This window comes from Nocardioides sp. NPDC051685, assembly GCF_044453405.1.
Lineage (GTDB): Bacteria > Actinomycetota > Actinomycetes > Propionibacteriales > Nocardioidaceae > Nocardioides.
This window is the reverse complement of record NZ_JBITCR010000011.1, coordinates 1-110,932: the sequence shown is the minus strand read 5'-3', so window position 1 is coordinate 110,932 and position 110,932 is coordinate 1. Positions and strand designations below refer to the sequence as shown.

Sequence of the window (110,932 nt, the reverse complement as noted above, 5' to 3'; positions counted from 1 at the left end):
GGTGAAGCCCGCGGCGACGGCGCTGCGCTGCAGGACCTCGACGACCGGGTGGCCGCCCGCGCGGATGATCCAGGGCTCCTCGGCGAGGTCGGTCATCCGGACCGTGCGCCGCCGGGCCAGGCGATGGCTGGCGCCGACGAGGAGCACGGTGGGGTCGGTGAAGAGCTCGGTGAGCACCAGCTCGTCGTTGTCGACCCGCTCCCAGGCGTAGTCCCACAGCAGGGACATGGCGACCTTGCCCTCCTCCAGCATGCGTACGAGATCGTCCTCGCGGCCGCTGTGGATGGTCAGCGCGATGTTGGGGTAGAGCTCGCGGTAGCGGCGGACCGCCAGAGGCAGGAACGAGCTGCCGATGGTGGGGAAGGTGCCCAGGGTGACGCTGCCGCGACGTACGCCGGCGATGTCGGCGAGGTCCGACTCGGCGGCCGCCAGCTGGCGCAGGACCTTGCGCGCGTGGGTGGCGAGCACGAGACCCGCGTCGGTCGGGGTCATGCCCCGGGCATGGCGGTCGAGAAGGGGCTGGCCGGCCTCGCGCTCGAGCCGCAGCAGCTGTTGTGAGATCGCCGAGGGTGTGTAGCCCAGCGCCGTGGCCGCGCTGGTCACGGACCCTTCCTCCACGATCGCCAACAGGATCTGCAGTCGTTTGATGTCGAGCACGAGGCCAGTCTGCATGAAGTTCTGCTACATGGCCATGTAGAGGCGTGCAGCGCTGCTTCAGGCGACTGCGGCGCCAGGATCAGTGTTCTCGCGTCGCCCGAGCATGCAGTTTTGCTTCATGCTCATGTTCGGATTCGTGATTGTGCTACACGTCACGCGGCTCCAGTCTGATTGCCGTCCGGAACGCCCGGACGATTCGGCTCAGGAGGCAATATGCGCGAGATCGCCGCGACTTGGATGCGGGGTGGCACCAGCAAGTGCTGGGTCTTCCGTCGCGACGACCTGCAGGTCCCGGATCTGTCCGTCGACGAGGTGCTGCTGCGGATCTACGGCAGCCCCGACCACCGTCAGGTCGACGGCGTCGGTGGTGGCACGTCCACCACCAGCAAGGCGGTCATCCTCGCCCCCTCGGAGGCGCCCGGGGTGGACGTGGAGTACACGTTCGCCCAGGTCGGCATCGAGGAGGCCAAGGTCGACTGGGGGAGCAACTGCGGCAACTGCTCCGCGGTGGTCGCCTCGTTCGCGATCCGCGAGGGGTGGGTGCGGACCGGGGCGCCGGAGACGGCGGTCCGAGTCCTCAACACCAACACCGACCAGCTCATCGTGCAGCGCGTACCGACACCCGGAGGCGTGCTCGACGAGGAGGCCTCCGAGTCCATCCCCGGCGTTCCGTTCCTCGGTGCGCCGGTCCGGATGGGCTTCGTCGACCCGGCAGGCCGGAGCACCGGGAGCCTCTTTCCCACCGGTCACCAGCGTGATGCCCTCTCCGGGGCCGTCGGCGGCGTGATCGTCACGCTCGTCGACGCGGGTGCTCCGGTCGTCGCCGTGCGGGCCGCCGACTTCGGCGTACGCGGCGACGAGGACATCGCCGAGCTCGACCTGGTGCCGGGCCTGCTGCCCCGCCTCGATGCCGTACGCCGGGAGGCAGGTGTCCTGATGGGGCTCGCCCCGACTCCGGAGGCCGTCGCCCGGGCCGTGCCGAAGCTCGCGCTCGTCTCCGCACCCGATCCGGCCGGCGAGGAGGGGAGCGATCTGACCGTTCGCATGCTGTCGATGGGCCGCTTCCATCCGGCGGTGCCGGTGACCGGATCGGTGGCGCTGACACTGGCCGCCGGTTCCCCCGGAACGGTGGTGCACGACCTCGTTCCCGAGGACCGGGCCGCCACCGGGCTGCGGCTCGGGACGCCGGCGGGCCAGGTCAGCACCTTCGCCGAGGAGCACCACGGCGTCCCCGTCGTCGGCGTCGTACGCACCTACCGCCGTCTCGCCCACGGCTCGGTCGTGCTGCCGGATCCCCCGCTGCTGCCATCCGCATCGGCTTGACCATCTGACCCCTTGACACGGGATGCCCGTGTGAGGCTCGCTTCACCTGGAGGAAATATGACCCAGCACGTCGATGAAGAGGACGTGGCCACGACCGCTGACGAGGATGCCGGCCCCACGCAGGATCCGCCGGAACGACCCGCGCCGACCCCGCGACTCGCGGGCGCCGTTCTCGCAGGCTTCACCGCGTTGGCGGTAGGGGTCTCCGTCCTGGGCGGAGACTTCTTGAACCCGGCCGCCTCCACGGCTGACGGTGACTACTCGGGCGAGACCGTGGAGATGATGATCCCGCTCGCCGAGGGTGGCGGCACGGACACCTGGGCTCGGTTCGTCGGAGCCGAGCTGACCGAGGCGGTGCCGGGTTCGCCCGGTCTGGCTCCGGTCAACGACGACGGCGGCGAGGGCATCCTCGGCACCAACCACTTCATGAGCTCGGCGAAGGCAGACGGGACCGAGGTGCTGGTCAGCACCGCCTCGACGGTGGTGCCCTACCTCCTGGACATGCCGTCGGTGCGCTACGACTTCAACGATCTGCGTCCCATCCTCGCCAACGGCACCGGCGCGGTGGTCTACGCCCGGACCGGTGCCGGTGTGCACGGCATCGAGGATCTCGTCGACCGCGACAAGCCCCTCATCTTCGGCGGTATCGCGGCGACCAGCCTCGATCTGACCACGATGCTGGCCTTCGACCTGCTCTCCGCCGACATCGACTCGACCTTCGGCTTCGAGGGCCGGGGGCCCGTGAACCTCGCGCTGCAGCGCGGCGAGGTCGACATCGACTATCAGACGACCTCCGCCTACGAGCCGGCGGTCGCGCCGCTGATCGAGGACGGCACCGCGGTGCCGCTCTTCTCGCTTGGGCAGGTGAACGAGGACGGCGAGATCGTGCGCGATCCCAACTTCCCCGACCTGCCGACCGTCGTCGAGGCGTACGAGAAGATCTACGGCAAGCAGCCGGATCCGGAGGCGCTGGAGACCTATCGCGCCATCCTGGCGTTGACCTACACCTACCAGAAGGCGCTCTGGGTGCCTGAGGACACACCGGACGAGGCGGTCGAGCTGCTGCGCTCGACGGCCGAGGAGATGGGTGCCAAGCCCGAGTTCCAGAAGTCCGCCGCCGAGGTGCTCGGTGGCTATCCGCTCGACGCCTCACCCGACCTCGCCGACCGGATCGGCAAGGCGTACCGGGTGGACGAGAGCGTCCGTCAGGACGTCCTCGAGCTGCTCGAGAACGACTACGACATCACGATCGACCAGGGGTAGGACCATGACCGACGCAGCTTTCTCGGCCCTCGCCTCCCTGGCCGACCCTTCTCTTCTCATGATGCTCGCCGTCGGCGTGGTGGCGGGTCTGGTGATCGGCCTGATCCCCGGCCTCGGCGGCACCGGCGCGGTGGCGATCCTGCTGCCGATCACGTTCGGGATGGACCCCGAACCCGCACTCGCGATGCTCATCGGAGCACTGGCCGTCGTGCACACCTCGGACACCGTCGCCGCCGTCCTGCTCGGCGCACCCGGCTCGGCCTCGGCCAGCGTGACGATGCTCGACGGCTACTCGATGGCGAGACAAGGACAGGCCAAACGCGCGCTGTCCCTCGCCTTCCTCTCCTCGATGGCCGGCGGCCTGATCGGAGCGGTCGGGCTCACGCTCGCCATCCCGCTGGCCCGGCCCCTGGTGCTGTCCTTCGGCAGCCCGGAGCTCTTCATGCTGACCATCCTCGGGGTCTCGCTCGCCGCGGTCCTCTCCCGCGGCAACGTCGTCAAGGGCCTGACCGCCGGTCTGCTCGGCCTGCTGCTCGGTCTCGTCGGCACCTCGCCCACGACCGCCGAGGAGCGGTTCTCCTTCGGGTCGCTGTTCCTCAGTGACGGCATCTCGCTGGTCGCCGTCGCGCTGGGCGTGTTCGGTCTCGCCGAGATCGCCAGCCGGGTGGGCCAACGACGGGTGACCGAGAAGCCGGTCGAGCTCTCCGGCGGCTGGGGATCCGGCATCCGCGAGTGGCTGACCCACTGGACCCACGTCATCCGGGGCGCCCTGATCGGCATCTGGGCCGGCGTGCTGCCCGGCGTCGGCGCGACCGCCGGCACCTGGCTCGCCTACGGGCAGGCCGTCGCCACCGCCAAGGACAAGCGCAAGTTCGGCAAGGGCGACCCGCGCGGCATCGTCGGTCCGGAGAGCGCCAACAACTCCGTCGAGGCCGGCGACCTGATCCCGACCTTCCTCTTCGGCATCCCCGGGGGCGTGCCGTCGGCGATGCTGCTCGGGATGCTGCTGACGTACGGCATCCAGCCGGGGCCGGCGATCGTCACCGACCATCTCGACCTGATGTACCTGATCGTGTGGGCGTTCGCGATCGCCTCGGTCGCCGGAGCGTTCCTCTGCTTCCTGGCCACCGGTTCGCTCGCCAAGCTCACCAAGGTGCCGTTCGCCGTGCTCGGGCCGGGCCTGCTCGTGGTGATGCTGCTGGGCGCGTTCCAGGAGGGTGGCCAGCTCGGCGACCTGTGGGTGATGGTCGTGCTCGGTGTGGTCGGCTTCTTCCTCAAGGCCACCGGGGTGCCGCGGGCTCCGTTCCTGATCGGCTTCGTCCTGGCCATCCCGATGGAGCGCTACTACTACCTGACCGCCAGCCTGTACGACGGCGTCTCCTGGGTCGCCCGGCCCGGCGTGCTCGTCTTCGCCGCGCTGCTGGTCGTGCCGCTGCTGTGGTCCCTGGTCAAGCGTCTGCGCCGCGCCTCGGGGGCGGCCGACGACGGCCACCGCGACGAGCACGAGAGCGACGAGGACAGCGTGGACGACCTGGAGGGCTCGCTGGCGCGTACGCCCTGGTCCCTCGCCGTCGCGGTGATCGCGGTGCTGGTCTTCGCCGGGGCGCTGTGGGTGAGCGGTTCGTTCTCCGAGGAGGCGAGCCTGATGCCTCGGCTCGTCGCCCTGGGCGGCCTGGTAGCAGCGGCTGTCCTGACCTGGCAGGAGCTCCGCGCGAGGCGGCGAGGAGCTCGCCACGACGACGGCGGGGACGTCGAGGTGACGTCCGGCGGCTCCGGCACGACGATGCTCGCCACGCGCGTCGCTCCGAAGGTCGGTGCCCAGGCCCTGGCCCGTCGTCACGACCTGGTGATCGCGATGCGCACCTTCGCGGCGATGGCAGCGTTCCTGGTCCTCGTCATGCTCGGCGGCTACCTCGCGGCGACCCTGGTGTTCACACCGCTGTTTCTGCTGTACGCAGCCCGCACCCGCCCACGTACGGCGATCATCTACACCCTCGTCCTGGGCGCCGTGCTGATGGCCCTGCCGTCCCTGTTGCCGGTCGACCTGCCGCTGGGGCTGCTGCAGTGACCGGGCCGATCTCTCCCCCGTCCACGCTTCACCGAAAGGAACGCCGATGACCATCGTCGTCGCCTACGCCGACACCCCACCCGGACACGCTGCCGTCACCGGCGCGGTCGCCGAGTCCCGAGAGGGCGAGACCGTGGTCATCGTGCCCGCCGTCCGTGGCGAGCGGATCCCGGAGGTCGGGGAGGTCGAGAGCCGCTGGCCGGATCTCGCCGGCCGGGTCGTCGTCGAGCGCGGAGACCTCGGCGACGCCGCTGACACCGTCATCCAGGTCGCCCAGCGTCTCGACGCCCGCCTGATCGTGCTCGGTCTGCGCGCGCGTACGCCGGTCGGCAAGCTGGTCTTCGGCAGCACCGCCCAGCGGATCCTGCTCGACGCCACCTGTCCGGTGCTCTCGGTCAAGCCGGCTGTGACCGCCACCTGAGCGCGGACGAGGCGCTGCCGCATCGGCCATTTGGCTGATCCCCGGCTCAGCCTTGTTCGCGATGATCTGCCATGCCACCGCTGATGAAGTTGGTGGCATGGCAGATTCTCTGGTTCGTACGCGGTCGGGCACCCGTCCGCACTTCGCAGACAGGTTGACCTCACGGCGGGGAGCGTGGGCGGCGCTCGGGCTCGCGGTGGTCGTGATGGGCGTGCTCTTCGGGCTCCTCGGCGGGGTGGAGGCCCCGGAACGGTCCGGGCAGGCGCCGGTGGGGTCGGAGTCGACACAGGTGAGCGAGCTGCTCGAGGAGTTCCCGGGGGCGGATCGTCAGTCGGCGCTGGTCGTCGCCACGCGCGAGGACGGTGGCGAGCTCTCCGCGGATGACCTCGAGGGTCTCGCCCCGGTCGGGGAGGCGGCCGGTGCCGGCGAACCCGTGGTCAGCGCAGACAGGAGGGCGGCGGTGCTGTCGGCCCCGGTCACGGTCGGCGCCGACAACGCCGAGACCGCGGCGGCGATCAAGGCTCTGCGTACCGCCATCGCCGCGCAGGCTCCCGACGGGATCAACCTCGAGGTGACCGGTGGGCCGGCGTTCGGTGCCGACATGGCCTCGGCGTTCGAGGGCGCGGACGTCACGCTGCTGCTGGTGACGATCGGGATCGTCGCGCTCCTGCTGATCATCACCTACCGCTCGCCGGTGCTGTGGCTGGTCCCGCTGACCGCGGTCGCGCTCGCCGACGGGCTCGCCGCCCGGGTCACGGCCGCCGCGGGAGCGCTGTGGGGCCTGCAGTTCGACGCCGGCATCATCAGCGTGCTGGTGTTCGGGGCGGGCACGAACTACGCGCTCCTGCTGATCTCCCGCTACCGCGAGGAGCTGCAGGCGACCGACGACGACCGGGCGGCACTGAGCCGCGCCTGGCGGAAGACCGTCCCCGCGGTGGCCGCCTCGAACGTGACGGTCGTGCTCGCCCTGCTCGCGCTGGTCTTCGCCACCATCCCGATGACGCGCGGGCTCGGGATCCCGGCGGCGATCGGGCTCCTGATCGCGGTCGTCGCGGTGCTGTTCGTGCTGCCGCCGTTCCTCGCGGTGTGCGGCCGTCGGCTGTTCTGGCCGTTCATCCCCCGTCCCGGTGAGGCCCGCGGCCAGGGGCGTGTCTGGCGTGCGGTCGCCGCACGTGTCTCGAAGCGTCCGCTGGCGAGCCTGCTCGGCGGCCTCGCGCTGCTCGCGGTGATGGCCACGGGGCTGTTCGGCACCTCGGTCGGCCTCGACCAGATCGAGAAGTTCCGGGTGCAGTCCGAGTCGGCCGCCGGCCTGGAGACGCTCTCGGCGCACTTCCCCGCGGGCGAGGCCCAGCCGATCTACGTCGTGGCCGACACGGCGGCGGCCGACGAGGTGGTCGCGGTCGTGGCCGAGGTCGAGGGAGTCGTACGCGCCCACCCGGCCGGGACGACCGAGGACGGTTCCCTCACCAAGATCGCGGTGACCAGCGCCTACTCGCCGGGCACCGGGCGCAGCCTCGACCAGATCACCGACCTGCGCGAGGCCGTCCACCCGGTCGCGGGTGCGGACGCGGTCGTCGGTGGCGCGGTCGCCACCGAGCTGGATGCGGTCGAGGGCAGCGAGCGTGACCTGCTGCTGGTCGCGCCGCTGGTGATCGCGGTGAGCTTCCTGGTGCTCCTCGTGCTGCTGCGCTCGCTGGTCGCGCCCGTGCTGCTGCTCCTGGTCAACCTCACCAGCGCCGTCGCCGCGATCGGGGCCGGCGCGTGGCTGAGCCGGGTCCTCTTCGACCAGCAGGCGCTCGACCTTCAGGTGCCGATCCTCGCCTTCCTGTTCCTGGTCGCGCTGGGGATCGACTACACGATCTTCCTCGTCCACCGGGCGCGCGCGGAGGCCGCGCGCCTCGGCACCAGGGCCGGCATGGTGGAGGCGGTCGCCCACACCGGCAACGTCATCACCAGCGCGGGCATCGTGCTCGCTGCCGTGTTCGCCGCGCTCGGGGTGCTCCCGCTCGTCACGCTCGGTCAGCTGGGCCTGATCGTGGGAGTGGGCGTCGTCGTGGACACGCTGGTGGTGCGTACGGTGATCGTGCCGGCGATCTTCAGCCTGGTCGGCGACCGGATCTGGTGGCCGGGCCGACTGCAGAACCTCGGGGGATAATCGCAACCGTGAGTGTCGTACACGTGCCGCTGAGGCGGCCAGGCTCCTCGGAGCCGGCGCCGGCCGGGCTGACGGTGCGGGCGATGGAGATCGGGCAGCACGCCATCGCGGTCATCCTGACGGCGATCGGCGTCAGCCGAGCGGCCGGTGACGGGGTGGCCCTGCCCGTGGCGATCGTCTCGGGGCTCGCGATCCTGCTGTGGCACACCGCCGGCACGCTCCTGCCGTCCAGGGCGCGCTCGCGGCTGCTCCCGGTGTGGTGGCTGGTCGGCCTCGCCGCGATCTGGGTCGCGGCCGTCGCCGTCTCGGCCGAGTTCGTCTGGCTCGCGTTCCTGCTGTGGTTGCTCGCCGGGCACCTGCTGCCGCTGCGATGGGGGCTGGCCTTCTCGGCCCTGATCCTCGTGGTCGTGGTGGTCGCCCCGATCCTGCACCACGGCTCGACCAGCTACGCCGACGTCTTCGGGCCGCTCATCGGCGGCGTCTTCGCGTTCGGTATCTCGCGTGGCTATCTGCAGCTGCTGCGCGACGGCGCCGAGCGCGAACGGCTGGTGACCTCCCTGCGGACCGCGCAGCGGGAGATGGCCGAGCTCCAGGACGAGCTCGCCCTCGCGCAGTGGCACTCCGGTGCGATCGCCGAACGCACCCGGATCTCCCGCGACATCCACGACACCGTCGCCCAGGCGCTCTCCTCGATCCGGCTCCTGACCCACGCCGGCGCCGGCCGCACCACGGATGCGGAGTCCTCCCGCACGTTCGCGCAGGTCGAGGCCCTCGCCGGGGACAGCCTCGCCGACGTGCGCCGGATCGTCGCGGCGCTGGCACCCGCCGAGCTCGAGGACGCCGCGCTGGCCTCGGCGCTGCGGCGGATGCTCGACCGCGCCCGCGACGAGACCGGGCTGGTCGTCGAGCTCCATGTCGACGACACGCTCCCGCTGCTGCGTACCGAGGTCGAGGTCGCGCTGCTCCGCACCGCCCAGTCGGCGCTCTCCAACGTACGTCTCCACGCCGGCGCGACCCGGGTCGTCGTCACGCTGACCGACGACCAGGACGCCGTACGCATGGACATCAGCGACGACGGGGCCGGCTTCGACGTCGCCGCCTGGGAACGGGACGCCGGTGCGGGATCCTCCAGCTACGGACTCCGGTTCATGCGGGCCCGGCTCCGTGAGCTCGGCGGTGGCCTCGACGTGGAGAGCACGCCGGGCGAGGGCACCGCGATCTCCGCGCACCTCCCGATCCACGTCGAGGAGGGGTCACGATGACGACGGTGCTCCTCGTCGACGACCACCCGGTCGTACGCAGCGGGCTGCGTGCCGTCATCGACGCCGGCGACACGCTGCGGGTGATCGGGGAGGCGGCCACCGGCGAGGAGGCGATCACACTCGCCGGTGCCCTCCGTCCCGACGTCGTGCTGTGCGACCTGCGCCTGGGGAGCGGGATCGACGGCATCCGGACCACGGCCGCGCTGCGCGCCCTCGATCCGGCTCCGGCCGTGCTGATCCTGACCACCTTCGACCGCGACGCCGAGGTGCTCGGCGCGATCGAGGCCGGCGCCGCCGGCTACCTCCTCAAGGACGTCGACCCCGAGGTCATCGTCGAGGGGATCCGGCGTGCCGCCGCAGGTGACATGGTGCTCGCCCCGGACCTGGCCGCCCGGGTGCTCAAGGGCATGCGCAGCCCGCTGCCGCGGCTGACCGATCGCGAGATCGAGGTCCTGCGGCATCTGGCGCGCGGGTCCACCAACCGGGAGATCGCGCGCACGCTCTTCGTCACCGAGGCCACCGTGAAGAGCCACCTCGCGCACATCTTCACCAAGCTCGACGTCGACAGCAGGTCCCGGGCCATCCATGTCGCGCAGGAGACCGGACTGATCTGACCGCTCAGGCATCATCCGGGCTCGACCGTCGCGACGCGCGGGCGGCTGGGATACGTCAGGGAAGCGGCCCGGTCTGTATAGGTTCAGCAGGTGCCTCTCCGTATCCGGCGCAGTGCCGCGTCGCTCGTCCTCGCCACCTCGATCCTTGCCCTTGCCGCCACGGGATGCTCCTCCGAGACCACTGCCGGCGCCGACGCGCCGAGCAGCCCCAGCCGGTCCGCGCAGATCGAGTCCGCAACCCCGGAGGCCGGGGGCGTCTGCGCCACCGGCGACCTGTCCTTCACGGTCTCCGAGGAGTCCCATGCGGGCGGCTACTACCTGGTCACGGCGACCGCGAAGCCCGGCGTGACCTGCACCCTCGAGGGCAGGACGATCGAGGCCGGCTTCGGCTCGGCCGTCTCCGGCGACGTGATGCCGAGCGAGCAGGCGGAGGGCGACCCGATCACGATGACCGGATCCACCAAGGCGTACGCCGGGGTGAACCCGCACAGCGGCCCGCAGGAGGGCGGCGTGCAGTTCGAGGAGATCATCGTCTCCGCGCACGAGGGCGACATGGACCCGGTGTCCCTGAAGCTGCCGAGCACCGCGGAGGTCGACCAGCCGATCGGCACCAACTGGCACACCGACGCCGCGAAGGCGGTCCCGTTCACCAGCTGATCCGTCAGGTCCGGCTGATCAGATCCGTTCGGCGAGCGGCGCCTCGGAGGCTTCGGCCTCCGGGGCGCCGTCCTCCTCCGCGGTGAGCAGGAAGCGGAGCCGGGTCAGCACCAGGCCGGCGGTGAGGGTGCCGCCGATGACGACGAAGGCCCACAGGTGGCCGAGGCCGCTGCCGATGAGGGAGCCGGCCAGTGCGGGTCCGAGGATCTGGCCGAGGGTCAGGGTGAGCCCGAGCGAGGCGTTGTAGCGCCCGCGCAGGTGGTCGGGGGCGATGGTGTTCGCCAGCCCGGTCACGATCGGCGCCCACAGCGTCTCGCCGAGGCCGAAGATCGCCAGGCCGATCACGACGGCGGCCACCGCGCCGGCGACGGGCATCAGATCGGCTGCCGCCAGCACGCTCCAGGCGAGCGACCAGGTCAGCACGGCACACGCCAGCGCCGTCGTACGCCGCCACCCGGACGTGAGCCGCAGCAGGACGACCTGGCCGCAGACGATCACGGCGGCGTTGGCGGCGAAGGCCCAGCCGAGGGCGGTCGCGGGCACCCCGGCCACGTCCACCGCATAGGCCGTCGCGCCGGCCTCGAGCTGCCCGTAGCCGAAGGTCACCGCGAGCACGCCGCAGCCGACCAGGGCCACGGCCCGCCGGTCGCGCAGCACCTCGCCCCAGGATCCGGCGGTCGCGTCGTCCGCGTCGTCCTCAGCGGGACGGTCCGGCGAGCGGACCAGGAAGGCCAGCACCGCGGCGTAGGCCAGATAGGCGACGGCATCGCACAGGTAGAGCACCTGGAAGGTCTCCGGCCGGTCGACATCGACGAGGAACGCGCTGACCAGGCCACCCAGGCCGATGCCCACGTTCAGCCCCAGGAACGCGAAGCCGTAGGCGCGCTCGCGATCCTCCGGAGCGACCTGACCGGCCAGCAGCGTCGTCGTGCCGGGCCACAGCGGCGAGGCACCCACGACCACGCCGGCGAGCACCGCCATCGTCGGCACCGTGCCGTCCACGAAGCCCAGCGACCCGATCGAGATCGACTCCACGAGCAGCGCGCCGAGCAGCACCGCCCGAGGTCCGAAGCGGTCGAGGAGCGAGCCCACCCCGGGAGCGGCGAGCAGGCCGACCACGCCCATCCAGGCGAACATCCAGCCTGCTGTCGATGACCCGAGGTCCTGGACCTGGGCCATGTAGACGTAGAGGAACGGCAGGGTGAGGCCGTTGCCGAGGGAGGCGAATGCGAAGCCGGTGAGCACGCGGGCGGCCTGGGTGGGGGAGTGCGGCACGGGTGTGATCGTCCTCTCTCTGGCCCACCTGTCTGGCGGGGACGAGTTTAGGGTAGCCTCACTTAGGTTCGCCTAACCTAATCCCCCCGTGTCGAAGGAGACAAGTGAGCGCACCGCACTTGGAGCATCTGTTCCACCCCGACAATGCTCGTGAGTACACCAGCGGCATCACCGAAGCAATCAGACTGCTCGTCGACCAGCTCGCCACGCTCGAAGGCCCCACCACCGGGATCTCGCCCGAGACGGCCGCTGCGCCGGTCGCCGAGGTCGACCTGGACAGCCCGCTCGTCGACAGCTCCGCGGCGCTCGCCGAGGTCAGCAGGCTGTGGCTCGAGGACGCGGTCTGGTTCCACGAACCTTCCTATGCCGCCCACCTGAACTGCCCCGTCGTGATCCCTTCCCTCGTCGGAGAGCTGCTGATCGCGGCGGTCAACACCTCGATGGACACCTTCGACCAGTCCGTGGGCGGCACGTTCATGGAGCGTCGCCTCATCGACTGGACCGCCGCACGCGCCGGTTACCCGGAGGCGACCCGGGACGGCGTCTTCACCTCCGGCGGCAGCCAGTCCAACCTGCAGGCGCTGCTCCTGGCCCGCGGTGAGGCGCAGCGCCGCGGCGTACCTCTGGACCGGCTGCGCTTCCTGACCTCCGCCGACAGCCACTTCTCGATCGCCAAGTCGGCCCGCCTGCTCGGCATGGGCGACGCGGCCGCGATCGCGATCCCGACGGATTCCGAGCACCGGATGGACGTCGTCGCGCTGCGCGAGGCGCTCGACGAGTGTGTCGTCGACGGCCTGGTCCCGGCGGCGGTCGTGGCGACCGCCGGCACCACCGACTTCGGGGTCATCGACCCGCTCCACGCCATCGCCGACGCCTGCCAGGACTTCAACGTCTGGTTCCACGTCGACGCGGCGTACGGCGGTGGGCTGCTCGCCTCGCCGAAGTACCGTCACCTGCTCGACGGCATCGAGCGGTCGAACTCGATCACGATCGACTACCACAAGACCTGGTTCCAGCCGGTCTCCTCCAGCGCCCTGCTGGTCCGCGACCAGGCGAGTCTGCAGCACGCCTCCTGGTATGCCGACTACCTCAACCCGCGCGAGTCGGAGAACCCCAACCAGGTCGACAAGTCCCTGCAGACCACCCGCCGCTTCGACGCGCTCAAGCTGTGGCTGACGCTGCGCACGATGGGCGCCGACCAGATCGGCGCCTACCTCGAGACCGTGATCGACCTGGCGCGCGAGGTCTACGACATCCTCAGCGTGCAGCCCGACATCGAGGTGATCACGCCCTCTCAGCTCTCCACCGTCGTCTTCCGCTACGTCGATCCGCACCTTGACGAGGACGCTCTGGGCGACCTCAACCGCCGGATCCGCGCCAAGATGTGGAGCGGTGGCCGTGGTGTCGTGGCCGCGACCAAGGTCGACGGCCGGCAGTTCCTCAAGCTCACCCTGCTCAACCCCAAGGCCACCGTCTCGGACATCCTCGACATCATCGAGCAGGTCCGTACGTTCGGCCGTGCCGTTCCGGAGGTCGCCCGATGACCACACCGACCACTGTGTTCACTGATGCCCGCGTCCATGACCTGATCGGCATCGGGCTCGGCCCGTTCAACCTCGGCCTGGCCGCCCTCGCCGACCCGATCGACGAGCTCGACTGCCTCTTCCTCGAGGGCCGCGACCGGTTCGACTGGCACCCCGGCATGATGCTCGACGAGGCCACCCTGCAGGTGCCGTTCCTGGCCGACCTGGTCACGATGGCCGACCCGACCTCGCGCTTCAGCTTCCTCAACTTCCTCAAGCAGACCGGCCGGATCTACCCGTTCTACATCCGCGAGAACTTCCTGCCCCACCGGCGCGAGTACAACCAGTACTGCCAGTGGGTCGCCGAGCGGCTCGACTCTGTTCGCTTCGGCCAGCACGTCACCTCGGTGGAGCACGACGGGGAGACGTACGTCGTCACCACCGCCTCCGGCCAAGGCAGTCGAACACAGACCCATCGGACCAGGCGGCTGGTGCTCGGGACCGGGACGACCCCACGCGTCCCGGAGTGTGCGGCCGAGGCCGTGGCCGCGGACGGGCCGGCGCTGCACAGCTCCGAGTACCTGGCTCGTCGCGACGAGCTCGTGTCCCGGAGCAGCATCACCGTGGTCGGCAGCGGCCAGTCGGCCGCCGAGATCTACCTCGACCTGCTCACCGCCCAGCCCGACCACGACTACCAGTTGGCCTGGCTGACCCGCAGCCCGCGGTTCTTCTCGATGGAGTACACCAAGCTCACCCTCGAGCTGACCTCCCCGGAGTACTCCGCCTACTTCCAGTCGCTGCCCAGCGAGAAGCGGGACCGGCTGCTGAGGTCGCAGCAGAGCCTCTACAAGGGCATCTCGGGCGACACCATCGACGCGATCCACGAGGCGCTCTACACCCGGTCGGTCACCGAGCCGGCCGAGACCACGCTGCTGACCAACACCGAGGTGCGTGGCGTGACCCGGACCGAGAGCGGCTACCACCTCGCGCTGCACCACGTGGAGCAGGAGGAGGACTACGAGATGGCGACCGAGGCGCTCGTCCTCGCCACCGGCTACCGCGCCGGCATCCCGGACTTCCTCGAGCCCGTCCGGGACCGGATCCGCCTCGACCCGCAGGGTCGTTATGCGGCGAGCTCGACCTTCTCGGTCGACACCGCCGACCGCGAGATCTGGGTGCAGAACGGCGAGGAGCACACCCACGGCTTCGTCGCCCCCGACCTCGGCATGGGCGCCTACCGCAGCTCGGTGATCCTCGCCGCCATCCTCGGCCGCGAGCCGTACCCGGTCGAGAAGCGGGTCGCCTTCCAGGAGTTCGGGGTGCCGGACCGATTCAAGCTGCAGCCTACGGAGGAGAACCGATGAGGATCACGATCGAACCGCTCGAGATCGAGGCCCACCTCGGCACCGTCCACTCCTGGGTGACCCACCCGCGCTCGGCGTACTGGATGATGCTGGACGCCACGTTGGAGGACGTCGCCGCGGAGTACGAGCGGATCGCCGGCCACCCGCACCACGACGCCTGGCTCGGCCGGGTCGACGGTGTGCCGGCGTTCCTGGTCGAGACCTACGACCCCGCCCGCAGCGAGCTCGCCGGGATCACCCACGTGCCCGACCTCGCCGCCGGCGACCTGGGCATGCACGTCCTGGTCGCACCGACGTCGGGCGAGCCGGTCTCCGGCTATACGACCCGGGTCTTCCGGGCGGTCATGCGGCACTGCTTCGCGGACCCGGGTGTCCGTCGTGTGGTGGTCGAGCCGGACGTACGCAACGAGGCGATCCGGCGCAAGAACACCGAGGCCGGCTTCGTCGAGCTGCGCGAGATCAGCATCGGGGAGAAGACCGCGATGCTCTCGGTCTGCACCCGGGAGATGTACGCCGCCGCCCATCTGCGCCCGGAGAACCAGCGGGTCGCGCACCGGCACCTGGTCGCCAAGGCGATCGCGGAGTTCAGCCACGAGCGGATGCTCGCTCCCGTGGCCACCGACACGGGCTGGGAGCTGCAGGGGCCGTCCTCGACGTACACCTTCACCGCCCGGCGCTTCCGCCTCGAACATTGGGTGGTGGACCCGGCCTCGATCGTCCGGACGATCGGAGGTGAGGAGGCCGAGGTCGACGCGCAGGCGTTCGTCGCCGAGTTCGCGCCCGATCTCGGGATCCCGGACAAGCTGCTGCCGACCTATCTGGAGGAGCTGGCGGCCACGATCGCCTCGGCCTGCTGGAAGCTCGAGCACCAGACGTTGACCGCGGCCGACCTGGTCGACGCCGACCACCAGAGCGTCGAGGGCGCGATGAGCGAGGGCCACCCGGCCTTCGTCGCCAACAACGGCCGGATCGGCTTCGACATCGATGACCACGCCCGCTGGGCGCCGGAGACGAGCAACGACCTCAGCCTGCTGTGGGTGGCCGTCTCCCGGGACCAGTCCCACCTGGCCCTGGGGCGCGGCGAGGACGAGGAGCGGCTCTATGCGGCCGAGCTCGGCGAGGCCACGCTGGCGCGGTTCGCGGCGAAGCTGCGCGGGCTCGGGCTCGACCCGGACGCGTTCCGCTACCTGCCCGTCCACCCGTGGCAGTGGCGCCACAAGCTGGCGGTCACCTTCGCCGCCGACGTCGCCGCGCGCCGGATCGTGCTGGTCGGCGAGGGCGAGGACGTCCACCGCCCGCAGCAGTCGATCCGGACGTACTTCAACACCAGTCGTCCGGAGCGGCACTACGTCAAGACCGCGCTGTCGATCCAGAACATGGGCTTCATGCGGGGGCTCTCGCCGGCCTACATGGCCGCGACCCCGGTCATCAACGACTGGGTCGCCGACCTGGTCGAGGGCGACGCGGAGCTGAAGGAGCGCGGCTTCGGCGTGCTGCGCGAGCTGGCCTCGATCGGCTGGACCGGCGACATCTTCCACGCCCTGCCGAACCCGTCGCCCTACCGGAAGATGATCGCCGCGCTGTGGCGTGAGTCGCCGGTGCCGCGGCTCGCCGAGGGGGAGCGGTGCGCGACGATGGCGGCGCTGCTCCACCGCGACGCCGCCGGTGCCTCGTACGCGGCCGAGCTGGTCCGCGCCTCCGGGCTGCCCGCCCGGGAGTGGGTGCGCAGCTACCTCGACGCCTACCTGCGGCCGCTGGTGCACTGCCTGCTGGCGTACGACCTAGCGTTCATGCCGCACGGCGAGAACCTGGTGATGGTGCTGCGCGACCACGTGCCGGTGCGGATGTTCATGAAGGACATCGGCGAGGAGGTGGCGGTGATGGGCGATCTGCCGCTGCCCGAGGAGGTCTCCCGGATCCGCGGTTCCTTCCCTGATGATGTGAAGGCACTGGCCGTGCACACCGACATCTTCGACGGGGTGCTGCGCTACGTCGCCGCGATCCTCGATGATGAGGGGGTGCTTCCGGAGACCGAGTTCTGGGCCGAGGCCCGGGCGTGCATCGTCGACCATGCCGCCGACCACCCCGAGCTGGCCGACGCGGTCGCGCGCTACGACTTCCTGCGCCCGCGCTTCCGGCACTCCTGCCTCAACCGGCTGCAGCTGCGCAACACGCTGCAGATGGTCGACATCACCGACCAGGCCGAGTCGCTCATGTTCGCGGGCACGCTGGCCAACCCCGTCGCATGAGCCTCCTTCGCGACGAGTGGGGCATCCCGCACGTACGGGGTGCCTCGCTGACCGAGGTGGCCCGGCTGCAGGGCCGGGCCACCGCGCGGGACCGCGCCTGGCAGCTCGAGATCGAGCGGCTGCGCGGGGAGGGCCGCACCGCCGAGCTGCTCGGCCCGGCCGGGCTGGAGTGGGACACCTTCGCCCGCCGTGCCCGGATCGCGGGGGTGGCGCGTTCTGCCTATGCGGGGCTCGACGAGGAGACGCAGGGGTTCCTGACGGCGTACGTCGACGGCGTCCGCGCCGGCCTCGCGGAGACCTCCTGCGCCGAGCTCGACGGGCCCGAGGGGCTCGGTCCGGCGCCGGTGACCTGGCAGCCGTGGACGCCGCTGGCGGTCTTCTGGGTGCAGCAGATCCTCTTCGGGTCGTTCCCCTCGAAGCTCTTCGGTGCCCGGGCCGCGCGGGTGCTCGGTCCGGAGGCCGAGCTGTTCCGCACCGAGGGCCTCTCCGGCGGTTCCAACGCGTACGCCGTCGGCGGCGGCCGCACCCGCTCGGGTCTGCCGCTGGTGGCCGGTGACCCGCACCGGGTCTTCGAGGCGCCCAACGTCTACCTCCAGGTGCGGCTGGCGTGCACCGATCCCGACGACCCCTTCGACGTGGTCGGGATGACCTTCCCCGGAGTCCCCGGCGTGCAGCACTTTGCACACGCCGGTCGGGTCGCGTGGGGGATCACCAACGCGATGGGCGACTACCAGGATCTCTACCGTGTCGATCTGCGCCCGGGCGGTGACGTCGTGCGGCGCAGCGTGGAGACGGTGCTCGTCCGGGGACAGGACCCGGTCCCGGTCGAGGTCCTCGAGACCGAGCGTGGACCGGTGGTTCTCGACGATCCGGAGGAGGGCTGGGGCCAGGCGCTGCGTACGCCCGGCCACGAGCTCGACGACCTCGGCTTCGGAGCGCTCCTCCCGCTGCTGCGGTCGCGCTCGGTCGCCGACGTCGAGGCCGCGGTGGCGCACTGGGTCGAGCCGGTCAACAACTGGGTCATCGCCGACGTGGCGGGCGACGTCGTCCACACGGTCGGTGGCCGGGTGCCGCGGCGTGACGGGGCGGGGGAGTGGACCGGCTGGGTCGACCCGCTGCCGCGGCGTACGGCTCCTTCTGACGGCGCCGTGGTGACCGCCAACGACCGGTGCATGCCGGAGTTCGACGTGCTCGCGACCGGCTTCGCGCCGCCGTTCCGGGCGCACCGGATCGGCGAGCTTCTCGAGAATGCCGGCCCGCTCGACGCGGAGGACGCGGTGGCGGTGCTCGCCGACACCGCCCAGACCGCGGGCGGGCCGTTGCTGGCGCTGGTCCCGGCCGATCTGCGCCCGCCGGTCCTCGCCGAGTGGGACGGTGCGATGGACGGATCGCCGGGCGCGGCCTGGTACGCCGCGCTGCGCGCCGAGGTCGTCGACCGGATCTGCGCGGCACCGGCGCTCGCACCGCTGCGGGAGCCGTCCGAGCACGGGCCGCTGTATGAGCCGTGGTTCAGCCTGCCCGCCCGGGTGGCCGGTGCGCTGCACATCATCCTGGCCGCCGAGAAGCCGTTCGGCCTCGACCTGCGCGAGCTGGTCACCGAGGCCGCGAAGGCTGTGGCCGGTCGTGAGCCGACACCGTGGCCGGAGACCCATCGGTTCTGGCCGCTGCACGCGCTGGAGCAGTTCGAGCTCCCGCACACCCGGACCGCCCCTGCCACCCCGCTGCCGGGTGACACCGACACGGTCCGCTGCAACGCCTGGATCCCCGGCACCACCGTGACCGTCCGGGGATCGGTGGCGCGCTACGCCTGGGATCTGGCCGACCGCGACAACAGCCGGTGGGTCGTACCCCTCGGTGTCAGCGGATCCCCCGACAGCCCACACCACACCGACCAACACGACGCTTGGGCCCAGGGAGGCGCCGTACGCGTCGTCACCGACTGGTCCCTGCTCACCGAGGAGAAGACATGCCCCTGACGATCCGCGACCTGGAGCCGTCCGCCGACATCGACCTGCTGTGCGGCTGGCTGCACGACGACCGGGCCCGGTTCTGGGGCATGGTCGAGAAGCCGCGCGAGGAGATCGAGGAGATCTACACCTGGCTGCAGGAGCAACCGCACCTGGCGGCGTACATCGTCTCCGTCGACGGCGAGCCGGTCGCTCTGTTCCAGACCTGGGATCCCGAGGTCGACGAGCTCGGCGAGTTCTACGACCGCCGCCCCGGCGACTTGGGTGTGCACCTCTTCCTGGCCGACTCGCCCGTCAGGAAGGGCCGGACGGAGACCGTCCTCGACTTCTTCATCGAAGAGATCATCGTCAAGGCCGGCGCCCGCCGCGTCGTCGTCGAGCCCGACGCCTCCAACGAGGCCTCCCTCGCCAGGCTCGACGACTACGGTTTCAAGCGCGGCCCCGTCGTTCAGCTCCCGCACAAGATCGCCCAGTACGCCTTCCTCGACCTGCCCTGACTCACGACAGCTTCTGCGCGACCTCGTTGAGGTTGGTGCGCAGCTTGGCGCGGTAGGCGTCGTGCTGCTCGGGCAGCCGGGCGTCGCAGAACGCGGCCAGGTCGGGTCCGGTGACCTCGAGGACGCTGCGCCCGGCGGCAGCCTCGGTCTCGAAGAGATCCAGGATGTCGCGCAGGATGGCGACGATGTCCATGCCGTCGCCGGTGGTGAAGCGCCACAGGTAGTTCTTCATCTCGCCGTAGACGGTGCGGTAGTCGGCGGGCAGTTCGGCGGCGCGGGCTTCCATGCGCTTCCAGTCCTTCTTGTCGCCGATGAGGCGGGTGAGGATGTTGTTCATGTCGTGCTCCTTCGTCGGTGTTGTTCGGGTCCCTGTTGGGCCGATGGAAGAAGCGTGCAGGCCTGACGTAGCGTCAAGGTCAAGCACCGATCCGAAGAAAGTTCACGCGAGGCTGGGTGTCAGGCCGCGAGGGTGTGGTCGAGCAGTACGTTGCGCAGCCGGAGCTCTGCTCGGGACAGCGGCGGCGGAGCCGGTGCCCAGGTGTCGGGTGGTGGGCTGGTGTAGGTGTGCCCGGTGGGTGTGATGGTGGTGATGCTGCCGTCGGGTCCGGGTCGGGCCTGCCAGCCGATGGCTTCTTTCGCCTGATTGCATCTCTCACAGAGGCCCTGCAGATTGTCCGCGCTCGTGGTGCCGCCGTCGGTGTGGCGCTCGACGTGGTCGATGTTGCGGATCGGCGCATCACACCCGTTGGTGCGACAGATCCCGCCGTCGCGGGTGGTGATGAACTCGGCCAGGCTGTCGGGGGCTTTGCGGGAGCGGGATTCCATTGCGACCAGGCGGCCGGTGGGGTCGGTGAACAACCGGCGCACGAACACCTCGGCATCGGCCAGGGCCTCCCGTGCCCACGCAGCCGGAACAGGCCCGTAGCCCTCGACCACCGAAGGCTGGTCGCCGGTGTTGGCGAGGGCGTCGGCGGTCATCACGACCTTGACCTCGACCCGCGGCTTCACCCCGGTCTCACGGCCGGTGACCCGGTCGATGAGGGTGTCGGCCATGACCTGGCCTCGGGTGCGCTGATCACCGGCGGCGCGGGCCGCGTTGGCCGCCTGGTCCAGGGCGGCGTAGACGGCGACGCCGTCCTTGACCGGGAGCAGTGCACCGAGCCAGGTCATCGTGTCCGGTGCCGGCCGGAGGCTGACCCGGCGGTCCTTCTCAGCGGAAGCGGCCCGGGCGACGACGGATTCCTGGTCGAGGGTGATGGCAAGCTTCTTGGCAGCGTTCTCGAGCTGGCGTAGTCCCATCGTCACCGCCCTCGCGGGCTGGCCGTTGGGTCCGGTGGCGCAGAGCTGGTCGTCGATGACCCTGCGGTCCTCCCGCGAGAGGCAGGCGGTTTCGCGGGCGAGGATGGTGGCCTGCCACTGCGAGAACACCCCGGCCTTCATCAACCTGAACGTGTGCGGCATCTCGGTGAGGAGGATCTTCGCCAGCCCGAGCAGCTTGGCACCCCGGTCGGGTGAGACCCGCCGCGCGAGCGCGACCTGCGAGGCCACCCCTTCACCGAGCTTCCGGGCCGGGACCCCAGCGGCGGCCTGGCGTGCCCGGGCGACTTCCTCGAGACGTACCGCCGCTTGTGCCTGGACGGCCTCGGCGGTGCACTTGACCTCCTCGAGACGGGCGATCCAGTAGACCAACGCAGCCTCGGACGCGCCTGGTGGCGGCCCAGCGAGGAGGTGGTCGATGGTCTCGTTCATGCGCCTTATTATATGCGATCAGAGATCATCGCGCGACCTATTTGTGCTGCTCAGCTGCCAGTTACGCGGTCCGCGAACAAGACACGTGGCTGCTGCGCCACACCCTCGCCGCCGCCCCGATATAGGAGAAACACTCAAAGAACGGGTCGGCGGCGAACCCGAAACGAAAACACAGTCGCCAAGCCGAGATTTCCCCAGCCACGCTAATCAGCAACCATCTCCACAAGCCGCCCCATAGCCCCCAGCTCAGCATCATGAACACCTTCATCAGGAACGATGACGAGCGACCACAGCCGACTCCCGACAGCAACATTCCCGACCACGAGATCCCCGTCGTCGTGCGACTCGATACACACGAACGCCCGAGATCCGATCTCGACAGGCGCAGGAGAAGGGATGCAGTCGTCCCGACTGGCCGAGAGCCCAGCAGAGACAGAGGTGTCGACCAAGGTTGTCACGAAAATCGCACCCCGGTCGCTGGTATAGGTGCAGACGTCCTCGTCGGCGGTGTGAGACCAGGAACCAGGGATGGCACGAGCGACCTGGGCAGGCTCGAAGAGGCAGGGCCCGGAGGCCTCGACGGGGGAGGAGGTGGAGGGGCTGGGACCGGGGCTGCCGCTTGTGGGCTCCCCGGATCCGCAGCCCGCGAGCGCGGTCGCCGAGAGGACAGCCGCGACGCTCAGCAGCTTCCTCGACACGTACGTCTCCTCGGGTTTCGGGGGTTCCACGCAGTTTCTCAGGTCGAGCCCGGAAAAGGAGTCACGGGGGTTGCCCGAACCGGGCACAATCGCATCCGTGACCTCTGACCTGGCGCAGGGCAACGACCACGACGACACTCGGGCCACCATTCGGGAGCGGCTCGCGGGACAGCATGTGCTGCTCACGGGGGTGACCGGGTTCGTCGGCGAGGCGCTGCTGCATCTGATGCTGACCGAGGTGCCGGACGTACGTCTCAGCCTCCTGGTCCGCCCCAGGGGCTCGACGTCGGGTGCGGACAGGATCGCGAAGCTGCTGACGAAGCCGATCTTCGCGACGGTGGCCGACGCGGACGTGAACGTCGTCGAGGGTGATCTCTCCGACCCACCCGCTCTGCCGGACGACCTCGATGCCGTGGTGCACTCCGCGGGCGACGTCTCCTTCGACCCGCCGGTCGACGAAGGCTTCGTCACCAACGTCGTCGGCGTACGCAAGCTGCTCGAGCGGGTCGAGGAGACCGGGCGGGACATCCACTATCTGCACGTCTCGACCGCGTACGTCTCCGGGCGGCGCAGGGGGCACATCCCCGAGGGACCGGTGGATCACGATGTCGACGTGGACGCCGAGCTGGCCTGGGGGCTGGCGCAGCGCACCGCCGTCGAGGAGCGCTCGCGCAGCGTCGAGGTGATCTCCAAGCTGCGCAAGCAGGCCGAGCGCGAGCACGGTCGCGCAGGCCCCATGACCGCCGCCGCTGCCGCCGAGGAGGCGCGCAAGAAGTGGGTGAAGCAGGAGCTCGTACGCCTCGGCACCGAGCGGGCACGGTCGCTGGGCTGGACCGACTGCTACACCTTCACGAAGGCACTGGGGGAGCGGGTCGTCGAAGCCCACGCCGCGGCGGGGAACCGGGCCACGATCTACCGCCCGTCGATCATCGAGTCGGCCGTCTCACGTCCTCATCCGGGCTGGATCGAGGGCTTCAAGATGGCCGAGCCGCTGATCCTCGCCTATGGGCGTGGCGAGCTGCCGCTCTTCCCGGCCGCTGCGGACACGACGGCGGACATCGTGCCGGTCGACCACGTGGTCGCCTCGATCGTGGCGTGCCTGGCGCACCCGCCCGAGCACGGAGAGCCGGCCTACTTCCACCTCGCCTCGGGCGACCGCAACCCGATGACGTTCGAGATGCTCTACGAGACGGTGCGGGCCTACTTCGCGAAGGAGCCGTTCGCAGCAGGCGACCGGGGCGCGGCCAGGCTGCCGGAGTGGACCTTCCAGGGCGGGGCATCGGTCGAGCGCATGATGTCGACCGGCGAGAAGGTGCACAAGATCGCCGACACGCTGCTCGGACTGGCCCCGCGCAGCGACCGCACCCGGGCGTGGGCGCGCGACCTGGACCGGCAGGGGCGGCGGCTGCAGTTCCTGCGGCGCTACCTGGACCTCTACAAGGAGTACGCCCAGGCCGACCTGCGCTTCGTCGACGCCAACACCCTCGCGCTCTATCGGTCGCTGTCGCCGGCCGACCAGGAGACCTTCGCCTTCGACACCGGCGTGATCGACTGGCACGAGTATCTCCACGACATCCACGTGCCGTCGGTGACCAAGCCGGTCCGCGAGCTCGACGAGCTGCGCAAGCTGCGGAAGAAGCCCGTTCCCGGCCGGATGCCGCAGCTCGAGGAGGGCCGGGTCGCGGCCTTCTTCGACCTCGACGGCACCCTGATGTCCTCCAACGTGATCGAGACCTACCTGTGGCTGCGCCTCGGCGAGCTGTCGGGCACCAGGAAGGCGGCCGAGATCGCCCGGATGGCGAGCAAGGTCCCCGGCTACGTGCTGGCGGACCGCGCCGAGCGCAGCTCGCTGCTGCGTACGGTCTACAAGGAGTACGCCGGCGCGCGGCTCTCCGATCTCGACGGGATCGTCGACGAGCACCTGACCACGCACATCCTCGGGCGGCTGGCCCCGGACGCGGTCCGGCGGATCCGGGAGCACCGCGCCGCGGGGCACCTGACCGTGCTGGTCACCGGCGCGATCCGGCCGCTGACCCGGCCGTTGCTGCCGCTGTTCGACCACATCGAGGCGGCCGACCTGGCCGTCGACGACCGCGGGTTCTGCACCGGCCACCTGGCCGCCTCTCCGCTGGTCGGCGAGTCGCGCGGGTCGTTCGTCCGCGAGTGGTCCCGCCGCGAGGGCATCGCGACCGCCGACTGCTTCGCCTACGCCGACTCCCACTCCGACCTCCCGCTGCTCGCCGCGGTCGGGCATCCGGTGGCGGTCCGGCCCGACGTACCTCTCTTCCGGCACGCCAAGAAGTCGCACTGGACGATCGTCGACTGGGAGTCCCCCGGGCACGCGAGCCGCACGCTCGACCCGGCTGGGCTGAACCGATGAGGAGGGGCTGAATGCTCGCGCTCGAGATGTATCGCAGCGTCGCGAAGACGGCGCTGGGGAAGGTCGCGGGCGGACGGCTCCCGCTGCTGCTGACCGGGGCGGCGGCGCCGCTGCGGATGGTGACGCTGGACCCGCCGAAGGTCGAGCACGAGGGGTGGGCGCGGCTGCGCGTGAACCTCTCCGGGATCTGCGGGTCCGACCTGGGGATGCTGTCGGGAAGGACCTCCCTCTACTTCCAGCCGCTGGTCAGCCTGCCGTTCGTGCCCGGCCACGAGATCGTCGGCGAGCTGCTCGACCCCTGCGGCGATCTGGCGGCCGGCACCCGCGTGGTCGTCGATCCGGTGCTGACCTGCGCCGCGCGCGGGCTGGAGGCGTGCGAGGCGTGTGCGCGCGGCGAGACCAACCGGTGCTCACGGATCACCGTCGGCGACATCTCGTCCGGGCTGCAGACCGGGTTCTGCCACGACACCGGCGGCGGCTGGTCCCAGCAGCTCTCCGTGCACCGCTCCCAGCTCCACGTGGTGCCCGACGGCTACTCCGACGAGCAGGCGCTGCTCGCCGAGCCGGTCGCCTGCGCCGTGCACACGGCGCGAAGGGCCGCGGTCAAGCCGGGTGACCGGGTGCTCGTCTCGGGCGCCGGGGCGGTCGGGCTGCTGGCCACGCTGGCCCTGCGCGAGCTCACCGACGCCGGCGAGATCCTGGTCGTCGCCAAGCACGCCCACCAACGCGAGCTGGCGCTGGAGTTCGGCGCGACGGAGGTCGTAGCACCGAGCGAGACGCTGCGCCGGATCCGCCGGGCGACCAGCGCGTTCATGCTCGAGCCGGAGATGCTCTCCTCGCCCTATCTCCTCGGCGGCGTGGACGTGACCATCGACGCGGTCGGGTCCAAGGAGTCGCTGCAGACCTGCCTGCACGCGACCCGTGCCGGCGGCCGCGTGGTGCTCTCCGGGATGCCCGCCTCCGCAGATCTGTCCGCGGCCTGGTTCCGGGAGCTCGAGGTGGTGGGGACGTACGCCTCCTCGCGGGGGTCCGGCGACTTCGCCACCGCCCTCGACCTGGTCGGTCACGACGCCATGTGCCGGCTGGCCAAGACCGTCGCGCCCTACCCGCTCCACCGCTGGCGCGAGGCCCTCGACCATGCCCACTCAGCCGGTCGGCTCGGCACCGTCAAGGTGGCGTTCGACCCCCGACGTACGTCTTGAAGAAGGAGAGTCATCGATGACACGCCCAGGCTTCGTGCTGGAGGTCGACGACCGTACGCCGCCCCTGCTCGTCCACGAGGGGCTCGGGTTCCGGCTGGAGGAGTTCCCGCAGGGCACCCGGGTGGTCTACCCGCCCGAGTCGCTGCCGACGGTGCCGGACGTCGACGAGGCGATCCGGGAGGCGCTGGAGAACCCCGTCGACTCCGAGCCGCTGCGGGAGCTGATGTTCCCGGGGATGCGGCTGACGATCGCCTTCGACGACCTCTCCCTGCCGCTGCCCACCATGAAGGCGCCCGACATCCGGGGCCGGATCATCGAGCAGGTGCTCACGATCGCGGCCGAGAAGGGCGTCGACGACGTCGAGATCATCGCCGCGCTCGCCCTGCACCGCCGGATGACCGACGCCGAGATGAAGCACATCGTCGGTGAGCGCGTCTTCCGCAGCTTCGCGCCGCAGGGGCTGCTCTACAACCACGACGCCGAGGACCGCTCCAACCTCGAGCACATGGGGGTCACCGAGAAGGGCGAGGACGTCGAGATCAACAAGCGGGCGGCCACCTCCGACCTGCTGATCTACGTCAACGTCAACCTCGTCGCGATGGACGGCGGCCACAAGTCGGTCGGCATCGGGCTGGCGTCCTACAAGTCGATCAAGCACCACCACAACGCCAAGACGATGGTCCACTCGCGCTCCTTCATGGACCACAAGCACTCCGAGATGCACTCCTCGGCCTGGCGGATGGGCCGGCTGATCGGTGAGCACGTCAAGGTGTTCCAGATCGAGACGACGCTCGACAACGAGGTGTTCGGGAAGCCGTACGACACGCTGCTCAAGCGCGAGTGGGAGTGGTCGCTGCGCGACCAGGCCACCGTGCTCGGCCTGCGCCGCGGGCTGGCGGTCGCGCCGCAGAAGATGCGCCACAAGATGTTCCACGACCTGCGGTCCAACTACGGGCTGACCGGCATCACCGCCGGTGCCGTCGAGCCGGTCCACGAGCTCACCGTGCAGCGCGTCCACCAGCAGCAGCGGGTGAAGGTCGAGGGGCAGTCCGACGTGATGGTGATGGGGGTGCCCTATCTCGGCCCCTACAACGTCAACTCGACCATGAACCCGATCCTGGCCGCCTGCATGGGCCTGGGCTACTACTTCAACTCCTACCTGCGCCGGCCGGTGGTGCGCGAGGGCGGCGTCGCGATCCTCTACCACCCGCTCGACGAGGGCTTCAATACCCTCACCCACCCCTCCTACGTCGACTTCTACGAGGAGGTGCTGGCCGACACGACCGACCCGGCGCTGATCGGACCGAAGTTCGAGGAGCAGTTCGCCACCGATCCCTGGTACGTCCACCTCTACCGCACCTCGAACGCCTACCACGGCGTCCACCCGTTCTACATGTGGTACTGGATCGCGCACGCCCTCGACCACCTCGGCGACGTGATCTGGGTCGGTGGGAACCCGAAGGCCGCGGCCCGGATGGGCTTCCGGTCGGCTTCGACCCTGCGGGACGCGCTCGAGATGGCGTCCTCGACCGTCGGGCCGTCGCCGTCGATCACCTACCTGCGCAACCCTCCGCACCTGCTGGCGGACGTCCGATGAGCTTCTGGAAGGACACCGTCCGCGACGTACGCCTCTTCCAGCGGGGCTGGCGGTGGGGCCACCGAGCGCAGGTGCCGAGGTCGGCGGAGCCGTTCGTGCCACAGGCAGAGACGACGGTCTTCGACAACGAGTGGTCGCGCAAGCCGGCCGCGCGGGCGGTCAGGGAGGTCGCCCAGGCCGGGCTCGAGGCGGTCTTCCGGTCGCAGGTGAAGACCCAGGTCGAGGGGCTCGACGTGCTCGAGAGGCTCGACGGGCCGGTGATCTTCGTGGCCAACCATGCCTCCCACCTCGACACGCCACTGATCCTGCTGTCGCTTCCGGACGCGTGGCGACGCAAGACGGCGGTGGCGGCTGCGGCCGACTACTTCTTCGACACCTGGTGGCGGGCGGTGGGCTCCTCACTGGTCTTCAACACGCTGCCGATCGACCGTCGCGGGGGCGCGCTCGCGAACGCGCCCGGCGAGGTGCTCGCCGACGGCTGGTCGCTGGTCGTCTTCCCCGAGGGCACCCGGTCCAAGGACGGCACCGTCGGCCGGTTCCGGTCCGGCGCCGCCTACCTGGCGATCGAGTACGGCGTCCCGGTCGTCCCGATCGCCCACCGTGGCACCTACGCCGCGATGCCGCGCGGGGTGAACTGGCCCGGCAAGGACTCCTCCTCCGGGGGCCGCCGCCAGCTGACCGTACGTTTCGGGGAGCCGCTCCGCCCCGCCGAGGGTGAGTCGATGCGTGAGTTCGCCCCCCGGATCAGGGCGGCGGTGGCGAGGCTGCTCGACGAGGACGCCACCGACTGGTACGCCTCGATGCGCCGCGCCGCGGAGTCGCGCACGCCCGATCCGGCCGGTGAGGAGATCGCCGAGTGGCGCAAGGTCTGGGCGGCCACGGAGTCTCCCGACCCCGAGCCGGACAAGATCAGGGCGTGGCGCAGCTGACCTCGGTGACGTGCCACTCCTCGTCCCTGCCCTCCCCGGAGCGGGTGACGACGAGAGTGAACACCGACCGACCGCCGTCCGGGGTCAGCTCGACCGTGGCGCCGGTCTTGGTGAGATCGGTGGAGGTGATGCGTACCTTCTCCAGGTGGCCGCGGGCGTCGGCGGTCTTCTCGGTGGGCGGGGTCTGGACCGAGGGGCAGGCCCGGGCCCACTGCGCCACCAGCTCCGGCTTCGCCTCGACCGTGGTCCAGCTCGTCGTCCGCGCGAACCGGCTGGCCGTCGTCTCGGCCTGATCGGTGGCGTGCTCGCGGAAGCGGGAGCGGGAGTAGCCGTATCCGGCGACCGAGATCAGCACCCCGATCAGCACCAGGACGCCGACCTTGAGCGCGATCTCGCGCCGTTCGCTGCTGTGCACGGGACGTTCCTACCACCAGCCGCTCCACGACCCGAACCGGCTCGCGGATGAGAGACCTCTCATGGTCGTCTCACGATCACCTCACCGCGGGTCGAGATGGTTCTTGCATGGCGCCGGGAACACCCGGGGCAGAACCTGAAGGGACGAATGATGAAGAAGCTTCCGATGATCCTCGGCACCGGCCTGGTCGGCGTGGTCGCGGCCGGTGTGTTCAGCTACCAGAGCGCAGCCGCTGTCGATGACGACAGCTATGCCAAGCGTGAGGACAAGTCCAACACCCAGGTGACCACCGTCGACGATGACGACGACAACGACGCCGATGACGTCACCCGCGACGCCGCCGGCAACGACACCGCCACCAACGGCACCGGCGTCACCCGGGCGACCAAGGACAACACTCGCGACAACACCCGCGACAACGTCACCCGCGACGACCAGACCAAGGACAACAACACCAGGGACAACACGCGGGACAACACCAACGACCGGACTCAGGGCTGAGTCGACGATGACCGACACCTGGGGCCTGGTCCAGGGTGACGCGATCACCCCCGAGCTGACCGCGATGCGGCTGCTCGGGGGCGGCTCGTCGTACGAGGCCTTCCTGGCCTTCGACGAGATCACCTACGGGCCGGTGGTCGCCAAGGTCCTGCGACCGAACCTGATCGAGAGCGGGACCAGCCGCAACGCGCTGCGGCGCGAGACCGACGCACTGACGCAGCTGCGTCATCCGGTCCTCGTCCGCGGCCTGCGCGAGGACCTCGATGGCGAGCGCCCGTACGTCGTGATGGAGCACGTCGAGGGCCCCCGGCTCTCGACCCTGATCCGCCGCCACGGGCGGCTGTCGGAGCAGCAGTACCTTCCGCTGGCCCTCGACCTGGCCTCAGCGCTGCACTACCTGCGGCGCTCCGGTTGGGTGCACCTCGACATCAAGCCGAGCAACCTGATCATGGGGTCGCCGGCCCGGCTGATCGACCTCTCGGTCGCCCGGCCTGTAGCCGCGGCCGCCGCGCTGCGCCACGAGATCGGCACCGACGCCTACATGGCCCCCGAGCAGTGCCTGCCCGGCGAGCGCGGCGAGGTCGGCCCGGCCAGCGACGTCTGGGCGCTCGGCGCGACCCTCTTCCACGCCGTCACCGGCGACCGGCCCTTCCCTGCCGGTGACCCGGAGGCCGCCGACCGCACCGAGCGCTACCCGCAGCTCGTCTCCCGCCCCGGTCATCTCCCCAGACGTACGCCGCCCGAGATCGTCAAGGTCATCGACGCGTGCCTCGCCCCGGATGCCGGTGACCGGCCCACCCCGGCGGAGGTCGCCGAGACGGTCTCGCCCGCGCTCGAGCGGCTCCCGCGAGCCTCGCTGGGCGGCCTGCGGATCCATTGACTCCCCCGGGTCCGGGTCAGGGCTGGAAGCGGTAGCCCATGCCGCGGACGGTCTCGACCCGGGCCGAGCCCAGCTTCTTGCGCAGGTAGCCGACGTAGACGTCGACGACGTTGGAACCCGGGTCGAAGTCCATGCCCCACGCGAGGTCGAGCAGCTGCGCGCGGGAGAGGACCTGTCCCGGATGCCGCAGCAGCACCTCCGCCAGGGCGAACTCGCGCGCCGAGAGGTCGCTCTCGCGACCGTCGACCCGCAGCCGCCGCGTACGCAGGTCCAGGCCCACCGAGCCGGAGCGGAGCTCGCCCACCTCGGCATCGGTGTTGTCCTGCTGCCGCAGGCGTACGTTGATCCGGGCTCGCAGCTCGGCGAAGCGGAACGGCTTGGCCAGGTAGTCGTCGGCGCCGCCCTCGAGCGCGGAGACGGTGTCGTGCACCGAGTCCCGGGCGGTCAGCACCACCACCGGCATCCGGGACCCCTGGGCGCGCAGCTGGTCGAGCACCTCGAAGCCGTCGATGGTCGGGAGACCGATGTCGAGCACCATCAGGTCGAACGCGCCGCTGAGCGCCTCCTCGAGCCCTTCGAGGCCGTCGGCGACGGTGCTGACCTGGTGGCCGTCGGCGCCGAGGCCCTTGGCGAGGAACGCCGCGATGCGGTCCTCGTCCTCGACGATCAGGATGCGGGCCATGCCTCTCCTTCGGTGCGTGCCGGCAGGGTGATGGTGAAGCGGGCGCCGGGCGGGGTCGCGTCCTCGATGCTCACGGTGCCGCCGTGGGCGGTGGCGATGGCCGAGACGATGGCCAGCCCGAGGCCGAGCCCGGGCCGCTCGCCCGAGCCGGTCTCGCCGCCGCGCGCGAACCGCTCGAAGATCCGGTCCCGATCCTCCGCAGGAACGCCGGGCCCGGTGTCGCGCACCCACAGCCGCAGGCTGCCGTCGACGGTCGCCGAGCCGACCGCGATCCGGTCGCCGGATGCGGTGTGACCGACGGCGTTGTCGCACAGCTGCAGCATCGCCTGGGTGACCCGCTGCGGGTCCAGGCGCCAGGTGCCGGGGGTGGCGGCGTCGAGGTGCCAGTCGCGGTCGGCGAGCGCGCTGGCCTTGGCGAGGATGTCCTCGGTGAGGGTGTCGACGTCGACCTCCTCCAGGGTGAGGAAGTCGGGGCGGTCGTGCTTGGCCAGCAGGATCAGGTCGCCGACGAGCCGGCTCATCCGGTCGATCTCGTCCAGCGCCAGCCGCCGGGTCTGCTCGACCTCGGCCGGGTCGGACTCGTTTAGGAGCTCGAGGTGGCCGCCGATGATGGTCAGCGGCGTACGCAGCTCGTGCCCGGCGTCGTCGAGGAACTGGCGCTGGTCGGTGAACGCCTGCTCCAGGCGGGCCAGCATGTCGTTGAAGTTCCTGGTCAGCGCAGAGATGTCGTCGTTGCCCGACTCGGGCAGACGGGCGGAGAGGTCGGTGGCGCTGATCGCGCCGGTTGCCTGCCGCAGCCGGGTCAGCGGCGCCAGCAGCCGCCCCGACTGCCAGGCCGCGACCAGGGTGACGAGGAGCGCGAGGAGACCGGCAACGATCGTGTAGGTCCGCATGGTGCTGCGCAGCTCGGAGCGGTCCTCGTCGAGATAGGAGACGACCAGGAGCGCGCCCTCGGTGGTGCCGGTGGCGGTGTCCTGCCGCACCGGCTGGCTGGTGATGCGTACCTCGCCGTCGGCGGTGTCGAGATACGTCGTCCCACCGTCGACGACCAGGTCGGCGACGGCCGCGCTGAACCGCGCCGTGGAGACCAGCGGGTCCTCGGGGAAGTGCGCGCGCGGCCGGCCGTCGACCCAGGCGACCAGGAGCTCGTCGTCGTCGGGCACGTTGCGGCTCAGGAACGTCCGCAGCAGTCCCTCCACGTCGTACGGCGCCCTGGTCTCGGGGTCGATGCCCTCGGTGCGCAGCCGGGAGAACTCGTCGAGCTCCTGCTCCATCTCGCGCGTGGTCGCGGCATCGACCCGGCTGAGCTCGACCGCGTAGACGATGAGGCCCGCGCCGGCCAGGGCGAGCGTCACCAGGAGAGCGACCGAGGCGGTGATCCGGGCGCGTACGGACAGCCCCCGGCGTGGGTCAGTCGTCGTCATGTCGGTCGTCGCGGTCATCGTCGTCATCATCATCGTCGACGGGACCAGGAGTGACGACCGGGACACCCGAGGGATCTGTGCTCGGCGACGATCCAGTGCTCGGCGTGGTCGACTGCGAGGGCAGCACCACTGGCTCGCGGGGTGGCGGGTCGTTCTCGGAGGCTCCGGCGAAGGAGCCGGCCAGGTAGACGCCGACCGCCACCAGGACGACCAGCGGCAGGACGAGTTTCAGGGTGCGCGACATGACCCTCTGATAGTGCCTGACCACCTGTCCGATGTGGGGGTCCATGAGAGACCTCTCATGGATACAGTGATCCGGGTCACCACTTGCACCTGGAGGTAACGCCCGTGTTCGTCCCGTTCAGCGTCAACGACTTCATCGACCGTGCCGCATCCGTCTACGGCGAGCGGGTGGGCATCCTCGACGAGCCCGACCAGCCGGCCGCCTCGCTGGGGGAGGTGACGTACGCCGAGATGAAGTCGCTCGCCAAGCGGATGGCGGCGAAGCTCGACGAGCTCGGCGTCGGGGTGGGGGAGCGGGTCGCGATCGTGTCCCACAACTCCGCACGGCTGCTGACCGCGTTCTACGGCGTCTCCGGCTACGGCCGCATCTTGGTGCCCGTCAACTTCCGGCTCCGCCCCGACGAGGTCTCCTACATCGTGGAGCAGTCCGGCGCCTCGGTGCTGTGGGTCGATCCGGAGGTCGACGAGGCGCTCGAGGACGTGACCGCGAAGCATCGCTTCGTCCTCGGCGACGACGCCAACCTCTACGCCGCCGAGGGCGTCGAGCCGAAGCCGTGGGAGCCGGACGAGAACGCCACCGCGGCGATCAACTACACCTCCGGCACCACCGCCCGGCCCAAGGGCGTGCAGATCACCCACCGCAACATCTGGACCAACGCGCTGACCTTCGCGCTCCACGCCGGCTGCAGCGATCGCGACGTCTACCTGCACACGCTGCCGATGTTCCACGCCAACGGCTGGGGGATGCCGTTCGCCGCGACCGGCCTCGGCATCAAGCACGTCGTGCTGCGCAAGGTCGACGGGATGGAGATCCTGCGCCGCGTACGCGACCACGGGGTCACCTACATGTGCGCCGCTCCCGCGGTGGCGGCCGCCGTGCTCGACGCGCTGCCGCAGTGGCAGGCCACCGAGGGCGAGATCCCGGGACGCGACAAGGTGCGGATCATCATGGCCGGTGCGCCGCCGCCCACGAAGACGGTCGTGCGCGTCCAGGAGGAGCTCGGCTGGGAGTTCATCCAGATCTACGGCCTCACCGAGACCTCGCCGCTGCTGACCATCAACCGCACCCGTGCCGAGTGGGACGACCTCGACCCGATGGAGCGCGCCGCGAAGCTGACCCGCGCCGGCGCGCCCGCGATCGGGGTGAGCCTCGACATCTCACCCGACAAGGAGGTCCTGGCACGCTCCAACGTGGTGCTCGAGGGCTACTGGGAGAAGCCGGAGGAGACCGAGAAGGCGCTCACCGACGGCTGGTTCCACACCGGCGACGGCGGCAGCCTCGGCGAGGACGGCTACCTCACCATCTCCGACCGGATCAAGGACGTGATCATCACCGGCGGCGAGAACGTCAGCTCCGCTGAGGTCGAGGACGTCCTCTTCCTGCACCCCTCGGTCGCCGAGGTCGCGGTCATCGGCATCCCCAGCGAGAAGTGGGGCGAGACCATCCTCGCCCTCGTCGTCCTCGCCGAGGGCGCCGAGGCGACCCAGGAGGAGCTGATCGCCTGGTGCAAGGAGCGCGCGGCCGGCTACAAGGCGCCGACGGTCGTCGAGTTCCGCGACTCCCTGGCGCGTACGGCCACCGGCAAGCTGCAGAAGTTCAAGCTCCGCGAGCCCTACTGGGGCGACCGCGAGCGCAAAGTGAACTAACCCGTCGACTCGGCGCGAATGTCCCGCGAAATCGGCCCGAGTCGGCGCGTCTGTCCCGCGAGAGTGGGACAAACGCGCCGACTCGGCGGCTTGGGGCGGGACACTTGCGCCGACTCGGCTAGGGGGTGGAGGTTTCGAGGAGGCGGTTGACCTCGGCCAGGAGGAGCTCGGTCTCGTCGTCGGCGGCCGCGGGCGGGACGTGGGCGGCGAGGCGGCGGGGGTCGTCCTCGGGCAGCGAGGAGATCAGGACGCGGCGGGGGTGGGCGGAGCCGCCGGTGACGACGTACTTCTGCCCGGGACGTACGCGGCCGGCTCCTGCCTCCAGATCGGCAGCTGCATCGGCCGGTGATTCCACCGCGGTCGCGGGCGTCTCCGTGAGCGCGGTGCGGACGATGCGGCGCGGGTCGTACCGGCGTACGTCCAGGGCTTCCAGCTCCTTGCGCGAGATCCCGATCTCGGTCTCCGCCCGGGCGCGGGAGGCGTCGATGAAGCTCCGGAAGGAGCGGATCAGCTCGGCGAACCGGTGGGTGTAGAGCGGGAGTCGCTGGGGGCCGATCACCAGCCCGGCGACGATCGCGACGAGGAACAGCTTCTCAAAGCTCAGTCCGAACACGGCGTGCCTTCCTGCGGTCGTGGACATGGGTGATGAGGACGGCGGCGGCGAACAGAGCCGCCATCGGGGCGGCGACGAGGAACATCGACAGGACGTCGGCGGCCGGTGTCACCAGCGCGCTGAACAGGACGATGACGACCACGATCGCGCGCCAGCTGCGGCGCAGAGTCTGCGAGGAGAGCAGGCCGAGCAGGTTGAGCACGACCACGAAGACGGGCAGCACGAAGGCCACGCCGATGGCGAGGACCATCTTCATCACGAAGTCGACGTAGTAGCCGGCGTTGAGGATCGTGCTGTCCTCGGTCGAGGAGAATCCGGCGAGCATCTCGACCATGTGCGGGAAGAGCAGGAAGCCGAACGCGCAGCCACCGGCGAACAGCGGGATCGCGGCCGCCAGGAACCCGACGGTGTATCTGCGCTCCCGGTGGGTGAGCCCCGGGGTGACGAACGCGAAGAGCTCGGCCAGCCAGACCGGGCTGGAACCGATCACCCCGGCGAAGAGGGCGATCTTGAGCTTGAGGTCGAAAGCACCGGTGACGGTGTCGTAGTTGAGGCTGGCATCCTGCGACTGGGCGATCTGCTCTACGGGTCCCCGCAGGACCTCCAGGATCTGGTCGGAGAGCCAGAAGCCGACGACGACGCCGACGAGGAGGGCCACCGCCGCCCGGATCCCACGCCTGCTCGCCTCGCGCAGGTGGCCCGCGACAGGCATGGTTCCCCGTGCGACGGTGGCCGTGGTCATGACGCCCTGCGGTCAGCCACGGCCTCGACCGTGGCGGGCTGCGGCTCGGCGGCGTCGTGGGTCTCGTCCTTGAGGATGCGTACGGACTGACCGATGCTGCGGGCGAGGGCCGGCAGCTTCGCCGAGCCGAAGACGAGCAGGATGATGGCGAGGATGACGAGGGCGTGCCAGCCCGTGAGGTTCTGCAGCATGATGGGTTCTCCTTGATGGTCTGAGGGTCACTCGGTCGGCGGCTCGGGCGGGGTGCCGCCCTCGCCTCCACCCGGGGCGCCGCCGCCCATGGAGGCCTCGGTGGTGGTGTCGACGGCGACGGCGAGCGAGCCCTTGTAGCCGGCGCTCGGGCTGCCGGTGAACGTGCCCATCTCCAGGTCGTACCCGTCGCTGAAGACGTTGTCGGTGTCGAGGCTGACCTTCGCGAGGTTGTCGGCCGAGCCCTCGTAGGCGTCGTCCTGGTAGACCTTGTTCAGCATCTTCTTCGGGAAGGCGACCTGCGAGGTCGCGATCGCGTTCTCGCCGGTCGTGGCCGAGTCGGCGTCGGGGTAGACCTCGAAGTGCATGTGCGTCCAGCGGCCGTCGTAGCAGCCCGGGACGATCGTCTTGAAGGTCACCTGGCCCTTGGCGTCGGCGACCTGGACCCCGCGGAGGTACGTCTCGTCCTCGACGCCTTCGGAGTACATCGAGTAGAGGCCCTTGGCGTCGCACTGCCACAGGTAGACCGCGACCCCCTCGAAGGGCACGTCGTCGTTGGCCATGTCGGTCACGGTGAAGGTGAAGGTGAGCGGCACACCGTCGACGGTGGTGCCGCCGTCGAGGCTGGAGGTGATGTCGCTGCGTACGATCCCGGACTCGGTCAGCACGTTGGTGCCGTTGGTGCCGTCGGCCGGGTAGGGGCCGTTGGTCTCCTGCGGGATCTCGCCGTCGGCGGTCGTGGAGGTGGTGGTGGCGGAGCCGCCCGTCGAGGTGCTCGAGGAGCCGGACGAGCTCGATCCGGACGAGCTCGCCCCACAGGCGGCCAGGGCGGCCGCTCCGACCCCGACCCCGACGAGCCCGAGGACCCGGCGGCGGGTCAGCAGCGTCGAGATGTCGAAGCCGGCGCCCTGGTCGACCACCTCCTCCTCCGGGCGGGCCAGCAGGCGGCCCTCATAGGCCGGGCCTTCAGGGGTGTTCTCGGGTTCGGGTACGCGGCTCATGGTCATCTCCTTGACGTAGCTGTCTGCTGCGATGACCCTGACTCTGGCGTTCCGGTCCGTGAGGACCATCTGCCTCAGCTGTGAGGTTTCTATGAAGCCCGATGGACCTCGCGACCGTTCGCGTACGTGTGGGTGACCCGGGTCCGGGCGAGGACGGTCGTGTCCTCGCCGAGGATGTCGTGGTCGACGACCACCAGGTCGGCCGCGTACCCGGTCTCGATCCGGCCGGTGGACCCTTCGAGACGGTTCAGGTAGGCGGTGCCGGTGGTGTAGCCGGCGAGGGCCTCGGTGACCGCCAGCGCCTCCTCCGGCAGCAGCGGAGCGGCGTCGGCAGGCTGGTCGGGCGCGCGCCGGTTGACCGCGACGTGCATGCCGAGCAGCGGCGCCGGGTCGGAGACCGGCCAGTCGCTCCCGCACGCGATCCGGGCACCCGTACGCAGCAGCGACCCGAAAACGTACTGCTGACCCCGCGCCGCCGGTGACAGGAACGGGAGGGTCAGCACCTCCACCGCCTCGTCGAGGCATGCCCACAGCGGCTGGATGTTGGCGGTGACGTCGAGGGCGGCGAACCGAGCGACATCGGTCGCGGAGACCACCTGGACGTGGGCCAGATGATGACGCAGGCCGCTGGCGCCGTTGGCCTCCCGCGCGTGCGCGATCGCGTCCAGGCTGTCGCGCACCGCCCGGTCCCCGAGCGCGTGGATGTGCGCCTGGAACCCGGCCCCGTCCAGCGCCGCGACGTACGTCGCCAGGGCATCGGCCGGGATGAAGGAGAGCCCGCGGTTGTCGGTGAGATGGCCGTGGGCGTCGAGGTAGGGGTCGAGCATCGCGGCCGTGTGGGTCTCGCAGACGCCGTCCTGCATCAGCTTCACGCTGGCCGCGTCGAGCCCGGCCTCGGCGGCCAGGGCACGACGCTCGACGAGCGACGGCAGCTGCTCCAGACCCCGGTCGCGGTCCCACCACTGGGCGAGGACGACCTTCGCGGTCAGCGCGCCGGAGTGCTTCGCGGCGAGATAGGTCGGTAGCGAGTCGGGCATGCCGAGACCGGCGCCGACGAGCGCGTCCTGCCAGCCGACGATGCCGACGGAGTGGAGGTGGCGCTGCGCGGTCAGCAGCGCCGCGGTCAGATCGGTCGAGGTGGGCGGCGGGACCAGCGAGCCGACCAGCGCCATCGCACCTTCGTGCAGCGCGCCTGTCGGCCGGCCGGAGGTGTCGCGCTCGATGCGCCCGTCGGCCGGGTCCGGCGTATGAGCATCGATGCCGGCGAGCTCGAGCGCGCGGCTGTTGACCCAGGCGGAGTGGTGGTCACGATTGGGCAGGAAGACCGGCCGGTCGGGAAGCAGGCGATCGAGAGGCGAAGCGCTCGGCACCCCTCCGGGGAAGGAGTCCATCGACCAGCCGCCACCGGTGACCCAGGCACGGTCCGGGTGGGCGGTGGCGTAGGCGCCGATGGCCTCGAGATACTCCGAGAGCGTGGACAGACCGGTCAGGTCGCACTGGTTCATCTCCAGCCCGGCCTGGACCGGGTGCACGTGCGAGTCGTGGAACCCGGGCAGGACCCAGCGACCGTCGAGCTCCTCGACGACGGTCTCGGGGCCGACCAGCGCGTCGAGGGACGTGCCGATGGCCGCGATCCGCCCGCCCCGGACCGCAAGATCCGCGTCCTCCCACCGGCCCTCGCGCAGCACCCGGCCCCCGCGCAGGACCAGCTCCACCGGATCGGAGCGACCGCCCATCAGGCGACGGCCATGGTGTCGGTGACCGAGGAGCCCGAGCGCTTGAGCACCCGTGCCACCAGGCCGAGGACCAGGAGCGTGAAGACCAGCAGGATGGTGGAGACCGCGGCGATCTCGGGCTTGAGACCGGAGCGGACCGAGGAGAGCACGTAGACGGGCCACGAGGTCGTGCCGGAGACGTTGATGAACGAGGAGATCACCGTGTTGTCGAGGCTCAGGGTGAAGGCCAGCAGCCCACCGGCCAGCACCGCCGGGCCGACCAGTGGCAGCGTGACCTTGAAGAACGTCGGGACCGGGCGCGCATAGAGGTCCGCCGAGGCCTCCTCCAGCGACGCGTCCAGCCCGACCAGGCGAGCCCGGACGATGTAGGTGACGACCGCGGTCGCGAACAGCGAGTGACCGATGACCAAGCGTACGTAGCCGTTGTTGAACGGCACCAGCGACCAGTCCTGGCCGAGCGTCACGAACCAGGGGAGCAGCGCGATGCCGTCGACGATCTCGGGGGTCACCGAGACCAGCAGCAACAGCAGCGTGAACGGCCCCGTCCAGCGGCCCGGGAACCGGGCCATCGCCATCCCGGCCAGGGTGCCGAGCGCGCTCGCCAGGATCGCGGCGACCACCGCGGTCTGCAGGGACACCGCAACCGTGTGGCGTACGGTCGGCCGCTCGACGATCGCCGTGAACGGGTGCAGGCTGAAGCCGTCCCAGGCGGTGAGCAGCCGGCCTCCGTTGAAGGAGTAGATGGCGATCACGATGATCGGGGCGAACAGGAAGACGAAGACCAGCGTGGTCCACACCCCGAGCGCGACATTGGTTCCGGACGGCCGACTCATGCCGTCACCTCCTGGAGCTTCCCGACGACGAGCCGGCTGCGCCGGTGGACGAGCCATCCCACGCCCCACAGCAGCGTGATGGCGAGGACGACGACGAGCATGGTGAGCAGGATGAGGACCACCGCCATCGCCGAGCCCAGTGCCCAGTTCTGTGCGGTCAGAAACTGGCTGGCGATCAGCGAGCCGACCATCGTGCCCTTGGCACCGCCGAGGACCGCCGGGGTGACGTAGTCGCCCATCATCGGGATGAAGACCAGGATGACCCCGGCGATGATCCCCGGCCGCGCCAGCGGCAGCGTGACCTGGAAGAACGTCCGCACCCGGTCGGCGCCGAGGTCCTTGGACGCCTCACCGAGCGCGCTGTCGACGCGGTCGAAGGCGACGTACAACGGCAGGATCATCAGCGGCAGATAGTTGTAGATCAGGCCGAGCAGCACGGCACCGCGGGTGTTGAGCAGATCGTGCGGGTCGCCGACCAGGCCGACATCGGTCAGGAAGCCGGCCAGGGCGCCTTCCGAGGACAGGATCACCTTCCAGCCGATGGTGCGGATCAGGAACGAGGTCCAGTAGGGCACCATCACCAGCGCGACCAGCAGCCCGCGACGGTGTGCGGGGACCTTCATGGCCATGAAGTACGCAGCCGGCAGCGCGACCAGCAGGCAGGCGAGCGTCCCCAGCACGCTCATCCACAGCGTCGCCCGGAAGATCGTGAAGAAGGTCGGGCTGAACGCGTCGGCATAGCGGTCCAGCGACATCACCGCGTTGCTGTGGGTGCCGAACATCCCGGGCTTCTCGCCGAAGCTGAACCAGGCGACCTGCAGGAACGGCACCACGAAGAAGACCGTCAGCCACAGCCACGCCGGGACGGCGAGGACGAAACCCGGGAGGCGCCTGGCCACCCGATCGCGCCGGTCACGCACTGGCGGCGGCCTTCAGCTTGTCGTAGACCTCCGTACGCCGGTCCTGAGCCTTGTTGACGGCGCCGTTCTTCATGGTGGCGAGCTGCTCGTCGGTGAAGAAGATCAGTTCGGGCAGCTCGACCTTGCGCTCGGTGGCCATCTCCTCGATGCCCAGCGCGCCGGTGTTGTAGCCGATGTAGTCCATCTCCAGGAACGAGTTCTCCGGCTCCAGCACGTAGTCGAGGAACGCGTGGGCGGCTTCGGGGTGGGGTGCGCCGGCCGGGATGCACCAGTTGTCCATCCACAGCTCGGTCGTCGGGCCTGCCAGGACCCACTTCCAGCGGCCGGGCTGCTTGTGCTCGAGGATGCCGAGGCGGGCGTCTCCGTTCCAGCACTGAATCAGCGCGAAGGTGTTCTGCTGCATCGCGCCGGTGGCCGCGTAGGAGTCGAACCCGGAGATGTGCGGTGCCCACTTCTCGACCGCCTCGGCCTCGTAAGCGTCGTAGTCGGCCATGTCCTCGGTGTTCCAGTCGATGTCGTTGGCCCAGAAGTAGAGGCCGGAGATGCCCTGCGGGTCGTCGAGCAGCGAGGTCTTGCCCGAGGCCTCGTTCTGCATCGCGTCGATGAAGTCGTCCCAGGTCGTCAGGTCGCGCTTGATGACCGTGGTGTCGTAGACGTAGCCGGTGGTGCCCCAGTCCTTGCACACGGAGTACTCGTTCTCCGGGTCCCAGTCCTGGCCGAGGAACTTCGGGTCGACCTTGGCGATGTTGGGGATCAGGTCCTTGTTGAGCGGGACGATGATCTCGTTCTCGATCAGCTGCGGGATGTAGACGCCGGTCGGCACCACGATGTCGTAGCCGCTGGTGCCCTTGGCCGCGACCAGCTTGGAGATCAGCTCCTCGTTGGAGCCGTAGGAGTCGAGGGTCACCTTCGGGCCGGTCTTGCCGAAGCCGTCGATCACGTCGGGGGAGTCGTAGTCGCCCCAGGTGTAGATCGACAGGGACTTCTCCACCGGGCCGCCGGTCGCGCCGGCGCCCGGCTCGACCGCGCTGGAGGGCCCGCCGTCGCCGGTTCCGCAGGCGCTGAGCGCGGCGCCGGCACCGGCGAGAGCCGCCAGGCTCAGGAAGTGTCGCCGCGAGAGCTCCTGGCGGATCGCTCGCGCGCCGGCATGGCTGGCCAGGATGCGTACGTTCTTGTCCTTGTTCACTGGGGGCTCCTAGCGGTGGTCGGGTCTGGTGGGGTGTCGAGGGGGAAGAGACGTACGTCCTCGGCGGCCCAGCCGCAGAGGACCTGGTCGCCGGGGGAGAGCCGCACGGCGCCGTGGGCGGGGCGGCGGATGAGGAGGCTCGTCTCCTCCGTCACCTTGACGAGGTACTGGATCACCTCGCCCAGCGGGGAGACCTGGAGGACCTCGCCGGCGACGGTGTTGAGGCCTTCGGCCACCGTCCCGGGCTCGATCGAGATCAGTTCGGGACGAATGGCGGCCTGATGTGGCTCGCCGGGCCTCCCGTCGGGCTTCGCGGGGCCTTCGATGACCACGATCGGGGTCTCGACGGTGGTGCCGTCGGCGCTGACCTCGCCCTGCAGGAAGTTCTGCTGGCCGACGAAGCCGGCGACGTACGCGCTGGCGGGCTGGTTGTAGACGGTGTCGGCGTCGGCGAGCTGCTCGATCCGGCCGGCCCGCATGATCGCGATCCGGTCGCTCATCGCGAGCGCCTCGCCCTGGTCGTGGGTGACGAAGACGAAGGTGATCCCGAGGCGGGACTGGAGCAGCTTCAGCTCGAGCTGCATCTCCTCGCGCAGCTGGCGGTCCAGGGCACCCAGCGGCTCGTCGAGGAGGAGGACGCCGGGGCGGTTGACCAGCGCGCGGGCGAGCGCGACGCGCTGCTGCTGGCCACCGGAGAGCTGGGTCGGTGAGCGGTCGGCGAAGTCGAGCATCCGCACCATCCGCAGTGCCTCGACGACGCGCTCGCGGACCTCCGCCCGTGGCGTCTTGCGCTGCTGCAGGCCGTAGGCGACGTTCTCCGCGACCGACTTGTGCGGAAACAGCGCGTACGCCTGGAAGACCGTGTTCACGTCGCGCTGATAGGGCGCGAGCCTGACCACGTTCTTGCCGCCGATCATGATGCTGCCGGAATCGGGCTTCTCGAACCCGGCGATCATCCGCAGCGTGGTCGTCTTGCCGCAGCCCGACGGACCGAGCAGCGAGATGAACTCGCCGGCCCGGATCTCCAGGTCCAGGCCGTCGACCGCCGTGGCCTGGCCGTAGGTCTTGGTCAGGCCGTTGATGGTCACCGAGCCGGAGGCTGGGTCCGGGGTAGCTTTCGTGGTCATCGCTGCTCCAGTCGATTGTTCACTTAGCGCTGCATTCCACCACAAGATCCGGGGAAAAGTACGGAATCAGTTGTAAAAGAACGGTTACGAACTTGATTTCGTGTACGTCGCCGCCGCTGAGTGCGGCCCCGGTCTCGGGATCTAGGGTTTACCCCATGCCGACCCCGCCCACTCTGTCCACCGTCACCTCGTTGCTGGACGACTGGTACCCGCCCGCGACCGCCGACGACTGGGATGCTGTCGGGCTGGTCTGGGGCGAGCCCTCGCAGCCCGTCTCCAAGGTGCTTCTCGCCGTCGACCCGACCCTCCCGGTCGCCGAGGAGGCGGCCGCGTGGGGTGCGGACCTGGTCGTGGTCCATCATCCGCTCTTCCTGAAGGGTGTGCACGGGTTCGCCCCGACGACCCCGAAGGGACGTACGCTCTCGACGCTGGTCTCCGCGGGCTGCGCGCTGCTCACCGCCCACACCAACGCCGACCAGGCCATCGGCGGGGTCTCGGAGTCGCTGGCGCTCGCGCTCGGGCTGAGCTCGCTGCGGCCGCTGGTTCCGGGGGAGTCTGCTGAGGTCGGGACGGGGCGTGCCGGGACGGTCTCGCCGACCACCTTGGGCGCCTTCGCCGAGTCGGTGGCGGCGGCGCTGCCCGCGACCGCAGCCGGGATCCGGGTCGCCGGCGACCTCGACCGGCCGGTGTCCTCGGTGGCGCTGTGCGGCGGGGCGGGTGACTTCCTGCTCGACCAGGTGGCTGCGTACGACGTCTATGTGACCAGCGATCTGCGCCACCATCCGGCCTCCGAGTTCCTCGAGAAGGGCGGTGCGCTGATCGACATCCCGCACTGGGCGGCGGAGTGGACCTGGCTGCCTGTGCTGGCGAGGCGACTTCGGGAGGCATTCGGAGATACGGTGGAGACCCGGGTCTCGGAGATCGTCACCGACCCGTGGACCTTGATCGTGAATAGCTGAGGAGAATCCGCTGAAAGCCGACCCGTTCGCCCAGGTGAAGCTGCTCGACGTCTGTGAGCTGGACTCGCGTGCGCTCCAGCTGCGCCACCGCCGTGCGCACCTGCCGCAGGCCGCCGTCGTGGCGGAGCTGCAGGCATCGAAGAAGACCACCGACGATGCCGTACGCGACGCCCGGGTCATCCGCGACGACCTCGAGCGAGTGCAGAAGAAGGCCGACGCCGACGTCGAGGCGGTCAAGACCCGCCGCAAGCGTGACCAGGAGCGGATGGACTCCGGGGCGATCAGCAGCGCCAAGGACCTCGAGCGCATGCAGCACGAGCTGGCCACCCTCGACCGCCGGATCTCGGTGCTCGAGGACGAGGAGCTCGAGGTCATGGAGCAGCTCGAGGGGGCTCAGGCGACCGTGACCCGGCTCGAGGCCGAGCTCGCCGAGATCACCGAGAAGCTCGCGGTCGCCGTCGACTCCGTCGACGTGGAGACCTCGAAGATCGACACCGAGCTCGCCGGGGTCGCCGAGGAGCGGACGCCGGCCCTCGAGGGCATCCCGGCGGACCTGCTCGCCCTCTACGAGCGGCTCAGCTCGAAGATGGGCGTCGGTGCCGCCGAGCTGCGCGCTCGTCGCTGCGGCGGCTGCAACCTCCAGCTCGACCCCGCCGAGATCTCCCGCATCCGCGGCCTGGCCGCGGACGAGGTCGTGCGCTGCGAGGAGTGCTCCCGCATCCTGGTCCGCACCGCCGAGTCCGGCCTGTGAGCGACAAACCCGCTCGCGGCTGGAGCGCCGGGGCGACCGCGACCACCCTCGTCCTGGTACGCCACGGGGTCACCAAGCACACGGCCGCGAAGGCCTTCTCCGGCGGTCTCGGCGGCGACAACCCGCCGCTGACCCAGGAGGGTCGCGAGCAGGCGCTGCTGACCGCGGAGTGGCTGCGGCCGCTGGCCTCGTCGGTCTCGACCGTCGTCACCTCACCGGTCCTGCGCACCGTCGAGACCGCCGAGCTCGTCGCCGGTGTCCTGGGAGCCCGGATCGACGAGGAGCCCGGCTTCGCGGAGATCGACTTCGGGGCCTGGGAGGGACTCACCTTCGGTGAGGTCGCCGAGCAGTTCCCCGAGGAGATGCAGGCCTGGATGGGGGCGACCGAGGTCGCGCCACCCGGTGGCGAGTCGTTCGACTCCGCTCAGGCCCGGGTGCTGGAGGGACTCTCCCGGGTGCTCGAGTCCCACGCGGGGGAGACCGTCGTGGTCACCTCCCACGTCTCGCCGATCAAGCTGATCGTCGCCCACGCGCTGGGCACCCCGATCCAGGGAGTCTTCAACATGGAGCTCTCGCCGGCATCGGTCACGGTCGTCTCCTTCTTCGCCGACAACCGCGCCTCCCTCCGCCTCTTCAACGGCCTTCCGGTCTCCCGCGACCCCTTCGCCGCCGGCACCTTCTGACGCCGACCCGGCGCATCTGTCCCGGAATACCACGCCGAGTCGGCGCATCTGTCCCAGGAGCGTGGGACAGATGCGCCGACTCGGGCGTTCTGGGTGGGACAGTTGCGCCGAGTCGGCGGCGGGCTCAGATCTCGGCGACGACGATGTCGAGCTGGGTGCCGGTCTTGGTGGCGGGGCCGGTCTCGACGGTCCAGCCGAGGTCGCGGAAGGCGTCGGCGAGCTTGGCGGGGGTGCGGGGGTTGGCGCCGGACTCGAGGAGGGCTCGGACGAGGCGGCCCTTGGTGGCCTTGTTGAAGTGGCTGACCACCTTGCGCTGACCGTTGTGCTCGTGGAGGACGCGGACGGTGGCGGTGCGGGCAGAGACCTCGTCGGGGCGCCAGAAGGCGGCGTACGTCCCGGACCGGAGGTCCACGAGGAGACCGTCACCGAGGGCTTCGGTCAGGCCGGCGCCCAGGTGGGAGCGCCAGTGCGCCTGGATGCCGCCGACGCCGGGGAGGGTGGTGTCCCCCGAGAGCCGGTACGCAGGGATGCGGTCGGCGAGGCCGACGAGGCCGAACACGGAGCTGGTCACCATGACCCGGCTGGTGGCGCGGCGCTTGGCCGCCGGTGACAGGGTCGCGGGGGAGAGGGCGTCGTAGAGGACGCCGGTGTAGATCCGGTCGGCGCGCGCGGTCGGGGCGTCGTTCAGTCCCGCGTTCAGGGTGACGAGCTCGGGCTGGGTCTTCGGTACCCCGAGGATGTCGACGGCCTCCTCCGGGCGAGTGGTGCAGAGCTCGACCAGCGCGTCGATGATCTTGGCGCGGGCCGGGTTGAGCACCGGGAGGCGGAGGTCGTCGAGGGTGAGCGGGTTGCCGCGTACGGCCGCGGTCTTGCCCTCCGAGGGCGGCAGCAGGATCAGCACGGGGACTATGGTGCCGTCCGGGGCGAGGATGGCCGAATCGAGGATTGGGTATCTTTCAAACCGTCTGTGACCTGGGATAACGCGCGAGCCTACGTTCCAAGCATGATCGTCCTGGCCGCCGAGACCACCTCCGGGTCCAACCTGGGGGCGATCCTCGTCGTGGCTGTCATCGTCGGGGTGTTCTGGATGATCCAGGACCTCGCGAAGAAGTCCCGGGCGCGTTCGGAGCACCTCCGCGCGAAGCGGTCACTGACCTCCTCCCAGCGCAAGGCGCTGGCCAGGATCAACAGGTCGGCGAAGGCGTACAACGGGTCCAAGAAGGACCTGTGGGAACAGTTCGGCGCCTTCAAGGGCAACCCGAAGGCCTTCGGCAAGGAGGCCGCCTCGCTGCACAAGACGTTCAAGGCGAAGAAGAAGTAGCCACTAGAGTTCCGGCCATGGGCTCCGCACGCATCATCCGGGTGGCCAGTGCCGACAGCGGTGTCGCCGCCACCACGCTCCGCGACGGGATCGCCGCGCTCCAGACCGAGCTGGGGGTGAGTGCCGAGTTCCCGCCCGAGGTGGAGGAGGCGGCGGCCGCCGCCGCGGCCGCCCCGAGGCTTCCTGAGCTGGACCGCACCGATCTGCCGTTCGTGACGATCGACCCCGAGACGTCGATGGACCTCGACCAGGCGCTCCATCTGGAGCGCGACGGCGAGGGCTATGTGGTGCACTACGCGATCGCCGACGTGGCCGCCTTCGTGGCGCCCGGGGACCCTGTCGACGTCGAGGCCAACAAGCGCGGCGAGTCGCTCTACGCCGCGGATGCGAAGATCCCGCTCCACCCGAAGGTGCTCTCCGAGGACGCCGCCTCGCTGCTCCCGGACCAGGTGCGTCCCGCGCTGCTGTGGACCCACAGGCTCGACGCGACCGGCGAGGGGACCGACACCTTCGTCGAGCGCGCGCTGGTGAGGTCTCGGGCGAAGCTCTCCTACGAGGGCGTGCAGAAGATGTTCGACGGCGAGGGCTTCGGCGATGCCGGCTACGCCGGGTCGCTCGAGCTGCTGAAGGAGATCGGCGAGAAGCGGATCGCGCTCGAGGCGGCCCGGGGTGGGGTGAACCTGCCGCTGCGCGACCAGGAGATCTCGGTGCAGGGCGACCAGTGGTCGCTCGAATACCGCGACCTGCTGCCCGTCGAGAACTGGAACGCCCAGATCTCGCTCCTCACCGGCTTCGCCGCGGCGGACCTGATGGTCTACGCCCGCGTCGGGCTCCTCAGGACGCTGCCCGAGCCCGACCCCCGAGACGTCCAGCGGCTGCACCGCACGGCTCGCGCGCTCGGCCTGGAGTGGCCTGCGGAGATGCTCTACCCCGACTTCATCCGCTCGCTGGACGGCAAGAACGGCAAGCACGCCGCGATGGCGATCGCCTGCACCCGGCTGCTGCGCGGGAGCGGCTACGCCTCGTTCAACGGTGAGCTTCCCGAGCTGACCGAGCACTCGGCGCTGGCCAACGAATACATGCACGTCACCGCTCCGCTGCGCCGGCTGATCGACCGCTACGCCGGCGAGGTCTGCCTGGCGCTCTGTGCCGACCAGCCCGTCCCGGACTGGGTGACCAGCGCGTTCACCACGCTCCCGGAGACGATGCGGGCCTCGTCGCGCACCAGCGGTGCCTACGAGCGCGGCGTCGTCGACCTCGTCGAGGCGGGGCTGCTGCACAACCGGGTCGGAGAGACCTTCGCGGCGGTGGTCGTCGAGATCGACGACGAGGACAAGCAGAAGGGCTCGATCACCGTCGAGGAGCCCGCCATCGAGGCCAGGGTCACCGGCACGACGGCGCTCCCGCTGGGCGAGGAGGTCGAGGTGCGCCTGGAGTCGGCCGACGTCGTCGCCCGGAAGGTCTCCTTCACCATGGCCTGACCTCCCGGGCGTACGTCGGTCAGGAGATCAGCTCGTCGAGGCGGTTGTAGACCTCGGCGGAGCCCTCGATCACCCGGCTGTGCTCACCCTCGATGGAGACGGGTACGTCGCCCTGCACGGTGATGCGCCGCACCTCGCGCGGCAGCTCGTCGAAGTCGGCGACCGCGTAGTGCTGGGTGGCGCGGTTGTCCCAGATCGCGACGTCGCCCTGCTGCCAGTGCCACCGGACGGTGTTCTCCAGGGCGGTGACCCGGTCCTGGAGCAGGTTGAAGAGGATCGCGCTCTCCTTCTGGTTCAGGCCGGTGAAGTGCTTGACGAAGTGGCCCAGGACGAGCGCGCGCTCGCCGGTCTCGGGGTGGATCCGGACCGCCGGGTGCTCGGTCCGGTAGATGGTCGAGACGAACTCCTCGCGCTTGCGCGCGGCCACGTCGTCGGTGGATTCGGCCTCGTCGGGGCGTACGTAGTCGTAGTCGTTGGAATGGACCGCCCACAGGTTGTCGACCAGCGCCTTGAGCTGCGGGTGGAGCCGCTCGTAGGCGCTGACGGTGTTGGCCCAGACGGTGTTGCCGCCGTAGTCGGGGATCTCCGCACCGCGCAGGATCGAGAACGCCGGCGGCCGGTCCACGAAGGTGACGTCGGTGTGCCAGGAGTTGGCGGCCATGCCGCGGTTGGCCTTGAGGGTCAGCACCCGGGCGCTGCCGGTGTTGACGGTCGGATGGGCGGCGGTCAGCGGGCCGAGACGCTCACCGAACGCGATCTGCGCACGGTCGTCGAGATGGCCCTGGTCGCGGAAGAAGGCGACCTTGTGCTCCAGGATCGCGGCCCGGATGTCGGCGATCGTCTCGGCGGGCAGGTCGCCGGAGAGGGTCACCCCGTCGATGCGGGCGCCGATCCGGCCGCCGACCTTGTGGACGGTCAGCTCGGTGGTGGGGCTGGCTTCGGTGATGGTCATTCGCGGTCTCCTCTGACGGGGCGGCTTGATCTGAATAAAGTCTAGTGAAATACATGACTTAAGACCACGGGTGTCTCACAGGACGGTTGGGCACTCCGACCGGTGATGTGGGTGGACGCCGGTCGATATCGTGCGCCTCATGACGCACGCCACACCCGAGACCGTGTTCACCTATGGCTCCCCGCAGCTCAAGTTCGGCACCGGCGCCTCTGGCGAGATCGGCTACGACCTCGCGTCGCTGGGCGCCCGCCGCGCTCTCGTGGTGACCGATCCCGGCCTCTCCGCGACCGGGCTCCCGCAGCGCGTGGCCGAGCAGATGAAGGCGTACGACGTCACTGCTGTCGTCTTCGACAGCGTCCATGTCGAGCCGACCGACGAGAGCATGCGGGCCGCGGTCGGGTTCGCCCGCGAGAACGGGCCGTTCGACGCGATCGTCGCGGTCGGGGGAGGGTCGAGCATCGACACCGCCAAGGCGGTCAACCTGCTGACCACCAACGACGGCGACCTGATGGACTACCTCAACGCTCCGGTGGGGGCGGGGAGGGCGCCTGCGAATCCCTTGCTGCCGCTGGTCGCGGTGCCGACCACGACCGGGACCGGGGCGGAGTCGACGACCGTGTGCGTGCTCGACGTGCTGTCGCTGAAGGTGAAGACCGGGATCTCGCACGCGCGCCTGCGCCCTACGCTGGCCGTCGTCGACCCGGACCTGATGATGACCCAGCCGGCCGGGGTCACCGCGGCGTCGGGGATGGACATCCTGTGCCACGCGCTGGAGAGCTACACGGCCCGCCCCTACACCTCCTACGACCGCAAGGAGCCCGCCCAGCGCGTGCCCTACTGCGGCGCCAACCCGATCTCCGACATGTGGTCGGAGAAGGGGCTGTCGCTCCTGGCGGGCTCGTTCCGGCAGGCCGTCGCGCACGGCGACGACGTTGTTGCGCGCGGTGACATGGCGTTCGCGGCGACCTTCGCCGGTCTGGGCTTCGGCAACGCGGGTGTGCACATCCCGCATGCCTGCGCCTACCCGATCGCCGGGCGCGTACGGGACTTCCACCCGGCGGACTACCCCGGGGACGAGGCGCTGGTGCCGCACGGGATGGCGGTCTCGCTGACCGCTCCGGAGGCGTTCCGCTACACCTTCGACGCGGCGCCGGAGAGGCACCTCCGCGCGGCTCGGCTGCTGGCTCCCGGGTTCGACGAGTCGACCGAGGAGCCGCGCGACCTGCTGCCGCGCGTGCTGACCGACCTGATGCGCGACATCGGCATCCCGGCGGGCATCGGCTCGGTCGGATATGCGGCCGGCGACATCCCCGACCTGGTCGAGGGGGCGCTCAAACAGCAGCGGCTGCTCGCCACGGCCCCGAAGCAGCCGTCGGCGGAGGATCTGAGCGGCATCTTCGAGAGGTCCATCACGCTCTGGTGAGGAATGCCCGGCGGGGCTACGACGTTCAGTTGGTTGTCTTCTTCAACCAAACTCTCCGGAGGTTCACTCGGTGACGTCAGTCCCGCCGCGGCTCTTGCTCGCACTCGCCCTGCTCTCAGCGTCCGCGCCGCTGGCGATCGACTTCTACCTGCCCTCCTTCCCGCAGATCGGCTCGGATCTCGGGGCCGCGGCCGGCAACGTACAGCTGACCCTCACGGCCTTCCTGATCGGGCTCGCGCTCGGCCAGATCGCCTGGGGGCCGATCTCGGACCGGTTCGGGCGGCTCAGGCCGCTGCTGATCGGGTCGGTCGTGGCCGCGTTGGCCGGTGTGCTGGCCGCGTTGGCGCCCACCGTCGAGCTGCTGATCGCCGCCCGCTTCGTCCAGGCGCTCGCCGCCGCGGCGGGGATCGTGATGGCGCGGGCGATCGTGGCCGACGTACTCCACGGTTTCGCGGCCGCCCGGGCGATGTCGATCATGATGTCGATCAGCGGCATCGCGCCGATCCTGGCGCCGGTGATCGGTGGCGCCATCGCCGGGTTCGTGCCGTGGCGCGGCGTACTCGGCATCGTCGCCGCGATCTCCGTCCTCCAGGTCGTCGTCGTGCTCCTGGTGATCCGCGAGTCGCTCCCGGTCGAGCGCCGGAGCAGCCGGGTCGAGTACGCCGATCTCGGCCGCCTGCTCGCCAAGCCCGCCTTCCTCGGCTACACGCTGACGCAGTCGCTCACGTTCGCCACCCTGATGACGTACGTCTCCTCCTCCTCGTTCCTCTACCAGTCGGTGATCGGCACGTCGGCGGCGGTATACGGCATCGGGTTCGCGGTCAACGCCGCGTTCCTCACCGTCGCCGGGCTGGTCTCGGCGCGGCTGGCCAAGCGGCAGGTGCATCCGGCCCGGATCATCCGCTCGGCACAGCCGGTGATGGCCCTGGCCGCGTTGTCCGTGCTGGTCGTCGCGCTGCTGCCGGTGCCGAAGGTGCTCATCCTGCTGCCGATCGTGGTCGTGACCACCTGTGTCGGCCTGATCATGGGCAACACCGGCGCCCTGGCCATCGAGCAGGCCCGGCCCTCGGTCGGTGCCGGCTCGGCGCTGATGGGCGGGATCATGTTCCTCGGCGGCGGGCTGGCCTCCCCGCTCGGCGCCGTCGCGGGTGAGCACACCGCGGCGCCCCTGGCGGTCACCATGGTGGTCACCTCGGTCCTCGGCGCCGTCGCCTTCTCCCTCGCCCGGCGCTCGGTCGCGCGCAACCCGGAGTCCGAGGCGGCCTTCGCCACCGCTGCCTAGGCGAGCCTGCCGAGACGTCACGCAGGTCGGCCGAGACGTCACGCAGGTCGGCCGAGACGTCACGCAGGTCGGCCGAGTGGGCACGGTGATGCGCACTCGGCCGACCTACCTGACGCCTAGGCCGACGCGGGTGACGCCTAGGCCGACGCGGGTGACGCCTCGGCCGACGCGGGTGACGCTTCGGCCGACGCGGGTGACGCTTCGGCCGACGCGGGTGACGCCTCGGCGCTGGCTAGGCTTCGCGGCGTGAAGCTCCGAGTCCACCAGCAACGTGCCCTCTCCGCTCTGGGCACGGCCTGGGAGGCGGGGCGGTCGCGGGCGTGGGTGGTGCTGCCGCCGGGGGCGGGTAAGACGCTCGTGGGGCTCAAGACCGCGCGGGACGCGATCGAGGACGGGGCGAAGGTCGTCGTGCTCAGCCCGAACACGGCGATCCAGGGGCAGTGGCTGCGGCAGGCGGCCGCGCTGGGTCTCTCGGCGTCTCCGTCGCGGGAGCTCCGAGCGCCGTTGACATCGCTGACCTACCAGTCGGTCGCGGTCTTCGGTGACCCGGACGACGAGGCCGAGACCGGCGAGAGCCACCTGGCACGGCTCCACGACAACGGACGTGCCCTGGTCGCCGCACTGAGAAGCGCCGGGCCGCTGCTGCTCGTGCTGGACGAGTGTCACCACCTGCTCGAGGTGTGGGGCGAGCTGCTGGGCGAGATCCTCCAGCTGCTGCCGGACGCTCGGGTTCTGGGGCTGACCGCGACCCCTCCCGAGGCGCTGACCAAGGAGGAGTCGGCACTGGTCGGAGCCCTGTTCGGCGAGATCGTCTTCTCGACCTCGATCCCGGCCGTGGTGCGTGAGGGCGATCTGGCGCCGTTCGCGGACCGGGTCTGGCTGACCGCGCCGTCGCCGAGCGAGCGGGAGTGGTTGCGGGGGAGTGCGGAGAGGTTCGAGGAGCTGCTCACCGCGCTGACCTCGGCCGAGCTGGGCACCGTGCCGTTTCTGGTCTGGCTGGACCGGAGGTTCGTCGCACGCTCGGACGGTGCGCCCTCCTGGGTCGAGCTGGCGAAGGCCTCGCCCGACCTGGCCACCGCCGCCCTGCGAGCTCACCATCGCGGGCTGCTCGCCCTGCCCGAGGGGGCGACCCTGACCGAGGCCCATCGCCGTGACCCCTCCGCCGAGGACTGGGTGGCGCTGATCGGCGACTGGGTGCGCGGACACCTGGCCACCTCCGAGGCAGACGCCGACCAGGAGGCGCTGGCCGCGATCAAGCAGGCCCTGCCTGCGGTCGGCTACTCGCTGACCCGGCGTGGCGTCCGCGTCGGGCGCTCACCGGTCGACCGGGTGCTGGCGCGCTCGGAGGCCAAGACGACGGCGACCGCGGCCATCGTCGACCACGAGCGCCTCGCCCACGGCGACTCCCTGCGGTTGCTCGTCGTCACCGACCATGAGCGGGCCTCGGCGACGCTGCCGGTCGACCTGCGCGGCGTGATCGCCGAGCAGTCCGGGTCCGCGCGAGCAGTGCTCGCCACGCTCTGCGCCGCGAACGACGACGTCCTGCTGGTCACCGGTGCCACCGTCGCCGGTCCGCCGACGACCCTCGCCGCGCTGGTGGCGCACATCGCCGAGACCGACCCCGCTCTGGCCGAAGGGCTGGCGGTCGAGCAGGGGGATGCGTACGCCACGCTCGTCGGACGCTGGAGCAGCCGGCAGTGGGTGGGGCACGTGACCCGGTTCTTCGAGGCCGGCGGCTGTCGAGTGCTGGTCGGCACCCGGGGCCTGCTCGGGGAGGGCTGGGACGCCCGGTCGGTCACCGGGATCGTCGACCTCACCGCGGCCACGACCACCACGGCGGTCGTGCAGCTGCGCGGGCGGTCGCTGCGTACGGATCCGGTTCGGCCCGACAAGGTCGCGGTCAACTGGACCGTCGTCTGCGTCGAGGAGGAGCACCCGCGCGGCGACAACGACTGGAAGCGGCTGGTCCGCAAGCACACCGGCTTCTTCGGCGCCGACGAGGACGGCTCCGTCGTCGACGGCGTCGGCCACATCGACGAGTCCTTCTCCCCGTACGCCGCCCCGCCGGAGTCCGACTTCGACGCGGTCAACGCCCGCATGGTCGCCCGTTCGGAGGACCGCACGGCGATCCGGGAGAGGTGGCGGATCGGGGAGCCGTACGCCGACGTCGCCGGCCGCACCGTCCGGATCCGGTTGCGCAGGGCCGGTGCGCTGCGGGCCCCGACCGGGGCGGTGCTCGCGCCGAGACCGCCGGGGTTCCGGCTGCTGGAGGGCCGGGTGCCCGAGTGGCGGCTGCCGGCCAAGACCGTCCTGGCGCCCGCGGTGCTGCTGAGCGTCGTGCTCGTCGCGGTCATCGCCTCCGGCGCCGGCGGTGGAGCGGCGGCGCTCGGCGGCGTCACCGGTGCGCTGTGGCTGCTGTGGGCGGCGTACGTCTATCGCGACGGCACCCGGATCGCCTCCCAGCTGCGCCGGCGACCCAGCGTCGGAGCCGTCGGGGCGGCCGTGGCGGACGCGCTGCACGCGACCGGGCAGACCTCGGCGGGTGCCGAGAGGCTGGAGATCGCGGTGGACAGCGACGGAAGCTACCGCCTCCACCTGGCGGGTGTACCCGAAGACGAGTCGGCACTCTTCGCCACCTCGCTCGAGGAGGCGCTGGCGCCGATCGCCGCGCCCCGCTACCTGGTCTCGCGTCCGATCGTGGACGATCTGGAGTCGCTCGCGAGGCTGCGCCTGGGCATGTCCGGCCGGCACGCCGCGGAGGCCGAGGCATGGCATGCGGTCCCCACCACCCTCGGCCGTCGAGCCGCAGACGCGAAGGCGTTCCGCGCCGCCTGGGAGCACTGGGTCGGCGGGTCCGGCCTGCTCTACACCGGCTCGCCCGAGGGCGCCGGCGTCCTGGCAGCCCAGCGCGGCGCCGACCCGTTCGACGTCACCGCCGTCATCCGCCGCCACTGGTCCTGACACAACACCGCCGTTCTGGCTCCCAGGACGACAGGTTTCTGGCAGATCGTGGACACCGGTGTCAGATTCCGGACCGATCTCGGACGGGGCCGATCGGTTGGCTTGTCACGTCAACTACACCCATCTCATCGAAGGGACACCATCATGACCTCCACCATCACCCGACGCATGGTCGGCGCCGTCGTCGCCACCGGCCTCGCCGCCACCGGCGCTTTCGCCATGGCCGGCACCGCCAACGCCGAGGTCGGCACCGGCAACATCGCCGCCGCTTCCTCGGTCTCCGCCCAGGCGACCCAGAACTTCGGTCTCACCGCGACCGAGGCCAAGGTCGTCCAGGGGAAGGTGCTGAAGAAGTTCGGCTACACGACCAAGTACCCGGGCAAGATCGACGGCAAGCTCGGGACCAACAGCTGGAAGGCGTTCCAGGTCTACCTGAAGAAGAGCTACGGCTACACCGGCAAGATCGACGGCGACCCCGGCAAGAACACCGTCAAGGCGCTGCAGCGCTTGCTGAGGGACAAGGTCGGCGCCAAGCTCACCATCGACGGCGATGCCGGGCCGAAGACGCAGGCGGCGTTCAAGAAGTACGCGAAGTCGCTCGCTACCCCCTGATCCGGTAGATCCCCTGAGACCCGGCCGCCGGCGAGATGCCGCGGCCGGGTCTCACATCTCCGCGGCAGGCGTCCAGGTGGGGAACTTGGCGGTGCGGCCGTCGCCGGAGGAGCGGCCGGTGAGGCGGCGGTGGATCCAGGGGCCGACGAACTCGCGGTAGTAGGCCAGGCCCTTCTTGCCCGCCGCGGCCTCGAGGTCGAGGTCCCACCAGCCCTCGGGGACCTCGACGCCGAGCGAGTCGAGGACGCGGGCTGCGACGCGGTGGTGGCCGCGGGCGTTCATGTGCAGCCGGTCCTCGGACCAGAATCGGCCGTCCATGAGGGTGGTGTCGGGCCAGTTGTAGGCCCGCACGATGTCGTCGCGCTGTGCGACCCGCTGCTCGACCAGGCCGACGAGCTCGTCGCCGCGGCGCTGGAAGACCTTGCCCAGCGGCAGCCGGGCCGACGGGTTGGCGCCGGAGAGCAGGATCAGCCTGATCCCGTGGGCGTCGCAGGCCTCGAGCACCGGCTGGAGCTGGTCGGCGATCGCGTTCGCGTCGGCCTTCGGGCGGAGCATGTCGTTGCCGCCGCCGTTGAAGGAGAGATGGGTCGGCTTCAGCGCCAGTGCGGCGGGGAGCTGCTCCTCGACGATCGGGCGGATCAGGCGTCCGCGGATGGCGAGGTTGGCGTACTCCACCGGGGTCCCGGACGCCGCCCAGCCCTGGGCGACCAGGTCGGCCCAGCCGCGGACGTGACCGTCGGGCATCTCGTCGCCGACCCCTTCCGTGAACGAGTCACCGATCGCGACGTAGCGCACTGCCTCCACGAGTCCTCCCAAGCACCATCCGACGGCGAATATCCATCGCCAGCCTCTGGATTCTAGTCCGCCCAGGGGCTGACCATGACATCCGTCCCCGGGCTGACGCCCACGCCGCCTCGGCTCCTCTACGGTGGGGTGCGTGGAGGAGTTGGTACGCCCCTGGCGGCTCGGCCCGCGTGGGCGATGGTGGTTCGACGTCCTGCTCGCCGGCACCCTGTTCCTGATCATCCCGTTCTACGCCGTCCAGGTCCTGCTGGACGGCAACGCGGCTCGCGATGTCGACAGCACCAGCCACGTCGCCGACCTGGTGCTCGTGGTGCTCCAGCTCGTGCCGCTGCTGTGGCGCCGCCGGCACCCGGTGATCGTCTACGCGATCGTGGCCGGCGCCTGCGGCCTGCAGGTCCTCCTCATCGACTATCCGCTGGTCTCGCAGGTCTCCTTCCCGATCGCGGTCTACTCGGTCGCCCGCTACGCCCGGCCGCGCTGGGGCCTGGCCGCGCTCGCCGTCGGCCTGCTCGGCTCCGTCCTCGGCACCCACGACTGGCTGAGCGCCGTCGACGCCGCCACCAACGGCGCGGTCCAGGACGACATCAACTGGAGCACGTACGTCCCGGTCGTCCTCTCGCTCGCCACCTTCCCGGTCGCCGCCTGGGCGCTGGGTGCGCTGGCCCGCACCCGAGCCGCGTACGTCGAGTCCCTGATCCAGCGCAACGAGCAGCTGCGCCGCGAGGCCGAGCAGCGTGCCGAGCTCGGCGCGACCCAGGAGCGCGCGCGGATCGCGCGCGAGATGCACGACGTGGTGGCCCACGGGCTGAGCGTGATCGTGGTGCAGGCCGATGGCGCCCGCTATGCCGCCGAGCAGGACCCGGCCCTCGCCCCGAAGGCGCTGGAGACCGTCGCGCAGACCGCCCGCGCGGCACTGGCCGAGATGCGGCAGCTGCTCGGCCTGCTGCGCGACGGCGACGCGCTGACCCGCCCGCAGCCGCGGCTGGGCGACATCGCGACGCTCGTCGAGGAGACCCGGGCCGGCGGGATGCAGCTGGCCGCGACCCTTCCCGAGCCCGGCCTCGCGGTGCCGGAGGGTGTCGCGCTGACCGCGTTCCGGGTGGTGCAGGAGTCGCTCAGCAACGTACGCAAGCATGCCGGTCCGGGCGCCGCGGCCACGGTCACCGTGACGGCCGTCGGTGACAGCCTCGAGATCGAGGTCACCGACGACGGCCGAGGTGCGGCCGCGGACGCGACCGGTGAGTCCGGCGGGCTCGGGCTGGTCGGCATGCAGGAGCGCATCTCCGCCCACAACGGCACCCTCGAGACCGGCCCGGCGACCGGCGGTGGCTTCCGCGTCTACGCGAGGATGCCCCTATGACGATCCGTGTCTTTCTCGTGGACGACCAGGAGCTGGTCCGGGCCGGCTTCCGGATGCTCATCGACTCCCAGCCCGACCTGAGCGTCGTCGGCGAGGCCGGCGACGGCCAGGAGGCCGTCGCCGCGCTGGGCCGGACCGAGGCCGATGTCGTCCTGATGGACGTACGCATGCCGCGCATGGACGGCGTCGAGGCGACCGGCCTGATCGCGGGCCGCGAGGGCGCGCCGAGGGTGATCGTGCTGACCACCTTCGACCTCGACGAGTACGCCTTCGCCGCGATCCGGGCGGGCGCCGCGGCTTTCCTGCTCAAGGACGCCCGCCCCGAGGACCTGCTCACCGCGATCCGCACCGTGCACGCCGGCGACTCGGTGGTCGCGCCGAGCACCACCCGGCGCCTGCTGGAGCACTTCGCCGCCACCGCCCCCGCGACCGCCGGGCCGGCGATCGAAGGGCGGCTGGAGGCGCTGACCGAGCGTGAGCGCGAGGTGCTCACGCTGGTCGGCCGCGGCCTGTCCAACACCGAGATCGCCGAGACCTTCGTGGTCGCGGAGGCGACCGTGAAGACCCACGTCGGCCGGCTGCTGGCCAAGACCGGTTCTCGTGACCGCGTCCAGCTCGTGGTGCTGGCCTACGAGACCGGCCTGGTCGGCCGCTGACGGGCCACGATCGGATAGCCGATCGGATGATGCCTCGATCACCGCGCGGCGGCTGGTCAGGCGTCGTCGAGCACCTCGCGCAGTAGTGCGGCGAACGCGTCAGGGTCGTTGTCGGGCGACATCGGGCTGACCGTGAACCCACCGTGGTCGCCTGGGAACACCGTAGGCTCCACACCCAGCTCCGCCGCCAGCGCCTCGCCACCTCTGCGGGCCAGCGTGCCGTCCCCCTTGGCACCGGTCGCGGGCACGATCCGGACCTCGGAGGCTCGCAGCGCCTCGAGGTCGGGCTCGAACGGCGGCATGGCGAGGTTGCGGCTCAGCAGGGCGTCGTCGCGGGTGCCGTCGTCCTCGGTGGGGAGGCCGAACGCGGCGGGATCCGGCGCCGGGCGGTCCAGATAGTCGTCCGGAAGCGGGCCGGGATGCATGATCAGCTGGATGAACTTGGCCAGCGCCGGGCCGTAGCCGTCCCGCTGGTAGGTCGCGACGATGTCGTCGTTGACCCGTAGGGCCATCTCGCGATCCTCGAGGATCGTGGTCAGGGGCGGCTCGTGCGACACCAGCGTACGGACGTCACCGGGATATCGGACGATCCAGTGCAGCGCGAAGGCTCCGCCACCGCTGGAGCCGAACGCGTCGACCGGCCCCAGCCCGGAGGCCTCGATGACGCGGTGCATGTCCTCGCCGTGAAGCTCGGCGGTGACCGCGCCGTCGGACGTCAGCGTGCTGCGTTCGGCGCCACGCGGGTCGTACGTGATGACCGTACGGTCCGTGAGGTGGCTGATCAGCTGCTCGAAGCCCGAGGCGGCCATGGGCGAACCGAAGACGAACAACGGTCGGTGTTCACTCGGCGCCTCCGGTTCGTGGACGTCATAGGTCAGGACGGCACCGGGCGATTCGACGGTAGCGGTGGACACCTTGGTCACGCGGCCTCCTTCGGGTCCTCTTCCTGATGATCGTGGTGCGGCGACGCGGGCTCGTCAAGCGCTCATATCGCCGGTCTTCATCGCCTCACGGGCGGCGGGTGAACCGGATCGTGCCGTCCGGTAGCCGCTCATGAATGTAGGCGGGGTTGTGCGCCAGGCGGTGGTGATGGAGGCAGAGCAGGGCGCCGTCTTTGAGGTTGGTCTTGCCGCCGGTGGCCCAGGGGTCGAGGTGGTGGGCGTCGCACCACTCCGGTGGCACGTCACAGCCTTCGGCCTGGCAGCACTTGTGCTGCAACCGCAGTGCTTTGCGTTGGATCGGTTGGAAGAGTCTGCTGTCTCGACCTTTGTCGAGGACCTCGCTGACACTGCCCAACACCCAGGGGATGATGGTGGCGTTGCACGCCATCCGGCGGGCCTCGGCCGCGCTGATCACCGTGCCGTTGGCCTCGTCGTAGCCCAGGGTCGCGATGCCGAGGTCCTTGCGGAGCTCCTCGAGCGAGATCACGACGTTGATGGTGGTCGCGTCGCCACCGTGACGGGGCAGGCTGGCAGGATCGAGGGTCTCCAACAGCCGGGTGAAGCCTTGTCCCATCAGCCGTTCCCAGGGCGGCAGCGGAGCGCCTTTGTCGAGGAGGTGTTGTTTGCGGGGTTGGGCGTAGGCCTCGACGAGCCGTTTGAACCGCATCCCGACCGAGACCGGGAGCATCCCGTCGAACCCGACGGTGCCGTCGTGGTTGTCCCAGATCCGCAGTGCGGTCTTCTGCTGGGCGCGGTCTTCCTCGGCGAGCAGGGCTTGGGCTTCGGCGTCCTCGAACCGGGCGGGGTCGATCTCGGCCAGGATCCGTTTGCCGACGATGCGGAGTTCGTTGGCGGTGAGCCGGGTGGCGTAGTCGACCAGCAGCTTCTCGGCCAGGACCAGATCCTCGGCACTGGCGACCGGGTCGGTCTCGATCTTGTCGAGCGCCTGGGTGATCACCCGCGCCTTGTCCAGGGACACCACCCCGTCGGCCAGACCAGCACTGACGAGGTCGTACTTGGCGACCTCGGTGGCGAGCTTGATCTGCGAACGGGCCGCACCTTTGTCGACCAACAGTTCGGCACGCATCCACGCCGACGCGTCCTTGTCACCAGTCTCCTCGGCGATGTCCCCGGCCGAGGCGAGCACCCGCAGTTTCAACGCGGCCTGTTGGGCCTGGAGCTTCTCCAGCCGTTCCAGGAGGTCCTTCTTCTGCCCGGTGTGCCAATACGCGGGATCGCTCGCGAGCAGGTCGTGGAGGGCGGTTTCGATGGCGGTCAACGCAGCGTCGATCGCATCGCCGGGGATACCTAACCACCTATTGGTGCAGGTCAAACGATGTTTTCGCGGTGAGCGAACGTCGTCGTTCTTGTGGATGGTAAGTGGCCCGAAGGGCCACCCCTTCCACCCCAGAAAACATCACCTGTCCCGTGCAAGACTCTGCCGCGGCCACACCCGGGCCGCCGCCCCGATAGCCAGCCAAGTCTTTTCTCGCTCTGGTCCGGAGTCCAGGACCGCCGAAGGCGGCCGGCGAAGCCGGCGGGCCGAAGGCCCGTCCTTGACGCCGGTCCAGATCGAGAGACCCTCGAGAACGGGTCGGCGGCCCACATCAACCAGGGAGGCGCAGCCCGCGACAAGCCAGTCCCACCTAGGCCAGATGATGCACCGGCGCCAGGTTGTAGACCGGCGTCTCGATCCCCTCGAACCGGGCCTTGAGCTGCAGCGCCAGATAGAGCGAGTAGTGGCGCGACTGGTGCAGGTTGCCGCCGTGGAACCACAGCGCCTCCTGCTGGGTGGGCTTCCACATGTTGCGCTGCTCGCCCTCCCACGGCCCGGGGTCCTTGGTGGTGTCGGAGCCGAGACCCCAGCACTTGCCGACGCGGTCGGCGACCTCCTGGCTGATCAGGTCGGCGGCCCAGCCGTTCATGGAGCCGTAGCCGGTGGCGTACACGACCAGGTCCGCCGGCAGCGACGTCCCGTCCTCGAGCACGACGGCCGACGAGGTCAGATGGGAGACCTGGCCGTGAGCGAGCTTGACCGACCCGTCGGCGACCAGTTCGGCCGAGCCCACGTCGATGTAGTAGCCCGAGCCGCGGCGCAGGTACTTCATGAACAGCCCGGAGCCGTCGTCGCCCCAGTCGTGCCGGAACCCTGCCTTCTCCAGACGCTGATAGAAGTCGGCGTCGCGCTCGGCCATCTGCTCATACAGAGGGATCTGGAACTCGTGCATGATCCGGTAGGGGAGCGAGGCGAAGACCAGGTCGGCCTTCTCCGTGGTCATCCCGGAGGCGAGCGCGCGCTCGGAGTAGAGGTCGCCGAGCCCGATGTCCATCAGCGTGTCGCTCTTCACGATGTGGGTCGAGGACCGCTGCACCATGGTCACGTCGGCACCGTGCTCGAACAGCGCCCCGCAGATGTCGAAGGCGGAGTTGTTCGACCCGATCACGACACACCGTTTGCCCTCGTACGCATCCGGACCCGGGTGCTGGGAGGAGTGGTGCTGCTCGCCCTCGAAGATGTCCATGCCCGGCAGGTCGGGGATGTTCGGCTTCCCGGACATCCCGGTGGCCAGGATGAGCTGCTTGGGGTGCAGCGTGATCTCCTCGCCGCCGCGCGAGACGGTGACGGTCCACTCGCCGGCCTCCTCCGAGTAGGAGGCGCTGGTGGCCGTGGTCGAGGACCAGTAGGGCACCTCCATCACCTTGACGTAGGACTCCAGCCAGTCGCCGATCTTGTCCTTGGGTGCGAAGACGGGCCAGTTGTCGGGGAACTTCAGATAGGGCAGGTGGTCGTACCAGACCGGGTCGTGCAGGCACAGCGACTTGTAGCGGCCGCGCCACTGGTCACCGGGCCGCTCGTAGCGGTCGATGACGAGCGACGGCACCCCGAGCTGGCGCAGCCGCGCCCCGAGCGCGATCCCGCCCTGCCCGCCACCGATGACCACCGCGTACGGCTGCTCGGTCAGGCCCAGCGTCTCCGCCTCCGCCTGCCGCTTCTCGGCCCAGGTCACCCGGTCACGGTTGACGCCGTGCTCGGCACCCTTCGGGCGACGCTCGCCGCGGGGCTCCTCGTGGCCCTTGAGCTCGTAGAGCGTGGTGAGGAACGTCCACGCCCTCGGCTGGTCGTCCTCCACCTTGAGACGGAGCAGTCCGCGGCCCCGGCCGATCGCGGTCTCGAAGGTGAACCAGGCGGTGGTCACCCCGTCGGCGGTGGCCTCCGGCTCCTCGAGCGCGAACCCGGACGGATCGACACGCTCCAGCGTGGCCGAGAGCAGGTCGGCGACCCCGGTCGGGTCCTCGACGGTGGTGATGTTCCAGGAGAAGGCGACCAGGTCGCGCCAGAAGCTCGTGGTGGCGAACATGCCGGCGGCCCGGGGGATGTCGCGTTCCTTCAGGGCGGCCTCGAAGTCGGTGAGCCAGGTCTGCGCCGGACCGAGCTGGGCGGTCGCGGGAGGGGGTTCGAGTGTCTGCGTCATGGCACCAGCACACCGCCGCGCGGGTGCCGGAGAAAGGGTTGCAACGGATTGCATGTGGCGCGGGTCACAGCGAGCACCTACCCTCGGAGGCGGAGGTGGACGCCAGATGACAGCGACCGGAGCAGTCCCGGCGGGAGCAGACCTGCCGCGCCTGGCCCGTGACCTCGTACGCGTCCACGACGCAGTCCTGTCCGGCAGCCGCCCGCCGAGCACGCCCCGGATCCTGGTCGAGCGCTCCTGGCGCCGCGTCATGAGCATGGGCCTGGAGCCCGGCAGCAGCAACGGCAGACGTACGCCCTCAGCAGCCGAGTGCGCGGGACGAAGAGCCCGCTCGCCGCTGGCCACGGTGATCGGCGACCTGCGAGCGGTGCTGACCTCGGCGGCGGACGCGGCGACGTACCTGATGGTGGTCACCGACGCCGAGGGTGTGGTGCTGTGGCGCGAGGGTTCGGCGCGGGTGCTCAAGATCGCCGACCAGCTCGGCTTCGTCGAAGGGGCGCTGTGGACCGAGCGGGCAGTCGGCACCAACGCCATCGGCACCGCGCTGGCCGAGGCGGCGCCGGTCGAGCTCTTCTCCGCGGAGCACTTCGAGCAGGCGCAGCATCCCTGGTACTGCACGGCCGCCCCGATCCACGACCCCCGCACCGGTGCCCTGCTCGGGGTCGTCGACGTCAGCGGTCCCGCGCTGACCCTGCACCCGGCGATCGGCGCCCTGGTCGAGAGCGCCGTGCGCCTGGCCGAGATGAGCCTGTGGCGCCACCACCAGGAGTGGTTGGCGCGGCTGCGTCGCGAGACCGACCACGTCGTCTCCGGTGTCGAGGGTCCGCTGCTCGTGGTCGACGACGACGGCTGGGTCGCTCACCATGCCGGGATGGCCGCCCGCGACCGGATCGCGGCGCCCCGGCAGGACAAGATGCTGACCGTCCCGGGCCTGGGGCTGTGCCTGCCCGAGCGGGTCGGCGAGCGCGGCTGGCTGGTCCGGCCGGCCTCCTCGGGATCCTCGGGGTCGGGCAACCTGACCGCCCGCCTCGACGCCGGCGGCACCCTCGAGGTCGTCTCGGAGTCGGGCAGCTGGCGCACCACCCTGAGCCGGCGCCACGTCGAGATCCTCACCCTCGTCGATGCCGCCGGTCCCACCGGCCTCACCGCCCGCGGGCTCAGCGAGGCCGTCTTCGGCGACGCCGAGCACATCGTCACCGTGCGTGCCGAGGTCTCGCGGTTGCGCCGCTCTATCGGCGCCCTGGTCTCGACCAACCCCTACCGGCTGGCCGACGGGGTGACGCTCGTTCGGGGATGACCCTGAGTCGACCCTTGCCGATCAGCCCCAGGTCGTACGCCCGGATCAGCCCCCAGCCCGATGTGCGCTGACGCCTCCTGACGAGAGGCTCGGTGCCATGACACAGACCTCTGTTCCCACAATGACGGCCGCCGCCCGAGCGGTGGGCCTGACCAAGACCTACGGCAAGGGCGCGACCGAGGTGCACGCGCTGCGCGGTGTCGACCTGGAGATCCGCCGCGGCGCGTTCACCGCGATCATGGGCCCGAGCGGCTCGGGCAAGTCGACGCTGATGCACTGCCTGGCCGGGCTCGACCGCCCGACCTCCGGTGAAGTGGTGGTCGCGGGCCAGCCGTTGGAGAACCTGAACGACGACCAGCTGACCGTCTTCCGCCGGGAGAACGTCGGGTTCGTCTTCCAGGCGTTCAACCTGCTGCCGATGCTGACCGCGGGCCAGAACATCCAGCTGCCGCTGGAGCTGGCCGGCAAGCGGGTCACCGAGGAGACCCGTGCGCGGGCGCAGATGATCGCGGACACCCTCGGCATCGGCAAGCGCCTGGGTCACAAGCCCTCCGAGCTCTCCGGCGGCCAGCAGCAGCGCGTCGCCATCGCCCGGGCACTCGTCACCCAGCCCGCGATCCTCTTCGCCGACGAGCCCACCGGCAACCTCGACTCCGAGACCTCGGCCGAGGTGCTCGACCACCTCCGCCGCAGCGTCCGCGAGCTCGGCCAGACCGTGGTCATGGTGACCCACGAGGCCTCCGCTGCTGCGTACGCCGACGAGATCGTCACCGTGAAGGACGGGCACATCGAAGGGGTGACGCGCTGATGCGGACGGTGCTGTTCGCATCCCTGCGGACCTACGCCCGCCGGTACGCCGCGGCTGTCGTGGCGGTCGTCGCCGCGGTCGCGCTGATCGTGGTCACCAACGCACTGACATCGGCGACGAAGTCGGGCCTGTTCGCCGGCATCGACGCGCCGTTCCAGAACGCGGTCGGCGCGGTCGACCTCCCGACCGACGAGGTCGCCGAGAAGTACGTCGAGAAGGGCGGCTGGCCGCTCGCCATGTCGATGCAGCCCGTCCGCACCGAGACGAAGATGCTCGGCCAGGACATCATGGTCGGCGCGGTCTCCACCGAGAAGCGCTGGCAGTGGCAGGACCTCGAGTCGGGTCGGTTCCCGACCCGTGCCGGCGAGGCCGTCGTCGACGCCAACGCCGCCAAGACCAACAAGGTCGCGGTCGGCGACACGCTGAAGGTGGGCAGCGGCAAGACAGCGGTCGAGACGACCGTGGTCGGCCTCGTCGACGCACCCTCGATGTGGTCCTCGCCGATCTACGTCACCTGGCCCGAGATGCAGGGCTGGAAGGACCAGTACGTCCAGGCCGTGATGACCGCGGGCACCGGCGACGAGGCCGACAAGTGGCTGAACACCGACGACTACCTCACCGAGCTGCAGACCCAGCTCAACAAGGAGGTCAACGTCATCGCGTACATGGTCCTGATCTTCGCCTTCATCGCCCTGTTCGTCTCGGTGCTGGTCATCACCAACACCTTCTCGATCCTGTTCGCCCAGCGGATGCGCGACTTCGCGCTGCTGCGCGCCATGGGTGCCACGAAGCGTCAGGTCCTGCGATCCGTACGCCGCGAGGCGCTCGCCCTCGGACTTATCGCCTCGCTGCTCGGCCTGGTCGTGGGCACCGTCCTCGGCTGGGGGATAGTCGCGCTGGTGCGCCAGCTCGCCGAGACCGCGCCGCTGGGCGATGTCGCGCTCGAGTGGCCGTGGCTGGTGGGCGCCTTCGTCCTCGGCACCCTCACCACGCTGGTCGCCTCCTGGCTGCCGACGCGCCGGCTGATGCGGCTGAGCCCGCTGGCCGCGCTGCGTCCGCAGGAGGGCTTCGACGTACGCGGCGCCGGGCTGTTCCGGCTCGGCCTCGGTCTGGTCGTGGCGCTCGCCGGCATCGCGACGATCTTCGTGGCGGTGGGCTGGGACGACTCGCAGACCGGGATGCTGATCGTGCTGGTCGGCTGTGGGGTCACCTTCATCGGCGTGATGCTCCTCGGGCCCGCGCTCGTGCCGGGCCTGGTGCGGCTGGCCGGGTCGGCGCTGGCGCTGGTCGCCGGCTCCCCGGCGAAGCTCGCCGCGGCCAATGCCGGACGCAACCCGAAGCGCACCGCCGCCACCGCGGCGTCGCTGCTGGTCGGCGTCACCCTCACCACAGGTGTGCTGACCGGGATGGCGACCATCCGCGGCGCCACCCTGGACGAGATGGCGGAGCAGCACCCGATCGACATCGCGCTCCAGTCCGAGTCGAAGCCTCTGGAGGACTCGGTTCTCGGAGACGCGAAGTCGGTCCCGGGGGTCGCGGACGCGGTCGCCGTGCCGGGGGCCATGGCGTCGGTGCAGACCGACGGCAAGCCCGTTCCGCTGCCTGTCATCGCTCCGCCGGGCGGAGACATCGCTCTGCACGACATGACCGTGAAGCCCGGCACGATGGTGCTCTCGCCGCTGGCCGCCTCGGCGTTGACCGAGAACGAGTTCGAGGCGTCCGGTGAGAAGGTCACGCTGGTCGTCGGCGACCGTTCGGCCACGGTGACCCTGGACGTACGCGAGATCGACGGCGCCCCGCAGATCTCCGCGGCCACGCTCGAGGAGCTGACCGGTGACCCGCAGACGTACGCCGTCTGGGTCCGTGCCGATGCCGGTGCCGACCCGGAGGACCTGGCCGGTGCGCTGGGGGCGATCGCTCCGGACGCCGAGCTCACCAACGGCAAGAGCCAGCGCGCCTGGGTCGAGCTTCAGCTGGACGTGTTCACCTGGGCGGTGATCGGGCTTCTGGCGGTCTCGGTGCTGATCGCGCTGGCCGGTATCGCCAACACCCTGGGCCTCTCGGTGCTCGAGCGCGGACGTGAGCACGCGCTGCTGCGGGCGCTGGGCCTGACCCGGCGTCAGCTGCGGCGGACGCTGGCCGCCGAGGCGGTGCTGCTCTCGGCCGTGGCGGCTCTCGTCGGCACCGCGCTCGGCGTCTTCTTCGCCTGGGGCGGCAGCGAGATCCTGGTCGGCGACATGCTCCCCGACGCCACCTTCGAGCTGCCGGTGCTGCAGCTGGTGGCGGTCGTCGTGGCCGCAGGCCTGGCCGGCCTGGTCTCGTGCGTGGCGCCGTCCAAGCGGGCCACCAAGGTCAGCCCGGCGGAGGGACTCGCACTGGACTGACCGAGCAGCGACCGGCTCGACCGACGGTGTCACCGTCGGTCGAGCCCGATGCACACTCTTTGGGGGGTGTCGTCAGACACGCTGGCTGGACGATCATCAGGGCGATCAGGGCCGGCGGCTCCATGAGCACCACCAGCCCATCTCCGCGCTGCTGGGGCGCACTACCGAGGAGTCTCGTAGTGAAGAAGCTGGTGGTTGCCGCTGTCGCGGCCGTCATGATGTTTGTCGGAGTTCCGGCAGGTGCGGGCCACGCGGCCGCGGCGGAGGGGTTGCAGGTCCAGGTGCTGTCCAATCGGGCTGACCTGATCTCTGGTGGGCAAGCCCTGGTCGAGGTGGTGCTGCCGGCGACGACCAACCCGTCGAAGGTGCAGGTGGACGTCGATGGCCGGGACGTCACCTCTGGGTTCAAAGTCCGGCCGGACGGCCGCTTCATCGGCCTGGTCACCGGGCTGAAGGTTGGCGAGAGCGTACTGACCGCCCGCGGGCAGGGCGGTGGCGCGCGGATCACTATCACCAACCACCCGATCGGCGGTCCGGTATTCGCTGGTCCGCAGGTGCAGCCGTGGACCTGCGCGACCGAGAAGCACGGCCTCGGCCCCGCCCTGGACGCCCAGTGCAACGCCCCGGCGAAGTTCGAGCTGCTCTACAAGTCCTCGGTGACCGGCCAGTTCGCCGCATACGACCCGGCGCGCCCGCCGGTGGACCTCGGGTACACGACCACCGACCAGGGCCACCGCGCCCCGTACATCGTGCGTCGCGAACGCGGGGTGATGAACCGCGGCATCTACGACATCGCCGTGCTCTACGACCCCACCCAACCGTGGCAGCCGTGGGCGCCACAGCCCGGCTGGAACCACAAGCTGCTCGTTCCGTTCGGCGGGGACTGCACCCCGCGGCACTCGCAAGGCGCACCTGAGCAGGTGCAGGGTGTCTCGGTGCTCGACGATCAGGCCCTGTCCCGCGGGTTCGCCGTGGCGCTGTCGAGCCTGAACATCTTGGGGCAGAACTGCAACGACGTCGTGTCTGCCGAGGCGCTGATGATGCTCAAGGAGCACATCGTCGAAAGCTACGGCCCGATCCGCTACACGATCGGCTCTGGCGGCTCCGGTGGTTCGATGCAGCAGCACTGGATCGCCTCCAACTACCCCGGTCTGCTCGACGGCATCCAGCCGTCCGCCAGCTACCCGGATGTGTGGGAGACAGTGCAGGAGGCGGAGGACTGTCACCTGCTCGACCGATACTTCGACAGCTCACCGCTGTGGGCGGTGACCGCCCAACGCGCTTTCGTGGAGGGCTACGCCGCCGAAACCGTGTGCCGCTCCCTCTGGGACAACCCCACCGGCAACGCTCAGTACTCCAAGACGTGGCTGGACCCCGACAACGGCCCCGGCTGCCTCGGTGGCGCCCTCGGGGCCGACAGCACGAGCCTGGAGCCGAACCCACCGTGGGTGTACGACGCACAGAGCAACCCCACCGGGACGCGCTGCACGCTGCAGGACTATTCAGTATCGATCTGGGCCCGGCGTCCGCAGGAGTCGTGGGGCCCGGTGGAGCAGCAGATCGGCCGCGGCTTCGCCAACCGACCGTTCGACAACGTCGGCGTGCAGTACGGCCTGCAGGCTCTGGAGTCGGGGGAGATCCTGCCCGAGCAGTTCGTCGATCTCAACGAGCACGTCGGCGGTTTGGACATCGACTGGAACTGGCAGCCGCAACGCAGCGAGGCCGACCCTGCCGCATTGGATATCGCCTATCGCTCCGGACGGGTGACCTATCCGCGGGAAGCGGCCAAGGTGCCGATCATCGACCTGCGCGGTACAAGCAACCTGGAGATTCACACCGACTTCCACAGCTACGCCATGCGGCAACGGCTCATCCAGGCCAACGGTCATGCCGACAACCAGATCATCTGGACCAGCGCCGTCCCCCTCCTCGGCGACCCGATCGGCAACCAGGCGGCGTTCCTGCTCATCGACAAGTGGCTGGCCAATATCGAGGCCGACACCTCCACCGACCCGCTCGAGGTCAAGGTGCTGCGCAACAAGCCGGCCGAGGCGGTCGACGCCTGCTGGATCGCGGGCAAGAAGGTCACCGACATGAACCTGTGCCGCGCCGCCTTCCCGTACTTCGGCGACCCCCGCATCGCCGCCGGCGGACCGCTCGCGGACAACGTCCTCAAGTGCCAGCTCAAGCCCGTCGACCGCGGTGACTACACGGTCGACTTCACCGACTCCCAGTGGGAACGCCTGCAAAGGACCTTCTCGACGGGCGTCTGCACCTACCGCAGACCCGGAGTCGGCCAGCAGCCCTCAGCTCCGTGGATGACGTTCGCCGACGGACCCGGCGGGCAGCCGTTCGGACCCGCTCCAGAAACGAGGTCGGTGCCCTGAGCGCTCGTGCCGGTTACACGTTCGAACTCTCCAGCTCCTTGCTCTCGTTCCGCGCGGAGGCGATCAGGCTGGTGGTGACGGTGACGGCGAGGATGCCGACGATGATCACCAGCGAGAGCCAGGTCGGCACGACCGGGACACCGTCCCAGTGCCCGTGGGCCCAGTGCAGGCCGAGCTTGACGCCGATGAAGGCGAGGATCGCGGCCAGACCGTAGGAGAGGTGGACCAGCTTGGACAGGGCACCCTCGAGCACGAAGTAGAGGGCTCGCAGGCCGAGCAGGGCGAACGCGTTGGTGGCGAAGACGAGGTAGGGGTCACCGGTGATGCCGTAGACCGCCGGCACCGAGTCGACCGCGAAGATGATGTCGGTGGCGAAGATGGCGAGCACCACGATGGCCATCGGCTTCAGGCCGATCTTGCGGCCGAGGCGTACGGCGAGCATCTCCTCGGGGTCGACCTTCTGGTCGTGGCCCTGGACCGCCTCGATGAAGAGCTTCGCCGCGGTGACCAGCAGGATCGCGCCGAAGATCAGGAAGACGATGTCCCACTGGGACAGCGCCGCGGCGCCGAGCGCGATGAAGATGCCGCGCAGCACCAGCGCGCCGACGATGCCGAAGAGCAGCACCTTCTGCTGCAGCTGTCGTGGCACCGCGAAGGCGGCGAGGAGCAGCATGAAGACGAACAGGTTGTCGACGCTGAGCGACTTCTCGACGATGTAGCCGGTGTAGTACTCGAAGCCGGTCTGGCTGCCGTGGGCGTTCCAGACCCAGACGCCGAAGGCGAGCGGAAGCGCGATGTAGAAGGCCGACCAGCCCAGGGCCTCCTTCATGGAGACCTCGTGCGGGCGGCGGGTCAGGACGAAGTCGAGGGCGATCAGCACCACGACGGCGCCGATGGTCACTGCCCACAGGGTGGGTGTGCCGATGGTATCGAGCATGAAGGTTCCTCAGGCGTGTCATCGAGACGTCTGAGGTCTCCCTCACCCCGGATCGGGGTGTCATTCCGGGACGGTGGTGGCACCGACGTACTGACCGGAATGAGCTTGGTGAGGTACTCCCCTCGAGGTAAAGCGTATCGGTATCTCCGAAGGGGTGCGCAAATCGTCGCCAACAGAGCCGGCCGGACGACACAGTGGCGCGATGACCGTGGAGTCACAGCTGTCCCTGGTCGGTGACCTCGCCGCCGACGTCTCCGAGGTGGTGACCGACGAGCTCTCGCGCCTGGCGGCATCCACCGACCGGTCCGGCTCGGTCGCCGACGGCCTGCCGCTCGCGGTGGTGCGGGCGCACAGCGTCGCGGACGTCCGGGCGACGATGCGGATCGCCTCGGCACACCGGGTGCCGGTGGTCCCACGGGGTGCGGGCACCGGACTGGCCGGGGGAGCGCACGGGGTCGGCCGGCTCAAGCGCACGTGGCTCGAGCCCGAGCTCGGTGCCGACTCCATCAACGTGCAGCAGCGGATCAAGGCGGCCCTGGACCTGCTGGGGATTCTCAATCCGGGTGTCGGGTTCTGACCAGCTCCATGACACCCTTTACTCGTGCGTGTCGGAATTGCTGCTGTCGTCCTGACCCTCGGCCTCGCGGTCACGCTGATCGCCTGTGGTGGCGAACCGAAGGCGGCCGACCCCGCCTCGCAGCCGAGCGTCGCGACGGTCGTGACCGCCATCGAGGGCGCCGATGGCACCTCCGCGACCGCCGGCGGCTACACGCTCGGCGACGTCAGCCTGCCCGCCGAGGCGGGCACCCCGGGCAAGGTGAGCTTCACGATCACCAAGGAAGGCGACCCGGTCACCGACTACATCGAGGAGCAGACCAAGGACCTCCACCTCTACGTCGTCCGCGACGACCTGGAGGTCTTCCGCCACCTGCACCCGACCCAGAGCGAGCCCGGCGCCTGGTCCGGCGACCTGACGCTGCCCGCGGGCGGCACCTACCGGGTGGTCGTCGAGTTCGCGGCGAAGACCCCGGACGGCAAGGGGGAGCAGGCGATGCTCGGCGCGACCGCCAAGGTCGCGGGGGCGGCGGAGGTGGACGTACCCGGCTCCGACGACGGCACCGTGATCGCCGCGCTGGAGGAGACCCCGAAGCCCGGGATCGACCAGGAGATCGGCGTCCTGATCTCCGACCCGGCCGGCAAGCCGGTCAACCTCGGCACCTACCTCGGGGTCTACGCGCACGTGACCGCGTTCAGCCGTGAGACCGGCGAGGTGATCCACCTGCACCCGCTCGGCGGCCCCGAGAACGGCGAGGACGGCACCCGCCTCGGCATCCACGTGAAGCCGCCGAAGGCGGGTGACTACGTCTTCTTCGTGCAGGCGCGGGTGGACGGGATGATCCACACGCTGCGGCTGCCCGTCACTGTCTGACGGTCACTGTCTGACGGGGAACTTCAGCACGCCCAGCGGGCTCTCGAACTCGCCCAGTCTCAGCCCGACGGTGGCCTCCCAGGTCCCGCCCTTGGGCAGTACGACGTCGGTCTCCCAGGTGCCGGCGCCGACCGACTTCAGGGCGAGGCTGCCGAGGTCGACGTCGCCCGAGCGCAGCTTGGCGGTCGGGACCGCCGAGGCCTCGACCGGCTCGCCGGCCGCGTCCTGGATCTGCAGCCGGAGCACGTTCGGACCCGGACCCGCGGGGGTCAGCGTGGCGTAGACCCGGTGGTCGTCGCCCAGCTCCGCGGCCTGGGTGTTGGTCTGCGCGACCGCAGCCGTGCTCCCGGTGGACCCGGCCCCCGCCTGCGGCGGCTGGTCGACCAGGAAGCCGGTGACGCCGAGGACGACGACGAGCACGCCGGCCTCCATCAGCACTGCCCGGCGCAGCATCGAACCGGCCTCGACGGTGTCGTCGTGACCGGCCGCCTGACGGACGCGGGGGAGGACCAGCAGCCGGTTGCCGGCCGCCATCACCGCGACCGCGACGACCAGGGCGACCTTGGTCATCAGCAGCGTGCCGTACGTGCTGTTGAGCAGGTTGGTCCACGAGCCGAGGATCCGCCAGCCCATGAGCACGCCGGAGACGGCGAGGGCGGCCAGCGACGCGGCGGCGAGCGTCGAGAAGCGGGTGACGATCTCGGCGGCGACCGTGCCGCGCCGGGTGATCAGCGGCAGGGTCAGCGCCAGGCCGACCAGGCCACCGAGCCAGAGCGCGCCGGCGACGAGATGGACGATGTCGGTGGCGGTGACCAGCCAGGCGGGTACGACCGCTCGCGAGTGACCGACCAGCGCGGGGGCGCAGATCGCGACAAGCCCGGCGGCCGAGGCCAGGCGGGGCCGCTCGCGCAGCGCGAGCGCGGCCGCGACGCCCACGATCCCGACCAGCGCGCTGAGCCACTCCTTGCCGACCGAGGCCGGCGACCAGGCGTCGAAGGTGAGGATCGCGCCCGGTCCGCTCTCGCTCTGCAGCGCGCCGCTGGCCGGCGCCAGGGTGACCAGCGCGACCACGGCGACCATGCCGGCGAGGATCTGGACGCGCTGGACCCGGGTGACGGCACGGTCGGGGACGCGGTGCTCACCGATGATCACCCCGCGGAACCAGACCAGGCCCACGACCAGCAGCAGCGCTGCGTACTGGACGAACTGGAGGACCCCGTGGATCACCGCCGTCGCCCGGGACGGCTCCGTGGACGGCGGCGGGGCGACACTGAGGCTCGGGGCGCCGACCGCGAAGGTCAGCGAGCCGGAGATCGGGTGGCCGTCGGCCGACACCGCGCGCCAGGCGACCACGTAGGTGCCGTCGCCGAGGCTGCTCGCCGTCGCGAGGGCGACCTTCATCTCGGTGCCGCTCGCGGTCGCCTCGGAGGTGACCTCCTCGCCCTTGGCGTCGTAGACCGTCACGCCCGCCGGAGGCAGCGTCACCGCCTCGTCGAAGGTGAAGGTGATCGTCTCCGGCGCCTGCTCCAGGACCGCACCCTCCTCGGGGTCGGTGCCGATCAGCGACGCGTGTGCCTGGGCGGGGGAGATACCGAGCAGGACGGCGTACGCAGCGGCAGCGAGCACCACCAGCAGCCGCCCCAGGCCGCGCCGGCCCAGGCCCCGGTGGTCGGGGCCGGGCCGGCGCGTCAGGGGAGCACTCACGCCTTACGACGCCCCAGCGCGAGGGCCGTCGAGCCCGCGATCAGGCCGAGGACGCCGGCGCCGGCGCCGACACCGCCCCACAGGTTGCTGTCGTCGTCCTCGGTCTCCGCGGCGGCCGGCTCGACCTTCTCGGCGGACTCCTCGGCGCTGTGGCTGTGGCCGTGGCCGTCGTCGGCGACCGCCTCGGTGACCTCGAAGGACGGGGCCGGGCTCTCGGGCTCGTCCGTGGCGCCCTCGGGCGTCTCCTCGATCCAGGCGGTCTCGCCCTTCTCGCAGGTCTGGACCGTCGGGAAGGCGAGGGTGCCCTCCTTCTCCGGCAGCTGCAGCGAGACCTCGAAGGCGTCGCGCTGGCCGTCGGGCAGCGGGGTCTTCGCGGTGTAGACGATGGTCGCGTCGCGTTCGGTCAGCTCGTTGCCGTGGGCGTCCTTGACCGGCTCGGCGAGCTTCTCGGTGGTGACCTTCACGTCGTAGAACGGCTGGCGGGTCGGGGTGACCGTGTTGATCCCCTCCGGCACCTGGATGGTGATCTTGGTGGTCGGGGAGTCTTCGCAGCCGTGGCCGACGCTGAAGGTCAGCACCGAGTAGGCGCCGGCCGCGGTCTCGGTCGGGGTGACCGTGACGTGCGCGGAGGCCGGGGCGGCGACGAGGAAGGTGATGCCCGCGGCAGCGATGGCGGGCGCGCCGAGGCGCGCGAGGGTACGTCGAGACATGAGTTGTTGCTTTCTGTGGAGTGTCTGCTGATGGGCGTGTGCCCAGGTGTCGGGTCGGGTCCTCAGGCGAGGACCGGCGGCCCTCTTCCCGCAGCGACGTGGGTCCACAGGTGGTTGCGCAGAACGATCGTCTGCGTCAGGGGGAGAAGGCGGAGCGGGATCAGGGTCCGGGGCGTCTCGAGCGCCCGGGAGATGACCCGCCAGGCCCGGCGGTGCAGCAGCCATACGACGACGGTGAGCACCGCGGCCGCGGTGTGCGCGACCAGCATCGAGGTGTCGCCGGTGCCGCTGTCGTGCATGTGGGCGGGTGCTGCATATGCCTCGAACGCCTCGTGCATCCCCAGCTGCGCCGCCCCGGCCAGCACCGCGCCCACGACGATGCCGATCCTCCGTTGCAGCACCACGACACCGGCGCCGAAGGCAGCGAACCCGGTCGCCACCAGCCACAACGCGTCCGGCAGCTCCCCGCCACCGGCCAGGTGGGCCAGGCTGGACCCGGTGGTGATCTCCACCGCCGCGAGCAGCGCCAGCCACACGCTCCCGCGCGTCGGCCGCACCACCCTCAAATCCACGCGGCACATTGTCGCAGATGCCGAGAAGGCGCGCGCGTCGGCCGAGCCGTCACGTACGTCGGCCGAGCCGTCACGTACGTCGGCCGAGCCGTCACGTACGTCGGCCGAGCCGTCACGTACGTCGACCGAGCCGTCACGTACGTCGACCGAGATGTCGCTCCCGTCGGCCGAGACGTCGCTCCCGTCGGCCGAGACGGCACCCCCGTGCCAACTCGACCAACCTAAGTGACGTCTCGGCCGTCGCCGCTGACGTCTCGGCCGTCGCGGCTGACGTCTCGGCCGTCGCGGCTGACGTCTCGGCCGTCGCGGCTGACGTCTCGGCCGTCGCGGCTGACGTCTCGCCCGACGCGGCTGACGTCTCGCCCGACGCGGCTGACGTCTCGCCCGACGCGGCTGACGTCTCGCCCGACGCGGCTGACCTCTCCGCGGTCAGCGCAGGATCGGAGGCTCGGTCTTCTCCTCGACCTCACCGAACGTGACGTCAGGGGCGAGCTCGACGAGGCGCAGGCCCTCGGGAGTGATGTCGAGGACGCAGAGGTCGGTGATGATGCGCTGCACGACACCGAGGCCGGTGTAGGGCAGCGAGCACTCGTTCACGATCTTGTAGGAGCCGTCGCGGGCGACGTGCTCCATCAGCACGACGACCTTCTTGGCGCCGTGGACGAGGTCCATCGCGCCACCCATGCCCTTGACCATCTTGCCGGGGATCATCCAGTTGGCCAGATCGCCGGAGGAGGAGACCTGCATGGCGCCGAGGATGGCGGCGTCGATCTTGCCGGAGCGGATCATCCCGAAGCTCATGGCGGAGTCGAAGAAGCTCGCGCCCTTGCGTACGGTGACCGTCTCCTTGCCGGCGTTGATCAGGTCGGGGTCGACGGCGTCCTCGGTGGGGTAGGCACCGGTGCCGAGGATGCCGTTCTCGCTCTGCAGGACCAGCTCGACGTCGTCGGGTACGTAGTTGGGCACCAGCGTCGGCAGCCCGATGCCGAGGTTGACGTAGTCGCCGTCGGAGAGCTCCGCGGCGGCGCGGGCGGCCATCTCTTCACGTGTCCATGCCATGTCAGCGGACCGTCCTCTTCTCGATGCGCTTGTCGGCGGCCTGTTCGGGGGTCAGGGGCACGACGCGGTGGACGTAGACCCCGGGGAGGTGGACCTCGTTGGGGTCGAGATCGCCGGGCTCGACGAGCTCCTCGACCTCCGCGATCGTGATCTGGCCGGCCATCGCGGCCAGCGGGTTGAAGTTGCGGGCGGAGTCCTTGAAGACGAGGTTGCCGTGGCGGTCGCCCTTCCAGGCCCGCACGATGCCGAAGTCGGCGACGATGGCCTCCTCGAGCACGAACTCCTGCTCGCCGTCGCGCGTCTCGAAGGTCATCACCGGCTTCTCGGGCGAGGTCTTGATGACGTTGCCGGCGTCGTCGTACTTCCACGGCAGCCCGCCCTGCGCCACCTGGGTGCCGACGCCGGTGCGGGTGTAGAACGCGGCGATGCCGGAGCCGCCCGCGCGCATCCGCTCGGCGAGCGTGCCCTGCGGGGTCAGCTCGACCTCGAGGTCACCGGAGAGGTACTGCCGCGCGAACTCCTTGTTCTCTCCCACGTACGAGGCGACCACGCGGCGCAGGCGGCCTGCGCCGAGCAGCAGGCCCAGGCCCCAGTCGTCGACACCGGCGTTGTTGGAGACCACCTCGAGGTCGGTCACACCGGCCTCGAGGATTGCGTTGATGAGCACCGAGGGGATGCCGCACAACCCGAACCCACCGACCGTGAGGGTCGCTCCGTTCGGGATGTCCGCGACCGCCTCGGCGGCTGAGGAGATGACCTTGTCCATGATGATCAGTCAAGGGCGGGCGCGCCGCCCGGTCAATAGATGATCGTGAGTTCACACTCGATCTTTCGTTGACCGACCCCGCTGCCGCGAATGCGTTCACTCAGTGGACGTCGCCTATCGTACGTCCCATGGAACCCGGTCCGGACACGACCCAGCCCAGCGTGATCCGCCGCAGCGCACACCTGCTGCGGCTGCTCGCCGCGCGCGAGCCGGAAGGTGCCACGACCACCCTGCTCGCGACGACCGCCGCCATCCCGCGCCCGACCACCCACCGGCTGCTCAGCGCCCTCCAGGAGGAGGGGCTGGTGGAGCGTGACAACAGCACCGGCGCGTGGCATCTGGGGCCGGAGTGCTTCCTGCTCGGCGCGGCCGCGACCACCCGCCACGACATCACCCCGGCGGCCCGGGCGGCGGTGCTGCGCCTCGCCCGGGAGACGGGGGAGAGCGCCTTCTTCTCGATCCGGCGCGGCGACGAGACCGTCTGCGTCCTGCGCGAGGACGGCAGCTTCCCGATCCGCTCCCACGTGCTCCACGAGGGCATCCGGTTCCCGCTCGGGGTCGCCTCGGCGGGCCTGGCGATCCTGGCGCTCATGCCCGAGTCGCGGCGCGAGGCCTACCTGGCTCGCACCGACCTCGTTCCCGTCTACGGCGAGGAGCATTCGGCGTCCGCTCTGCGGAAGCGCATCGCCGCGACCCGCGAGCTCGGCTTCGCGGTCAACCCGGGTCTGATCGTCGTCGGCAGCTGGGGTCTGGGCGCCGCGGTCTTCGACGCCCACGGCCAGCCCTACGGAGCCTTGAGCATCACCGGGATCGAGGCCCGCCTCGCCCCACCGCGCCAGGCCGAGCTGGGCCGCCTCCTCCTGGAGGCGGCCCACAGCCTGACCGCGAAGGCTACATCCGGACCCGAGTCGAGGCCTCCTGCATGAGGGCGAGGCGGTGCACCTGGTCACGGGTGGCGGGATAGAGCTGGGTGAAGGTGGCGTAGAGCTCGTCGTAGACCGCCCGGTTCGCGGGGTTGGGCACGACCTCGCCGACGATCCGGGTCCAGTCGGTGTCCGGCGCAACCAGGCCGGAGCCGATGGCCGCCAGGAGCGCATCTCCGTAGGACGCCCCGATGGTCTGCTCGGGCACCAGCTGGCGGATCCCGGTGACGTCGCTGACGATCTGGCTCCAGGGTCCGCTCCTGGTGCCGCCCCCGACGGTGACCACCCGGGACGCGGGGCCACCGGCGACCTCGAGGAGCTCGAGGATCTGGCGTACGCCGTAGGCGATCCCCTCGTAGACGGCTCGATAGAGGTGTCCGCGCCCGTGACGCAGGGAGAGCCCGGCGACGACGCCCCGGGCGTGCGGGTCGAAGAGCGGGGTGCGCTCACCGGCGAAGTAGGGCAGCACGACGAGCCCCTCCGCGCCGGGCGGGGTGAGCTCCGCCTCCTGCACGAGCGTGGCGATGTCGACCTTCCCGGTGAGCTCCTGGACCCAGGAGAGCAGGCTCCCGGAGGTCGCCATCCCGCCCGCGAGCGTCATCACGTCCGGTTGCACGCTCTGGGCGGTCCACAGCGGAGGACACGCCTTCAGGTCGCGGCCGACCTGCACGAAGAACATCGTCGAGCCGTACATCAGCATCAGGTCTCCCGGCTGCCGGACACCACAGCTGAACGCCTCGGCCCAGGCATCGACGGAGCCGGCCATGACCGGCGTGCCGACGGGCAGCCCGGTCGCCGCGGACGCGTCGGCGTGCAACGTGCCGACCACCTCGCCGGACCATGCGAGCCGGGGCATCGCCAGGTCGCCGAGGATCTCCTCCACCCAGTCGCCGGCCCATTTCTCGGCCGCGATGTCGTAGAGCGGGGCGCACTGGCTGGCGGTGTGGTGATCGAGGATGTATTCGCCGGTGAGCCGGGCGACGACGTACGAGCTCGAGCCGAACCAGCGGCGGGTCCGCGCCCACACCTCGGGCTCGTGACGCCGGATCCAGAGCAGCTTGGGGCCGACCGCCTGGGAGCTGAGCTCGCTGCCGGCCCGGTCGAGGACGGCGTCCGCGCCGAACCGCTCGGTGAGCTCCTCGATCTCGGCCGAGGCCCGGCTGTCGATGCCGTAGAGGATGCCCGGCCGGAGCGGGGTGAGGTCGTCGTCGGTGACCAGGACGCACGGGCCGATCCCGCTGACGCAGAGCCCGGCGATCGTGTGGCCACGGGCGTGCAGCGCCAGCTCCCGGCAGATCGAGACCACCTCACCCCACCAGATGGTCTCCGCGTCCATCTCGGCGTGGCCGGCGTGGGGCAGCGACATCTGATGGCGTCGCATCGTCTTGGCGATCACGACGCCCTCGGCGGTGGCCAGCACGCCCTTGCTGCTTCCGGTGCCGACATCGACCCCCACGACCAAGGCAGCCATTTACCCTCCCAGTCGCGCCGGACAGCGGTGTCCGACAGCCTCGACGGCGTGATCGGTCGATCCTAGTGGCCGTCGGGCACTCAGCAGCTCGAGGGTTGTTCCTGGTCGGCGGCGCCCTGCTCGGCGGCGCCTTGCTCATACTGGCCGATGGCCGCGACCTTCGCCGCCGAGGCCGACTCGGGGTCGAACTCGTAACCCAGCCACTCCTTGGCGAGGCGGCGGGCGAGCTCGATCCCGACGACGCGCTGGCCCATGCACAGGACCTGGGCGTGGTTGCTGAGCACCGCCCGCTCGACCGAGAAGCTGTCGTGCGCCGTGACGGCGCGTACGCCGGGCACCTTGTTGGCGCTGATGGCGACGCCGAGCCCGGTGCCGCACACGAGCAGCGCCCGGTCGACCCGTCCGTCGGCGACCAGCTGAGCCGCCGCGGCCGCGACGTGCGGGTACGCCGTGTGCTCGCCGGTCGTGATGCCGACGTCGATCACCTCCGCGACGCGGGGGTCGGCCTCCAGGTCGGACTTCAGGATGTCGCGATAGGTCAGACCGGCGTCGTCGCAGCCGACGGCGATCCGCAGTCCTTCGGTGGCTGGCTCGGTGGCTGGCTCGTTCATGAGGACTCCTCGAGAATCTGGCGGGTCTGGTCGAGCTGCTCCCCGATCGCGGTGACGATCAGGGCCAGCGAGACGGCACCGGCGTCAGGCGTGCCGATGCTGCGTTCGGCGAGGGGTCGGGCCCGTCCGACCTTCGGCACCATGGGCGCGGTCGCGTCGGCGGCCGCGGTGCAGGTCTCGGCGGCGGCGCGCCACGCCTGGGCGAGCGGGAGGGAGGCCCCGGCGCCGCGCTCGAGGGCGTCGGCGAAGGGGCAGAGCGCGTCGAGCATCGTCTTGTCCCCGAGCTCGGCACGACCGAAGGACTGCACCTTGGTCGCGCCCGCCCGCACCGCGGCGGCGAGCCGGTCGAGGGTGACCGGCTCCTGGTTGCCGAGGCTCTCGCCGACGGTGTCGAGGAGCAGGCCCCACAGGATCCCGCTCGTGCCGCCGGCGCGGTCGCCGAACGCGGCGCCCGCCGCGCTGAGCACCGAATGGACACCGCCGCCCCCGGCGACGGCCACCTCCGCCGCCTCGACGGCCGCTCTGGAGCCGCGGCTCATGCCGATGCCGTGGTCGCCGTCGCCGGCGACCGCGTCGATCTCACCGAGCCGGTCCTTGTGCGCCTCGACCGTCGCCGCGAGGGTGGCGAGGAGGCTTTGCGCAACGGCCGCGTGCCGGCGGGAAGCCGGGCTCGCCGTCTCCTGGGTGTCCACCGCGATGGCACCGGCCGAGGCCGCACGCTCGGTGAACCGTCCGCCGGCCACGGCCTGGCCCCGCCGGTAGGCCGGGGTGTCGGCCGGCGCCTGCCACAGCGGGGCGAGCTCGTCGTCGAGCCAGGTCACGGTCAGCGAGCAGCCCGCCATGTCGAGGCTGGTGACAAGCTCGCCGACCTCCGGGTCGACCAGGTCGACCCCCGCGGCCCGCAACCGGGGCTCGACCTCGCTCCAGAGCACGTAGAGCTCCTCGTACTTCGTCGCCCCGAGGCCGTTGAGAAGGACCGCGGCCCGCCCGTCGGCCGAGTCGGGCCGCTCGGCGAGCACCCGGTCGACCAGCTGGTCGGCCAGCCGCGCGGCGGGGATCCAGTCGGTGGTGCTGATGCCCGGCTCCCCGTGGATCCCGAGCCCGAAGTCGACCTGGCCGTCCTGCACGTGGAACAGCGCGTCGCTCGCCCCCGGCAGCGTGCAGCCGTCGAACGCCACCCCGAAGGAGTACGTCGCCGCGTTGGCGTGCCGCATGAGCCGCTCGACCTGGTCCAGGTCCCGGCCCTCCTCGGCCGCGGCGCCTGCCACCTTGTAGACGGTGAAGGTCCCGGCGATGCCGCGGCGGTCGCCCTCGGCGCCGGGTGGGGCGGAGGCCACGTCGTCGGTCACCCACACGACGCGTACGTCCACCCCTTCTGCCCGCAGCCGGTCGGCCGCCGCGCCGAAGTTGAGCCGGTCACCGGCGTAGTTGCCGAAGGCCAGCACCACCCCCGCGCCGCCGTGCGCGGCGCGGGCGATGCGGTAGACCTGCTCGGCGGACGGCGAGGCGAAGATGTCGCCGAGCACGGCGCCGTCGGCGAAGCCGGGGCCGACGACCCCGTTGTAGGAGGGGTAGTGGCCCGACCCGCCCCCGATGACGAGCGAGACCTTGCCGGCCAGGGGACCGCCCGCGCGGATGAACCCGGAGGCGTCGGGGACGCGTTCGACGTAGCGGGGGTGGGCGGCGGCGAAGCCGGTGAGGACGTCGCTCTTGAAGGTGTCGGGATCGTTGTAGATGTGGGTCATCGGGTCACTCGCTGATGACGAAGTTCTCGACCGAGTCGACGTTGTCCTTGGTGATGAGGACGCAGTCCAGAGCCTGCTTCTCCTCCGAGACGCCGGTCTCGCCGGTCCGGATGACGCTGTCGAGCTGCTCGATCGCGCGGTTGGTGCCCTCGACGATCGGCTGGACCACCGTGGCCACCAGCTCGCCGGACCTCACCGCGTCGACGGCGTCCTGGCTGCCGTCGAAGCCGAGGACCTTGACCTGGTCGAGCTTGCCCTTGGCCTTGAGGGCGTTGACCGCGCCGAGCGCCATCTCGTCGTTGCCCGAGATGACCCCCGTGATGTCGGGGTTCTTCGCGAGCAGGGCCTCCATCTTCTCCTGGCCCTCCTGGCGGTCCCAGTTCGCGATCTCCTGGCCGACCTTCTTCAGGTCCGGGTACTGGCTCAGGACCTGCTTGTAGCCGTCGGAGCGGACCTGGGCGTTGTTGTCGCTGGGGTTGCCGAACAGCTCGACGTACGTCCCCTTGTAGTTCATCGACGCGGCCCAGGCCTCGGCGCCGACGGTGGCCCCCTGGGCGTTGTTGGAGACGATCTGGGAGGCCGCGAGCCCGGTCTGGGAGATCTCGGCGTTGATCAGCACGATCGGGATGTCGGCGTCGACGACCTTCTGCACCGCGGCGATCGACTCGTCCGCCCCGGCGGGGTCGAGCAGGATGCCGTCGACCTTGTCGTTGACGGCGGTCTCGATCAGGGTGTTCTGCTCGTCCGGGTCGTTGTTGTGGGCGGCGGTGTAGGAGTCGTAGCCCAGGTCGGTGGCGGCCTTCTTCGCGGTGTCGACCTCGGCCTTCCAGTAGGGGTTGGAGGGGTCGACGGTGATGATGGCGATGGTGCCGCCGCCCTTGCCGCCTGCGTCGTCGGTGGCCTCCGCACCGCACGCGGCCATGCTCAGGGCGAGCCCGGTGGCGGCGATGCCGGCGAGAATTCTCTTCATGGTGTGTGTCCTCTCGATCGGTCGCGGACCTGCCGCGTCCTGGGGGTGGGAACGGTTGGCTGTGGTGCTCATGCGCGCGTGCTCGCGGCGGAGCGGACCTCGGCCGCGGCCCGCCGCGCTGCCCCGCGGTTCTGGGCGATCTGCTGGATCCGGTCGACGGCGACGGCGAGGATGATCACCGCACCGGTGATGACCTGCTGCCAGAACGGCGAGACGCCGACGATGACCAGGCCGTTGGCGAGGAACCCGATCACGAAGGCGCCGATGATGGTGCCCTTGACCGTGCCGCGACCTCCCGAGAGAGCCGCGCCGCCGATGACGACCGCGGCGATCGCGTTGAGCTCGTAGAACTGGCCCAGGTCGGCGGTCGCGGAGCTGATGTTGGCGATCTGGAGCAGACCGACGATGCCGGCACAGGTGCCCGCGATCACGTAGATCCGCGTCTTGACCCGGGTCACCGGCACGCCGGAGAGCTCCGCGGCCCGCTCGTTGCTGCCGCTGGCGTAGAGCCAGCGGCCGAACGGCGAGCGGACCAGCAGGATCGAGGCCAGGATCGCGAGCACGATCATCACCCAGGCGGAGATCGGCAGCCCGAGGGGGCGGCTGGCGAAGACCTCGAAGAAACCGGTGTTGCCCAGCCCCTCCTGACCGCGGAGCTCGTTGGTGATGTTCTGTCCGTCGAGCAGCACCTCGGTCAGGCCGCGACCCACGTAGAGCATGCCCAGCGTGACGATGAACGGGGCGAGCCGGAGCCGTGAGATCAGCAGTCCGTTGGCGTAGCCGACCAGGGCCCCGACCCCGACGGAGACGACCACGATCACCCAGACCTGCGGGAACATGATCGCCTGGGTCAGCGGGAGGTCGAGGCCGCGGAAGAGGTTGCCCGCCACGGCGCCGGTCAGCCCCACGGTCGAGCCGACCGAGAGGTCGATCCCGCCGTTGAGGATGACCATGAGCATGCCGAGCGCCAGGATCGCGTTGAAGGCGACCTGCTTGGTGATGGTCACCAGGTTTCCGGGGTCGAGGTAGTTGTCGCTGAGCAGCGCGAACACGGCGATGATGAGGATCAGGGCGAGCAGGGCCCGGCCCTCCACCAGCGCGTTGCTGAGCGTGATCGAGCGGAGCCGGGAGGTGAGGCCCCCGGCGGGGCTCTGCGGGCGTGGTGTCGCCTCGGCCGATGCGTTGGTTGCGGTCATTGCTTGCCTCCGATGGCTTCGTCGGTGGTCGTGGTGCTGGGTGCCTGGCCGGCTGACTCGCCGGACGCGGCCATGACCTCGGCCCGGCTGCTCGTACGCGGGTCGAACTCGCGCACGATGCGGCCCTTGTTCATCACGACGATGCGATGGGATGCGGTCATCGCCTCGCCGATCTCGGAGGTGACGTAGAGGACCCCGAGGCCCTTCCGGGCCTCCTTGAAGAGCAGGGCGAAGATCTCGCCCTTGGCCCCGACGTCGATGCCGCGGGTGGGCTCGTCGAGGAGCAGCACGGTCGGATCGGTCATCAGCAGCTTGCCGATGACGACCTTCTGCTGGTTTCCGCCGGACAGGGAGGTGATCGGGGTGCCCGGCCCCGCGGCCTTGACGGTGACCTCGTCCATCCCGCGCCGGATGCGCCCGGACTCCGCGGTCCGGGAGATCAGGCCTCGCTGGACCACGGTTCGCAGACCTGCGAGCGAGAGGTTGCTGCCGACGCTGAGCAGCTGGACGACGCCGTCGCGCTGCCGGTCCTCGGGGACGAGCCCGAGGCCACGGGAGATGCGTTCGCTGACGCTGAGCCCGGCGATGTCCTCGCCGTTCAGCAGCACCTCGCCGGCGGTCATCGGATCGCGACCGGCAAGCGTCTCCATCAGCTCGGTCCGGCCGGCGCCCATCAGCCCGTAGAGGCACACGATCTCGCCGGCGCGTACGTCGATGGAGACGTCGTCGACCACGATCCGTCCGGTGGCGAGGTCTGCGACGGTGAGGTCGCGGACGGAGAGCGCGACGTCACCGAAGTCACGAGGCTCCTCACGGAAGTCGTACTCCGCCTGCCGGCCGGTCATCCGGTGCACCACCCAGGGCAGGTCGATCTCGCTGGCCGGCTCGTGCGCCACCAGCTCGCCGTCGCGCAGCACCACCGCGTGGTCGGCGATGCTGATCGCCTCCTCGAGGTGGTGGGAGATGTAGACGATCGCGACGCCGTTCGCGGTGAGCTCCCGAATGACCCGGAACAGCACCTCGACCTCGCTCGCGCTGAGGGCGGAGGTCGGCTCGTCCATGATCAGGATTCGGGCCTCGGCCGCCAGCGCCCGCGCGATCTCGACGATCTGCTGCTGGCCCATCCGGAGATCCGCGACCAGCGTCTGGGGCGCGATCTCCTCCTCGAGCTGACGCATCAGCCGCGAAGCGATCTCGGCCTCGCGGGCGTAGTCGATCCCACCCATCCGGGTGTGCAGCTCGCGGCCGAGGAAGATGTTGTCGCGCACGTTGAGGTTCGGGCACAGGTTCGTCTCCTGGTGGATGATCGAGATGCCTCGCCCCACCGCGTCGACGGTGTTCTCCAGGGTGACGGGCTCCTCGTGCAGGACCAGCTGTCCGCCGGTGGGCTGCTCGACGCCCGAGAGGATCTTCATCAGCGTCGACTTCCCGGCACCGTTCTCCCCGAAGAGCACGGTGACCTGGCCGGCGCGGACCTCGAAGTCGACACCCTTGAGCGCCTTGGTGACGCCGTACGTCTTGGAGATCCCGACGGCGCGCAGCACCACCTGACCGATCTCGGCGGTGGTCCCGGAAGGAGCGGCTTCTGCGGCCGGCGCGCTCATCGGACGACCTCCACGGTCAGCGGCTGGATCTGCACGGGCTTGGCCGCGGGCTGCGGCATGCCGGTGTCGGTGACGCTGACGATGCCGGTGAAGTCGAGCGTGGTGCCCGGCGCGAGCTTCCCGCCCGTGCCCTGGGCGACCTGGTCGCTGACGAGCGCCTTCAGCTCGTCGCCGACCTGCTGGTAGGTGGTCTGGTTGGAGGCGTCCCCGAACGAGAAGCCGAGGGCGTCGCGCAGGACCGCGCCGTTGACGGACGGTCCGGACGCGAGGCTGAGCGGGGTCGTCTCCGGGACGCCGTCCACCGTGATGTCGACCGCCTGCTGCTGCGTCGCGACGACGGTCGCGGTGCCGCGTACGGGGAAGAGGTAGGTGGTGTCGTTGGGCCGGGACGCCTTCAGGTCGTCGGCGGTCTCGGCGACATCCTTCTGGAGTCCGGTGAGGAGATCGGGAAGCGGTGTCGCCGCATCGGGGACGGTCTCGTTCGCCTTGGCGAAGAGGTCCTCGGCGGTCTGGGCAGGGTCGAACTTCTCCGGGCCGATCGAGGCCAGCTCGTCGGGGGTGACGAAGCGGGTGCTGAGCGTCATCGCGACGAGGAGCGCGGCGAGGGCCACCGCTCCGCCGATGCGGAAGGGGGTGAGGCGGTGGTGTCGTGTCATCTTGGGTCCTTTCGAACGATCGCGGACACGAGGTCGGGGGTTCTGCGTTCACCGAGCGCTTCGGCGCAACGGCGGGCGAGGTCGAGGAGGCCGGACGCGGTCCAGGCGGCGCGACCGACGAAGAGGCCGTCCACGTCGAGCCCCGTGACCAGGTCGGCGACGTTGCCCGGGTGGACGCTGCCGCCGTAGAGGACGGCGGAGGGCGTACCGGCCATCTCCTCCGCCAGCGCCTGACGCACGGTGGCGAGCCCGTCGGCGACCTCGTCCGGTGTGGCGGCACGGCCGCCGGAGCCGATCGCCCAATGAGGCTCGTACGCCACCAGCAGCTCATCCGGCCGGGAGCTCCCGAGCCGGCTCAGTGCGCTGCGCACCTGGCGGGCCAGGACGTCCTCGGTCCCGCCCCGGGCGCGCTCGGCGGTGGTCTCGCCGACGCACACGAGGGGCGTCAGCCCGGCGGAGACCGCCGCCACGACCTTGTCGGCGACCATGTCGTCGGTCTCGCCGAGCAGGGTGCGGCGCTCGGCATGGCCGATCTCGACGATGCTCGCGCCGGCGTCGCGCACCATGCTCATCGACACCTCGCCGGTGACGGCGCCCTCCGGCCCCGGGTGAGCGTTCTGTGCGCCGAGGGCGACCCCGGTGCCGGCCAGCCGATCGCGGACCGCGGCCAGGGCGGTGGCGGCGGGCAGGACGAACAGCCGGACCTCGGGCGGCACGCTCCCTGCCTCGACCGCCGAGCGCAGGGCGTCGGCGTACGCCCCGGCCTCGCCCAGGGTCTTCGTCATCTTCCAGCTCGTGCCGAGCCGGAACGGGGCCGCGGCGGTCACGGGATCAGCGAGACCTTGATCGACTCGGTGCCGCGTGCCACCAGGTCGAGGCCGTCCTGGAACCGGGCCAGGGGCAGCTGGTGGGTGCAGATCTCGTCCAGCGGGAGCGCACCCGACTCGAGCATCCGGATCGCGGCCGGCCAGCAGTGCGGGCCGAGGTGGGCGCCACGTACGTCGAGCTCCTTGTCGTCGCTGATGATGCTCCAGTCGACGGTGACCTCGGAGCCGAAGACGCCGTACTCCACGTAGGTGCCGAGCTTGCGCAGCACGTTGAGCCCCTGGAGCACCGCGGAGGGGTGTCCGGTGCCCTCGAGGTAGACGTCGGCGCCGTAGCCGTCGGTGATCGAGCGGACGAATTCGACCGGGTCCTGCTCGGCGATGTTGACGATGTCGGTCGCGCCGCACTTGATGGCCAGGTCCAGCTTCTCGGGCGCCATGTCGAGGGCGACCACGCGTGCGGGCGACTTGGCCGCGGCGCCGGCGATCATGCCGAGGCCGATCGGCCCGCAGCCGGCGACCACCACGACGTCGTCGAAGCTGATCCGGGCCCGCTCGACGGCGTGCAGGGAGCAGGACAGCGGCTCGGCGAACGCCGCATGCGCGGGAGGCAGGTCCTTGCTGATCCGGTGCACCAGGGAGGCGGGGGAGAAGACCATGTACTCGGCCATCGCGCCCGGGGTGCTGCGCTTGAAGCCGAACATGTCGTGCGGCCCGCACATCCAGTACTCCCCGCGCCGGCAGTAGCGACACTCCCCGCACGGCACGATCTGCTCGGCGACGACCCGGTCGCCGACCTCGACTCCCCACCGCCTGCGGGCCTCCTCGTCGAGGGCGACGACCTCGCCGGTGAACTCGTGTCCGGGGATGACGTCGGTCTCGGCCCAGGCGGGCCGGTTCTCGTCACCCCAGAACTTCGCGGCGCCGTGGTAGCACTTCAAGTCGCTCGCGCAGATGCCGACGGCCTCGACCCGGATCAGCGCCTCGCCGGGTCCTGGGACAGGGATCGGGACCTCCTCGAAGCGGTAGTCCTCGGGCCCGTGGCAGACGACTGCCTGCATCGTGCGCCGGTCGAGCTCTGAAGTTGCCTGCGTCATGGGGACCTCCAGTTAGTGATCTTGATCACTCGAACTCGTCCACCGTCCCACAGGTCGCGAACAAATGTCCAGAACAGATTTTCACGAATGGTCGAATCCGTGGGCGCGGCTGTGGAAGAGTGGTGCCGTGGAGAACACAGGCGGAGCGCACGGCCACCAGCCGATCCTGGAGGCCGCAGGGGCGGGCAGCACACGCTTCACCCCCGAGGTCATGCACGCGGCGGCGACGCTCTACTACCTCAAGGAGGCGACCCAGGCCCAGGTTGCCCAGCAGCTCGGCATCAGCCGCGCGACCGTCAGCCGGGTGCTCTCCGAGGCACGTCGCACGGGCATCGTCCGCATCGAGGTCATCGACCCGGCGACCCGGCGTGCCTCCGAGATGGAGGAGCGGCTCTGCGAGGCCCTCGGCCTCGCCAGGGTGTTCGTCGCTCGCGGATTCCACCGCTCGCTCACCGGAGCGGCGCTCGCCGCCCGGCTCGGCGAGGCGCTGACCGAGATCGGACTGAAGGCCGGCGACGTGCTGCTGGTCTCCTCCGGTCGCACCGTGTGGGAGGTGAGCCAGGAGGCGCTGCCGTCCTTCCCGGGGGTCGTGGTGACGCCGACCGTCGGTGGACAGGACGAGCCCGAGGCCTGGTACCAGACCAACGAGATCACCCGGATGTTCGCCGAGCAGCTCGACGGCCGTCCGGTCTTCCTCTATGCCCCGGCCCAGCCGGGCGCCGACCTGCACCGGCTGCTGCTCCAGGATCCGAGCACGCGTCGCGTACTCGACCTGTGGAGCCAGGCGCGGGTGGCCGTGCTCGGCATCGGCGCGCCGCCGCTGACCCGTGAGTCGCTGCCCGGCTACGTGCCGCGCGACGCGCCCTGGCTACGGGAGGCGGCCGGCGACATCTGCACCAGGTTCTTCGACGAGGAGGGGCGGCCGTTGCCCTATCCCGAGGAGTTCCTCATCGCCACGACCTACGAGGTGCTCAGGGCGATCCCGCACACCATCGCGATGGCGGTCGGTCCGACGAAGGTGCCCAGCATCATCGCGGGCGCGCGGGCCGGCTGGTTCGACACCCTGATCACCGACGAGGACACCGCGGTCCGGATGCTCGACAAGCTGGGGTGAGTGCCTACACCCGGGCGGTCATGATCTCCGTTGTCATGATCTGGGCGAGCGCGGCGTCGGAGGCGAGCTGGGCGTCGCGGTCGTAGGTCGAGGTGAACGCGAGGAGCTCGTCGGCGCCGGTGGTCTCGGCCAGTCGGTCGATCCGCCTGCGAACCGTGTCCGGGGAGCCGGCGGTGGTCCGCGCGAGATGCGCCTCGACCCGCTCGCGGACCTGGTTGGTCCATGTCTGTGACCGGATCGCGGCGACCGGCTCGAGCGGACCGAACTCGCCGGTCTGCCGCGACCGGGCCATCGCCCACGCCTCCGGTAGCGCGAGCTCCGCCGCCTCGGCGTCGGTGTCGGCGACGAGCACGTCGACCGAGATCGTCACCGAAGGCTCGGTCGCTCGCGAGGAGGGCCGGAAGTCTTTCCGGTACGCCCTCAGCAGCTCGTCCAGCCGCGGGCTGTCCAGCACCGGACCGCCCACGACGACCGGCAGCCCGAGCTCTGCCGCGAGGGCGACTCCGCGCCCGGTCGCCAGCACGAACATCGGGATCCGGTGGGCGGCCGCCGGGCGCGCGGTGACCGCGGCGGTGTGGTCGAGATAGTCGCGCAGCTCCCCGATGTCCTCGGCGAACGTGTCCGGGTCGTCGAGATCCTGCCGCAGCGCGCGGCGTACGGGTGCGGTGAAGCCCAACGTACGTCCCAGGCCCAGGTCGATCCGGCCGGGATAGAGCGCGTCGAGCATGAGGAACTGCTCGGCCACGACCAGCGGCTGGTGGTGGGGCAGCATGACGCCGCCCGAGCCGAGCCGGATCGTGGAGGTGTGCGCGCCGAGCGCGCCGAGCAGCACCGGCGGCGACCCGGACGCGATCCCCGGCACCGCGTGGTGCTCGGCGACCCAGAACCGGTGGTAGCCGAGCTGCTCGGCCGCCACTGCCCGCTCGATCGTGTGGGTCAGCGCAGCTGCCTCGGGATGACCCACCCGCGTACGGGAGCGGTCCAGCATGGAGAGTCTCACAGCAGACTCAACCACGCCGGAACCCCGACACTTCCCCCATCCGTGGCCAACGCTCAGGTCGGCGTCTCGCTGCTGAGGAACCACACGGTCGTGTTCGGTGGCAGCTGGTGGCCATCGATCGGCGTGCTGGCGAAGAGGATCGTCCCTTCGGGCAGGGGCACCGGCTGTGGTCCGAAGTTGGTGATGCAGTGCCAGCCCTCGGGTCGAATGAAGTGGAGCACCTGAGGTCGGGGCTCGCTGTGCCAGGCGAAGCCGCGAGCTCGCAGCTTCGACCGGAGCGCGAGCGCACGTCGGTACATCTCGAGGGTGGAGTGGGGGTCGGCCTCCTCGACGGAGACGGAAGACTCGGCGAACCACTGGGGCTGTGGGAGATGCGGAGTCCCGCGCGAGAAACCGAACGACGGCCCGGCACTGGTCCACGGGATCGGAACCCGGCAGCCGTCGCGGCCCTTCCGTGTGCCCCCGGACCGGCGAAACTCGGGATCGTCGATGACCTCTGCGGGGAGGTCTCCGACCTCGTGCAGGCCGAGCTCTTCGCCCTGGTACAGGTAGACCGAACCGGGCAGCGCCAGCGTGAGCAGGGTCGCGGCCCTCGCGCGTCGAAGCCCGAGGTCGCGGTCGAGCGGTGGCACGGTGCCGTCGCTGAGCAGCCAGGCGGCAGCCGCCTTCCGCGGACTTTCCTCGGCGCCCGGCAGCCCGTAACGGGTTGCATGGCGTACGACGTCGTGGTTGGACAGCACCCAGGTGGTGGAGGCCTCGGCGTTCTCGATGACCTGCCGGTTGATGCGGGTGCGGAACTCCTCGGCGTCCCAGGCGGCCTCGAGGAGGTCGAAGTTGAACGCCTGGTGGAGCCTGTCGGAACGTACGTACCGGTGCCGGCGCGAAGGCGCGACACAGGCCTCCGCCACGGCCATTCGCGGCGGGTCGTAGTCGTCGAGGACTCGCCGCCACTCGATGTAGATGTCCTGCACCTCGTCGCGGTCCCACAGCGGGTGGGCACCGTCGGCGTCGGCCAGGTCGGGGAGCTTCGCCGTGGGCGTGAACGGCTCGGTGAGGTCCTTGGCGAGTCCGTGAGCAACATCGATACGGAACCCGTCGACGCCACGGTCGGCCCAGAAGCGCAGCGTGGCGAGGAAGTCGGTACGCACCTCCGGGTTGTCCCAGTTCAGGTCGGGCTGCTCGGGCGCGAACATGTGCAGGTACCACTGGCCGTCCGGAACCTGGGTCCAGGTGGGCCCGCCGAAGATGGACTCCCAGTCCGACGGTGGGTTGGCCCCGTCCGGGCCGGTGCCGTCACGGAAGACGTACCGGTCACGAGCCGGCGAGCCCTTGGGGGAGGCCAGGGCCTCGGTGAACCAGGCGTGCCGGTTGGAGGTGTGGTTGGGGACGATGTCGATGATCACCCTGATCCCGGCGCGGTGGAGCGCGGTCACCATCTCGTCGAAGTCGTCCAGGGTGCCCAGCCGGGGGTCCACGTCGCGGTAGTCGTCGACGTCGTAGCCGCCGTCGGCCAGAGCCGAGGGGTAGAACGGGCTCAGCCAGACCGCGTCGATGCCGAGGAGGGTCAGGTAGGGGACGCGGGAGGTGACACCGCGGAGATCGCCCAGGCCGTCGTCGCCGGAGTCGGCGAAGCTGCGGGGATAGATCTGGTACACGGCGGCATCGGTCCACCAGTCGGAGTTCATGGCAATAGTCCTTGTGTGGTTGAGTTGGAGGCTGGTCATCCCTTGGTGGCTCCCTGGAGGAGGGCCTTGGTGAACTGGCCCTGGAGCAGCAGGAACACGATGATCGTGGGCGCCATGAGGAGCAGCGCGCCCGCGTTGAGCAGCACGATGTCGGTGCTGTACTTGGACTGGAACGCCTGCAGGGCGCCGGCCATCGTGCGCTTGTTGGGGTCGTTGACCAGGACCAGGGCGAGCAGGAAGGTGTTCCAGGTCGACAGGAACATCAGCAGCACCAGCGAGGTCACGGCCGGCGTGGCCAGAGGCAGATGGACGTGTCGCAGGGCTTTCCACGGTCCGGCGCCGTCGAGCGAGGCGGCCTCGGTCAGCTCTGCCGGGGAGTTCACGAAGTGAGCTCGCATCCAGAACACGGCGAACGGCATGTTCAGGCCGATCAGCGGCAGGATGAGACCGAGTTGGCTGTCGAGCAGACCGAGCTGGTTGACCTGCTGGTAGAGCGGCACGATCACGATCTCGTAGGGGAGCGTGAGCGTGAGCAGAAGGAGGAGGTAGAACGCTCGGCCCAGTGGGATCCTGAGCACGGTGATGGCGTACGCCGCCATGGTCGCGATGAGCACGGAGAGCGGCACCACGCCGAGCACGATGAGAGTGCTCGACTTCAGCAGCGTGGTGACGTTGGCGACGGTCCAGGCGTCGACGAAGTTGTGCCACTGCGGGTCGGACGGCCAGGACAGGCCGTTGGGGATCGTCCCCTGCGGCGCCAGCGCCGCCGAGAGCATGCTGACGAGCGGAACGATGGAGTACAAGCCCGCGATGAGGATCAGGGCGATGCCGGGGCCCCGGTGGCGGAGCGTGGGTGCGCGAAGTACGGACGGTGTTACGACGGCCACGGGTCAGTCCTCTCGGAAGAGACGTTGGAGCGGTAGGACGATGGCGACGATGAGCAGCGCCAGGACCACGGCGAGGGCGGAGGCATCACCGAGCCGGCTCTCGTTGAAGGCGAGCTCGTAGACCTTGACGCCCGGGACCATGGTGGCGCCGCCGGGGCCGCCTTGGGTTGCCAGGTAGACCACGTCGAAGCTGGCAAGTGCACTGATGATCGTGACCGTCGTGCACACCCCGATCTCCTGCTTGAGGCCGGGGACGGTGATGTGGCGGAAGCGTGCGACCGCTCCGGCTCCGTCCAGCCGCGCCGCCTCGTACAGGTGGGCTCCGATCTTGCCCACACCCGACATCAGCAGCAGGGTGCAGAACCCGGTCGACAGCCAGGTGCCGATGAACCCGACCGCCACCAGCGCCCAGTCGAAGTCGCCCAGCCAGGCGCGAGTGAACCCGCCGAGGCCGATCAGGCGCAGAACCTGGTTGACGACACCGTTGTCGGCGTACATCCATGTCCAGGCCACGCCCGCTGCGGCCCCGGGGATGATCTGGGGGAGGAACAGCACGGTGCGCGCCAATGCCCCGGTGAACCGGCCCTGGATCGACTGCATCGTCGCTGCCGCCACCAGGCCGAAGCAGACGGGGAGGGCGGTGAAGAACAGGATCAGGACGAGCGCATGGAGCAACGGTTCCAGCAGATCGGGGTCGGTGACGATGGCACGGTAGTTCTCCAGCCCGACCCAGGTGGACGGACCGATGCCGTTCCAGTCGTAGAGGGAGAACCAGACCGACCGGAGGATCGGGCTCAGGTTGAAGAACCCGTAGAAGGCCAGGGCGGGGAGCGCGAAGAGCCAGCCGCTCCAGCGCTTCGCCGTCGAACGACTCCGCGGGCGCGGGCGGGCCCGTCGTCCCGGCTCGGTGATCCTCACTGGCGGTGTGGTCGGGGCGGGTGCGCTGACGTCGGTCATCATCGGTCCTGCAGGCCTCGCTCGTAGGACTTCTGAAGGTGCTCGACCACGTCCTCGGGGTCGGCCTTGCCGCTGACGAGCAGCTGTAGCTGTGCCGACAGCTCGGTGTTCACCGCAGGTACGGAGTTCTGGATCCAGGTGAAGAACCCCTCGGACGCGGTCACGGCGGCGTATCCGGCTCGGATCTGGCTCTCGACGTCGGACTCCAGGCTCAGCGGGGTCTGGTCGGTCGCGTCTGCTGCCGCGTACCCGTTGTCGGTCGCGACCGCGGCGGCCTCAGGGGTGGTGAGGAAGTCCAGGAACAGAGCAGACGCATCCTTGTTGTCCGAGCGTGAGGCGATGGAGAAAGCCAGCGTGTTGGCGGTCATACTGATGATCGGGCCGCCGGCCTCGACGGGCGGGATCGGGAAGATGCCGTACTTGCCGTCGAAGGACGCCGGCAGCGCTTGTGTCATCCAGGTTCCCTGGACCATGAACAAGCCCTTGCCCGCGGCGAACCGGCCGTAGGACGCGTCCTGGTTGATCGCGTTGGCGTCTGCGTTGAAGTAGCCGGCGTCGGCCCACTTCTGCAGGCGGGCGGTGGCCTCGGTCGCCTCCGCGGTGTCGAGAGAGGCGCCGGGCTTGCGCCACGCCACGTCCAGAACTGACTGCGCCCCCATGTAGTTGCCCAGCAGGAGGTTGTACAGATGCCCGATGAGACCGTCGGCGTTGGAAGCGACGATCGGCGTGATGCCCATCGCCTTGGCCTTCGCCATCACCGCCTCCCACTCATCGAGGGTCTGCGGGATGTCCGACATCCCGACCTTCTCGGCCAGCTCGCGGTTGTAGAACACCCCCGTCAGCGGGCCCGCCGCGCCACCACCGACGTAGAGGGATCCGGTGCCGGTCTCGCCGTCGCGGACGCGTCCGGCGTCGAGAACGCTGGCCGGCACCTTCTGGCTCCACCCGTACGCGTCGTCATAGGCATCCAGGTTGGTGACGAGCCCGTCGCGGACCGCGCCGTTCAGGTCCCCCACGACGGCGAGGTCCGGCGGGCTGTCGGAGGCGAGCAACCGGGGGAGCACCGTGTTGTAGTTGTTGTCGGCCTCGACCTGGAGCTCGACCGTGATGGCCGGATACTTCTTCATGAAGGCGTCTGCCAGGGCCTGCTGGTAGTCCTTGAGGCCGGCACCGGTGAAGAGCGTGATCGTCGCTTCCTGATCGCCGACGTCGGTTCGTACGCTCGTCGGACTCGCATCCGTCGCAGGCGCCTCGCCGCCTGGCCCGGCGCACGCCGACATCGACGCCACCGCGACCATCGCAGCTGCCACCCCCAGGGCCCTCAATCTTCGCATCGGCCTCATGTCCGCTCCTGTCTGCCGGGCTGGAATCGTTTCCAGTCATAACTGTGATCCCAGTCACGTCATCTTGTCAAGGCCGGAAGTGTGAGCATGAATGTGGTGACGGTGATCTCCTGGAAACGTTGCCAGTCGATCGCGTATCATGCTCGACATGGACTCTGAGCAGCCGCGCGAGCTGACGTTGGCCGACATCGCTCGGATAGCCGGGGTGGGCCTCGGGACCGCGTCACGGGCGCTCAGCGGCATGCCCAATGTCTCTCCCGCGACACGGCAGAAGGTTCTGGAGGTCGCGAAGAAGCACGCCTACGTCGTTTCCCCTGATGCCTCGAGGCTCAAGAAGGGGTCCACGGGCCGGGTCGCGGTCGTGGCGCCGCATCTCTCGCGCTGGTTCTTCGGTGCGATCCTCGAAGGCATCGAGTCAGTGCTGCGCGAGTCTCAGTTCGACGTACTGCTCTACCACGTGGGCAACCTGGAGGACCGCAGGTCCTTCTTCGAGCGGCTACCCGCCCGGAGAAAGGTCGACGCCGTTGTCGTCGTGGGTTTCCCGGTCGAGGAGGCCGAGCGCCGGAGCCTCGAGCTGATGCTTGGTGTCCAGGTCATCGCCGCCGGGGGCCAGCACGAGGTCTACCCGCACGTCTGCATCGACGACCTCAAGGCCGGCAGCCAGGCGATGGGGCATCTGCTCGGGCTCGGCCACCGGCGGATCGCGATGATCGAGGCGATTGACCCCGACCAGCCTCGCCAACCCTCCGGGCGAAGTCGCGCCTACCATCTCGCCCTGGCCGACGCGGGGATCGAGCCCGACCCGACGTTCGTGGTCACCACCGACTGGGGTGGCGAGGAGGGCGCCGCGGCGATGGCCCAGCTGCTCTCATCGTGCGAGCTCCCCACCGCCGTCTATGCCCACTCCGACGAGGTCGCGTTCGGTGCCATGCGCACCATCCGGGACGCCGGTCTGCGGATTCCCGAAGACATCTCCATCATCGGCATCGACGACCATCCCCACGCCAGCCTCCTGCACCTGACCACCGTCAAGCAGGACGCTCGCCTACAGGGCGTTCTCGCTGCCCAGATGCTCTTGGGCATCTTGCGCCACGAGGAAGGCACGGCGCTGTCCGTCACGGTCGACACCCAGCTGGTGATCCGTCGGACCACCGCTGCTCCGCGGCCTGCCTGAACGAGCAGTCATGCGTGGGCGGATGGCGGAGCCTGATGCATCCGGCGAGGCGGCGTTGGATCCGGATGAGTCGTATCTGCTCCGGTGTGGCGAAGAACGCACTCGACAGGGGTGCGATGCGGGCCACACATGCGCTGTCAAAGCCCCGGATCTGGCTAGGCTGATGTCTTCGGTAAAGCGATGACAGGAGCGGCTGGGTAATGGATCAAGACGTGCTTCGGCACGCACCGCTTTTCAGCGAGCTGGACGACGAGTCGATGACGGCGATGCTCGCGATGATGGATCGGACACGCCTCCGGCGTGGCGAGGTGCTGTTCCACGAGGGAGACGCCGCCGACCGGCTCTACGCGGTCGTGAACGGCAAGGTGAAGCTGAGCCGTGCCTCGGCCGGCGGGCAGGACAGCCTGCTGGCGATCCTGGGGCCCGGCCAGGTGTTCGGCGAGCTGTCGCTCTTCGACCCGGGCCGACGCTCCTCGACGGTCACGGCCGTCACCGACGAGGTCGAGCTCGCCTCGCTGTCGCACGACGACCTCCTGCGTCTGCTCGACGGACGCCCGAGCGTGACCCGCGGCCTGCTTGCGCTGCTGTCGGGTCGCCTGCGCCGGGCCAACGACGTGATCGGCGACCTGGTCTTCGCCGACGCGCCCCGCCGGGTGGCCAAGGCGCTGCTGGATCTCGCCGAGCGGTTCGGTGAGAAGACCGAGGAGGGCGTCCACGTACGCCACGACCTGACCCAGGAGGAGCTCGCGCAGCTCGTCGGGGCGGCTCGGGAGACGGTCAACAAGGCGCTCGCCGACTTCGCGGCCAAGGGCTGGGTCAAGCTCGAGTCACGAGGCGTGATCATCACCGACATGGAGCGGATCGTCCGTCGAGCCGGCTGAGGCGGCGTCATCGGGCCAGTTCGGCTACCTCGCGCAGGGCGGCGATCGCTTCGGTCTCGGCGGGCTGAGGAGAGGTGTCCGGCCAGTCCTCGACCATGCGTTGAGCCCATTCGGACCACCGGATGACCGTTTCGGTCTGGTCCCACATGAACCGGAACACCAGCGCGTTGACGTGCAGCCGGTCCGGGAACGGGCCGCCGGTCTCGACCAGGTCGGCCGCCAGCGCGGCGTGATGGTCGCGGGCTGCTTCAGCCTCCTGGCGGATCGAGCGCAGCGTGGCGAGCAGCTCGTCCTTGCCGCCCTGCTCGGCGAACAAGACCTTGACCAGTCCCTCGAACTCGACCAGCGGCATCGTGCCGGGTTGCGCGAGCCAGTGGCGGAGCTCGGCACGGCCGGATTCGGTGATCCGGTAGACATTTCGAGGCCGGCGTCCGACGTACTCACGTGTGGATTCCGCCCAGCCCAGGGCGACCAGCTTCTTCGGTTCCTCGTAGATGTGGCTTTCGGCGCGCGGCCAGTAGTACCGGATGCTGCGTCGCATCTGCTGCGCCAGCTCGTAGGTCGACCAGCTGCGGAGGGCTAGCAGGCCGAGAATCACGTAGCTCGTGGTCGTTGCTTTTCGCACTTGACGATACTCCAAACTGGAGGGTACATTTCCTCTAGTTTGGAGTATAGGCGACATCACGAGACTCCCCACCCGAACACCTTTGAACCTGCGGATGCATGACGCGGAGCGGGACGCGCCTCTACGAGCGGATCGGTTTCCATCGGGCCGCGGAGTACGACATCGAGACCGGTGACATGTCCGGTGACCGGCCTCTTCCGCCGGACGTGACCTCGGGGCGCAGGCGTTCCGGCTGACACTCGACAAGGAGTGATCATCATGGACAGATGTGTCCTCATTCAGTCCAGCGACGGCGCGCCGGGCGCGACCGGGGTCACCTACGCCGCCGGGGTCTCCGCAGTAACAGCGGGCTCCCGAGGGCTCTGCCTCGAGCTGGCTACGCTCCCGCCCGAGACCGTCGCGAACGCGCATATGCATGCCGAGCACGAGTCCGCCGCCTACGTGCTCAGCGGTGAGCTGACGTTGCGGTTCGGCAGCCGGCTGGAGCACGTGATCGTCGGACGTGCGGGCGATTTCCTCTACATTCCGGCTGGTGTACCCCACAGGCCGGCCAACGCGAGTACCACAGCCCCAGTCGTCGCCGTGCTCGCGCGAACGGACCCCAACGAGCAGGAGAGCGCGATCGTCATGCCCGAGCTCGACGCCCTCCCCGAGGAGTGATTGCGATGAAGATCGAAGCCAAGCTCGACGAGCTGGGCCTGCGGCTGCCCGCCCCTTTAGTCGCGCCGCCGGGCATCGTGTTGCCCTTCGCCTGGGTGCGGACACGGGGAAACCGCGCCTACATCTCCGGGCACGTCCCGCTCAACGACGACGGCACACTGGCGCAGCCGCTGGGCAAGGTCGGGACCGACGTGAGTCCAGAACAGGGCTACCAGGCGGCCCGGCTCGTCGCGCTCGCCCACCTGGCCAGCCTGAAACGGGAACTCGGCGACCTCGACCGCGTCACTGCGTGGCTCCGGGTGTTCGCCATGGTCAACGTGGCCGCGGGATTCAACGCCACGCCGAAGGTCACCAACGGCTACTCTGACCTGATCCTCGAGCTCTACGGGCCCGAAGTCGGCAGGCACGCCCGGTCGTCGATCGGTATGGCGATCCCGCTCAACGCCCCGGTCAACTGCGAGGCCGAGGTCGAGATCGACGGCTGATCACGCCGAGCCACCTGGTCAGAGGCTGACGCGGATCAGCTGGCGCAGCCGGCGAAGGCCCTCGGTGCTCGGTCGTTCGGCCGGGGCGAGGGCATCCGCGAGGCGATCGCGGACCGCGTCGGTCTCGAGCTCCAGGCCGATGGCCACGAGCTCGCTCGCCGTGCTGGGCGTCCGCGCCGCGGCGACGTGGGCGCTGCGGCCGACCAGATTCACCTGGTAGCTGCGCGGGCCCTGCCCGGTCGCGACAGCGACGGTCCCCTTGACCCGGTACGCCGTCGCCGGCGGCTCCTCGAGCAGGTCGAGCAGCCGGGCCGGCTCGATGGTGCCCGGGGTCGTCACGGTGACCGCCCGGGCATGCTGATGGGCCTCGTGCGAAGCGGCCGCCTCGCGCAGCAGCGCGGCGATGGGCAGCTCGTCGGGCGGGTCCTCGCTCACCGCGGCGTCGTAGACGAGTCGCGGGTCGATGCGGCCGCCGACGGCGTACGCGATGTGGACCTCCGGGTTGTGCTCCCGCACGCGCTGCTCGATGCGGGCGAGCATCTCCTCCCGGTCATGGGCCGGCACCAGGTCCGTCTTGTTGACGACCACCAGGGTGGCCGCCGCGAACCGGACCGGTGCCGGGCCCCGCCCGTCGTCGAGGGTGTCGAAGTAGGCGGCGGCGTCGACGACCTCGATGAGTCCTCCGCGGCGTACGCGCTCGACACCGCTGAACCGGACCAGCTTGGCCAACGTGCCGGGCTCGGCGATCCCGCTGGCCTCGACGATGACGACGTCGAGCGCGAGCCGCGGGTGGGTCAGCTTCTCCAGGGCGTCGTCGAGGCCGCCGGCGTCGGGCAGGCAGCACAGGCAGCCGCCGGCGATCGAGGCCGGCTCGTCGATCTGTCCGGTGACGAGCCCGGCGTCGACGTTGATGTCGCCGAAGTCGTTGACGACCACGCCCACCCGGGCGCCGGGCTGGCGCAGCAGATGGTTGAGCAGCGTGGTCTTCCCGGACCCGAGATGGCCGGTGAGGATGACCACGGGGACCCGGGTGCTGGCGTTGGTCGGTGGCACCGAGCCATCGTAGGTCGTCATCTTGACGGCCGAGGTGGCCAGACCTAGGTTTGCCGCACAACTTCACATCCGCCGTTCGAACTGCAGCGGGAGAGTCCTCGCCCATCCCGGGTGAGGCGCCGAAGGAGCAAACCTCCCCAGAATCTCTCAGGCCCCATGACCGCTGTGGTGAGGCGACCTCTGGAAAGACAGGATCCGATCGATCCTGCACCCACGGTGCAAACCGCCCCAGTCGGGCGGTGAAGCTCTCAGGTAGCGATGACAGAGCGGGGAGGTCACCCGTCCACGGGTGCCGCTGTCGGCACCCACCACCAGGGAGCCTCCCGCACACATGACCTCACCCGTCCCTACCCCTCTGCACGAGATCCACCAGGCGCTCGGCGCCTCGTTCACCGACTTCGCCGGCTGGAGCATGCCGGTCCGGTACGGCTCGGAGACCGCCGAGCACCATGCTGTCCGCACCACCGCGGGCCTCTTCGACCTGTGCCACATGGGCGAGATCGAGGTGACCGGGCCCGAGGCCGGGCGCGCCCTCGACCATGCCTTGGTCGGCCGGCCGTCCGCGATCGGCATCGGCCGCGCACGCTACTCGATGATCTGCGCCGAGGACGGCGGCATCATCGACGACCTGGTCGTCTACCGGCTCGCGCAGGAGCGCTACCTGGTCGTCGCCAACGCCAGCAACGTCGGCGTGGTGGCTCCGGCCCTGGTCGAGCGTTCCCAGGGGTTCGATGCCGTGGTCCACGACGCCTCCGCGGAGTGGGCCTTGATCGCGGTCCAGGGACCGGCATCGGCGGCGATCGTCGCGGCGCTGACCGAGCTGGACGTCCCGTCCCTGCGCTACTACGCCATCGACGCCGGCACGGTCGCCGGCGTCGAGGCCCTGCTCGCCCGCACCGGCTACACCGGCGAGGACGGCTTCGAGATCTACTGCGCGCCTTCGTCGGCCACTGCTGTCTGGGAGGCGATCACCGAGGCCGGTACGCCGCACGGGCTGCAGCCCGCCGGACTCGCCTGCCGCGACACCCTCCGGCTCGAGGCCGGCATGCCGCTCTACGGCCACGAGCTGGACCGCGACACGACCCCCTTCGAGGCCGGCCTCGGCCGGGTCGTCTCCTTCGACAAGCCCGACGGCTTCGTGGGGGAGGCCGCCCTGGCCGTACGCCGCGACGAGGGCCCGCGCAGCGTGCTCGTCGGCCTGGTCGCGGCCGGGCGCCGGTCCCCGCGGGCCGGCTACGCCGTCGTCGACCCGGCCACCGGCGACGAGGTCGGTGTGGTGACCAGCGGGTCCCCGTCCCCAACGCTCGGTCGCCCGATCGCGATGGCGTACGTCCGGCCGTCCCTCGCGACTGCCGGCACCAAGGTCCAGGTCGTCGTGCGCGGCAGCCACGAGGACGCCGAGATCGTCGACCTTCCCTTCTACTCCAAGAAATGAGCACAGCCATGACCAACCCGACCCACCTGTCCTACACCGCCGAGCACGAGTGGCTCGAGACCCGCGGCGACGTCGCCCGCGTCGGCGTCACCGCCTTCGCCACCGAGGCGCTGGGCGACATCGTCTTCGTCGAGCTGCCCGAGGTTGGCAGCAAGATCACCGGGGGAGAGAGCTGTGGCGAGCTGGAGTCGACCAAGTCGGTCAGCGACCTGTTCGCGCCCGCCGACGGCGAGGTGCTCGAGGTCAACGCGGCCGTCGTCGAGGACCCCGCGCTGATCAACAGCGACCCGTTCGGCGCCGGCTGGCTCTTCGAGATGCGCGTCTCGGGCGCCCCCGAGCTGCTCGACGCCGCGGCCTACGACGCTCTGATCGAGGAGTGAAACGCCGTGACCGCTGACCTCAGCGGGACCCCGGTCGTGGCGATGACCTTGAGCACCTTCGACCTGTATTCGATCGGCATCGGGCCGTCCTCCTCCCACACCGTCGGACCGATGCGCGCCGCGAAGACGTTCGTCGACGGCCTCGTCGCGGACGGTCTCTCGGACGCGGTGACGCGGGTGAAGGCCGAGCTCTACGGCTCGCTCGGCGCCACCGGTCACGGGCACGGCTCGGAAGGCGCGGTGCTGCTCGGCCTCGAGGGGGAAGAGCCAGCGACGGTCGACACCCGGGCCTCGTCCGCGCGGGTGGCGGCCATCAGGGAGCGCGGAGAACTGTCGTTGGGCGGCCACCGGCTGATCCGTTTCGAGGGCGACACCGACCTGGTGATGCATCGGCGCAAGAGCCTGCCGGGCCACCCCAACGGCATGGTGTTCACCGCGTACGCCGCTTCGGGGGAGGTGCTGCGCGAGCGGACCTACTACTCCGTGGGCGGCGGCTTCGTGGTCGACGAGCACGCGGTGGGCGCCGCCCGGGTCGTGCCGGACCACTCGCCCGTCCGCTTCCCCTTCACCACCGGAGCCGAGCTGCTCCGCACCTGCGAGCGTGAGGGGTTCCGGGTCTCCGACCTCATGCGCGCCAACGAGCTGACCTGGCGTACGCACGACGAGATCCGCGCCGGTCTGCTCGAGATCTGGCGGGTGATGGCGGACTGCGTGCAGGCCGGCTGCGACCGCGACCCGGTCACTGACGGCGTACTTCCTGGTGGTCTTCGGGTCCCGCGCCGGGCGCCGCTGCTCTACCGCGACCTGGCGTCCGGGGCCGGTGCCCAGGATCCCTTCCGGGTCATGGACTGGGTCAACCTGTTCGCCCTGGCGGTCAACGAGGAGAACGCCTCCGGCGGCCGGGTCGTCACCGCTCCCACCAACGGCGCGGCCGGCATCGTGCCCGCCGTCCTGCACTACTGGGTACGCTTCGTGGCGCCCGAGGCCGGCCTGGACGAGGCCGCGATCGAGGACGGCATCGTCCGGTTCCTGCTCACCGCGGCCGCGATCGGGATCCTGTGCAAGACGAACGCCTCGATCTCGGGCGCCGAGGTCGGCTGTCAGGGTGAGGTCGGCTCCGCCTGCGCGATGGCGGCCGGCGCCCTGTGCGAGGTGCTGGGCGGCACCCCGGAGCAGGTCGAGAACGCCGCCGAGGTCGGCATCGAGCACAACCTCGGCCTCACCTGCGACCCGGTCGGCGGCCTCGTACAGATCCCGTGCATCGAGCGCAACGCCATCGCCAGCGTGAAGGCCATCAACGCCGCCCGCCTCGCCCTCAACGGCGACGGCTCCCACAAGGTCAGCCTGGACAAGGCGCTCAAGACGATGCGCGAAACCGGTGCCGACATGAAGGTCAAGTACAAGGAGACCTCCCGCGGCGGTCTTGCGGTCAACGTCATCGAGTGCTGAGACGAGACGGCCACGAGGTCTTCTCCGTCCGGGTCAGCCCCCGGTGAGGATCTCCAAGGCCATCGCGGCGTCGATCCGGTGCTGGCCGGTCAGTGCGGTCCAGGAGATGTCGTCTGGGGTGAGCCGGGTGCGTAGGGCCTGGAGCCGGGATCGGTCGGAGCCGGTGAAGCCCTCGCGCTCGGCGAATGGGTCCTCGATACAGGCCAGCAGGACCACAGCGTCGCGCAGATGTCGGTCAGGGTCGCGGGAGTCGGTCTTATAGGCGGCAGCTTTCAAGATGAGTGCACCGAACGCGCCGGGAACCGAGACTGTGGTGATGGTGCCGGGCTCGATCTCCAGACGCGCGTTGATGGTGCGCCGCAGAGCCTGCGTGCCGCCCTCGATGCGGACCATGTCGCGTCCAGCGAGCCGTTCGGTGACCTTCGGAGCGTGGTGGTCGGAGACCAGGACGTCGACTACCTCCTCCGGCTCCTCATCGTGACGGCCGGCGACCAGATCGATCTTGCTGCTGCCACGGTAGAAGCGGTGTGCGGTGTTGTCACGCGGATCGACGGCCGAACGAAGGTTGTAGCCGAGTGAGCGCAGCGCGCTCGCGGTCTCGGAGACGACGCCGCGGGAGGTCTCGATGTGCAGCACGATATCGACATCGTTCGTCGGGCGCAGGATGCCTAGGCCGTGGTGGATGGAGTGCAACTGGGTCATCAGACCTCCGACCAAGGTCCACTTGTCGGTTGGCAGCACCGCGGCGATCTCGGCGACGTTCGGCCACGGGTCGGGCCAGCCGCCGACGGCGGTGGCGATGTCGACTGTGGGGCGCTCGATGCCCAGATGCTTACGGTCTGACATTCTCGCGGAACAACTCCAACCGGCGGTTCAGAACTTGCTCTCCTACGCCGCGTTCACGCGGGTCGAGCGAGGTGGCGGCGTCGACGGCGGCGAGCGTCCTGTTGAAGGCTGACAAGTAGTTGATGAAGTCGATGTCCATGTGGGTATAGCGCAGTGTGATGGACCCGGTGCTGTCCTCGCCCAAGTGGCAGCGGCGCACGAGGTCTGCGATCAAGTCTGCATGGATGTAGCCGTCGACGACGGTCTCGTCCTCGACGAGCCCAAGCCGCTGGCGGCCGGGGACGACGAGCTCCTCGCGGACGCGCCCGATGACGGAGCGGTGGCCCGACCAAGTGGTGACGGTCGCGCGGTCGCGCAAGCGGATGGCCAGTTCGGCCGGGTCGGTGATCTCCCGCAGGGTGGCGCGGAGCCGGTACGTCTGGACATCGCCGAGGTCCCTCGGGGCCGCGCCGGAGAGCATTGCGATCGCCCCCCACGCGGTGCGCTCAGCCCAGGTCCGGGTGAGCCGCGAACCGCGCTCAGCGCGATAGCGCTCCACCGAGGTGCGGTCGAAGATGCCGCGGGCGACGCGGGTGATGGACCCCGTCTCGGCGAGGGCGCGGACTTGGCGCGCCTCGACGCCCAAGAGGTCGGATACCTCTTGGGTCGTCAGGAAGTCGCCCCTGATCGCCATAACAGAATACTGCCTCTTCCGGTTGTTATCTGTAAACCGGGGCGCAGTCAGGATCTCAGGCGGGCCGAAGCACCCGCGCGACGAATGAGTCGAGGTTGCCGAGCAGCCGGTCGACCTTCTGCTCGACGCTGAGGGTCTCGTGGATGACCGGGGTGTCGAGCTTGCGCTTGCCGCGCGCCTTGAGGGAGCAGTCGAGGTCGGCGCAGATGTAGGTGCCGACCGAGTTGCCGTCCTGGCCCGCACGACCGGCGCGCGAGGCGACCAGCAGTGCGACGTCACCGACCGTGGTGCACAGCGCACACATCGTCTTGCGTGGCCCGCGTGACTCGCGCGAGGCCCGCAGCGCGACGCCGCAGAGCCGGCCGTCGTGCTCGGTGACGAGGTAGTGGTTCTGTGGCGCCTTCGGGTCCTGCCAGCCGAGGTAGTCCAGGTCGTCCCACGGCCGTTCGGCCAGGTCAGCGGGGAGGTTGAGGCGCTTGGTCGCGCCCTTGGTGAGGTTGACGAACGAGGCGCGTACGTCGGTCTCGGTCAGCGGCTTCATGCCGACGATGCTAGGTTTCCTACAACGCGTAGGCAAATGGTTATCGGGAGGAATCCGATGGGTCGTCCTGGGTTGAACCGGACCGACGTGATCGCGGCCGCCGCCGACCTGGCCGACGAGCTGGGCTTCGACGCCGTCACGGTCTCGGTCCTGGCTCGGCGGCTCGGCGTCAGGTCGCCCACCCTCTACTCCCACCTCTCCGGCGGCACCGACCTCCGCGCCGCCGTCACCGCCCACGTACTCAACGAGCTTGCCGACACCACGACCCAGGCGATGACCGCAGGGGAGGGCCGCGACCGCCTCTTCGCCTTCGCCAACGCGATCCGTGACTTCGCCCGCCGCTCACCCGGCCGGTACGACGCCACCACCCGCCAGCGCATCCCACCCGCCCCGGACGCGGCCTCGGCCCCGCCGTCGGTGGACGATGCGATCGCCGCCGGCCGCCGCAACGCCGACCTCGCCCTCACGGTCGTCCGCAGCTACGGAGTGGCTGAGCCCAACGAGACGTACGCCGTCCGGCTGATGTCCAGCCTCATCCACGGCTACATCACCCTCGAGCTCGCCGGCAGCTTCGCCCATAGCGACCCGTCGAGCGAGACCACCTGGCCCGAGGTCCTCGACGACCTGGACCGCATCCTGACGCAGCAACGATGAATCCCGTGGGGCGGGTCGGCCCGTATACCTGGTATGAGACCTTCGACTTCGCACCTGGCAAGGGCCGTGGTCGCGGCTGCCGCCACAGCACTTCTCGCCGCAGGCTGCGGCAGCGACGACGGCGGCGGGGGATCGGCACTCGTCGCGTCGGCGAAGGTCGACGGAACCGACGTGCTCACCGATGCCGACGGGCACACGCTCTACACCGCCGAGGTCGAGAAGGACGGGAAGATCCGCTGCGTCGACGCCTGCACGGAGTTCTGGAAGCCGGTCGTCGCGTCCGCCGCCGATGTGGACGCGGCGAACTCCGCGCTGGGCGACGAGTTCGGGACGGTGGACCGACCCGACGGGAAGTCCCAGCTGACCCACGAAGGCCTGCCGTTGTACACCTTCGCCGAGGAGGGCGCCGGCGAGCTCAAGGGTGACGGCTTCACGGACGACTTCCAGGGCACCCAGTTCGTGTGGGCGGCGGCGCGGACCGACGGGTCCGAGACCCCCTCGAAGTCGTCGACGCCGGATGACAACGGCGGTGGCTATGGCTACTGACGGGAGTACGGTCATTGGGTGGCATCGCGACGCGGGACCGCGGAGATGACCATCCGTCGTACGGCCGGAGGGTAGGACCGGCGTGGGGGCCGTGTCGGACGAGTCGCTGCTGGCCGCGATGGCCGGTGGCGACCAGGATGCGGCCGCCACCTTCGTACGCCGCCATCAGGCTCGCGTCTACGGCCTCGCCCTCACCATCGTCCAGCAGTCCGCCCTCGCCGAGGACGTCGCCCAGGACACCTTCGTCAAGGCGTGGCGGCACGCTGCCACGTACGACCCTCGACGCGGGCCTGCCGCCACCTGGCTGCTGACCATCACCCGGAACGCAGCGATCGACGCCATCCGCTACCGCCACGACGATCCGATGGACCCGGATCTGCTGGTGGCCCTGCTGACCGTACGAGACGAGAGCGACGCGAGCGATGACCCGGACACCACCCTCGCCCTGCGGCAGGCGCTGGCGGAGCTCCCGTCCGAGATGGCCGCTCCGATCGTGCTGATGACCTACTTCGGGCTGACGGCGCGGGAGATCGCCGCTCGCGACGACATACCGGCCGGCACGGTGAAGACCAGGGTCCGCCGAGGTCTGCAGAGGTTGCGGCAACGAATGGGGGTGCGCGATGCCTGAGTCCGAACGCTGCCGGGACGTGCGAGAGCTGATCCCGGAGCTGGCGATGGGGGTGGCCTCCGGCGAGTCGCGGGCTCGTGGGTTGGCGCACCTTGCCGACTGCGTGAGCTGTCGACGCGAGCTCGAGGAAGTCTCAGGCACTGTCGACGCTCTGCTGCTGCTCGTTCCGGAGCGCGAACCGCCCACCGGTTTCGACGTCAGAGTTCTGGCGGCGCTGGATCAGCGTGCCCCTCGGCACAGGCTGCGCAACAGCCTGCTCGTCGCGGCGGCGATGGTGCTGGTCGCGACCCTCGCCGCCGGCCTCACCTGGTGGCGCGGCGCGGACGACCGCGAGGTCGCCGACGACTACCGCAGCGTGCTCACCACCGCCGACGGAAGCTACCTCCGCGCCGCTGACCTTCATCTCGACGGTGCCGACGCCGGAACCGTCTTCGCCTACCAAGGACGGCCATCGTGGCTGTTCATGTCCGTCGAAGACGCCCCGAACGGCACCTACCACGTACGCCTCATCGGCACCGACGGCCGCGCCCGGTGGCTCGGGACGTGCACCGTCCGAGACGGCACGGGCTCCTGGGGTACGTCCGTCGACCTGCCCATCCGCTCCGTCGACCGCGTCGAGATGTTCGGAACCCGCCTCCCGACCATCGTCGCGAGTCTCCGAGGTTGAGAACCGGACCGGTGTCCGTCGAGTGGATCAGTTGAGTCAATCGCGGCGTAGGTCTCTGGCGTCTGCCAGGCTGCGCAGGCCCGCGTTCAGGATGGGTCGGTGACCAAGGCACGTACGCGCCTTGGGCGAGAACCAGGACCGCCAGCAGGACATACAACGCAGCACACCGGGGTGCTCTGGGTCTACCTCAACGCTGCCGCTGCACTGCGGGCACTGGTCCATAGCGGAACTCCCTACGGCTTGACGTCGAACTCGCCCACCTTCGCACCGGTCAGGAAGTCTGTCCACTCAGCCGTCGTGAACTCGACAGTCTTGCCGTTCGTCGAGTTGCGGACCGCCACCGTGCCCGGACGGTTGGTCGCGACTTCCACACACCGAGGGTCGTTGTTGTCGTAGGAGCACGCGGTGGACGTACGGAACTTGAACTCGGGGAGTGCGGTCATGCGCGTACCTTTCGAAGGTTCTGCTCCGGGGAGACGGTCCCCGCGCCGCTTGTGCGACTGTCGACGGCCTCGTTGACGGGCCTGTATGAACCCAATGCCGCAAGCCTTCTGCGCTCCTCAGGAGACAACTTCAGGCATGGAGGGTGCTTCTCCTCTCTTGGCCAGCGCAGGCCGCACGTGCCGCATGTCGTCGGGTCCTGGTCCATCCCCTGAGTCCTGTCTCGTAGACAAAGTGCTGGCACCCGGAACGCCGCTGGCCCGCAAAGTCGGGATTGTTGGAGGCGATCCCTTTACCGGCAGCGCCCCGGGGTGAAACAAGCCTGTTGGACGTGCGGGGCACGGGCAGGTGGGGGCAACCCACCGCCTCAGGTGGGGGGATTTCCCCTGGTCACATCGGTGGTGAGACGCCACCGCCGCGCCCTATCCTGGAGGTGGTCCCAATCTCGTGATGAAGGCAAGGCCTATGCCGAATCAGCCGAACCCCGACGAACTCGCCGCCCGCGTCATTGGTGAGCGCATCCAGAACATCCGCACTCGCACCGGCCGTACCCGGGCCGTCATCGCTGGTCTCGTCGGTCGGTCTGAGGACTGGCTCCGCGATGTGGAGAAGGGCCGGCTCCAACATCCTCCTGGCCTTGAGATGCTGCTCAAGATCGGGCAGGCCCTCGGCGTACGCGACCTGACCGAGATCACAGGGGAGCACCAGTTGCTGGTTGGCATCTCGCGCCGTGCCGGACACCCTGTTGTGCCCGCGATCCGTGAGGCCATTGAAGGCGTGGATCTTCGTCCTACCCCTTCGCCCATCGACACGAATGAGCTTGCCGCGCGCGTCGAGCGCGCATGGAGGCTTTGGCACACCTCGAAGACGCCCCGCGCTGACGCAGGGGCAATGCTCCCCGAGCTGATCACGGATGGGCGACGTGCGTTGCGGACCCTGGAAGGGCAGGAACGACGCGACGCCGCCGCCGCGCTCTCCGGTGCCTACGCGTTGGCCGAGCAGGTGTTGGCTTGGGTTGCCGATGCTCCACTGCTTTGGCTTGCCGCTGACCGGTGCATGGCTGCCGCAGAGATCGCTGATGACCCGGTGACGCTCGCGTCGGCGTCGTGGGTGCTCGGTAACGTCTGGCGCTCGACAGGACGCGAGGAAGACGCCTACAGGCTCGCATCGGATGCCGCGGCACTGCTCGAGCCGCACCTGGACGGCAACGAAGACGCCCAGGCAATGTGGGGTGCCTGCCAGTTGCACGGGGCAATCACCGCCGCCCGGATCGGTCGCGAAGGTGATGCGCTCCGCGGGATCGACCAGGCAATGACAATGGCGCGCGCGATGCCTGAAGGCTCCGCGCACCCGTGGACCCTGTTCGGTGTGGCGAACACCGACATCAGCGCCGTGTCAGTACAGGTCGACCTACGCAAGTCCGGGGGAGCGCTGGACGTAGCGAACGCGATCGCCCCTGACGCAGTGCCTTCAATGGATAGGCGGGCGCGCCTATGGCTCGAACTGTCCCGGGCGTACGCCCAACAGCGAGACTGGATAGGCAGCCTTGGCGCGCTCCGCACCGGCACCGGCATCAGCGAGGAGTCAATGCGTAGCCACCCATTGGCGCGGTCGCTGGCGTCCGAGTTGGTGACGCATGGCGGTCGGCTCAATGAGCGTGAGTCGCGAGCCCTCGCATCCAGGCTCGGAGTCACTGCTTAATCAGGGCAGCTGGGAACGAAGCTTGCCCTCAGCGCGAGCCAGCAGCAGCTTGTACAGCGGAGCGACCGAGCCTGCACCGATGATCTTGCCCTCGGCGATCAGTCCCTCGATCTCGTCCAGCGGGATCCAACGGACCGTATCGGTCTCGTTGACGTCGGGAGCCGCACCGGTGTCCGCGGCCCCACGTGCCAGATAGATGAGGTTCGGCTGGTCGACGGTCCCGACCAGCGGCTGGAACTCCAGGAACTTCTCGATCGTGCGTGGCTTCCAGCCGGTCTCTTCCTCGGCCTCACGCAGGGCAGCGACGTGCAGCTCCTCGCCATCATCGAGGTAGCCACCCGGCAGCTCCCACACCCACCGGTCCTGGATGAACCGATGCCGCCACATCATCAGCACGCGCTCGGAATCATCGACCATGAGCACGAGGACCGCTGCGGGAATCCGCATCACCCACTGATCGAAGAGGGTCCCATCAGGAAGCTCGACGCTCGCCCGGCTGAGCACCATCTTCAGCTTGTCGTCGACGACCTCCTCGCCATGGATGATCCACTGGGTCGCGCTGCGCTCGGCCATGATCCTCAACCTATCGTCCGTCGCGCAGCGATTTCGTCTGCCACCGGATCGCTTCCTAATCACACCCGGTGTCAGTGAATCAGGCGGTGTCGAGGACAAGATCGCCGTAGCATCGGCGCATGCCTGCCGGACTGTTGAGTATCGGGGACTACAGCCTCAGCGTGGATGCCATCACCGATGGACGAGAGGGCGCAGCGGTCGTCTTTGTCGCGGGCACTGGAGGCGACAGCGCCGACAGCTTCGCTGCGGTAACAGCGCTGCTCGATGACCTGCCGCTCGTCTGCTATGCCCGGCCCGGCCTGGGAAGGAGTGAACCCGCGCCGGTGACGACCCCGCGGGGAGTGCGCGCGGCGGCGCAGGAGTTGCACGCTCTGCTCCGCGCAGCCAAGATCCCGGCGCCGTGGGTGCTCGTCGGCCATTCCTACGGTGCGCTGATCTGCGAGGTCTTCGCTGCCGAGTGGCCGGAGGACGCCGCGGGGCTGGTTCTGGTCGATGGCAGCGATGCCCAGCTCAACATCGATCTCGGTCGGCCCCTGGTCGATGACGGCGACGAGCCCGGGACCATCCCCTTCGACAGTGTGGTGGTCGCTGCTGACATGTTCCGGGCCCGCCGTGCCGCGACCACACGTCCAGTGGCGGTCGTAGCTAGCCGTCCTGGGCGCTGGCTCGACGTCGCGCCCGCTGATGACTGGCACCCCCTCACCCTCGCCGAGATGGATGACCGCTGGCAGGCCCATCAGGCCGCCTCCGCCCATCGCCTGGGCGGCGACCTCTTTACCGCCGAGGTCGGTGGTCACCACGTACAACGCGATGCCCCGGAGCTCGTCGCCAAAGCCATCCGGCGTGTCTACGACCGCCTCGGAGCCACCGGTCGGCAGGGCGATTTGGTGGGAGCGAGTCCGACTTGCGGGTCCGGATTACTGACGGTCGTTGAGCGCTGCGATCCGCTCGGGTAACTCGGCCAGTGTCGAGATCCGGATCGTGGCGACCTCGTCCGCCGCAGGGTCGTGCTCTTGGATCACGCCCCACGGACCGCGTCGTATGAGCGCGGTCGCCATCCCGGTCCAGGCAGCCGGTCTGATGTCGTTGTCGAGCCGGTCACCGACGTAGAGGATCTCTTCAGCAGAGTGAGGCGCGGCCTCGATGACATGCTCGAAGAAGGATAGATCCGGCTTGCTCGCACCCCAGTCATCCGAGGTCGCGACCATGTCCACGGGAAAGTCCAGCTCCCGCAGGATCCGACCAGCGTTGACGGTCTGATTGCCGGCAAGCCCCAACCACAACCCAGCAGCCCGGAGCTCTTTCAGAGCAGGCCGTACGTCGGGATAGATATCGTCCTCCCCGAACCGCTCGGGCTGCCCAGCCTCATCCCGCTTCCGCCGCTCCGCGGTCAGATCAAATCCCGGTCGAAACACCTGGAACGTCTCGCGATAGTCCAGCCCCCGCGCGATGACAGCCCCGAACACCGCAGAGAACGTGTGCCGCGGCACCCCCAGCCAGTCCGCCCAGGTGCCGTACTCCCGAGTTTCGTTCACCAGGCACTCGCCAACGTCGAACACCACCGCACGAATCATGGACCCGGATCCTTCCATACGAAGCGCCGGGCGCACTGGGATGAGCGTTGTCCGGGGCTGCGTCATACGCGGCTACTAGACACTCGACTGCAGGATCGGTGTCTGGCCAGACTCGGTCCAGGTGATCGGCGGGCAGCTCTCTATGCGGCTGCCCACCGGCTA

General features: G+C 70.1%; 106 protein-coding genes and 1 riboswitch (1 of these 107 cut by a window edge). Of the genes, 54 read left to right on the top strand and 52 right to left on the bottom strand.

All coding sequences use genetic code 11. The features are described 5' to 3' along the window. Nucleotides 1-672 carry the 5' portion of a LysR family transcriptional regulator gene (locus tag ACIA03_RS24945; protein WP_396987574.1) on the bottom strand. The gene continues 246 nt to the left of window position 1, outside the view, so the window shows 672 of its 918 coding nt (coding positions 1-672); the start codon lies at nt 670-672; the stop codon falls past the left edge of the window. A 198-nt stretch (nt 673-870) separates the two neighbouring features. Here ACIA03_RS24945 and ACIA03_RS24940 point away from each other — a divergent pair, with 198 nt between their 5' ends. The 8 genes from ACIA03_RS24940 (at nt 871) to ACIA03_RS24905 (ending at nt 10,420) form a co-directional block, all read left to right on the top strand. Continuing rightward, entirely contained in the window at nt 871-1,980 is a 1,110-nt protein-coding gene (locus tag ACIA03_RS24940) for a PrpF domain-containing protein (RefSeq protein ID WP_396987572.1), read from the top strand. A gap of 57 nt (nt 1,981-2,037) precedes the next feature. Next, nucleotides 2,038-3,243, top strand: coding sequence for a Bug family tripartite tricarboxylate transporter substrate binding protein (locus tag ACIA03_RS24935; RefSeq protein ID WP_396987570.1), 1,206 nt, complete (start codon nt 2,038-2,040; stop codon nt 3,241-3,243). Nucleotides 3,244-3,247: 4 nt separating this feature from the next. Then, a complete protein-coding gene (locus ACIA03_RS24930) occupies nt 3,248-5,311 on the top strand; it encodes a tripartite tricarboxylate transporter permease (protein WP_396987568.1) in 2,064 nt (687 codons plus the stop codon). Between the two features lie 46 nt (nt 5,312-5,357). Continuing rightward, complete coding sequence (locus tag ACIA03_RS24925) at nt 5,358-5,732, top strand: universal stress protein (protein ID WP_396987566.1); 375 nt, start codon at nt 5,358-5,360, stop codon at nt 5,730-5,732. A gap of 97 nt (nt 5,733-5,829) precedes the next feature. Further along, nucleotides 5,830-7,887, top strand: a complete 2,058-nt coding sequence (locus tag ACIA03_RS24920; protein WP_396987564.1) for an MMPL family transporter — start codon at nt 5,830-5,832, stop codon at nt 7,885-7,887. A gap of 8 nt (nt 7,888-7,895) precedes the next feature. Continuing rightward, on the top strand, nt 7,896-9,149 hold the full coding sequence (locus ACIA03_RS24915; protein WP_396987562.1) for a sensor histidine kinase: 1,254 nt from the start codon (nt 7,896-7,898) through the stop codon (nt 9,147-9,149). Next, complete coding sequence (locus tag ACIA03_RS24910) at nt 9,146-9,763, top strand: response regulator (protein WP_396987560.1); 618 nt, start codon at nt 9,146-9,148, stop codon at nt 9,761-9,763. The genes ACIA03_RS24915 and ACIA03_RS24910 overlap by 4 nt, the downstream gene beginning before the upstream one ends. Nucleotides 9,764-9,853: 90 nt before the next feature. Next, nucleotides 9,854-10,420 (top strand): DUF4232 domain-containing protein, encoded by a 567-nt coding sequence (locus ACIA03_RS24905; RefSeq protein ID WP_396987558.1) that lies wholly within the window; start codon nt 9,854-9,856, stop codon nt 10,418-10,420. An 18-nt stretch (nt 10,421-10,438) separates the two neighbouring features. Here the strand turns inward: ACIA03_RS24905 and ACIA03_RS24900 are convergent, their stop codons facing one another. Further along, complete coding sequence (locus ACIA03_RS24900) at nt 10,439-11,695, bottom strand: MFS transporter (protein WP_396987556.1); 1,257 nt, start codon at nt 11,693-11,695, stop codon at nt 10,439-10,441. A 104-nt stretch (nt 11,696-11,799) separates the two neighbouring features. On the opposite strand from ACIA03_RS24900, the gene ACIA03_RS24895 reads away from it, so the two are divergent. The 5 genes from ACIA03_RS24895 to ACIA03_RS24875 are packed head-to-tail and all read left to right on the top strand — an operon-like array spanning nt 11,800 to nt 19,295. Beyond that, a complete protein-coding gene (locus ACIA03_RS24895; protein ID WP_396987554.1) occupies nt 11,800-13,239 on the top strand; it encodes a pyridoxal phosphate-dependent decarboxylase family protein in 1,440 nt (479 codons plus the stop codon). Continuing rightward, nucleotides 13,236-14,582 (top strand): lysine N(6)-hydroxylase/L-ornithine N(5)-oxygenase family protein, encoded by a 1,347-nt coding sequence (locus tag ACIA03_RS24890; RefSeq protein ID WP_396987552.1) that lies wholly within the window; start codon nt 13,236-13,238, stop codon nt 14,580-14,582. The genes ACIA03_RS24895 and ACIA03_RS24890 overlap by 4 nt, the downstream gene beginning before the upstream one ends. Next, nucleotides 14,579-16,831 (top strand): GNAT family N-acetyltransferase, encoded by a 2,253-nt coding sequence (locus tag ACIA03_RS24885; RefSeq protein ID WP_396987550.1) that lies wholly within the window; start codon nt 14,579-14,581, stop codon nt 16,829-16,831. Before ACIA03_RS24890 ends, ACIA03_RS24885 begins: the two co-directional genes overlap by 4 nt. Further along, complete coding sequence (locus tag ACIA03_RS24880; protein WP_396987548.1) at nt 16,828-18,807, top strand: penicillin acylase family protein; 1,980 nt, start codon at nt 16,828-16,830, stop codon at nt 18,805-18,807. Before ACIA03_RS24885 ends, ACIA03_RS24880 begins: the two co-directional genes overlap by 4 nt. Beyond that, a complete protein-coding gene (locus tag ACIA03_RS24875; protein WP_396987546.1) occupies nt 18,798-19,295 on the top strand; it encodes a GNAT family N-acetyltransferase in 498 nt (165 codons plus the stop codon). The genes ACIA03_RS24880 and ACIA03_RS24875 overlap by 10 nt, the downstream gene beginning before the upstream one ends. Nucleotide 19,296: 1 nt before the next feature. Here the strand turns inward: ACIA03_RS24875 and ACIA03_RS24870 are convergent, their stop codons facing one another. The 3 genes from ACIA03_RS24870 to ACIA03_RS24860 form a co-directional block, all read right to left on the bottom strand. Beyond that, nucleotides 19,297-19,632: a DUF1048 domain-containing protein gene (locus ACIA03_RS24870; protein WP_396987544.1), complete on the bottom strand. Its 336-nt coding sequence runs from the start codon at nt 19,630-19,632 to the stop codon at nt 19,297-19,299. 119 nt (nt 19,633-19,751) lie between these two features. Beyond that, complete coding sequence (locus ACIA03_RS24865) at nt 19,752-21,044, bottom strand: DUF222 domain-containing protein (protein WP_396987542.1); 1,293 nt, start codon at nt 21,042-21,044, stop codon at nt 19,752-19,754. A 203-nt stretch (nt 21,045-21,247) separates the two neighbouring features. Then, entirely contained in the window at nt 21,248-21,742 is a 495-nt protein-coding gene (locus ACIA03_RS24860) for a hypothetical protein (RefSeq protein ID WP_396987540.1), read from the bottom strand. Between the two features lie 97 nt (nt 21,743-21,839). On the opposite strand from ACIA03_RS24860, the gene ACIA03_RS24855 reads away from it, so the two are divergent. From ACIA03_RS24855 to ACIA03_RS24840, 4 genes are read left to right on the top strand one after another with little or no spacing between them, the layout of a single operon-like run. Further along, nucleotides 21,840-24,122, top strand: a complete 2,283-nt coding sequence (locus ACIA03_RS24855; protein WP_396987538.1) for an HAD-IB family hydrolase — start codon at nt 21,840-21,842, stop codon at nt 24,120-24,122. Nucleotides 24,123-24,133: 11 nt separating this feature from the next. Beyond that, the gene (locus ACIA03_RS24850; RefSeq protein WP_396987536.1) at nt 24,134-25,324 is read left to right on the top strand and encodes a zinc-binding dehydrogenase; all 1,191 of its coding nucleotides are present in this window, start codon (nt 24,134-24,136) and stop codon (nt 25,322-25,324) included. Between the two features lie 16 nt (nt 25,325-25,340). After that, nucleotides 25,341-26,921, top strand: coding sequence for a lactate racemase domain-containing protein (locus ACIA03_RS24845; RefSeq protein WP_396987534.1), 1,581 nt, complete (start codon nt 25,341-25,343; stop codon nt 26,919-26,921). Beyond that, nucleotides 26,918-27,850 carry a lysophospholipid acyltransferase family protein gene (locus ACIA03_RS24840; protein WP_396987532.1) on the top strand — a complete coding sequence of 311 codons (933 nt, stop codon included), beginning with the start codon at nt 26,918-26,920 and terminating at the stop codon, nt 27,848-27,850. Before ACIA03_RS24845 ends, ACIA03_RS24840 begins: the two co-directional genes overlap by 4 nt. On the opposite strand, the gene ACIA03_RS24835 is transcribed toward ACIA03_RS24840, so the two are convergent. Then, on the bottom strand, nt 27,831-28,265 hold the full coding sequence (locus ACIA03_RS24835) for a hypothetical protein (RefSeq protein ID WP_396987530.1): 435 nt from the start codon (nt 28,263-28,265) through the stop codon (nt 27,831-27,833). The genes ACIA03_RS24840 and ACIA03_RS24835 overlap by 20 nt on opposite strands. Nucleotides 28,266-28,415: 150 nt before the next feature. Here ACIA03_RS24835 and ACIA03_RS24830 point away from each other — a divergent pair, with 150 nt between their 5' ends. After that, entirely contained in the window at nt 28,416-28,766 is a 351-nt protein-coding gene (locus tag ACIA03_RS24830; protein WP_396987528.1) for a hypothetical protein, read from the top strand. 7 nt (nt 28,767-28,773) lie between these two features. Continuing rightward, entirely contained in the window at nt 28,774-29,646 is an 873-nt protein-coding gene (locus ACIA03_RS24825) for a serine/threonine-protein kinase (RefSeq protein WP_396987526.1), read from the top strand. Between the two features lie 16 nt (nt 29,647-29,662). Here ACIA03_RS24825 and ACIA03_RS24820 read toward each other — a convergent pair whose 3' ends face one another. From ACIA03_RS24820 to ACIA03_RS24810, 3 genes are read right to left on the bottom strand one after another with little or no spacing between them, the layout of a single operon-like run. Next, the gene (locus ACIA03_RS24820; protein WP_141794329.1) at nt 29,663-30,328 is read right to left on the bottom strand and encodes a response regulator transcription factor; all 666 of its coding nucleotides are present in this window, start codon (nt 30,326-30,328) and stop codon (nt 29,663-29,665) included. Further along, nucleotides 30,313-31,770 carry a sensor histidine kinase gene (locus ACIA03_RS24815; RefSeq protein WP_396987524.1) on the bottom strand — a complete coding sequence of 486 codons (1,458 nt, stop codon included), beginning with the start codon at nt 31,768-31,770 and terminating at the stop codon, nt 30,313-30,315. The genes ACIA03_RS24820 and ACIA03_RS24815 overlap by 16 nt, the downstream gene beginning before the upstream one ends. Next, nucleotides 31,739-31,996 (bottom strand): small secreted hydrophilic protein, encoded by a 258-nt coding sequence (locus ACIA03_RS24810; RefSeq protein ID WP_141794327.1) that lies wholly within the window; start codon nt 31,994-31,996, stop codon nt 31,739-31,741. Before ACIA03_RS24810 ends, ACIA03_RS24815 begins: the two co-directional genes overlap by 32 nt. A 104-nt stretch (nt 31,997-32,100) precedes the next feature. On the opposite strand from ACIA03_RS24810, the gene ACIA03_RS24805 reads away from it, so the two are divergent. Further along, nucleotides 32,101-33,642, top strand: coding sequence for an AMP-binding protein (locus ACIA03_RS24805; RefSeq protein ID WP_396987521.1), 1,542 nt, complete (start codon nt 32,101-32,103; stop codon nt 33,640-33,642). Nucleotides 33,643-33,760: 118 nt separating this feature from the next. On the opposite strand, the gene ACIA03_RS24800 is transcribed toward ACIA03_RS24805, so the two are convergent. The 9 genes from ACIA03_RS24800 to ACIA03_RS24760 all read right to left on the bottom strand — a co-directional run bounded on the left by ACIA03_RS24800 (nt 33,761) and on the right by ACIA03_RS24760 (nt 41,989). Beyond that, nucleotides 33,761-34,255 carry a hypothetical protein gene (locus tag ACIA03_RS24800; protein ID WP_396987519.1) on the bottom strand — a complete coding sequence of 165 codons (495 nt, stop codon included), beginning with the start codon at nt 34,253-34,255 and terminating at the stop codon, nt 33,761-33,763. Then, entirely contained in the window at nt 34,236-34,997 is a 762-nt protein-coding gene (gene tatC, locus ACIA03_RS24795) for a twin-arginine translocase subunit TatC (protein ID WP_396987517.1), read from the bottom strand. Before tatC ends, ACIA03_RS24800 begins: the two co-directional genes overlap by 20 nt. Next, nucleotides 34,994-35,188, bottom strand: coding sequence for a twin-arginine translocase TatA/TatE family subunit (locus tag ACIA03_RS24790; RefSeq protein WP_396987515.1), 195 nt, complete (start codon nt 35,186-35,188; stop codon nt 34,994-34,996). Before ACIA03_RS24790 ends, tatC begins: the two co-directional genes overlap by 4 nt. Nucleotides 35,189-35,215: 27 nt before the next feature. Further along, nucleotides 35,216-36,187, bottom strand: a complete 972-nt coding sequence (locus ACIA03_RS24785) for an intradiol ring-cleavage dioxygenase (RefSeq protein WP_396987513.1) — start codon at nt 36,185-36,187, stop codon at nt 35,216-35,218. Nucleotides 36,188-36,276: 89 nt separating this feature from the next. Continuing rightward, nucleotides 36,277-37,923 carry an amidohydrolase gene (locus ACIA03_RS24780; RefSeq protein WP_396987511.1) on the bottom strand — a complete coding sequence of 549 codons (1,647 nt, stop codon included), beginning with the start codon at nt 37,921-37,923 and terminating at the stop codon, nt 36,277-36,279. After that, entirely contained in the window at nt 37,923-38,756 is an 834-nt protein-coding gene (locus tag ACIA03_RS24775; protein WP_396987509.1) for an ABC transporter permease, read from the bottom strand. Before ACIA03_RS24775 ends, ACIA03_RS24780 begins: the two co-directional genes overlap by 1 nt. Then, nucleotides 38,753-39,655: an ABC transporter permease gene (locus tag ACIA03_RS24770; protein ID WP_396987507.1), complete on the bottom strand. Its 903-nt coding sequence runs from the start codon at nt 39,653-39,655 to the stop codon at nt 38,753-38,755. Before ACIA03_RS24770 ends, ACIA03_RS24775 begins: the two co-directional genes overlap by 4 nt. 13 nt (nt 39,656-39,668) lie before the next feature. Then, nucleotides 39,669-40,862: a spermidine/putrescine ABC transporter substrate-binding protein gene (locus tag ACIA03_RS24765; RefSeq protein WP_396987504.1), complete on the bottom strand. Its 1,194-nt coding sequence runs from the start codon at nt 40,860-40,862 to the stop codon at nt 39,669-39,671. Then, on the bottom strand, nt 40,859-41,989 hold the full coding sequence (locus tag ACIA03_RS24760) for an ABC transporter ATP-binding protein (protein ID WP_396987502.1): 1,131 nt from the start codon (nt 41,987-41,989) through the stop codon (nt 40,859-40,861). Before ACIA03_RS24760 ends, ACIA03_RS24765 begins: the two co-directional genes overlap by 4 nt. Nucleotides 41,990-42,144: 155 nt before the next feature. Here ACIA03_RS24760 and ACIA03_RS24755 point away from each other — a divergent pair, with 155 nt between their 5' ends. The 3 genes from ACIA03_RS24755 to ACIA03_RS24745 are packed head-to-tail and all read left to right on the top strand — an operon-like array spanning nt 42,145 to nt 44,382. Next, nucleotides 42,145-42,948: a Nif3-like dinuclear metal center hexameric protein gene (locus ACIA03_RS24755; protein WP_396987500.1), complete on the top strand. Its 804-nt coding sequence runs from the start codon at nt 42,145-42,147 to the stop codon at nt 42,946-42,948. Nucleotides 42,949-42,982: 34 nt separating this feature from the next. Next, nucleotides 42,983-43,699 carry a zinc ribbon domain-containing protein gene (locus tag ACIA03_RS24750; RefSeq protein ID WP_396987497.1) on the top strand — a complete coding sequence of 239 codons (717 nt, stop codon included), beginning with the start codon at nt 42,983-42,985 and terminating at the stop codon, nt 43,697-43,699. Continuing rightward, nucleotides 43,696-44,382: a histidine phosphatase family protein gene (locus ACIA03_RS24745; protein ID WP_396987495.1), complete on the top strand. Its 687-nt coding sequence runs from the start codon at nt 43,696-43,698 to the stop codon at nt 44,380-44,382. Before ACIA03_RS24750 ends, ACIA03_RS24745 begins: the two co-directional genes overlap by 4 nt. A gap of 124 nt (nt 44,383-44,506) precedes the next feature. On the opposite strand, the gene yaaA is transcribed toward ACIA03_RS24745, so the two are convergent. Next, a complete protein-coding gene (yaaA, locus tag ACIA03_RS24740; RefSeq protein ID WP_396987493.1) occupies nt 44,507-45,283 on the bottom strand; it encodes a peroxide stress protein YaaA in 777 nt (258 codons plus the stop codon). A gap of 102 nt (nt 45,284-45,385) precedes the next feature. On the opposite strand from yaaA, the gene ACIA03_RS24735 reads away from it, so the two are divergent. Further along, nucleotides 45,386-45,703, top strand: coding sequence for a hypothetical protein (locus tag ACIA03_RS24735; protein ID WP_396987491.1), 318 nt, complete (start codon nt 45,386-45,388; stop codon nt 45,701-45,703). A 17-nt stretch (nt 45,704-45,720) separates the two neighbouring features. Further along, on the top strand, nt 45,721-47,184 hold the full coding sequence (locus tag ACIA03_RS24730; protein ID WP_396987489.1) for an RNB domain-containing ribonuclease: 1,464 nt from the start codon (nt 45,721-45,723) through the stop codon (nt 47,182-47,184). A 19-nt stretch (nt 47,185-47,203) separates the two neighbouring features. Here ACIA03_RS24730 and ACIA03_RS24725 read toward each other — a convergent pair whose 3' ends face one another. Further along, nucleotides 47,204-48,136 carry a TauD/TfdA dioxygenase family protein gene (locus tag ACIA03_RS24725; RefSeq protein ID WP_396987487.1) on the bottom strand — a complete coding sequence of 311 codons (933 nt, stop codon included), beginning with the start codon at nt 48,134-48,136 and terminating at the stop codon, nt 47,204-47,206. 139 nt (nt 48,137-48,275) lie between these two features. Here ACIA03_RS24725 and ACIA03_RS24720 point away from each other — a divergent pair, with 139 nt between their 5' ends. The 4 genes from ACIA03_RS24720 to ACIA03_RS24705 all read left to right on the top strand — a co-directional run bounded on the left by ACIA03_RS24720 (nt 48,276) and on the right by ACIA03_RS24705 (nt 54,414). After that, complete coding sequence (locus ACIA03_RS24720) at nt 48,276-49,559, top strand: hydroxyacid-oxoacid transhydrogenase (protein WP_396987485.1); 1,284 nt, start codon at nt 48,276-48,278, stop codon at nt 49,557-49,559. 70 nt (nt 49,560-49,629) lie between these two features. Next, nucleotides 49,630-50,841 carry a multidrug effflux MFS transporter gene (locus ACIA03_RS24715; protein WP_396987483.1) on the top strand — a complete coding sequence of 404 codons (1,212 nt, stop codon included), beginning with the start codon at nt 49,630-49,632 and terminating at the stop codon, nt 50,839-50,841. A 246-nt stretch (nt 50,842-51,087) separates the two neighbouring features. After that, the gene (locus tag ACIA03_RS24710) at nt 51,088-53,802 is read left to right on the top strand and encodes a DEAD/DEAH box helicase family protein (RefSeq protein WP_396987481.1); all 2,715 of its coding nucleotides are present in this window, start codon (nt 51,088-51,090) and stop codon (nt 53,800-53,802) included. 144 nt (nt 53,803-53,946) lie between these two features. Further along, complete coding sequence (locus tag ACIA03_RS24705; protein ID WP_396987479.1) at nt 53,947-54,414, top strand: peptidoglycan-binding domain-containing protein; 468 nt, start codon at nt 53,947-53,949, stop codon at nt 54,412-54,414. Nucleotides 54,415-54,465: 51 nt separating this feature from the next. Here the strand turns inward: ACIA03_RS24705 and ACIA03_RS24700 are convergent, their stop codons facing one another. Beyond that, nucleotides 54,466-55,218 carry an SGNH/GDSL hydrolase family protein gene (locus tag ACIA03_RS24700; protein WP_396987477.1) on the bottom strand — a complete coding sequence of 251 codons (753 nt, stop codon included), beginning with the start codon at nt 55,216-55,218 and terminating at the stop codon, nt 54,466-54,468. A 133-nt stretch (nt 55,219-55,351) separates the two neighbouring features. On the opposite strand from ACIA03_RS24700, the gene ACIA03_RS24695 reads away from it, so the two are divergent. Further along, nucleotides 55,352-56,578: a sensor histidine kinase gene (locus ACIA03_RS24695; RefSeq protein ID WP_396987475.1), complete on the top strand. Its 1,227-nt coding sequence runs from the start codon at nt 55,352-55,354 to the stop codon at nt 56,576-56,578. Beyond that, complete coding sequence (locus ACIA03_RS24690) at nt 56,575-57,234, top strand: response regulator transcription factor (protein WP_396987473.1); 660 nt, start codon at nt 56,575-56,577, stop codon at nt 57,232-57,234. Before ACIA03_RS24695 ends, ACIA03_RS24690 begins: the two co-directional genes overlap by 4 nt. Nucleotides 57,235-57,290: 56 nt before the next feature. Here ACIA03_RS24690 and ACIA03_RS24685 read toward each other — a convergent pair whose 3' ends face one another. From ACIA03_RS24685 to ACIA03_RS24675, 3 genes are all read right to left on the bottom strand, one after another. Further along, nucleotides 57,291-58,157, bottom strand: coding sequence for an alpha/beta fold hydrolase (locus tag ACIA03_RS24685; protein ID WP_396987471.1), 867 nt, complete (start codon nt 58,155-58,157; stop codon nt 57,291-57,293). Nucleotides 58,158-58,242: 85 nt separating this feature from the next. Further along, entirely contained in the window at nt 58,243-59,454 is a 1,212-nt protein-coding gene (locus ACIA03_RS24680) for a DUF222 domain-containing protein (RefSeq protein WP_396987469.1), read from the bottom strand. Between the two features lie 367 nt (nt 59,455-59,821). Continuing rightward, nucleotides 59,822-61,648, bottom strand: coding sequence for a flavin-containing monooxygenase (locus ACIA03_RS24675; RefSeq protein ID WP_396987467.1), 1,827 nt, complete (start codon nt 61,646-61,648; stop codon nt 59,822-59,824). Nucleotides 61,649-61,754: 106 nt separating this feature from the next. Here ACIA03_RS24675 and ACIA03_RS24670 point away from each other — a divergent pair, with 106 nt between their 5' ends. The 4 genes from ACIA03_RS24670 to ACIA03_RS24655 all read left to right on the top strand — a co-directional run bounded on the left by ACIA03_RS24670 (nt 61,755) and on the right by ACIA03_RS24655 (nt 68,524). Further along, complete coding sequence (locus ACIA03_RS24670; protein WP_396987466.1) at nt 61,755-62,945, top strand: GAF domain-containing protein; 1,191 nt, start codon at nt 61,755-61,757, stop codon at nt 62,943-62,945. 97 nt (nt 62,946-63,042) lie between these two features. After that, nucleotides 63,043-63,753 (top strand): ABC transporter ATP-binding protein, encoded by a 711-nt coding sequence (locus ACIA03_RS24665; protein WP_396987464.1) that lies wholly within the window; start codon nt 63,043-63,045, stop codon nt 63,751-63,753. Further along, nucleotides 63,753-66,137 (top strand): ABC transporter permease, encoded by a 2,385-nt coding sequence (locus ACIA03_RS24660; RefSeq protein ID WP_396987462.1) that lies wholly within the window; start codon nt 63,753-63,755, stop codon nt 66,135-66,137. Before ACIA03_RS24665 ends, ACIA03_RS24660 begins: the two co-directional genes overlap by 1 nt. A 179-nt stretch (nt 66,138-66,316) precedes the next feature. After that, complete coding sequence (locus tag ACIA03_RS24655) at nt 66,317-68,524, top strand: DUF6351 family protein (protein WP_396987460.1); 2,208 nt, start codon at nt 66,317-66,319, stop codon at nt 68,522-68,524. Between the two features lie 13 nt (nt 68,525-68,537). Here ACIA03_RS24655 and ACIA03_RS24650 read toward each other — a convergent pair whose 3' ends face one another. Beyond that, nucleotides 68,538-69,461, bottom strand: coding sequence for a TerC family protein (locus ACIA03_RS24650; RefSeq protein ID WP_396987458.1), 924 nt, complete (start codon nt 69,459-69,461; stop codon nt 68,538-68,540). Between the two features lie 202 nt (nt 69,462-69,663). On the opposite strand from ACIA03_RS24650, the gene ACIA03_RS24645 reads away from it, so the two are divergent. After that, complete coding sequence (locus ACIA03_RS24645; RefSeq protein WP_396987456.1) at nt 69,664-70,038, top strand: FAD-linked oxidase C-terminal domain-containing protein; 375 nt, start codon at nt 69,664-69,666, stop codon at nt 70,036-70,038. 24 nt (nt 70,039-70,062) lie between these two features. Continuing rightward, nucleotides 70,063-70,890 (top strand): hypothetical protein, encoded by an 828-nt coding sequence (locus ACIA03_RS24640; protein WP_396987454.1) that lies wholly within the window; start codon nt 70,063-70,065, stop codon nt 70,888-70,890. 3 nt (nt 70,891-70,893) lie between these two features. Here the strand turns inward: ACIA03_RS24640 and ACIA03_RS24635 are convergent, their stop codons facing one another. The 3 genes from ACIA03_RS24635 to ACIA03_RS24625 all read right to left on the bottom strand — a co-directional run bounded on the left by ACIA03_RS24635 (nt 70,894) and on the right by ACIA03_RS24625 (nt 73,816). Further along, a complete protein-coding gene (locus ACIA03_RS24635) occupies nt 70,894-72,594 on the bottom strand; it encodes a copper resistance CopC/CopD family protein (RefSeq protein WP_396987452.1) in 1,701 nt (566 codons plus the stop codon). After that, nucleotides 72,591-73,304 (bottom strand): YcnI family protein, encoded by a 714-nt coding sequence (locus ACIA03_RS24630; RefSeq protein WP_396987450.1) that lies wholly within the window; start codon nt 73,302-73,304, stop codon nt 72,591-72,593. Before ACIA03_RS24630 ends, ACIA03_RS24635 begins: the two co-directional genes overlap by 4 nt. A 62-nt stretch (nt 73,305-73,366) precedes the next feature. Further along, nucleotides 73,367-73,816, bottom strand: a complete 450-nt coding sequence (locus ACIA03_RS24625) for a cell division protein FtsQ (RefSeq protein WP_396987448.1) — start codon at nt 73,814-73,816, stop codon at nt 73,367-73,369. Here ACIA03_RS24625 and ACIA03_RS24620 point away from each other — a divergent pair. Further along, complete coding sequence (locus tag ACIA03_RS24620) at nt 73,803-74,105, top strand: hypothetical protein (protein WP_396987446.1); 303 nt, start codon at nt 73,803-73,805, stop codon at nt 74,103-74,105. The genes ACIA03_RS24625 and ACIA03_RS24620 overlap by 14 nt on opposite strands. A gap of 200 nt (nt 74,106-74,305) precedes the next feature. Here the strand turns inward: ACIA03_RS24620 and ACIA03_RS24615 are convergent, their stop codons facing one another. Continuing rightward, nucleotides 74,306-74,935 (bottom strand): 3-oxoacid CoA-transferase subunit B, encoded by a 630-nt coding sequence (locus ACIA03_RS24615; protein WP_396987444.1) that lies wholly within the window; start codon nt 74,933-74,935, stop codon nt 74,306-74,308. Nucleotide 74,936: 1 nt separating this feature from the next. After that, complete coding sequence (locus ACIA03_RS24610; protein ID WP_396987442.1) at nt 74,937-75,701, bottom strand: CoA transferase subunit A; 765 nt, start codon at nt 75,699-75,701, stop codon at nt 74,937-74,939. 128 nt (nt 75,702-75,829) lie between these two features. Here ACIA03_RS24610 and ACIA03_RS24605 point away from each other — a divergent pair, with 128 nt between their 5' ends. After that, the gene (locus ACIA03_RS24605) at nt 75,830-76,627 is read left to right on the top strand and encodes an IclR family transcriptional regulator (protein ID WP_396987440.1); all 798 of its coding nucleotides are present in this window, start codon (nt 75,830-75,832) and stop codon (nt 76,625-76,627) included. Here ACIA03_RS24605 and ACIA03_RS24600 read toward each other — a convergent pair. From ACIA03_RS24600 to ACIA03_RS24560, 9 genes are all read right to left on the bottom strand, one after another. Then, entirely contained in the window at nt 76,593-78,095 is a 1,503-nt protein-coding gene (locus tag ACIA03_RS24600) for an FGGY-family carbohydrate kinase (RefSeq protein ID WP_396987438.1), read from the bottom strand. The two genes, ACIA03_RS24605 and ACIA03_RS24600, sit on opposite strands and share 35 nt — an antisense overlap. An 80-nt stretch (nt 78,096-78,175) precedes the next feature. After that, nucleotides 78,176-78,706, bottom strand: a complete 531-nt coding sequence (locus ACIA03_RS24595; RefSeq protein ID WP_396987436.1) for a ribose-5-phosphate isomerase — start codon at nt 78,704-78,706, stop codon at nt 78,176-78,178. After that, a complete protein-coding gene (locus ACIA03_RS24590; protein WP_396987434.1) occupies nt 78,703-80,451 on the bottom strand; it encodes a dihydroxyacetone kinase family protein in 1,749 nt (582 codons plus the stop codon). Before ACIA03_RS24590 ends, ACIA03_RS24595 begins: the two co-directional genes overlap by 4 nt. Nucleotides 80,452-80,455: 4 nt before the next feature. Next, entirely contained in the window at nt 80,456-81,421 is a 966-nt protein-coding gene (locus ACIA03_RS24585; RefSeq protein WP_396987432.1) for a substrate-binding domain-containing protein, read from the bottom strand. Between the two features lie 68 nt (nt 81,422-81,489). Next, a complete protein-coding gene (locus ACIA03_RS24580) occupies nt 81,490-82,617 on the bottom strand; it encodes an ABC transporter permease (RefSeq protein ID WP_396987430.1) in 1,128 nt (375 codons plus the stop codon). Further along, nucleotides 82,614-84,221: a sugar ABC transporter ATP-binding protein gene (locus ACIA03_RS24575; RefSeq protein WP_396987428.1), complete on the bottom strand. Its 1,608-nt coding sequence runs from the start codon at nt 84,219-84,221 to the stop codon at nt 82,614-82,616. The genes ACIA03_RS24580 and ACIA03_RS24575 overlap by 4 nt, the downstream gene beginning before the upstream one ends. Then, on the bottom strand, nt 84,218-84,877 hold the full coding sequence (locus tag ACIA03_RS24570; RefSeq protein ID WP_396987426.1) for a DUF2291 family protein: 660 nt from the start codon (nt 84,875-84,877) through the stop codon (nt 84,218-84,220). The genes ACIA03_RS24575 and ACIA03_RS24570 overlap by 4 nt, the downstream gene beginning before the upstream one ends. Then, entirely contained in the window at nt 84,874-85,704 is an 831-nt protein-coding gene (locus ACIA03_RS24565; protein ID WP_396987425.1) for a triose-phosphate isomerase family protein, read from the bottom strand. The genes ACIA03_RS24570 and ACIA03_RS24565 overlap by 4 nt, the downstream gene beginning before the upstream one ends. Further along, entirely contained in the window at nt 85,701-86,762 is a 1,062-nt protein-coding gene (locus ACIA03_RS24560; RefSeq protein WP_396987661.1) for an alcohol dehydrogenase catalytic domain-containing protein, read from the bottom strand. The genes ACIA03_RS24565 and ACIA03_RS24560 overlap by 4 nt, the downstream gene beginning before the upstream one ends. A 163-nt stretch (nt 86,763-86,925) precedes the next feature. Here ACIA03_RS24560 and ACIA03_RS24555 point away from each other — a divergent pair, with 163 nt between their 5' ends. After that, a complete protein-coding gene (locus ACIA03_RS24555) occupies nt 86,926-87,912 on the top strand; it encodes a sugar-binding transcriptional regulator (protein WP_396987423.1) in 987 nt (328 codons plus the stop codon). A gap of 4 nt (nt 87,913-87,916) precedes the next feature. On the opposite strand, the gene ACIA03_RS24550 is transcribed toward ACIA03_RS24555, so the two are convergent. The 5 genes from ACIA03_RS24550 to ACIA03_RS24530 are packed head-to-tail and all read right to left on the bottom strand — an operon-like array spanning nt 87,917 to nt 93,784. Continuing rightward, nucleotides 87,917-88,927, bottom strand: a complete 1,011-nt coding sequence (locus tag ACIA03_RS24550) for an LLM class flavin-dependent oxidoreductase (protein ID WP_396987421.1) — start codon at nt 88,925-88,927, stop codon at nt 87,917-87,919. A 38-nt stretch (nt 88,928-88,965) separates the two neighbouring features. After that, nucleotides 88,966-90,597: a glycoside hydrolase family 13 protein gene (locus ACIA03_RS24545; protein WP_396987419.1), complete on the bottom strand. Its 1,632-nt coding sequence runs from the start codon at nt 90,595-90,597 to the stop codon at nt 88,966-88,968. Nucleotides 90,598-90,632: 35 nt separating this feature from the next. Next, nucleotides 90,633-91,484 (bottom strand): carbohydrate ABC transporter permease, encoded by an 852-nt coding sequence (locus ACIA03_RS24540; protein WP_396987417.1) that lies wholly within the window; start codon nt 91,482-91,484, stop codon nt 90,633-90,635. A gap of 3 nt (nt 91,485-91,487) precedes the next feature. Next, nucleotides 91,488-92,441, bottom strand: coding sequence for a carbohydrate ABC transporter permease (locus tag ACIA03_RS24535; RefSeq protein WP_396987415.1), 954 nt, complete (start codon nt 92,439-92,441; stop codon nt 91,488-91,490). Further along, nucleotides 92,441-93,784 carry an ABC transporter substrate-binding protein gene (locus ACIA03_RS24530; RefSeq protein WP_396987413.1) on the bottom strand — a complete coding sequence of 448 codons (1,344 nt, stop codon included), beginning with the start codon at nt 93,782-93,784 and terminating at the stop codon, nt 92,441-92,443. Before ACIA03_RS24530 ends, ACIA03_RS24535 begins: the two co-directional genes overlap by 1 nt. A gap of 148 nt (nt 93,785-93,932) precedes the next feature. Here ACIA03_RS24530 and ACIA03_RS24525 point away from each other — a divergent pair, with 148 nt between their 5' ends. Together ACIA03_RS24525 and ACIA03_RS24520 are read left to right on the top strand one after the other, a co-directional pair. Further along, nucleotides 93,933-94,958 (top strand): LacI family DNA-binding transcriptional regulator, encoded by a 1,026-nt coding sequence (locus ACIA03_RS24525; protein WP_396987411.1) that lies wholly within the window; start codon nt 93,933-93,935, stop codon nt 94,956-94,958. A 200-nt stretch (nt 94,959-95,158) separates the two neighbouring features. Beyond that, nucleotides 95,159-95,839: a Crp/Fnr family transcriptional regulator gene (locus tag ACIA03_RS24520; protein WP_396987409.1), complete on the top strand. Its 681-nt coding sequence runs from the start codon at nt 95,159-95,161 to the stop codon at nt 95,837-95,839. A gap of 7 nt (nt 95,840-95,846) precedes the next feature. On the opposite strand, the gene ACIA03_RS24515 is transcribed toward ACIA03_RS24520, so the two are convergent. Then, entirely contained in the window at nt 95,847-96,464 is a 618-nt protein-coding gene (locus ACIA03_RS24515) for a PadR family transcriptional regulator (RefSeq protein WP_396987408.1), read from the bottom strand. A 98-nt stretch (nt 96,465-96,562) separates the two neighbouring features. Between ACIA03_RS24515 and ACIA03_RS24510 the strand changes: the two genes are divergently transcribed. The 3 genes from ACIA03_RS24510 to ACIA03_RS24500 are packed head-to-tail and all read left to right on the top strand — an operon-like array spanning nt 96,563 to nt 97,609. Then, nucleotides 96,563-96,700 carry a hypothetical protein gene (locus ACIA03_RS24510; protein ID WP_396987406.1) on the top strand — a complete coding sequence of 46 codons (138 nt, stop codon included), beginning with the start codon at nt 96,563-96,565 and terminating at the stop codon, nt 96,698-96,700. 22 nt (nt 96,701-96,722) lie between these two features. Beyond that, entirely contained in the window at nt 96,723-97,124 is a 402-nt protein-coding gene (locus tag ACIA03_RS24505; RefSeq protein WP_396987404.1) for a cupin domain-containing protein, read from the top strand. A 5-nt stretch (nt 97,125-97,129) separates the two neighbouring features. Beyond that, the gene (locus ACIA03_RS24500; protein WP_396987402.1) at nt 97,130-97,609 is read left to right on the top strand and encodes a RidA family protein; all 480 of its coding nucleotides are present in this window, start codon (nt 97,130-97,132) and stop codon (nt 97,607-97,609) included. A gap of 18 nt (nt 97,610-97,627) precedes the next feature. Here the strand turns inward: ACIA03_RS24500 and ACIA03_RS24495 are convergent, their stop codons facing one another. Further along, entirely contained in the window at nt 97,628-98,662 is a 1,035-nt protein-coding gene (locus tag ACIA03_RS24495) for a CobW family GTP-binding protein (protein ID WP_396987400.1), read from the bottom strand. 77 nt (nt 98,663-98,739) lie between these two features. Further along, nucleotides 98,740-98,835: riboswitch (glycine riboswitch) on the top strand. A 158-nt stretch (nt 98,836-98,993) separates the two neighbouring features. Here ACIA03_RS24495 and gcvT point away from each other — a divergent pair. From gcvT to ACIA03_RS24480, 3 genes are read left to right on the top strand one after another with little or no spacing between them, the layout of a single operon-like run. Further along, complete coding sequence (gcvT, locus tag ACIA03_RS24490; protein ID WP_396987397.1) at nt 98,994-100,097, top strand: glycine cleavage system aminomethyltransferase GcvT; 1,104 nt, start codon at nt 98,994-98,996, stop codon at nt 100,095-100,097. A gap of 8 nt (nt 100,098-100,105) precedes the next feature. Continuing rightward, nucleotides 100,106-100,477 carry a glycine cleavage system protein GcvH gene (gcvH, locus tag ACIA03_RS24485; protein ID WP_396987659.1) on the top strand — a complete coding sequence of 124 codons (372 nt, stop codon included), beginning with the start codon at nt 100,106-100,108 and terminating at the stop codon, nt 100,475-100,477. Nucleotides 100,478-100,519: 42 nt separating this feature from the next. Beyond that, on the top strand, nt 100,520-101,926 hold the full coding sequence (locus tag ACIA03_RS24480; RefSeq protein WP_396987657.1) for an L-serine ammonia-lyase: 1,407 nt from the start codon (nt 100,520-100,522) through the stop codon (nt 101,924-101,926). 33 nt (nt 101,927-101,959) lie between these two features. Here the strand turns inward: ACIA03_RS24480 and ACIA03_RS24475 are convergent, their stop codons facing one another. The 3 genes from ACIA03_RS24475 to ACIA03_RS24465 are packed head-to-tail and all read right to left on the bottom strand — an operon-like array spanning nt 101,960 to nt 103,986. Next, nucleotides 101,960-102,772 (bottom strand): hypothetical protein, encoded by an 813-nt coding sequence (locus tag ACIA03_RS24475; RefSeq protein ID WP_396987395.1) that lies wholly within the window; start codon nt 102,770-102,772, stop codon nt 101,960-101,962. Further along, the gene (locus ACIA03_RS24470; protein ID WP_396987393.1) at nt 102,759-103,445 is read right to left on the bottom strand and encodes a type IV toxin-antitoxin system AbiEi family antitoxin domain-containing protein; all 687 of its coding nucleotides are present in this window, start codon (nt 103,443-103,445) and stop codon (nt 102,759-102,761) included. Before ACIA03_RS24470 ends, ACIA03_RS24475 begins: the two co-directional genes overlap by 14 nt. Nucleotides 103,446-103,500: 55 nt before the next feature. Beyond that, nucleotides 103,501-103,986 carry an FBP domain-containing protein gene (locus tag ACIA03_RS24465; protein ID WP_396987391.1) on the bottom strand — a complete coding sequence of 162 codons (486 nt, stop codon included), beginning with the start codon at nt 103,984-103,986 and terminating at the stop codon, nt 103,501-103,503. Between the two features lie 57 nt (nt 103,987-104,043). Here ACIA03_RS24465 and ACIA03_RS24460 point away from each other — a divergent pair, with 57 nt between their 5' ends. From ACIA03_RS24460 to ACIA03_RS24445, 4 genes are all read left to right on the top strand, one after another. Further along, nucleotides 104,044-104,640: a WHG domain-containing protein gene (locus ACIA03_RS24460; protein WP_396987389.1), complete on the top strand. Its 597-nt coding sequence runs from the start codon at nt 104,044-104,046 to the stop codon at nt 104,638-104,640. Nucleotides 104,641-104,673: 33 nt separating this feature from the next. Beyond that, nucleotides 104,674-105,186 carry a hypothetical protein gene (locus ACIA03_RS24455; RefSeq protein WP_396987387.1) on the top strand — a complete coding sequence of 171 codons (513 nt, stop codon included), beginning with the start codon at nt 104,674-104,676 and terminating at the stop codon, nt 105,184-105,186. An 82-nt stretch (nt 105,187-105,268) separates the two neighbouring features. Beyond that, entirely contained in the window at nt 105,269-105,814 is a 546-nt protein-coding gene (locus tag ACIA03_RS24450; RefSeq protein ID WP_396987385.1) for an RNA polymerase sigma factor, read from the top strand. After that, nucleotides 105,807-106,481: a zf-HC2 domain-containing protein gene (locus ACIA03_RS24445; protein ID WP_396987383.1), complete on the top strand. Its 675-nt coding sequence runs from the start codon at nt 105,807-105,809 to the stop codon at nt 106,479-106,481. The genes ACIA03_RS24450 and ACIA03_RS24445 overlap by 8 nt, the downstream gene beginning before the upstream one ends. Nucleotides 106,482-106,714: 233 nt before the next feature. On the opposite strand, the gene ACIA03_RS24440 is transcribed toward ACIA03_RS24445, so the two are convergent. Further along, nucleotides 106,715-106,924 (bottom strand): DUF397 domain-containing protein, encoded by a 210-nt coding sequence (locus ACIA03_RS24440; protein WP_396987382.1) that lies wholly within the window; start codon nt 106,922-106,924, stop codon nt 106,715-106,717. 463 nt (nt 106,925-107,387) lie between these two features. Here ACIA03_RS24440 and ACIA03_RS24435 point away from each other — a divergent pair, with 463 nt between their 5' ends. Beyond that, nucleotides 107,388-108,623, top strand: coding sequence for a helix-turn-helix domain-containing protein (locus ACIA03_RS24435; protein ID WP_396987380.1), 1,236 nt, complete (start codon nt 107,388-107,390; stop codon nt 108,621-108,623). Here the strand turns inward: ACIA03_RS24435 and ACIA03_RS24430 are convergent, their stop codons facing one another. Then, nucleotides 108,624-109,196, bottom strand: a complete 573-nt coding sequence (locus tag ACIA03_RS24430) for an NUDIX hydrolase (RefSeq protein ID WP_396987378.1) — start codon at nt 109,194-109,196, stop codon at nt 108,624-108,626. Between the two features lie 119 nt (nt 109,197-109,315). Here ACIA03_RS24430 and ACIA03_RS24425 point away from each other — a divergent pair, with 119 nt between their 5' ends. Beyond that, nucleotides 109,316-110,152, top strand: coding sequence for an alpha/beta fold hydrolase (locus ACIA03_RS24425; protein WP_396987376.1), 837 nt, complete (start codon nt 109,316-109,318; stop codon nt 110,150-110,152). Here the strand turns inward: ACIA03_RS24425 and ACIA03_RS24420 are convergent. Further along, nucleotides 110,114-110,770 carry an HAD family hydrolase gene (locus ACIA03_RS24420; RefSeq protein WP_396987374.1) on the bottom strand — a complete coding sequence of 219 codons (657 nt, stop codon included), beginning with the start codon at nt 110,768-110,770 and terminating at the stop codon, nt 110,114-110,116. The genes ACIA03_RS24425 and ACIA03_RS24420 overlap by 39 nt on opposite strands. Nucleotides 110,771-110,932 lie beyond the last annotated feature (162 nt).

Excerpts from the sequence above, each read along its gene's own strand:
- ACIA03_RS24940 (WP_396987572.1), top strand. The coding sequence starts at position 871 with ATGCGCGAGATCGCCGCGACTTGGATGCGGGGTGGCACCAGCAAGTGC.
- ACIA03_RS24935 (WP_396987570.1), top strand. The coding sequence starts at position 2,038 with ATGACCCAGCACGTCGATGAAGAGGACGTGGCCACGACCGCTGACGAG.
- ACIA03_RS24930 (WP_396987568.1), top strand. The coding sequence starts at position 3,248 with ATGACCGACGCAGCTTTCTCGGCCCTCGCCTCCCTGGCCGACCCTTCT.
- ACIA03_RS24925 (WP_396987566.1), top strand. The coding sequence starts at position 5,358 with ATGACCATCGTCGTCGCCTACGCCGACACCCCACCCGGACACGCTGCC.
- ACIA03_RS24920 (WP_396987564.1), top strand. The coding sequence starts at position 5,830 with ATGGCAGATTCTCTGGTTCGTACGCGGTCGGGCACCCGTCCGCACTTC.
- ACIA03_RS24910 (WP_396987560.1), top strand. The coding sequence starts at position 9,146 with ATGACGACGGTGCTCCTCGTCGACGACCACCCGGTCGTACGCAGCGGG.
- ACIA03_RS24890 (WP_396987552.1), top strand. The coding sequence starts at position 13,236 with ATGACCACACCGACCACTGTGTTCACTGATGCCCGCGTCCATGACCTG.
- ACIA03_RS24885 (WP_396987550.1), top strand. The coding sequence starts at position 14,579 with ATGAGGATCACGATCGAACCGCTCGAGATCGAGGCCCACCTCGGCACC.
- ACIA03_RS24880 (WP_396987548.1), top strand. The coding sequence starts at position 16,828 with ATGAGCCTCCTTCGCGACGAGTGGGGCATCCCGCACGTACGGGGTGCC.
- ACIA03_RS24875 (WP_396987546.1), top strand. The coding sequence starts at position 18,798 with ATGCCCCTGACGATCCGCGACCTGGAGCCGTCCGCCGACATCGACCTG.
- ACIA03_RS24870 (WP_396987544.1), bottom strand. The coding sequence starts at position 19,632 with ATGAACAACATCCTCACCCGCCTCATCGGCGACAAGAAGGACTGGAAG.
- ACIA03_RS24865 (WP_396987542.1), bottom strand. The coding sequence starts at position 21,044 with ATGAACGAGACCATCGACCACCTCCTCGCTGGGCCGCCACCAGGCGCG.
- ACIA03_RS24850 (WP_396987536.1), top strand. The coding sequence starts at position 24,134 with ATGCTCGCGCTCGAGATGTATCGCAGCGTCGCGAAGACGGCGCTGGGG.
- ACIA03_RS24845 (WP_396987534.1), top strand. The coding sequence starts at position 25,341 with ATGACACGCCCAGGCTTCGTGCTGGAGGTCGACGACCGTACGCCGCCC.
- ACIA03_RS24840 (WP_396987532.1), top strand. The coding sequence starts at position 26,918 with ATGAGCTTCTGGAAGGACACCGTCCGCGACGTACGCCTCTTCCAGCGG.
- ACIA03_RS24830 (WP_396987528.1), top strand. The coding sequence starts at position 28,416 with ATGAAGAAGCTTCCGATGATCCTCGGCACCGGCCTGGTCGGCGTGGTC.
- ACIA03_RS24825 (WP_396987526.1), top strand. The coding sequence starts at position 28,774 with ATGACCGACACCTGGGGCCTGGTCCAGGGTGACGCGATCACCCCCGAG.
- ACIA03_RS24820 (WP_141794329.1), bottom strand. The coding sequence starts at position 30,328 with ATGGCCCGCATCCTGATCGTCGAGGACGAGGACCGCATCGCGGCGTTC.
- ACIA03_RS24815 (WP_396987524.1), bottom strand. The coding sequence starts at position 31,770 with ATGACCGCGACGACCGACATGACGACGACTGACCCACGCCGGGGGCTG.
- ACIA03_RS24810 (WP_141794327.1), bottom strand. The coding sequence starts at position 31,996 with ATGTCGCGCACCCTGAAACTCGTCCTGCCGCTGGTCGTCCTGGTGGCG.
- tatC (WP_396987517.1), bottom strand. The coding sequence starts at position 34,997 with ATGACCACGGCCACCGTCGCACGGGGAACCATGCCTGTCGCGGGCCAC.
- ACIA03_RS24790 (WP_396987515.1), bottom strand. The coding sequence starts at position 35,188 with ATGCTGCAGAACCTCACGGGCTGGCACGCCCTCGTCATCCTCGCCATC.
- ACIA03_RS24785 (WP_396987513.1), bottom strand. The coding sequence starts at position 36,187 with ATGAGCCGCGTACCCGAACCCGAGAACACCCCTGAAGGCCCGGCCTAT.
- ACIA03_RS24780 (WP_396987511.1), bottom strand. The coding sequence starts at position 37,923 with ATGGGCGGTCGCTCCGATCCGGTGGAGCTGGTCCTGCGCGGGGGCCGG.
- ACIA03_RS24775 (WP_396987509.1), bottom strand. The coding sequence starts at position 38,756 with ATGAGTCGGCCGTCCGGAACCAATGTCGCGCTCGGGGTGTGGACCACG.
- ACIA03_RS24760 (WP_396987502.1), bottom strand. The coding sequence starts at position 41,989 with ATGACCACGAAAGCTACCCCGGACCCAGCCTCCGGCTCGGTGACCATC.
- ACIA03_RS24755 (WP_396987500.1), top strand. The coding sequence starts at position 42,145 with ATGCCGACCCCGCCCACTCTGTCCACCGTCACCTCGTTGCTGGACGAC.
- ACIA03_RS24735 (WP_396987491.1), top strand. The coding sequence starts at position 45,386 with ATGATCGTCCTGGCCGCCGAGACCACCTCCGGGTCCAACCTGGGGGCG.
- ACIA03_RS24730 (WP_396987489.1), top strand. The coding sequence starts at position 45,721 with ATGGGCTCCGCACGCATCATCCGGGTGGCCAGTGCCGACAGCGGTGTC.
- ACIA03_RS24725 (WP_396987487.1), bottom strand. The coding sequence starts at position 48,136 with ATGACCATCACCGAAGCCAGCCCCACCACCGAGCTGACCGTCCACAAG.
- ACIA03_RS24720 (WP_396987485.1), top strand. The coding sequence starts at position 48,276 with ATGACGCACGCCACACCCGAGACCGTGTTCACCTATGGCTCCCCGCAG.
- ACIA03_RS24705 (WP_396987479.1), top strand. The coding sequence starts at position 53,947 with ATGACCTCCACCATCACCCGACGCATGGTCGGCGCCGTCGTCGCCACC.
- ACIA03_RS24690 (WP_396987473.1), top strand. The coding sequence starts at position 56,575 with ATGACGATCCGTGTCTTTCTCGTGGACGACCAGGAGCTGGTCCGGGCC.
- ACIA03_RS24675 (WP_396987467.1), bottom strand. The coding sequence starts at position 61,648 with ATGACGCAGACACTCGAACCCCCTCCCGCGACCGCCCAGCTCGGTCCG.
- ACIA03_RS24670 (WP_396987466.1), top strand. The coding sequence starts at position 61,755 with ATGACAGCGACCGGAGCAGTCCCGGCGGGAGCAGACCTGCCGCGCCTG.
- ACIA03_RS24665 (WP_396987464.1), top strand. The coding sequence starts at position 63,043 with ATGACACAGACCTCTGTTCCCACAATGACGGCCGCCGCCCGAGCGGTG.
- ACIA03_RS24660 (WP_396987462.1), top strand. The coding sequence starts at position 63,753 with ATGCGGACGGTGCTGTTCGCATCCCTGCGGACCTACGCCCGCCGGTAC.
- ACIA03_RS24650 (WP_396987458.1), bottom strand. The coding sequence starts at position 69,461 with ATGCTCGATACCATCGGCACACCCACCCTGTGGGCAGTGACCATCGGC.
- ACIA03_RS24645 (WP_396987456.1), top strand. The coding sequence starts at position 69,664 with ATGACCGTGGAGTCACAGCTGTCCCTGGTCGGTGACCTCGCCGCCGAC.
- ACIA03_RS24630 (WP_396987450.1), bottom strand. The coding sequence starts at position 73,304 with ATGTCTCGACGTACCCTCGCGCGCCTCGGCGCGCCCGCCATCGCTGCC.
- ACIA03_RS24615 (WP_396987444.1), bottom strand. The coding sequence starts at position 74,935 with ATGGCATGGACACGTGAAGAGATGGCCGCCCGCGCCGCCGCGGAGCTC.
- ACIA03_RS24610 (WP_396987442.1), bottom strand. The coding sequence starts at position 75,701 with ATGGACAAGGTCATCTCCTCAGCCGCCGAGGCGGTCGCGGACATCCCG.
- ACIA03_RS24605 (WP_396987440.1), top strand. The coding sequence starts at position 75,830 with ATGGAACCCGGTCCGGACACGACCCAGCCCAGCGTGATCCGCCGCAGC.
- ACIA03_RS24600 (WP_396987438.1), bottom strand. The coding sequence starts at position 78,095 with ATGGCTGCCTTGGTCGTGGGGGTCGATGTCGGCACCGGAAGCAGCAAG.
- ACIA03_RS24595 (WP_396987436.1), bottom strand. The coding sequence starts at position 78,706 with ATGAACGAGCCAGCCACCGAGCCAGCCACCGAAGGACTGCGGATCGCC.
- ACIA03_RS24590 (WP_396987434.1), bottom strand. The coding sequence starts at position 80,451 with ATGACCCACATCTACAACGATCCCGACACCTTCAAGAGCGACGTCCTC.
- ACIA03_RS24585 (WP_396987432.1), bottom strand. The coding sequence starts at position 81,421 with ATGAAGAGAATTCTCGCCGGCATCGCCGCCACCGGGCTCGCCCTGAGC.
- ACIA03_RS24580 (WP_396987430.1), bottom strand. The coding sequence starts at position 82,617 with ATGACCGCAACCAACGCATCGGCCGAGGCGACACCACGCCCGCAGAGC.
- ACIA03_RS24575 (WP_396987428.1), bottom strand. The coding sequence starts at position 84,221 with ATGAGCGCGCCGGCCGCAGAAGCCGCTCCTTCCGGGACCACCGCCGAG.
- ACIA03_RS24570 (WP_396987426.1), bottom strand. The coding sequence starts at position 84,877 with ATGACACGACACCACCGCCTCACCCCCTTCCGCATCGGCGGAGCGGTG.
- ACIA03_RS24560 (WP_396987661.1), bottom strand. The coding sequence starts at position 86,762 with ATGCAGGCAGTCGTCTGCCACGGGCCCGAGGACTACCGCTTCGAGGAG.
- ACIA03_RS24545 (WP_396987419.1), bottom strand. The coding sequence starts at position 90,597 with ATGAACTCCGACTGGTGGACCGATGCCGCCGTGTACCAGATCTATCCC.
- ACIA03_RS24535 (WP_396987415.1), bottom strand. The coding sequence starts at position 92,441 with ATGACCGACGTCAGCGCACCCGCCCCGACCACACCGCCAGTGAGGATC.
- ACIA03_RS24530 (WP_396987413.1), bottom strand. The coding sequence starts at position 93,784 with ATGAGGCCGATGCGAAGATTGAGGGCCCTGGGGGTGGCAGCTGCGATG.
- ACIA03_RS24525 (WP_396987411.1), top strand. The coding sequence starts at position 93,933 with ATGGACTCTGAGCAGCCGCGCGAGCTGACGTTGGCCGACATCGCTCGG.
- ACIA03_RS24520 (WP_396987409.1), top strand. The coding sequence starts at position 95,159 with ATGGATCAAGACGTGCTTCGGCACGCACCGCTTTTCAGCGAGCTGGAC.
- ACIA03_RS24510 (WP_396987406.1), top strand. The coding sequence starts at position 96,563 with ATGACGCGGAGCGGGACGCGCCTCTACGAGCGGATCGGTTTCCATCGG.
- ACIA03_RS24505 (WP_396987404.1), top strand. The coding sequence starts at position 96,723 with ATGGACAGATGTGTCCTCATTCAGTCCAGCGACGGCGCGCCGGGCGCG.
- ACIA03_RS24500 (WP_396987402.1), top strand. The coding sequence starts at position 97,130 with ATGAAGATCGAAGCCAAGCTCGACGAGCTGGGCCTGCGGCTGCCCGCC.
- gcvT (WP_396987397.1), top strand. The coding sequence starts at position 98,994 with ATGACCTCACCCGTCCCTACCCCTCTGCACGAGATCCACCAGGCGCTC.
- gcvH (WP_396987659.1), top strand. The coding sequence starts at position 100,106 with ATGACCAACCCGACCCACCTGTCCTACACCGCCGAGCACGAGTGGCTC.
- ACIA03_RS24480 (WP_396987657.1), top strand. The coding sequence starts at position 100,520 with ATGACCTTGAGCACCTTCGACCTGTATTCGATCGGCATCGGGCCGTCC.
- ACIA03_RS24475 (WP_396987395.1), bottom strand. The coding sequence starts at position 102,772 with ATGTCAGACCGTAAGCATCTGGGCATCGAGCGCCCCACAGTCGACATC.
- ACIA03_RS24470 (WP_396987393.1), bottom strand. The coding sequence starts at position 103,445 with ATGGCGATCAGGGGCGACTTCCTGACGACCCAAGAGGTATCCGACCTC.
- ACIA03_RS24465 (WP_396987391.1), bottom strand. The coding sequence starts at position 103,986 with ATGAAGCCGCTGACCGAGACCGACGTACGCGCCTCGTTCGTCAACCTC.
- ACIA03_RS24460 (WP_396987389.1), top strand. The coding sequence starts at position 104,044 with ATGGGTCGTCCTGGGTTGAACCGGACCGACGTGATCGCGGCCGCCGCC.
- ACIA03_RS24455 (WP_396987387.1), top strand. The coding sequence starts at position 104,674 with ATGAGACCTTCGACTTCGCACCTGGCAAGGGCCGTGGTCGCGGCTGCC.
- ACIA03_RS24445 (WP_396987383.1), top strand. The coding sequence starts at position 105,807 with ATGCCTGAGTCCGAACGCTGCCGGGACGTGCGAGAGCTGATCCCGGAG.
- ACIA03_RS24440 (WP_396987382.1), bottom strand. The coding sequence starts at position 106,924 with ATGACCGCACTCCCCGAGTTCAAGTTCCGTACGTCCACCGCGTGCTCC.
- ACIA03_RS24435 (WP_396987380.1), top strand. The coding sequence starts at position 107,388 with ATGCCGAATCAGCCGAACCCCGACGAACTCGCCGCCCGCGTCATTGGT.
- ACIA03_RS24430 (WP_396987378.1), bottom strand. The coding sequence starts at position 109,196 with ATGGCCGAGCGCAGCGCGACCCAGTGGATCATCCATGGCGAGGAGGTC.
- ACIA03_RS24425 (WP_396987376.1), top strand. The coding sequence starts at position 109,316 with ATGCCTGCCGGACTGTTGAGTATCGGGGACTACAGCCTCAGCGTGGAT.
- ACIA03_RS24420 (WP_396987374.1), bottom strand. The coding sequence starts at position 110,770 with ATGATTCGTGCGGTGGTGTTCGACGTTGGCGAGTGCCTGGTGAACGAA.